Here is a 112,841-nt window from a genome sequence, read left to right as displayed (position 1 = left end):
ACAAGGGCCTAGAGGCTATATACGGCACCGTCCTCGCCGATCTGAAGGAGCGCGACGAACGTGACCGCAACCGGTCCGTCGCCCCCTTGGTCCCGGCCGAGGGCGCTGTCGTGCTGGATACCTCCGATCTCGACGCCGATCAGGCTTTCGCCGCCGCGCTCGACATCGTAAGAACCCGCCGATAGCACAATGCGCTGAACCCGCGCCGCCTGGGCCCGTCCCGGGCGGTGGTTTATTTTTGGTCAAGACCGCCGGATACAACCGGCCGGCCCGTAAGATACGATCGAAAGGAACTCTCTCTAATGACCAATTCCGCTCTTGCCATGAACGAAGATTTCGCCTCCCTGCTGGATGAAACCCTGGGTGTCGGCGGCACGTTCGAAGGCCAAGTCATCACCGGCCTGATCGTCGAAGTCGATGGCGACTTCGCCGTGATCGACGTCGGCCTGAAGTCCGAGGGCCGTGTCCCTCTGAAGGAATTCGCGACCGCCGGTCGCACCGCCGACATCAAGGCCGGCGACAGCGTCGACGTCTTCGTCGAGCGCTACGAGGACCGCAACGGCGAAGTCGTTCTGTCCCGCGAGAAGGCCAAGCGCGAGGAAGCCTGGACCCTGCTGGAGAAGTCGTTCGAGGCGCAGCAGCGCGTCAACGGCGTGATCTTCGGCCGCGTCAAGGGCGGCTTCACCGTGGATCTGTCGGGCGCCGTCGCCTTCCTGCCCGGTTCGCAGGTGGACATCCGTCCGGTGCGCGACATCACCCCGCTGTTGGGCACCCCCCAGCCGTTCCAGATCCTCAAGATGGACCGTTCGCGCGGCAACATCGTGGTGTCCCGCCGCGCCGTGCTGGAAGAGACCCGCGCCGAGCAGCGCTCCGAGCTGATCGAGAACCTCAAGGAAGGCCAGATCCTCGAGGGCGTGGTCAAGAACATCACCGATTACGGTGCGTTCGTTGACCTGGGCGGCGTCGACGGCCTGCTGCACGTCACCGACATCGCCTGGAAGCGCATCAACCATCCGTCCGAGGCGCTGCATATCGGCCAGACCGTCAAGGTTCAGGTCATCCGCTTCAACTCCGAGACCCAGCGCATCAGCCTGGGCATCAAGCAGCTGGATGCCGATCCGTGGGAGGGCGTCGAGTCCAAGTACCCGGTCGACGCCAAGTTCACCGGCCGCGTCACCAACATCACCGACTACGGCGCCTTCGTGGAGCTGGAACCCGGTGTCGAGGGTCTGGTGCACGTCTCCGAGATGTCTTGGACCAAGAAGAACGTCCACCCCGGCAAGATCGTCTCCACTTCGCAGGAAGTCGAGGTCATGGTGCTGGACGTGGATCCGCAGAAGCGCCGCATCTCTCTCGGCCTGAAGCAGACCATGAACAATCCGTGGGAAGGCTTCCTGGACCGCTTCCCCCAGGGCACCCTGGTCGAAGGCGAGATCAAGAACATCACCGAGTTCGGCCTGTTCATCGGCCTGCCCGGCGATATCGACGGCATGGTCCACATGTCCGATCTCGATTGGGAGAAGTCGGGCGAAGCCGCCATTCAGGACTTCAAGAAGGGCGACATCGTCAAGGCCAAGGTTCTCGATGTGGACATCGAGAAGGAACGCATCAGCCTCGGCATCAAGCAGCTGTCCGATGATCCCTTCCAGAACGCCGTGGCGTCCATCAAGAAGGGCGACGTGGTCACCTGCACCGTGACCCAGGTCACCGAGAACGGTCTGGAAGTGGCCGTCGACGGCATGACCGGCTTCATCCGCAAGGGCGAGCTGTCCCGCGAACGCTCCGAGCAGCGCCCCGAGCGCTTCGCGGTCGGCGAGAAGCTGGACGCCAAGGTCACCGCCGTGGAAAAGGCCTCGCGCAAGATCACCCTGTCGGTGAAGGCCCGCGAAGTCGAGGAAGAGAAGCAGGCCATGGCCGATTACGGTTCGTCCGATTCGGGCGCCAGCCTGGGCGACATCCTGGGCGCCGCCATGCGCAAGGCCCAGGAAGACAAGTAGTCGTCCTGATTTGTTAGCGTAGGCGAAGGCTCGCATTCGAAAGAGTGCGGGCCTTCGTTCTGAGAGGTTCGACACGTGATCCAGCTCCTCGGCAACGCCGCCCTCCTCTACCTGCCCAGCGCCTATCAGGCCCTGGCGCTTGCCTGCCTCGTCGTGGTCGTCCTTGGCCTTGTGGCCATCGGTGCCGCCTTGGCGGGGCGCGATCGGCTCCCCGAAGCCGATCTGCTGGTGGGCTGGTCGGTGGTGGCGGGCATCGTCGTGGTGTTCGGTGGCTGGCTGGGTGTATCGCTGACCATCCTGTCGGCGGTCTCCCTGCTGCTGGCGCTGGGGTCGGCCCTTGTCTTATGGCGACGCCGCCAAGCCCCCCTGGATGGGGGCGTTCTCAGAATTCTGGTGTGGATGGTGCCCATCTTGGTGGCGACCGCCTCCATGGAGCCGTCCCAATGGGACGAGTTCTCCCAGTGGCTGCCCAATGCCCGCTATCTGACGCTGTTCGACACCTTTCCCGGTCCGGGAAATCCCCCCACCGACAGCGTCTTTCCCGCCTATCCTCCCGCCATGACGGTGATCTATCTGCTGTCCTCGCGGCTGGGCGGGCACTATTTCGACACCGTGGCGCCCTGGTTCAACCTTCTGCTGCTGGCCAGTTCCGCCCGTCTCGTGGTCCGTCTCTTCCGGGGCGATGACGGCGCCGGTTGGTCGGCCACCGCCTGGGGCGTTCTCGCCGTCACCGCCTTGGGCACCACCTTCGTTCCCAAGCTGGTCTTCAGCGGCTATGCCGATACCGCCACCGCCGTCGCGGTCGCGTTCTCGGCGATTCTGGGGCTTCAACTGCGCCAAGGCGGGGGGCGCGGCCTTCAATTCGCCGCCGTCTTCGCCCTGCTGCCCATGACCAAGCAGGGCAACTTCGCCCTGATGGCGTTGCTGCTGGGGGCGCTGGTTTTTGATTGCCTGCGTCACGGCGACGGGGTGACGCGCTTTGGCAAGCAGCTTGCGCTGACCATGGTGCCGGTGATCGTGGTGAGCCTGGCGTGGCGACTGCATGTGACCGCGGGCGTCGGGGAACTGTCGGTCCGCGCGGTGTCGGACTGGGAATGGGCTTTGCTGCCGGACATGCTGAACAGCATGGCCGGTGTCATCTTGTCCAAGGGCGGCTATTTCGGCGCGGGCTTTCTTTTAGTGGCCATCGCGGTGCTCGGATTGGGCAGACAGCGTCTGGTCACCCTCTTCGCCCTCTGCTTCCTCGGCTACAACATTTTCCTGTTGGTGGTGTATCTCGCCATTCTGGCCGGATACGAAAGCGCTCACGCCGCCTCGTACTGGCGCTATAACACCCATCTCGGAATGCTCGAGATGTTCGTCCTGACCCAGGTGATCGGCCAGCGGGTCGGCCGCCTTGGGGCAATCTCACTGGCCAGGCGGGCGGCCTTGGCGGTGGGCGGCTTGGCCGCGATCATCATTCCATTCGCCGCCGTCAAATATATCCGCTTCGATCGCAACCCCGCCAAGATGGACGCGCTGCGGGTCATCCGCGACATGGCGCCATTATTGCCGCCCGCCGCCCGCCTGACCGTGATCGACGCCCGAGGAACCGGGTTTTACGGCAATTTCACCAATTACCATCTGGGCTACGGCCAGCATGTGAGCCAGAATCTCTCCACCTTCAACACCGCTGAGCTGGCCAAGGTGCTGACCGAACATCGACCCGACTACATCTGGCTTCGCACCCAGAACCCAGAGGTCGCCCGTATCTTGGCGCAAGACCCCGATGCTTCGCATTTGCTGAAGGCCGAAGGCGACGGCTGGCGGGTGGTGAAGTCGTGGCCGTTCCCGCCCGGTATCGACCCGGCCGGGGAAAAGGACTGATCACCCCAACGCGCCTGATCACCCCAACGCGCCTGATCACCTTGACAAGGACGGGCTTTTCCAAAAGTCTGTGGCGTCGCGTCCCAGCCCCGGCAGGTCCATGAACATCGCCGTCCTGATTCCTTGCTATAACGAAGAACACGCCATCGAACAGGTGATCCGCGATTTCCGCGCCGCCCTGCCCCAGGCGGCGATCTATGTTTACGACAATAATTCCAAGGACCGCACCGTCGCGCTGGCCCGCGCCGCCGGAGCGGTCGTAAGGTTCGAGCCCTTGCAGGGCAAGGGCAATGTGGTGCGGCGCATGTTCTCCGACATCGAGGCCGACATCTATGTGATGGTAGACGGCGACGCCACCTATCACGCCCCCAGCGCCCCGGAACTGATCGCCCGCCTCGTGGACGAAAACCTCGACATGGTGGTGGGATCGCGCCTGCATACGGAGGAGGCGGGAGCCTTTCGCGCCGGGCACCAGTTGGGCAACCACATGCTGACCGGCTTCGTCGCCTGGCTGTTCGGTGATCGGTTCAAGGATATGCTGTCGGGCTACCGGGTGTTCTCGCGCCGCTTCGTCAAGTCGTTTCCGGCCATGTCGGCGGGATTCGAGACCGAGACAGAGCTGGTGGTGCACGCGCTGAGCCTGTCCATGCCGGTGGCTGAGATCGAGACGCCCTATTTCGCCCGCCCCGAGGGCTCGGTGTCCAAGCTGAACACCTATCGCGACGGCTGGCGAATCCTGGTGACCATCTTCAAGCTGTTGAAGCGTGAAAAGCCCTTGGCCCTGTTCGGTGCCGCCTTCGCGCTTTTATCGCTGTTGGCCGTTATCCTTGTCGAGCCGGTTTTCGCCACTTTCATGCAGACCGGGCTGGTACCGCGCTTTCCCACCGCGATCCTGGCCACCGGCATCATGATCCTGGCCTTTCTCAGCCTGACCGCGGGCATCATTTTGGATACCGTCACCCATGGCCGCCGCGAGGCGAAGCGGCTGGCCTATCTGTCATATGCCGCGCCGGGGCCGCGACCGCCCTCCGCCCCATGACCCAGATCGGCTTTTACCACCTGACGCGCCTGTCGCTGGATCAAGCCCTGCCTAAGCTGTTGGACAAGGCCCTGGCGGCGGGGCACCGGGCGGTGGTGCTGGCGGGATCGGCGGAACGGGTCGATGATCTGAACGAGCGCCTGTGGACCTTCGAGCCCGAGTCGTGGATTCCCCACGGCGCCGCCCGCGACGGCGATCCGGCGCTTCAGCCCATCTGGCTGACCGACCGCGACGAGAACCCCAACGAGGCGACCATTCTGGTGATGTGCGACGGTGCCCGTTCCGAGGCGGTGGAAGGCTTCGCCCGTTGCCTGGACCTGTTCGACGGCAACGACCCCGACGCGGTCCAAGCCGCCCGCGAGCGCTGGAAGGACTGGAAGGCCGCCGGTCATGAATTGGTTTATTACCAGCAGACCGAGCGCGGCGGCTGGGAGGAAAAGGCGCGGGGCTGATGGCTTAGCCAGCAGCCGTCGCTTGATGTGCCCCACAGGGCGGGCGGGACGCCCGCGCTCCACACAACGCGCTATTTACGGAGTGTGGCAGTCCCGGAAGCCGCCTCCATGGCCTTGGCCAGGTCGATGTCTTTCGCGGTGACTCCACCGGCATCGTGGGTGGACAAGGTTATCTGTACCTTGTTCCACACATTGGACCATTCTGGGTGGTGGTTCATGCGTTCGGCGGCCAGGGCGACCTCGGTCATGAAGGCGAAGGCCTTGGCGAAATCCTTGAAGACGAAGGTCTTGGCGATGGCGTCGCGGCCGTCGCACTCCGTCCATCCGGGCAATTGGGCCAAGGCGGCGGCGCGGGCCGGGCCGGTCAGTGTCTGGGTCATGGAAGCTCCTGGTCGCACACCAGACATGGGCTTTGCTGGCTTCGCCATCAAGGACAGGCTAAATTCTTTTCATGAGCAGAGTAATGCCCCACCACAGCACGCCCCCCAGCTGCGCCGATCTGGAAACCATCGCGGCGATCGCCTTCGCCGATATTCCAGAGGAACTGCGCCGCTATGCCGCCGATGTGATCATCCGGGTCGAGGACTTTCCCGACGACGATGTGGAACGCGAGATGGATCTGGAAAGTTCCTTCGACCTGCTTGGCCTGTATCGCGGCACCGCCATGGACATCCAGGCCTTTGGCGGCGCGCCCAGCGACGTGGACATGATCTTCCTCTACCGTCGCCCCATTCTCGACTACTGGTGCGAGACGGGAGAAGACCTGTCCTCGGTGGTCAAGCATGTGCTGATCCACGAGATCGGCCACCATTTCGGCCTGTCCGACGACGACATGGAGCGAATCGAGGACGAGGCGTGATGCGGATATCCGTCACCGCCGTCTTTGCCGCGTTGATCGTCCTAGGGCTGGCCGGTCCGGTCCTGGCGGCCAGTGAGTTGCGGATTCTGGCCCGTATCGGCAGCATTTCGCCCGAACTTCTGGGCAAGTTCGAACGCGAGACCAATCTTAGTGCCATCTTGGATGAGGCGCCCGACCATTCCGCCATGGTTGCCAAGCTGGCGGGCGGGCATTCCGGCTATGACATAACCTTTCCGCCCGATCACCAAGTGATGGGCTTGATCGAGCACGGGCTTCTGGAGCGAATATGGGCGGACCGACTGCCCGGATTTTGGAATATCGAGGATCCGTGGCGGTCGCGATCCTTCGATCCCCGCAACGAGTTCACCATCCCGCATCAGTGGGGAACCACCGCCTTCGCCGTGGATACCTCGGTTCACAAGGGCGACATCGACACGCTTCGCCTGCTGTTCGACCCGCCGCCCGACATCCTCGGCCATATCAAGATAATGGACGACGCCGACATGGTGCAGTTGGCGCTGCTGTATCTGGGCGAGCCCCGCTGCACGCTTGACGACGCCAAGCTGGAAAAGGCGGCGCGCCAACTGTCCCCCCTGCTGGCGGCGACCCCGCCGGTGCAGTCGGCCGGAATGGCGCAGTCGCTGGGCCGTGCGGATGTGGTGCTGGCGGTGACCCGCAATGGCGACGCCATGCGGGCGCGCGAAGGCCGTCCGACCTTGGCCTATGCCTATCCGCGTGAGGGCAATCTGGTGTGGACCGACGTCATCGCCATTCCGCGCAATCCGCCCAATCGCGCCAATGCCTTGAAGTTTCTCACCTTCATGCTGAAGCCGGAAAATGCGGCGTTGCAGTCCAACTACAACGGCTACGCCAATATGATTCGCGGCAGCGAGGCCCATATGCTGCCGCTGGTCTTGGGGGCGCCCGAACTGGTGGCCCCCTGGCCGGCCAAGGTCGGCTTTCTGGTCTCGTGTCGGGGCGAGGTCCAGCGTCGGCACGAGACCCTTTGGGCGGAGCTCAAGTCCCGCACTATCGACCTCGGCCCCCGTGACTAGAGCCGGATGGCTAGAGTCGGAACGCCATGTCGATGCATCGGCCGCCGCTGTCGAACCGAAGCTGGGCGCAGCAGCGATGAATGATGGCAAGGCCAAGTCCACCGGCGGCGACCGCGGGGATAGGCTCTGGCCCGATGGTCGGAGGCGTGAAGCCCGCCCCCATATCCTCGACCACAAAGGTAACGCCGTCATGGTGCGCCTTGGCCCGGATGGTGATGGGCAGGCAGGCTAGGGCGGGATCGGATTGGCGTTGTTCCATGGTGGCGGAAAAGATCCGCAATCCCTCCATGGTGGCGCGCAACGATCCGTCCAGGCCAAGATTTCCATGAATGACCGCGTTGCCGATGGCTTCTTGAAGCGCGCAGCGAATATCGGATTCCAGCGGTTGAAGGTGTTGGAACCGCTTCATCATGGCTCGCGCCACCGCGTCGGCCACGTCGAGACGAATGGCCGCCGCCGTCGAGACCCGCAACACCAGGTCGGCATCGGGCGGAATTTGGAATGCCGCATGCCCCTTACAGGCGACGTCGATCCAAACACCGACCGCCGCCTCCAGGAATTGCGCCAGGTCTTCGACCTTGCCGCTGTCGAAGGCGGAGAACGCCAATGGCCGTGCCGCCCCGCCATTGGCGTCGCGCATGGCATCGTCCAAGCGGGCCGCGACGACGGCATCGACCTCCGCATTGGTCATGGACATAGGGGCGGCGTTGCTCAACGGAACTCGAACAGCGTGTCGAAACTGGCGCGGCGCAATGTCTCGGACACCGCCCCCGTAGCGTTCCGGATCACGACTTTCAGCCCGGATACCTGCGCCGCGTCATAGACATGCACGAAGAGACTCATGCCGGTGGAGTCGATGAAGCTGAGACCGCCCAGATCGATATCGCAAATTCCAGAGCCCTTGGTGACCTGTTCGACGAACTGCGGAAACGTCGCCGAGTCGGCGAAGGTCAGTTTGCCGGACACCGAGACGTCGATCCGGTTGCCGTCGCGCTTGGTGGTGAATTGCATGACTGTTCTCTCCCGCGATCAGGCAGCACGGATATTGGTGAGGAACGCGTCCACCTGCTGGCGGAGCGCGGTGGCCCGTTCGGCGACGGTGCGCGCCGCCTCGAGGACGTCGTCGGCGGCGTGCCCGGTTTCCACCGCCGCCCGATTGACGCCGACCACGTTGGAACTGACCTCGTCGACGCCCAGCGAGACCTGCTGGACATTGTTGGCGATTTCCGAGGTCGCCGAATCCTGCTCGGAGACCGAGGATGAAATGCCGGTGGACAACTGGCTCATCTGCTCGATGATTCCGGTGATTTCCGTGATGGCGTCCACGGCGGCGCGGGTTTCAGTCTGGACCGAGCTGATCTGAGAGGTGATTTCATCGGTGGCGCGCGCCGTCTGGTTGGCCAGGTTCTTGACCTCGTTGGCGACGACGGCGAAACCCTTGCCGGCGTCGCCCGCGCGGGCGGCCTCGATGGTGGCGTTCAGCGCGAGAAGATTGGTCTGGCTGGCGATGTCGTTGATGAGATTGACCACCGCGCCGATCTTGAGCACCGCCTGCGACAATCCGCGCACCGATTGATTGGTTTCCTGCGCCCGGTGGCGGGCGCTTTCGGCGATATGGACCGAATCCGCCACCCGGTGATTGATGGCTTCCACCGAATCCGACAGATGGTCGGCGGCACCGGCCACGGTGCGCATATTGACCGCCATTTCCTCCACCGCCGCCGCCACCACGGTGGCCTGGTTGGAGGTTTCCTCGGCGGTGGCCGACATGGTCTGCGAGGTGGCTTCCAACTCGGTGGCGGATGCCGCCATGGTTTCCAGCACTTCCGCCACTTCGAAGTTGAATTGGCCCAAGATGCCGTCGATCACCTTGGCGCGGCGGTCCTTGGCTTCCTGTTCGACCTTCTGCTGAGAGGTCAATTGGTCGGCGCGCAACAATCCGGTGCGAAAGACCTCGACGGCACGGGCCATGGCGCCGATCTCGTCGTGACGGTCGGCGCCCTCCACCTCATGGGACGTGTCGCCCTTGGACAGCACGTCCATGGAGACGATGATCTTGCTGAGTGGGCCAGAGATATCGGCGGCGATCACCCAGGCGATGCCGATGCCAGCGGCCAGCAGGACGATGGTGCCGACGAGATAGGTGTAAAGTGCCCGTTCCGTCTCGGCGTGAATGGCGGCGGCCAGACCGATCAGTTCGGAGGCGACCTTGTCTTCCACCTGCTTGAACAGATCGATCTTCTTGGTGATGGCATCGAACCAGACGGGCGCTTCCACCTCGCCGGTGGTGCCGGAGAAGGGGCTGTCCATGGCGATGACGCGCATGCGATCGACCTCCTTGGCGGCGCCATCGGCCAAGGCGGCGCCCAGGGCCTGCTTCTGCTCCTCGGTGGCATAGATGGTATAGGTGGCGAAATATGTATCCTGCTGGGCGATCAACTGGGTGAACTTGCGGTGGATGGGGGCCTCGAACTTTTTGGCGCCGAATCCCCCCGACGCGGTGGCGCGCTCTTGCCCCGCCCGTTCCTTGCCGTGCAGCAGTTGGGTATAGGCCGTGATCGCCTTGGACAGGCGGACGTCGGAATCAACCACCGCCATCTGTTCGATGACCGCCAACAGCTTGCCGATGGTGGCGGTATAGAATCCGGCGGTCTCCTGCATGGTCAGCGACAGGCTGTCGATGGCGGCACGCTTGGCACCAAGTGCCTCAAGGCCGGGTTTGGCGCCCGCGATGGACGCTTTCAGACCGGCCGAGGTCTCGGAGGATTCGAATTTGCGCAGGGCCTCGGTCAGCGCCGCGAGGCGGGTGTCGGCGTCCTTGCGCTGGCCCGGCAGCCGGTCGGCGAACTTCGCGCCCTTGCTGCCGATGAACCCCACCGACATGCCGCGTTCCTTCTGGAGCTCATGCACCAGGGTTCCGATGGTCGGGCCAAGTCCGGCAAGCTCCTCGAGCTGGTTCATCTTCTTGGCGAAGGCGATCTTTTCAGACAGGCCGATCCCCGAGAAGACCAGCATCCCCAGAACCGGGATAAGAATGGCGATTCCAATTCTGGAACTGAGACTGAGATTTCGAAGAAGTGCTCTCATCATGAACTCCAGAGGATAAGCGTGCCCACCCATCCAGGTGCTTATCATGACCAAAAAAGAATGAAAAATACATGTTCTATTTGCTGGTCGCGCCCCGATCTTGACTGATTTCAAGCCTGCCTATGCAGGATGACTAATGGGAAAGCGCATTCACCATTTCTATCCGCCAGCCCTCGGCGGTGAAGTCCAGTCGAGTCAGGGACAGCGGATGAACGGCAAAGCGAAGGGCGGTGGCGGGCTCCAGATCCAGGGCCTGGGCCAGGGCGGCCCGAATGGTGCCGGCATGGACGATGGCCAGAATGTCGCGCCCCGATTGGGCTGACGACAGGCTTTGCAGTGCCGCCGAGACCCGCTGGATCATGGCGGCGAAGCTTTCTCCGCCCGGCGGCGCGGTTCCGGCCGGATCACGCCAGAAACTGGCGAGATCGGGATCCTTGACCGCTTCCAGGTCGCTCCAACTGCGTCCCTGCCAACGGCCGAAGTCCTGTTCCATCAAATCGGGCTCGATAATGGGAGGTGGCAGCAGCATTCCGGCGGTTTCCAAGGCCCCCGCCGTTTGGCGGCAGCGAATAAGGCCACTTTCCACCAACACGGGGTTGGACGGTATGATCTTCGTCAAGGCCCGGAAGGCGTCGTCCTCCGACGTGTCGCAGGCGACGTCGAGGCGGCCGTGAATGCGTCCGAACGGGCAGGGGACCGGCGCATGGCGCAACAGCCACCAGCGCGTGGCGCCGCTACCGCCGCTCATGCCCACACCATGGCGGCGGCCAGCAGAATGGCGATCTCGGCCGCTTGCTGCACGGCTCCCAGCACATCGCCGGTGAAACCGCCGAGGACGCGGCGCGCCACCATGACGACCGCCAGCGTGGCGACGATGGCAAGGATGGCGGCGGCCAGGGCGCCGCCCAATCCGATGCCGAGCGCCGCCACGGCCAATCCCAAACCGGCGGCGGTGGCCGCCACGGTGGCATCCGGCACTCCGGCGGCGGCGCCCAGTCCATCGGGCCGCACCGGAGGCATGATTTGCATGGCGGCGGGGATCATGGCCCGCGACAGGGCCGATGCGGCCATCAGCGCCCCGGCCATCCGCCAGCCGCCGGGGATGGCGGCAAGGGCGCCGACCCGCAGCCCGACCGAGAACAGCAGCGCCAGCACGCCGTAGGCGCCGATGCTGGACTGGCGCATCACCTCGAGCCGCTTGTCAATTCCGCCTCGCGCTCCCAGCCCATCCGCCAGATCGGCAAGGCCGTCCTCGTGCAGCGCCCCGGTGGCGAGGACCAGGGTAAGGATGGCCAGCAAGGCGGCGGGGAGGGGGGGAAGCAGCCATGTGGCAATGGCGCCCACCAGCCCCGCCAGCAGCCCCAGGCCAAGTCCGACCAACGGAAAGCAGCGCATGGCGGGCGCCAGACCGCCCGCGACCACGCCCGGATCGGGTAAGGGAATGCGGGTCATGAAGGAGGCCGCCAAATGCAGATCGGCCAGCCAACCGCTTGGCGGCGACGGCGGGGAAGGCGCCGGGGAAAGCGACGGAATGTCTGGTGACTTGCTCATCATCCTGGTTTATAGGACGGGCAGGGGAAGCCCGCAATATGTTGGGAGAGTATCCTTGAATTTTACTATTTCTAGCGTCGCGGATATTCGAGCCTTACTGGCCGAGATGCCGTCCCGCGATCTGGACGCGGTTGCCGCCTGGGGGGCTCGCGAGCCCCAATTGACCAAGCCGGCCGGGTCGTTGGGCCGGTTGGAAGACCTGTCCCAATGGCTGTCCGCTTGGCAAGGCCGCCATCCTCCGCGTCTGGCGACTCCCAGGGCCAGGGTCTTCGCCGGTAATCATGGTGTCGCCGCCTTGGGGGTGTCTGCTTTCCCCGCCGAGGTTACCCTTCAGATGGTGGCCAATTTTCGCCATGGTGGCGCCGCCATCAACCAGTTGTGCAAGGCGTTCGATGTCCAGTTGGACGTGGTTGCGCTGGACCTGGAACGTCCCAGCGCCGATTTCACCCAAGGGGCGGCCCTGAGCGAGGACGAGTTCGTCGCCGCCTTCGCCTCCGGCATGGAATCGGTTCCCGCCGATACCGACTTGCTGGTGATCGGAGAGATGGGGATCGGCAACACGACTCCGGCGGCGGCCGTGTCCTGCGCCCTGTTCGGCGGCGAGGCGGCGGACTGGACCGGGCGCGGCACCGGTGTCGAGGGCGGCGCATTGGCCCGCAAGATCGAGGTGGTGGCCGCCGGAGTCAAATTGCACCGGGGCAATCCGCCGCTGGACATTCTGCGCCGTCTGGGCGGTCGCGAATTGGCCGCCATGGCGGGCGCCGTGGTCGCGGCGCGGCTGGGTCGGGTGCCGGTCATGCTGGACGGCTATGTGACCACGGCGGCGGTCGCCGCCTTGGCGTTGGAGCGCGCCGACGCCCTGGACCATTGCATGGTCGGGCATGTGTCGGTGGAACCGGGGCATCTTCGCTTGATGGGCAAGCTGGGCAAGACGGCGCTGCTGGACCTGGGCATGCGCCTTGGCGAGGGCTCGGGGGCGGCGGTGGCGGTGGGTCTTGTCAAGGCGGCCGTCGCCTGCCATGTGGGAATGGCGACCTTCGCCGAGGCCGGTGTCAGCGACAAGGGCTAGCCTCCGGCCGGTCGCCGGACCATACTATTAGAGACGTATCTTTCGAGAGAGGCCGATATGCAGAGCCAGAAGCCGTTTTTCGATGACTTGGCCCGCGTCGCCAGCGGTGCCCTGGGTGCCCTGTCCGGTCTTCGCGCCGAGATGGAGGCCATGGTGCGCCAGCAGTTCGAGCGGGTCACCACGGGGCTGGACATGGTGCCGCGCGAGGAGTTCGAGGTGGTCCGCGCCATGGCCGCCAAGGCCCGCGAGCAGCAGGAAATCCTGGAAGAACGGGTCAAGGCGCTGGAGACGCGCCTCGCGGCCTCGGAGAAGCCCAAGACCCCAGCGTCCCCCAAGACTCCAGTGTCTCCCAAGCCGAAGGCCGCGCCCAAGCCCAAAGCCTAGAACGCCAGTTATCCACAAAAATTCACAAGTCGTTCGCAACTATTGCCTTGCGCCGATTCTGGTGGTGTGGTTGGCTACCCCTTGTGCGGATGAATGCTGTCGGGACACAAGGTTTTGATTCCGACCGGTATCCAGACAGTAGCCATGCCATGGAGGGCGCCGGCATGACATTGAACACCGCTTATCAAGATGAAGAGATCCAGGCCAATCCCATGGATATGGTCGAACAGATCGTCGCCGCCAATGATTGGGCCTTCGACCGCCGTAATGACGAGGAATTGGCCGCCGAGGTTCCCGGGCAGTGGTGCAATTACTCTTTGTACTTCGCCTGGCGCGAGGACATGGGCGCCATGCACTTCACCTGCGCCTTCGACATGAAGATCCCCGACGCCAAGCGCGGCCCGATCTACGAGTTGCTGGCGGTGATCAACGAGAAGCTTTGGCTGGGCCATTTCGGGTTGTGGGACGACGATGCGGTTCCCATGTTCCGCCACACCTCGCTGCTGCGGGGCGGTGCCGGGCTGTCGCCCGAACAATTGGAAGATCTGGTGGATCTGGCGGTCAGCGAGTGCGAGCGGTTTTATCCCGCCTTCCAGTTCGTCATCTGGGGTGGCAAGAGCGCCCGCGAGGCCGTCGCCGCTTCGCTGCTGGAGACCATGGGCGAGGCCTAAGCGCTCGCTCGATCATCCCTCTCGCGCGGGCAAGGCGCCCCGTCCATCATTGGAGCGCGGGCGTCTCGCCCGCTTGCCTGGGAACGGCGGTTGAAATTACTCTGTCGCCGTGCGTCATTCCCCGTGGAGCGTCTCATGACCAAGATCTTGCTGGTGGGCTGCGGCAAAATGGGCTCGGCCATGTTGTCGGGTTGGCTCGACCAGGGCATCACGGCGTCCGACGTGGTGGTGGTGGAACCCTCGCTGCCCAGCCTGGGCGTCGCCGTCGTCGCTTCTCCATGCGACATTGCGCCGGATTTCGCGCCCGACGTGGTGGTCCTTGCGGTCAAGCCGCAGGTCATGGCCGAGGCGCTGCCGCCCTATGCCCGCTTCGGCGCGGCGGTTTTCCTGTCCATCGCGGCGGGCAAGCCCATCGCTTTCTTTCGCACCCATCTCGGGGCCGACGCGGACCTCATCCGCGCCATGCCCAATACTCCGGCGGCGGTGCGCCGCGGCATCACCGTGTGCTGCGCCGGACCGGGGGTGAGCGCGGACCAGCGGGCTCTGTGCCAGTCCCTGCTGGAATCGGTGGGCGAGGTCGGCTGGGTCGAAGACGAGTCGCTGATGGACGCGGTCACCGCTGTCTCCGGCTCGGGGCCCGCCTATCTGTTCCTGCTGGCCGAAGCCATGGCGGCGGCTGGGCGCGCCCAGGGGCTGCCGGACGATCTGGCGGTGCGTCTTGCCCGCTCTACTGTCGCGGGCGCTGGGGAACTGCTGCGTCAGTCCTCTGAGAGCGCGGAACAATTGCGCAAGAACGTGACCAGTCCGGGCGGCACCACCGCCGCCGCCCTGGCGGTACTGATGGCCGACAATAACGGGCTTCCCGCGCTTATGGGCCAAGCTGTCGCCGCCGCCACCCGGCGCGGCAGGGAACTTGCGGGCTAGCAGTATATATATGCATCGTTAGTATAATTTTTATGACGGTGCTTGAGTCTGATTGACTCCTTCGCACTTGCGAGATTATGTTCGCTGCACCGCACAATGCCCCTCTCGGTTGGAGACGCCACCATGGCCGCCAAGCAGACTGAACAGTTTTTCGATTTCGACGTGAGCAAGTATCTCGGTGACTTCAAGGTTCCCGGCGTGGACGTCGAGACCATCGTCGCCAATCAGCGCAAGAACATCGAAGCCTTGACCCAGGCGAACAAGCTGGCCTTCGAGGGCCTGCAGAACGTCGTGAAGCGTCAGGTCGAGATCCTGCGTCAGACCATGGACGAAGTCGCCCAGGTCTCCAAGGACTTCGCCGAGCCCGGCTCCCCCCAGGACATGGCCGCCAAGCAGGCCGAGTATGCCAAGGACGCCTTCGAGAAGGCCCTCGGCAATGCCCGCGAGCTGTCCGAGATGATCGCCAAGGCGAACTCCGAGGCTTTCGACCTGCTGAACAAGCGCTTCACCCAGAGCCTCGACGAGGCCCGTGAGCTGTTCAAGAAGGCCGGCAAGAAGTAATCTTCTTACCGCATTTCGAGTGAACGAACGAACGGCCGTCCCTTGGGGCGGCCGTTTTGTTTTGTGTGGGATTTTCCTTGATCCGTCATGCGTGGGCTTGACCCATGGCTGTCCGGCTCAAATTCGGCGACACGATCCGTTGGCTGCCGAGGGTATTGACCACCAAGACACCAAGGCCACCAAGAGAGCGGAGCAAATGGCCAAGCCTCACTCGCTCGTCATGGCCGGGCGTGTCCCGGCCACCCACGCGGTTCCGCTTGAAAGTCTTTTGAGCCGATAATCCAGACGGATGGGCGTGGATAAGCACGGGCATGACGGAAGGCCAAAAACCGTGTCGTCCTCTTGGTGTCTTGGTGGTCAATCGGCTTTCGAGTCCCATACCGAAGGTGACGGCTTCAAATACAGGCAGACTCAGGCGCTCGATGAAACCAGGCCAATTTAAACCGGACAGCGTGGGACAAGCCCGGCCATGACGGAAAAGTGAGGGACGCACGTCTGCCGCGCCCCCGCCTGGACCTTTAGTGCGGCTAAATACGCAATCATGCACTGAAATGCGCATTTAGAACTTTTCAAACCCGCAAACATGCACTATAGTGCAGAAAGTCACCCCAACAAGGCGCTCAGCCCATGATCGATTTTCAAACCTCTCCCGATCGCTACCGCCACTGGAAGCTTGCCTTCGACGGCGCCGTCGCGACGCTCACCATGGATGTGGACCCCACCTCCACCCTGGCTCCCGGCTATGAGTTGAAGATGAACTCCTACGACCTGGGCGTGGATATCGAGTTGTACGACGCCGTCCAGCGGCTGCGCTTCGAACATCCCGAGGTGCGCACCGTGGTGATGGCCTCGGCCAATCCGAAGATCTTCTGCGCGGGCGCCAATATCAAGATGCTGGGCGTGTCCAGTCATGGCCATAAGGTCAACTTCTGCAAGTTCACCAACGAGACCCGCAATTCCATCGAGGATGCGTCGGACAATTCGAAGCAGAAGTACCTCTGCGCCGTGACCGGCACCGCTGCCGGCGGCGGCTACGAACTGGCCCTGGCCACCGACTACATCATGATGGTCGATGACGGCAACACAGCGGTCTCGCTGCCGGAAGTGCCGCTGCTAGCCGTGCTGCCCGGTACCGGCGGCCTGACCCGCGTGGTGGACAAGCGCAAGGTGCGCCGCGATCTGGCCGACATCTTCTGCTCCATCGAGGAAGGCGTGAAGGGCAAGCGCGCCGTGGAATGGCGTCTGGTGGACGAGGTGATCCCGTCCTCGGCCTTCAAGGACGCCGTCAGGAAGCGGGCCGAGGCCATGGCCGCCACTTCGGATCGTCCGACCAATAGCAAGGGCGTGGTGTTGACCCATCCGGCGCGGACCATCTCCGACACCGCCGTCACCTATCCCCATCTCGAGATCACCTTCGACCGCGACACCCGCACCGCCCATATCACCGTCAAGGGGCCGAGTGCCGCCGCGCCGAGTGATCTGGCCGCCATCCACGCCCAGGGGGTGGACTTCTATCCGCTGGCCCTGGCCCGCGAGTTGGACGACGCCATCCTTCATCTGCGCGCCAACGAGACCACCGTGGCGTCCTGGGTCATCCGCAGCCAGGGCGACATGGATCTGGTGGCGGGCTACGACGCCGTCCTGCAAAAGCATGCCGGTGACTGGCTGGTGCGCGAAGTCCTGCTGTACTGGAAGCGCACCTGCAAGCGCCTCGACGTCACCAGCCGCACCCTGTTCGCACTGGTGGAGCCGGGCTCCTGCTTCGGCGGCTTCATCGCCGAAATCCTGTTCGCGGTGGACCGTTCCTACATGCTGGACGGCACCTTCGAGGACAGCGACCTGCCGGCCGCCAAGATCCGTCTGTCGGCGCTCAACTTCGACGGCCTGCCCATGGGCAACGGCATCTCTCGCATCGCCACCCGCTTCCTGGGCGAGCCCGACTCGGTGGGCAAGGCCAAGGATACCATCGGCAAGGATCTCGACGCGGCCGCCGTGGCCGAACTGGGTCTGGTCACCGCCACCCCCGACGACATCGACTGGGACGACGAAATCCGCCTCGTCATCGAGGAGCGGGCCGCCTTCTCGCCGGACTCGCTGACCGGCATGGAAGCCAATCTGCGCTTCGCCGGTCCCGAGACCATGGAGACCAAGATCTTCGGCCGTTTGACCGCGTGGCAGAACTGGATCTTCCAGCGCCCCAACGCCGTCGGCGAGAACGGCGCGCTCAAGCTTTACGGCACCGGCAAGCGTGCCGCCTACAATCAAGAAAGGGTGTAGTTCAAATGTCCTCCATCAATTACGCCGAAAAGATCCCGAACAACGTCAACCTGTCCGAGGATCGCAAGCTTCAGCGCGCCCTGGAATCCTGGCAGCCGCATTATATCGACTGGTGGAAGGAGATGGGCCCGGAGGGAACCTCCACCTCGGAGATCTATCTGCGCACCGCCATTTCCGCCGAGCCCGACGGATGGGCCCAGTTCGGCCATGTGAAGATGGAAGACTACCGCTGGGGCATCTTCCTGGCGCCGCCGGAACAGGACCGCAAGGTCAATTTCGGCGCCCATAAGGGCCAGGATGCCTGGCAGGAAGTCCCCGGCGAATACCGTTCCATGCTGCGCCGCCTGATCACCGTCCAGGGCGACACCGAACCGGCCTCGGTCGAGCAGCAGCGCCTGCTGGGACAATGCTGCCCGTCGCTCTACGACCTGCGCAATCTGTTCCAGGTCAATGTGGAGGAAGGCCGCCACCTGTGGGCCATGGTCTATCTGCTGCACGCCTATTTCGGCAAGGACGGCCGCGAGGAAGCGGAAGAGATGCTGGCGCGCCGCTCGGGCGATCCGGACAAGCCCCGCATCCTGGGCGCCTTCAATGAAAAGACCGCCGACTGGCTGGCCTTCTTCATGTTCACCTTCATCACCGACCGCGACGGCAAGTACCAGCTGTGCGCCCTGGCCGAATCCGGCTTCGATCCGCTGTCGCGGTCCTGCCGCTTCATGCTGACCGAGGAAGCGCATCACATGTTCGTGGGCGAATCCGGCGTCGGCCGCATCATCGAGCGCGCCTGCCAGGTCATGAAGGAGAACCGCACCGACGACGTCCGCAAGTTCGGCGTCATCGACCTGCCGACCATCCAGCGTTACCTGAACTTCCACTACTCGGTGACGTCCGACCTGTATGGCGCCGAAGTCTCCACCAACGCGGCGACCTCGTACAATATGGGGCTCAAGGGCCGCTACGAGGAGACCAAGATCGGCGACGATCACCAGTTGGAACAGACCACCTATTCGGTGCTGCATCCGGTCAATGGCGGCTTCCAGGCCATCGAGGTCCCGGCGCTGAACGCGCTCAACGAACGTCTGCGTCTCGACTGGGCCGAGGACGTGGCCAAGGGCGTCGAGCGCTGGAACAAGATCATCGCCAAGCACGGCATCGATTTCAAGCTGACCCTGCCCCATCTCGCCTTCAACCGCGCCATCGGCCACTTCTCCGACATCGCGGTCGATCCCCAGGGCAAGGTCATCAGCACGGAAGAATTCGCCCGTCGCCGCGACGAGTGGCTGCCGTCCCAATCCGATCTGGCCTATGTGCAGTCGCTGATGGGCGGCGCCGTGCACAAGCCCGGTCAGTTCGCCAACTGGATCGCGCCGCCGCCGCGCGGCATCAACAACCAGTCGGTGGACTTCGATTACGTGAGGTTTGCGTAAGAACCAAGCTCTCCCCCCCTCTCCCCTTGCGGGAGAGGGATGGGGTGAGGGGGCAACAAGGGAAGGCGGCCATGGAACTCAGACGTCAGCATTTGATCGACCCGGTGGTCTGCATCCGCTGCAACACCTGTCAGGAAGCCTGCCCGGTCGACGCCATCACGCACGATTCCAATAATTACGTGGTGTCCTACGAAAAATGCACCGGCTGCCGCACCTGCGTCTCGCCGTGCCCCACCGGCGCCATCGACAACTGGCTGCTGACCGATGCGCCCTGGACCCTCGACGAGCAGTTCGGCTGGGAGGAGCTGCCCGAATCCCATCCCGCCCTGGGCGCCACCATCATCGAGACCCCGGCCGAGGTCACCACCCTGCTGGACGCCGCCACCACGGCGACCGGCGGCCGCGTTCCGGCTCCCGCCAGCGCGGCGCAGCCCTATACCAACATCTATTCGCGCGAAGCGCCGGTCACCGCCCGGGTCGCCGGTAATATGCGCATCACCGCCGAGGGCGCCGAGTCCGATATCCATCACGTGGTGCTCGACTTCGGCGCCAATGCCTTTCCCTTTCTGGAAGGCCAGAGCATCGGACTCATTCCGCCCGGCACCGACGACAAGGGGCGTCCTTATAATATCCGCCTCTATTCCGTCGCCAGCCCACGGGAGGGCGAGCGCAGCGGCTACAACAATCTGGCCCTGACCGTGAAGCGCGTTTCCGGCGGCATCGGCTCCAACTATGTCTGCGACCTGAAAAAGGATGACGAAGTCCAGGTGGCGGGGCCGTTCGGCGACGCCTTCCTGATGCCCGACGATCCCGAGGCCAATATCGTGATGATCTGCACCGGCACCGGGGCGGCGCCGTTCCGCGCCTTCACCGAGCGCCGCCGCCGCAATGCCGCCGACGCCTCGGGCAAGCTGATGCTGTTCTTCGGGTCTCGCACGCCGTCGGAACTGCCCTATTTCGGTCCGCTGATGAAGCTGCCGAAAAGCCTGATCGACGTGAACCTCGCCTTCTCGCGCCTGCCCGACAAGCCCAAGCAGTATGTGCAGGACAAGCTCCGCGAGCGTGCCGCCGATCTGGTGCCGCTGCTGCCCCATGGCAAGACCCATATCTATATCTGCGGCCTGAAGGGCATGGAGCAGGGCTGCGACGAGGCCTTCGCCGATATCTGCCGCCTGAACGGCATGGATTGGGCAAGCTTGCGCGCCACCCTGCGCGCCGAAGGGCGGTATCATGTCGAAACCTACTGAACTGGGTCTGCCGAAAATGAGGTTCAGCCACGAACGCCGCGTCCATTTCGGCGATTCCGACGCGGCGCGCATCGTCTATACGCCGCGTTTCCTGGAATACGCCATGGAGGCGCTGGAAATCTTCATGTGCGACGTCATCGGCTTCGACTGGTACCACATGAACCGCGTCCACGGCTTTGGCACCCCCTTCGTCAAGGTGGAGATGGAGATGAAGGCGCCGCTGCGCCCAGGCGACCGCGTCATCATCGAGGTGCTGGTGGACAAGATCGGCGGCTCGTCGCTGCACTTCCACACCATCGGGCGGCGTCACGACGGCCCCATCTGCTTCGAGACCCGCTTCGTCTGCGTCGTCGCCGATCAGGAAGCGGAAAAGGCGGTCCCCATGCCCGAACTGATGCGCGCTCGCCTGGAAGCCTATCGGACGGCCTGCCTGAAAGTGGCGTCATGACCGAAACCATCCTTGTCCACAGGGCCGAGGGGGTGACCACCATCACCCTCAACCGCCCCGACAAGCTCAATTGCTTCAACGGCCCCATGCATGACGAGGTCCGCGCCGCCATCGCCACGGCGGCGACGGACGGCACCCGCTGCCTTGTGCTGACGGGGGCGGGCAAGGGCTTTTGCGCCGGGCAGGATCTGGCCGACCGGGTGCGCGCGCCCGGCGCGCCGCCGCCGGATCTGGGCGCCTCGCTGGATGCCCGCTATAATCCGCTGATCCGGGCGCTGAAAAGCCTTGAGATGCCGGTGATCTGCGCGGTCAACGGCATCGCCGCCGGGGCCGGGGCCAATCTGGCGCTGGCCTGCGACATCGTCGTCGCGGCGCGCTCGGCCAGCTTCGTGCAAAGCTTCTGCAAGGTGGGGCTGATCCCCGATTCGGGGGGCACCTGGACGCTGCCGCATCTGGTGGGCATGGCGCGGGCCACCGCCTTGCAGATGCTGGGCGACAAGGTCTCGGCGGAACAGGCCGAGGCCTGGGGCATGATCTGGAAATGCGTCGGTGACGACGACCTGATGACCACGGTCCATGATATGGCGCGTCACCTCGCGGCCCAGCCCACCCGGGGATTGGCGCTGACCAAGAAGGCCCTGGCGGCGTCGGCGGCTCATTCCCTGGACGCCCAGCTTGACCTGGAACGCGATCTTCAGGCCCAGGCCGGACGCACCAAGGATTACCGCGAAGGCGTTGCCGCCTTCATGGAAAAGCGGGTGCCCAAATTCGAGGGTAGGTGATTTTATGGGAGCGTGTTCCCACATGATTGGGAACACGGGCGTATCGCCGGCGAAAAAAGGAGCCGAAATTGGCCGAACGATCATTCCATCATGAGATCCAGTCCCTGCGCCTGGGCGCGGGCGAGACCTTCCGGGGCGAGGGCATCCTGGCCGTCACCAAGGCCTTGCTGCAATCGGGCGTGTCCTATGTGGGCGGCTATCAGGGGGCGCCGGTCTCTCATCTGATGGATGTGCTGGTGGATGCCGAGGATCTGCTGTCCGAATTGGGTATCCATATCGAGGCCTGCACCAACGAGGCGGCGGCGGCGGCCATGCTGGGCGCCTCCATCGCCTATCCCATTCGCGGCGCAGTGACCTGGAAGAGCGTGGTGGGCACCAACGTCGCCTCCGACGCCCTGTCCAACCTCGCTTCGCCCGGCGTGATCGGCGGCGCCATGATCATCATCGGCGAGGATTACGGCGACGGCGCCTCCGTCATCCAGGAACGCAGCCACGCCTTCGCCATGAAGTCCTCCATCTGGCTGTTGGACCCGCGCCCCCATCTGCCCGCCATCGTCCATATGGTGGAAAAGGGATTCGAGCTGTCCGAGGCCAGCCATTCGCCGGTCATGCTGGACCTGCGCATCAAGGCCTGCCACGTCACCGGCGAGTTCGAGACCAAGGACAACCGCGCCGCCGCTTTCTCGCGCAATGCCCCCTTGGGCAAGCCCGCCGCCTTCGACTATGCCAAGCTGTCCCATCCGCCCAGCACCTTCGCCCACGAGATCGCCAAGGTGACCGAGCGCATGCCCGCCGCCCAAGCCTTCATCCGCGAGCACAAGCTCAACGAGTGGTTCGCGGGCGACCTTGCCGATATCGGCATCGTGGTCCAGGGCGGCTTGTACAACAGCCTGATGCGGGCGTTGATGCGCCTCGATCTCGCCGATGCCCTGGGCAATACCCGCATTCCCATCTACTGCCTGAACGTCACCTATCCGCTGGTGCCCGAGGAGGTGACCGCGTTCTGCGCCTCCAAGCGCGCCGTGCTGATGGTTGAAGAGGGAACGCCGGACTATATCGAGCAGGCGCTGGGCCAGATCCTGCGCAAGGCCGATCTGCAGACCAAGCTGTTCGGCAAGGACTGCCTGCCCCAGGCGGGGGAATACACCTCGGACGTCATGGTCGAGGGCTTGGCCGCCTTTGTGGAACAGGCGGTTCCCCAGGGCTTCGATGCCGGTCCGGCCCGGAAGATCGCCGATGCGCTCAAGCATCATCGCCAGACCGCCGCCGCCCTGCTGGACGCCGAACTGCCCGGCCGCCAGCCCGGCTTTTGCACCGGCTGCCCGGAACGCCCGGTATTCTCCGCCCTCAAGCTGGCCCAGAAGGATGTGGGGCCGACCCATGTCAGCGCCGATATCGGCTGCCATTCCTTCGGCACCCTGCCGCCGTTTTCCATGGGAAATTCCATCCTGGGCTTCGGCATGAGCCTGGCGTCGGCCGCCGCCGTCGGCCCCAATCTGGGGCGGCGTCCCATCAGCGTGATGGGAGACGGCGGCTTCTGGCACAACGGCTCCATTACCGGGGTGGCGGGAACCCTGTTCAATCGCGGCGACGGCATCCTGGTCATCATGCAGAACGGCTATACCTCGGCCACCGGCCAGCAGTTCATGCCGTCCACCATCGCCGAGGGCCGCCGCGCCGAGACGCCCATGAACATCGAGGCCACCCTGAAGGTCATGGGGGTCAAGTGGCTGAAGACGGTGCGTTCCTATTCGGTGGGCACCATGAAGGGCGTCATCAAGGACGCCATGACCACGACGGAGAAGGGGCTGAAGGTCATCATCGCCGACGGCGAATGCCAGTTGGCCCGCCAGCGCCGGGTGAAGTCCGAGGATGCCGCCAAGGTGAAGGCGGGGGAACGGGTCATTCGGGTGCGCTACGGCGTCGATGACGAGGTCTGTTCCGGCGACCATTCCTGCATCCGCCTGTCGGGCTGCCCGTCGCTGACCATCAAGCCCAACCCCGACCCGTTGCGCGACGATCCCGTCGCCGCGGTGATCAATTCCTGCGTCGGCTGCGGGTTGTGCGGCGAGGTCGCCCATGCCGCCGTGCTGTGCCCGTCGTTCTGGCGGGCCGAGGTGGTGCAGAACCCCAGCCGGTTCGATCTGTGGCTGGACGGCTGGCGCAACCGGCTGCGGGGATGGTTGCAGGCGGAGGCGGTGTCATGAAGCCCATTTCACCCCGCCCCATTTCCATCGTGATCGCCGCCATGGGTGGCGAGGGCGGCGGCGTGCTGACCGACTGGCTGGTCCAGGCCGCCACCACGGAAGGCTTCGCGGTGCAAAGCACCTCCATCCCCGGCGTCGCCCAGCGCACCGGCGCCACCACCTATTATGTGGAGATCTATCCGGTGCCGCTGGCCCAGTTGGGCGGCCAGCGGCCGGTGCTGGCCCTGGCGCCCTCGGTGGGTGACGTGGATCTGGTGGTCGCCACCGAGTTGATGGAAGCGGCCCGTACCGTGGCGCGCGGCTATAGCGATCCCGCCCGCACCCGCCTGATCGCATCCACCCATCGGGTCTATGCGGTGGCGGAAAAGACCGCCATGGGCGACGGCCGCGCCGATTCGGAAAAGCTGATGCGAGTGATCGAGGCGGGGGCCAAGACCCGTCTTCTGTTCGATATGGAAGCGGTGGCCAAAGCCGCTGGCTGTGTGATCAATTCCGTGTTGCTGGGCGCCATCGCGGGCAGCGGCGTGCTGCCCATGTCGCCCGAGGTGTTCGAAGCGGGCATCCGCGCCGCCGGCAAGTCGGTGGACAGTAATCTGCGCGGCTTCCAGGCGGGACTGGCGGCGGCCAGGGGTGACGTCCCCGCCGTGACCCAGCCATCCTTCAAGCGGGCGCAACCGGAAACCCCGGCCGCCCTGGCGCTGGTGGCGCGTGCCCATGGCGAATTGCCCGAACCCGCCCGTGCCGCCGCCGAGGAAGGCGTCCGGCGTCTGGCCCGCTATCAGGACAGCCGCTATTCCCAACTCTATTTGGAGCGGCTTGCCCCCATCGCGGCGGCGGAGCGCGATGCGGGCGGTGACGGTTCCCTGACCCGTGCAGTGGCCCGTCATCTGGCGGTGCGCATGAGCTTCGAGGATGTCATCCGGGTCGCCCAGTTGAAGACGGACCCGGCCCGACTCAACCGTATCCGCGCCGAGATCGGTGCCGCACCCGGCCAGCCGGTGGTGGTGAAGGACTTCCTGAAGCCGGGCATCGAGGAGATTTGCGGCTTGCTGCCGGGCGTCCTGGCCCGTCCCATTCTTGCCGTGTCGCGCCGCAAGGGCTGGACTGAGACGGCCTATTGGGGCCGCGAGGTTTCCAGCAGCGGCATCCTCGGCTTTTCCGCTTTGTGGCTGATGGCGAGGCTGCGCGGCTGGCGCCGGTTCAGCCACCGTTTCCACGACGAGCAGCGGAGCATCGAGATCTGGCTGGATGCGGTGACCAAGGCTATCGCCCTGTCGCCGCTGCTGGGCCTGGAAGTGGCGGAATGCGCCCGGCTGGTCAAGGGCTATGGCGAGACCTGGCGGCGGGGCGAAGCCAGTTTCCGCGCCATTCACGACGGCCTGATCACGCCCGCCCTGAGCGGCTCCTGGCCGGTGGGCTTCGCGGTGGACGCCATCGCCAATGCGCGGGCCGCCGCCCTGGCCGACCCCGAGGGCGACCGGCTGGCCAAGACCCTGGCCGCCGTCCAGGAGAAAGCGGCGGCGTAACGAGCCGGAGCGCGAGCGTCTCGCCCGCTACTTCAGGCTGTCCAACTGCTGCTGAACCTGGGCGCGGCCGGGCGAGTCGGCGGGAATGACCGTCATCAACCGGGTCCACAGCTTGCGGGCGGTGGCCTTGTCGCCCTTGGCGGCGGCGTCGAGGCCCAGATAATACAGGCTGTCCGGTTGGTCGGGGTCGATGGCGCCGATGTCGCGGAGCAATTTCATGGCGGCCTCGGGCAGCGATGGGCCTTCCGATTCCTCCAGCAGCAGGGCGGCGTAATCCAGCCTTACCGGGATATCGCCGGGCAGCAGCTTGACGGCCTTGTCATAGGCCTCCATCGCCTCCTCGATCCGCCCCATCGCGCGGTAGGACCGTCCCAGCATGGCCCAACCCTTGCCGTCGTTGGGGTCTGCCTTCAGCCGTTCGGCCAGCCGCGTCACCATGGCCTGAATCTGGCTGGACCGGTCCTTCATCTCGGCGATCTGAGCCGCCCGGTCGGAATAGGGGCGGTCGCGCAGCTCCGGGGCGCCCAGCATCAGATAGAAACCCAGGGCAGCCAGCGGCAACATCAGGACGATGGCCATGGCGGCGCGCTTTCCGGCCCTCTGATCGGCGGGCGCGGCGGTCTTGTCGGTCTCGGCGGCGGCCAGCATGCGGCGCTGGATCTCGGTGCGCGATGCGGTCGCCTGATCGTCTGACAGCAAGCCGCGATCCACGTCGCGGGCGATTTCCTCCAACTGGTCGCGGTAGACCGCCAGATCGTAATCCACCCGGGCGGCGGCGGCCGGTGCCGGGCGCAGCAGCGGCCGCAGCAATCCGCCCACGGCCAGGGCCACCATGGCGGTGAAGACGATCCAGATCACGGGCTTTTCTCCTTGAGCAGCTTGTCCAGGCGACGCTGCTCCTCGGCGGACAGGGGGGCGGGCGGCGGCTGGCTGCCGGTGGCGCGGCGGCGGTAAAAGCCGAACACCACCCAAAGTCCGGCGGCGAACAGGACGAAGGGGCCGACCCACAGCACCAGGGTGGTGCCCTTGAACGGCGGCTTCAGCAACACGTAATCGCCGTAGCGATCCACCACGAACGTCTTGACCTGGTCGTCGGAATCACCGGCCGAAATGCGTTCGCGCACGATGACGCGCAGATCCTTGGCCAGATCGGCGTCGGAATCGTCGATGGACTGGTTCTGGCAAACCAGACAGCGCAGATCCTTGCCCAATTCGCGGGCGCGGTGCTCCTGGGCAGGATCCTTCAACATTTCGCTGGGATTGACGGCCAGGGCGGGGGAGGCGAAGGCCAGGACAATCAGGACCGCTGAAAGAACCCGACGCATTGGCGGGGTGAGCGGGCGGGACGCCCGCGCTCCAGGGGCGCCCCTCTTGGGAGCGCGGGCGTCCCGCCCACATGCATCCATTGGAAATATCATTTCTTGTCCAGCTCCCGGATGATGGGCAGCAGGGTCTTGGTCCAGACCTCGGGCGAGATGGGGCCGATATGCTTGTAGCGGATGATGCCCGCCTTATCGACGATGAAGCTTTCCGGCGCGCCGGTCACCCCGAAGTCGACGGCGGCGCGGCCCGGCGCGGGATCGACGCCGACCCGCTCGTAGGGATCGCCGTGCTTCTTCAGCCAGGCGGCGCCCAGGGCGGGATCGTCGCGCCAGTCGATGCCGTGGATGGCGACCAGGCCGGTCTTCTTGTATTCCAGCAGATAGGGATGCTCCTGGACGCAGGCGATGCACCACGAGCCGTAGATGTTGACCAGCGACACCCGGCCCTTGAGGTCGTTGGTGGCAAGGCCGCTGGTCTCGCCCCGGCCGGGAAGCGCCGCCAGGGCCATCTCGGGCACCGGTCGGTCGATCAGCACCGAGGGAATGGTCTTGGGGTCCATGGTAAGGCCCTTGACGAACAACAGAGCCATGATTCCGAAGATCGCCACCGGCAACAGGAACAGGGCGCGTCTCATGCCGCAACCCTCCGGGTCGCCGCCTGCGCCGGGGCGCCGATGCGGTGGCGGCGGTCGCCCAGGCTGATCAGTCCGCCGATCACCAGCAGGGCGCCGCCCGCCCACAGCCAGGGAATGCAGGGATTGAAGTACAGCCGGGTAACATAGCCGCCCTTGGGGTCGGCATCGCCGATGACGACATAGAGGTCGCCCAGCAGGCCCGAGCGGATGGCCGCCGTGGTGGTGGGGCGCGGCGGCATGCGATAGGTCCGCTTTTCCGGCTGCATGACGTCGATGACGCTTCCGTCCTTGCTGATGTCGAAGCTGGCGCGGCTGGCGGTGTAGTTGGGGCCGGGAACCTCGTGGACCCCCGTCAGGGTGATGCCGAAGCCGCCCACCGTCACCGTCTCGCCGATCTTCTGGCTCTGGATGCGCTCGGTGGTCCAGGCCGAGGACGCGGTCAGGCCGACGATGAACACCGCGACGCCCAGATGGGCCAGCACCATGCCCCAACTGGACCGGGGCAGCCGGGCGGCGCGGCCCAGCGCCTCGCCGGGCGCCTGGAACAGGCGGATGCGCTCGGCCAGATCCAGCAGGGTGCCCAGTCCCAGCCACAAGGCGAGGGCAAAGCCGATGCCGGTCCACCATGGACCGGCCGACCCGCCTTGGAGGAACCACACCAGCATGGCACCGCCCAGGGCGATGGCGGCGGCGAATTTCAGGCGCCCCAGCACGCCGGCCAGATCGCCGCGCTTCCAGGCCATCATGGGGCCGACCGCCATGACCACCACCATGGGCGCCATCAGCGGCAGGAACACGGCGTTGAAGAAAGGCGGCCCCACCGAGACCTTGCCCAGGTTCAAGGCGTCGGCGATCAGCGGATAGAGCGTGCCCAGCAGCACGGTGGCGGCTCCGGTGGCCATCAGCACGTTGTTGAGCAGCAGCGCGCCCTCCCGCGAGATGGGGGAGAACAATCCGCCCATCTTCATGGCGGGCGCCCGCATGGCGTACAGGGTGAACGAGCCGCCCACCGCCAGACACAGCAGCAGCAGCACGAAGACGCCGCGGGCCGGGTCGGTGGCGAAGGCGTGCACGCTGGTCAGCACGCCTGATCGCACCAGGAAGGTGCCCAGCAGCGAAAAGCCGAAGGCGACGATGGCCAGCAGGATGGTCCAGCTTTTCAGGGCGTCGCGCTTTTCCACCACCACGGCGGAATGCAGCAGAGCGGTTCCCGCCAGCCAGGGCATGAAGGAGGCGTTCTCAACCGGATCCCAATACCACCAGCCGCCCCAGCCCAGGGTGTAGTAGGCCCACCACGAGCCCAGGATGATGCCGCCGGTCAGGAAGATCCAGGCGGCCAGCGTCCACGGCCGCACCCAGCGGGCCCAGGCGGCGTCGACGCGGCCTTCCAGCAGGGCGGCGATGGCGAAGGAAAACGCCATGGAGAAGCCCACATAACCCAGATAGAGCATGGGCGGATGGAAGGCCAGTCCGGGATCCTGCAGCATGGGATTGAGGCCGTTGCCGTCCATGGGCGGCGGTTCCAGCCGGGCGAAGGGATTGGAGGTCAGCAGAATGAAGGCCAGGAAGCCCACCGAGATCATGGCCTGAACGGACAGGGCGCGGGACTTCAACCCCGGCGGCAGGTTGCGGCCGAACAGGGTCACCGCGAAGCCGAACAGCGCCAGGATGGTGATCCACAGCAGCAGCGAGCCCTCGTGATTGCCCCAGACGCCCGCCACCTTGTAGAGCATGGGCTTCTCGGTATGGCTGTTCTGGGCCACGTTCATCACCGAGAAATCGCTGGTCACATAGGCATTGGTCAGAGCCCCGAAGGCCACCGCGATGAAGAGGAACTGCAGGCTGGACGCCGGTCCCGCCACCGCCATCCACGACGCCCAGCCGCGATTGGCGCCCATCAGCGGCACCACCGCCTGGACCAGGGCGACGCACAGGGCCAGAACCAAGGCGAAATGGCCGATCTCGGCGATCATGGAGTCGATCCTTTCCCATTCGTCGCATCAAGTGGGCGCTTCAAGTAGGCGCATCAAGCGGGCGGGACGCCCGCGCCCCGCTAGGGTTGGAGCGCGGGCGTCCCGCCCGCAGTCAGGTACATTATTTCTTCTTGCCGTCGTTCCACTGGCCGGACTTCTTCAAGGCGTCGGCCACTTCCTTGGGCATGTAGTTCTCGTCGTGCTTGGCCAGAACCTCGGCGGCATGGAACAGGCCGTCCTTTTCCATGCGGCCCTCGACCACCACGCCCTGACCCTCGCGGAACAGGTCGGGCAGGATGCCCGCATAGGTCACGTTCAGCGCGTTGGTGATGTCGGTCACCTTGAAGGTCACCGTCTTGCCGTCCTTCTTGACGCTGTCGGCTTCCACCAGACCGCCGACCCGCATGCGCCGACCCTCGGGAATGCGCTGGGACACGATATCGGTGGGCGAATAGAAATAGACAAGGCTGTCCGATATGGCGGTCAGCACCAAAGCCACCGCCGCCCCCAGGGCCAACATGCCGAGAAGGACGAAATACAGCCTGCGTTGCTTGCGGGTCACTCCGGAATCTCCGTTTGGCCGCCGCGCTTTTCCCGACGGGAACGTTGCAGCAGGTCCAGTTCGGCTTCGCTGCGTCTGGCGGCCATGATGGAGGCCGCCAGAACCGCCAGCAGAACCGCGATGCTGATGCCATAGGCGGGCCAGACGTAACCGCCATAGCCACCCATATGGACCAGTCCGGACAGGGATTCCATGATCTTGATCACTCCCCCCGCGAGGCGGCGTGGATCTGCGCCATGCGGATGACGCGGATCTTCTGGGCGGCGATTTCGGCGCGGCCGCGCAGGATCAGGATGCTGACCCAATAGGCCTTGAAGCCCAGCGCCATCAGCAGCAACGGAATCAGCATGGAGGAATCGATGGCCGGGCCGCCCATCTTCACCACCGAGGCCGGTTGGTGCAGGGTGTTCCACCAATCCACCGACCACTTGATCACCGGCACGTTGACGGCGCCGACCAGGGCCAGGATGGCGGCGGCCTTGTGGCCGCGCTCGGGATCGTCGAAGGCGTCGATCAGCGCCATGTAGCCGAGATAGAGGAACAGCAGGATCAGCATGCTGGTCAGCCGCGCATCCCACGCCCACCACGTGCCCCACATGGGCTTGCCCCACAAGCTGCCGGTCACCAGGCACAGGAAGGTGAAGGCGGCGCCCACCGGCGCGGTGGCCTTGGCCAGCAGATCGGCCAGCGGATGCTTCCAGATCAGCGCCATGGCCGAGAAGGCCGCCATGGCCACATAGCAGAACATGCCCATCCAGGCGGCGGGGACATGGACATACATGATGCGGACGCTGTCGCCCTGCTGGTAATCAGCGGGCGAGGCGGCCAGGGCGAACCACAGGCCGAGACAAAGCGACAGTACGGCGGTTCCCGACGAATACGGCAGGATTACCTTGGCCAGACGCAGAAAGCGGGCGGGATTGGCGAAGCGATGCATGGGCGCATTTCATACCCCGGATTTCCGCCCGGCTCAAGAAATGGCGACATTAACTCGCGGCAATGCTTCGCCGACCTACCGCTTCTTGCCCGGAGCGATCTCCAGCAAGGCGTCGGTGGACTCCAATTCCAGGGTCGGCACGTATTTCAGCCGTGGGTCCGTGGTGCTGGCCCGACCTTCCGTCGCCCGGTAGTCGTATTCGTCGTGATCGCGGAGGTCGCCGGTCTTTTCGCCGCGTCGAGCTCCCAGTTCGAAAATGTTCGGCATCATGTCCTCCCATAGCCGCCCATTGTCGAACTTTAACACATTCTTTACCGGCGTAGCCACGCGTTCGACGCGCATCACGGCCTAAATTTTTTCACCTATGGGCAATTTCCGCACCCGTTTTCCCGTCGCCGCGAAGATGGCGTTGCAGACCGCTGGAGCGATGGGAGGAACCCCCGGCTCGCCCACGCCGGTGGGGGCGGCGGCGCTGGGCATGATGTGAACCTCGACCTTGGGCATCTCGGACATGCGCAGGCAGCGGTAGTCGTGGAAATTGGATTGCTCGGCGGCGCCGTCCTTGAGGGTGATCTCGCCGAACAGGGCGGCGGACAGGCCGAAGGCGATGCCGCCTTCCATCTGGGCCTTGACCACGTCGGGGGTGACGGCGATGCCGCAATCCACGGCGCAGACCACCCGGTCCACCTTGATTTCGCCCTTGGGGCCGATGGTGACCTCGGCCACCTGGGCCACGAAGGAGTTGAAGCTTTCATGCACGGCGAGGCCGCGCCCCTTGCCAGGCGGCAACGGTTCACCCCAACCGGATTTGGCGGCAGCAAGCTCCAAGACCGCCAGATGGCGAGGATGGTCGGCCAGCAGGGCGCGGCGGAGCGCCAGCGGGTCTTTCCCGCCCGCATGGGCCAGCTCGTCCAGGAAGCATTCGGTGGCGAAGGCGGTGTGGCTGGACCCCACCGAGCGCCACCACAGCACCGGCACCGAAAGCTTGGGGGAATGCAGTTCCACCTGAAGATTGGCAATGGCGTATGGCAGGTTGGCGGCGCCTTCCACCGAGACGAAGTCGATGCCGTCCTTGATCATGGCGGCGAAGGGGCCGCCGTCCAGGATGGACTGGCCACAGATGCGGTGACGCCATGCCGACGGCATGCCGCCCGCGTCCAGGGCCGCTTCGAAGCCGTGCAGGAACATGGGCCGATAATAGCCGCCCCGGATGTCGTCCTCGCGGGTCCACATCAGGCGGACGGGGGCGCCCACCGCCTTGGCGATCTCGACGCCCTCGACGATGTAGTCGGAGGCCGGATTGGCACGGCGGCCGAAGCTGCCGCCCGCCACCAGGGTGTGGATGTCCACCTGGTCGGGCCGTAGCCCGGCCGCCTTGGCGGCCATGGCCTGGTCATGGGTCTGGAACTGGCAGCCGGTCCAGATCTCGCACTTGTCCCGCGACAGCTTGACCACGCAGTTCAGCGGTTCCATGGGGGCATGGGCGAGGTAAGGGGTCTCGTAGACCGCCGACAATCGCTTGGACCCGCGCCCCAGCGCCGCCTCGGCCTCGCCCTGCGCGCGGGCCACCAGACCCGGCTTGTCCAGCAAGGCGGTCCAGTCGCGGCGGATCGTCTCGGTCGAGGGCGGGTTGGCGGGGGTGGTCCAGTCCACCTTAAGCGCCTCGCGGCCTCGGTGGGCGGACCAGAAATCCGTGCCTACCACCGCCACGCCGGAGGAAATGGGGACCACCGCCACCACTCCGGCCAGGGCCAGGGCCGGGCGGCGGTCGAAGTCCTTCAGCTTGGCGCCGAAGACCGGCGGCCGCGCCACCAGGGCGGTGACCAGGCCGGGTAGCCTGATATCGCCGCCATAGACGGCGGTTCCCTCGGTCTTGGCCTTGGAGTCCGAACGTTTGACGCCCGCGCGACCGATCAGGCGGAAATCGGCGGGTGCTTTCAATGGGGGATTATCCGGCGGCGTCAGCTTGGCGGCATCGCCGACCAAATCGCCATAGGCGATGCGGCGTCCGCTCGCCCCGTGGACCACCTCGCCATTGAGGGCGACCAGTCCGGCGCGATCCACCTTCAGGCGCCGCGCGGCCGCCTCCACCAGCATTTCGCGGGCGCCGGCGCCGGCCTTGCGCAATTGCTCCCACGAATTGGCGGTGGCGGTGGAGCCGCCGGTACCCTGGGACGGCCCCCAGAACAGGTTATTGTAGCGCTTGGCGTCGGCGGGGGCGTAGGCGATCTGGATGGCGGCGGGATCGACTTCCAATTCCTCGGCCACCAGGACCGGCAGGCCGGTGGCGACGCCCTGGCCCATTTCCAGATGCTTGACGGTCACCGTCACCTGTCCGTCGGCGGCGATGGACACGAAGGCATTGGCGACGAATTCGCCCGGTTCGGCGGCGGCGGTGCTGCCCGCCGCCAGGGTCAGGCCCGCCGCGCCGCAGACCTTGAGAAAGTCTCGGCGGCCGAGGGCCGTGGCATCAAAGCGGCTCATGGCGCGCCGCCCAGCCGACTGGCGGCGAGATGAATGGCGGCGCGGATGCGTCGATAGGTGCCGCAGCGGCACAGATGGCCGTCCAGGGCGTCGTCGATATCGGCGTCGCTGGGCTTGGGGTTCTTGCGCAGCAGGACGGTGGCGGCCAGCACTTGTCCCGCTTGGCAATAGCCGCATTGCGGCACGTCCAGTTCGACCCAGGCGGCCTTGACCAGTTTGGCGACGCCGCCTTCGAGGCCGTGAATGGTGGTGATCCGGCGCCCGGCCAATTCGCCCACCGGGGTCATGCAGGCGCGGACCGGCTCGCCGTCCAACAAGATGGTGCAGGCGCCGCACAGGCCCTGTCCGCAGCCATATCGCGTGAAGTTCAGGCCGAGCTGGTCGCGCAACACCCACAGCAGCGGCATGTCGGGAGAGGCGTCGACCTTGCGCCGCTCGCCATTGATCATCAGGGAGATCATCGGCACACCTCATCCGCCATTGGAATGATTCAAGGGTTACGCCGATGCGATGCTTTCGGCAAGCCCCTAGCGCCACCCCTCACGAATCAGGAGTAACCCGGCACGGACTGACGATGATTGGCCGCGAGAGACAGCGGATTAAAGAACCGGCAGATCATTGATGAAGATGGCGAAGCTCTCGTTGAATTCCAAATTGCGCGCCACATGGTTGGCTTTTCGGTATTCCAAGGCAATGTCGCGGTAGGTGTCATAATCCTTGGCGAAGTTAATCGTCTTCCGCGCCAGCGCACGTTGCAGTTTGTCAGCGCAAGCGTGAGTCTTTCTCTTCTTGTCTCCTTGCCTCTCATGCAGGGGGAGGAGCCAGCATTCCAGGGAGTGGACGCAGATCGCGAATAGAATCCGACCCTTGTACGTCTCATGGAGTTCAGGACTCAAACAGGCGATGATTCTTGCCCGCACCGCCTCCACCAGATCGGGGATCGCGCGCTCGGCCCCGTCGATGGTCAGGGGAACGCCGTAATTCACCTCCTCGCCGCAATCGGTATCGATCTGAATGACCAGATAATCGTTAAAGGCCAAGGCTTCGTGAATGCGGTCGTGGAGCGAACAATATTCCAGCACCAGTTCCCAGCCGCCGAACGCGTCCGATGGAAGCCGTGACTGGTCCGTGGCGTCACGAGTGGGCTGGAGCGGTTCGACGTCGATGTCTTGGTCGGTTTTGCCACGATAATGGCCCTCAAGAATCAGCTCCAAGGCGATCTGGTCGGTGATCCCTTCGGTGATCAGGGCAAATGTCGTCATGGTTAGAAGCCCTTGGGCAATCCGCCCAGCGCGCCCCTCAGGAATGCCTCCGACAGCCGGACCGGCGGAGCGCCATCGACCGTCCTGGGCTTTTCGATGCGGCGAACCTTGGTCCGCCCCGAGGTCGCGCGCGAGACGACGAACAGCCGCTGGTCGTCGTCGTCAAGATTCAGTCCGTCCAGCACCGCCGGGTTATGGGTGGTCATGATGACCTGCTTGCCGTTCTCTTTCGCAAGCTTGCCCAGATAATTGACCATGTGCTGGCAGAGCTTCGGGTTCAAAGACGCATCCACATTGTCGATGGCGAAGAACCGCGGGGTCAGCTTGCTGGAAAACAAGGCGCCGTAGAACAGCAGGAACAAGAAACCCTCGTTGACGCTTTTCTGGTCGAGAATTCGATTGGTGGCCTCGACGAAACGGTCATGAACCTGAATGCCGCGGCGACCGTGGCTGGTCTCCTTGGGGACGTCGAAATTTTTGAACCAGCCGAACAGCCGGAGACCGCGCCGGATGCTGTCGATGGCTTGAAGGTCGTCGCCGTCGAAGATCACGGATAAGAGTTTGAACAGCCCCTCGCCATTGATCCCCAGCGGTTCGACTTGGCCATCGCGCTCGAATAGGCGCAAAGACGTATTTTCCGGTGAGTAAATGATAAAGCCGCCAATGTGGTCTGATATTTTCGTAAATTTTGGAGCTTCTTTTTTCAAAAACTCAAAAAATACTGGAAGGTCGCCTCCAATGTCAATGCGATGTGTCTTGTTAGCGTTGTCATTATGTGTGGTTTCTTCTAAAGAATTTAACTCAATTATTGAGTCTAATGTGTTTATGAATATTGAGAGGTCGTTTTTGATAGATTCATTCTTTGCCCTCTCTGCCAATAGGGCTGGGCCAAATTTATCAAAATCAATCCAATTGCCGCTGCCGCCATTAAAGCTGCACTGCCACTGGGAGTATGGGGCATTATCGTTATTAAGCTCTAACTCATATGAAGTGCCACTGCCATCAACGAGATCGACTTCAATGGGGGTGTTTTCGGTGCCATCGGCGAAGGCTGGGCGCATGAGTTGCGGATCGGCAACTCGAATTCCGCGCGATGCCAGGAATTCGTTGTTGAGTTTGCCCGCGCTGGCCGCTCCGGCCAGGGCGATGGCTTCCAGGATATTGCTTTTACCGGCGCCGTTCTCGCCGATCAGAACGTTGATGCGGCCAAGATCGAGCGGAACCGATTCGATGGATTTATAATTGCGAATCTTGACCGAGGTCAGCACGGGATCGTCCTTCAAGCGCCCTTGGAAGGGATGGTTCGACTAAGAAACATCCACGACCTGGAAACTTAAGGCGGAATGCCGGTTGCCGCAAGAAGCCGTATTGATGGGTCTTTCTACCTCCGCCCGAACAGCTTCTCGATATCGGCGAGGCTGAGGCTGACATGGGTGGGGCGGCCGTGGTTGCACTGGCCCGACAGTGGCGTCGCCTCCATCTGGCGCAGCAGGGCGTTCATCTCCGGGATGCCCAGCCTGCGCCCCGCCCGCACGGAACCGTGGCAGGCCATGGTGGCGCAGACATGCAGCAGCCGTTCCTGCAGCGAGTGACCCTGGCCCCATTCCGCCAGTTCGTCGGCCAGGTCGCGCACCATGCCCTGGACATCGCAATCGCCCAGCAGGGCGGGAGTCTCGCGCACCACCACGGCGCCGGGGCCGAATCCCTCCACCACGAGGCCCAGCGCCGCGAGGTCGTCCGCCCGTTCCATCACGCGGGCGCAACCCGCCTCGCCCAGTTCCACCACTTCGGGCAGCAAGAGCCCCTGGCGCTTGACGCCGCCGTCTTCCATGGACTGGCGCATGCGTTCCAGCACCAGACGCTCGTGGGCGGCATGCTGATCGACGATGACGAGACCGTCGGCGGTTTGGGCGACGATATAGGTATCGTGCAACTGGGCGCGCGCCGCTCCCAGCGGATAGTCGGACGGCACGATCTCGGCGGTGTCGCCGGGCGGCGCCGAGGGGGACAAGTCCAGGCCGGGCAGCGCCTCGGCCAGTCCGAACGGCGCCTGGGCCGCTTCTCCCATCCGCATCAGGGGCAGGGACGGACGGGCGGGCGCCTGCCAGGAATAGGTGGGGCGGTTGGTGCCGCCCAGCGCTCCTATGGTCGCCTCGGACACCGTGGTGCTGGCCCGGTGACCGGCGCCAGCCAGGGCATGGCGGATGGCGCCGACGATCAGGCCGCGCACATTGCCGGAATCGCGAAAGCGCACCTCGGCCTTGGCGGGATGGACGTTGACGTCCACCTGCTCGGGGTCGAGATCGAGGAACAGCGCCACCACCGGATGGCGGTCGCGGCTCAGCACGTCCTGATAGGCGCCGCGCACCGCGCCGATCACCAGCCGGTCCTTGACCGGACGGCCGTTGACGAACAGGTACTGGGCCGCCGGGCTGGCGCGGTTGTAGGTGGGAAGGCCCGCCCAGCCGGTCAGCCGCACGCCGTCGCGCTCGGCATTCAGTTCCAGGGCATTGGCCTCGAAGTCGCGGCCCACCACCTGGGCGATGCGCGACAGCAGGGCGGCCTTGGCCTCGCCGCGCTTGGGGGCCAGATCCAGCAGTTTGCGGCTGCCGTCGGACAGGGTGAAGCCGATGGCGGGATGGGCCATGCCCAGGCGTTCGATGACGTCGGAGGCCTGCGCCATCTCGGCACGGGCGGATTTCAGGAATTTGAGGCGGGCGGGGGTGGCGTAGAACAGGTCGCGGACCTCGACGCGGGTGCCCGCCGTCAGCGCCGCCGGAACCGGCTTCGCCTTGGCGCCGCCTTCGACCGTCAGGCTCCAGGCGGACTCGGCGGATTTGGGTCGGCTGGTGAGCGTCAGGCGCGCCACCGAGCCGATGGAGGGCAGCGCCTCGCCCCGGAAACCCAGGAAGCGGATACGCACCAGATCGTCGTCGGGCAGCTTGGAGGTGGCGTGGCGCTCCACCGCCAGATCCATCTCGTCCGGCCCCATGCCGCCGCCGTCGTCGGTGACCGAGATCAGGGCCTGGCCGCCCTCGATCAGCACCACGTCGATGCGCGACGCCCCGGCGTCGATGGCGTTTTCCACCAGTTCCTTCACCGCCGAGGCGGGACGCTCCACCACTTCACCTGCGGCGATTTGGTTGACCAGGGTGGGGGGGAGGAGGCGGACGGACATGGTGGCGGCAGTGTAGCCGGTTTGATCCGCCGAGGAGAAGGCCTTAAGCCGCCACCACTTTGTTGCGGCCGCCGTTCTTGGCGGCATAAAGCGCCGCATCGGCCCGCGACAGCAGCCCCTCGGCATTGCCGTCGTCATCGCAGAGCTGGGCGACGCCGATGCTGGTGGTGAATTCCACCACTCCCTTTCCCGTCGCAATGGAGATGGCCATGACGGCGGCGCGGATGCGCTCGGCCACCACCATGGCGGCGGCAAGATCGGTATCGGGCAGGACGATGGCGAATTCCTCGCCGCCCAGGCGGCCCAGAGCATCGACGGTGCGAATGGCGTCCTGGCAGGCGTTGGCCATGGCCTTGATGGCCTCGTCGCCCAGCGGATGTCCGAAAGTGTCGTTGATGCGCTTGAAATGATCGATGTCGAGCATCAGGGCGGTGACCGGCCGGGGATGACGGTGGGCACGCTCCACCTCGGTGCCGATGATGGTCATGAAATGGCGGCGATTATAGACGCCGGTCAGCACATCGGTGGTGGCCATGCGGCGCAATTCGGCCTCCATGGCCTTGCGATCGGTGATGTCCAGCATGACGCCGATCACCCCTTCGGGGACGTCGTCGGCCGAGCGCCACGCGATCTTGCTGGCCGCCATGTCATGAAGACTGCCGTCGGCGACTTCCAGTTGCGTTTCGTATTGGATCAGGGTGCCCGTCATCATGGCCTTGGTATCGGACATGATGGCGGTTGGAACAAACGAGGCCGGCAGGGTTTCGATGGAGGACCGCCCGATCCATTCCGTCGGGCCGATGCCGTGCATTTCGCGAAAGGCGCGGTTATAGCCCCTGAAGCAGCCGTCGACTCCCTTCCACCACAAGGGGTTGGGGACGGCTTCCAGCAGGCTTTCCACGAAGGACTTGGCTTCGAGGGCATGGGAACGCTCTTGCGCCAGTTCGCGGGTTCGCTCGGAGACCTGCGCTTCCAGGGTTTCGTTCATGTGCCGCAGCGCGGCGACCGCCCGCAGATGGCTGGAGATGTCGCGGGCCTCGATCATGAATTCGGGGACAACCCCCGCCGAGGGCAGCGGCGTCACCTTGATCTGGGCGTCGAAGGCACCGCCGTCCCGGTTGGCGAGGCGAACCGGCATCATGTCGGTTTCCCCCAGCAGCAGGGTCAGGTCGCCGCCGAAAATGGCGCGATACTCGCCGTGGAACATGTCGGCCACGGGGGTGCCCTGTAAGTCGCCGGCCGTTGCGGCGCCCAGCATACGCGCTCCGGCGGTGTTGATGTAGACCATGCGGCCGCCATGGCACAGGGCGACGAGATGCATGGACTTCTCGACCAGCACCCGGAAGCGGTCCTCGCTCTCGCGGGCTGTGCGGGCCAACCGTCCCTGGCGGCTGATGTCGCGGCCGATGACCACCGCGTGGCCCGGTCCCAATTCCCGGGCGGGATGAATCTGCAATTCACTGTCGGCCGCCGAGCCATCGAGGCGCCGCAGTTGCACGGGAATGGTGGAGCGTTCCACTTCGGTCAGGCGCAGCAGCTCATCGACGACCTGGGTATAATCGTCCCCCACCAGATCGGAGAAGCGCCGCCCGATCAGCTGGTCGGCCCGTTCGGCCCCCAGCATGGGAGTTCCGGCGCTGTTGATATCCAAGATGACGCCGTCGGCGCAAAGACAGGCAAGGTCGCGCGACACTTCCAGCACCATCATGAAGTTGGCGCTGAAACGTGGCCCCATGCGTCGGCGCTCCGCCGCCGCGTTCAGTCTGCTCTGTTCGGTCATTCCCCGCCGCCCACGGCCACCGCTACTTATACCAGCGGTGTAGTAACTTCCCCTGCGTAGGTATAAGGGGCGGGCGGTAAAATTACCAGAATTTCTCTAATCAGCCCGGATGGGGGGTTCTCCACGCCCGCAACTGCGCGATCAGGCCGGTGGTGGAGGAATCGTGGCCGCTGACCGGGGTGGTGGACGACAGTTCCGGCAGGATCTTCTTGGCCAGCACCTTGCCCAGCTCGACCCCCCACTGATCGAAACTGAACACGTCCCACACCACGCCCTGGACGAAGACCTTGTGCTCGTACAGCGCGATCAGCATGCCCAGCGTGCGGGGATCGAGGCGGCGATACAGCAAGGAATTGGTCGGTCGGTTGCCGGAAAAGACCCGGTGCGGCAGTTGGAAGGCGATCTCGGCCTCGCTCATGCCGACCGCCGTCAGTTCGGCGCGAACCTCGTCCTCGGTCTTGCCGCGCATCAGGGCTTCCGGCTGGGCCAGGAAATTGGACAGCAGCATCAGGTGATGCTCGCCCAGCGGATTATGGGTCTCGGCGGCGGCCAGGAAGTCGCAGGGGATCAGCTTGGTGCCCTGGTGGATCAACTGATAGAAGGCGTGCTGGCCGTTGGTGCCGGGCTCGCCGAACACGATGGCGCCGGTCTGCCAGGTGGCGGGGCTGCCGTCCTTGGCGGTGCCCTTGCCGTTGCTCTCCATGTCCAGCTGCTGCAGATAGGCCGGCAGCCGGTGGAGATACTGGTCATAGGGCAGTACGGCATAGGCCTGGGCGCCCAGGAAATTGCCGTACCACACCCCCAGCATGGCGAGGATCACCGGCATGTTGGCGGCCAGCGGCGCGGTGCGGAAGTGCTCGTCCATGGCGAAGGCGCCGTCCAGCAATTCCTCGAAGCGGTCGAATCCCACCGCCACCGCGATGGACAGGCCGATGGCCGACCACAGGGAATAGCGCCCGCCCACCCAATCCCAGAACTCGAACATATTGGCGGTGTCGATGCCGAATTCGGCCACCGCCTTGCCATTGGTGGACAGCGCCACGAAATGCTTCGGGATGGCGGCCTCGCCCAGTGTGCCGACCAGCCAATCCCGGCAGGTGGTGGCGTTGGCGATGGTCTCCTGGGTGGTGAAGGTCTTGGACGCCACAATGAACAGGGTGGTTTCCGGGTCGCACGCCTTCAACACCTCGGCGGCGTGGCTGCCGTCCACATTGGAGATGAAGCGCACCGCCAGATCGGGCCGCTGATAGGGTTTCAGCGCCTCGGTCACCATCGCCGGCCCCAGGTCCGAGCCGCCGATACCGATATTGACCACGGTGGCCATGGTCTTGCCGGTGGCGCCCTTCCACCGGCCCGAGTGCACCCGGTCGGAAAAGTCCCTCATCTTGGCCAGCACCGCCCTGACCTGCGGCATGACGTCGTGGCCATCCACCAGCATGGGTCGGTCCGAGCGGTTGCGCAGCGCCACATGCAGCACCGGCCGGCGCTCGGTGGCATTGATCTTCTCGCCCGAGAACATGGCGTCGCGCGCTTCGCTCACCCCGGACTGGTTGGCCAGGGCTTCCAGCAGCCCCATGGTGTCGCAGTCGATCCGGTTCTTGGAATAATCCAGCAGCAGGTCGCCCAAAAGCAGCGAGAACGAGCGGAAACGGTCGGGGTCGGCGGCGAACATATCGCGCATGGGGCGCGCGCCGATCTTGGCCGCCCTTGCCTCAAGAGCGGCCCAAGCGGGAAGCCGGGTTGGATTGGTCATGGACTTTAAGCCCCCACAGCGATGCATTGGGCTTTGAGTCTAGTCCTCGCTCAGGCCACTGACAATCGCTTCGCCTGCCGCCCCGGCATGGGAAAAGTCTCGAACGGGGCGAGATTGTCCACGAACTGTCGGGTGGCGGCCGACCACGAGAACTCCAGGGCATAGGCGCGGCAGCCGATGGGATCGAGATCGAGGGCGCCCAGGGCGGCCCTTCGCAAGTCGCCGTCCAGCACGCCCACCGGATGCGCCCCGATCACGTCGTTGGGGCCGGGCACCGGATAGGCCGCCACCGGCAGGCCCGAGGCCAGGGCTTCCAGCAGGACGAGGCCGAAGGTGTCGGTGCGCGACGGGAAGACGAAAACGTCCCCGGCGGCATAATGGGTGGCCAGTTCCTCGCCGAACTTGGCGCCGGTGAAGTGGACCTCGGGGTGGCGGCGCTTCATCTCGTCCAATTGGGGGCCATCGCCCACCACCACCTTGGTGCCGGGCAGGTCGAGGGCGAGGAAGGATTTGATGTTCTTCTCCACCGCGACCCGACCCACATAGAGGAAGATGGGGCGGGGCAATCCGGCGAAGGGGCCGGACTCGCCCTTGGCCTCGGGGCGGGGGCGGAACATCTCGGTATCGACGCCCCGCGACCAGCGGCTGATATTGCCGAAGCCGCGCCGCACCAGTTCGGTCTCGATGCCTTGGGTGGCCACCATCACCGAGGACGAGGCGCCGTGGAAGCGCCGCATCACCGCGTAGGACATGCGCAACGGCACCCGGAAGCGGGCCTGGATATATTCGGGGAAGCGGGTGTGATAGGCGGTGGTGAAGGGCAGGCCGCGGCGGATGCAATAGCGCCGCGCCGCCCAGCCCAGCGGGCCTTCGGTGGCGATGTGGATGGCGCAGGGCTGCGCCGATTCGATCATTTGGGCCAGCTTGCGACCGGGGCGCAACGCCAGGCGGATTTCGGGATAGGTGGGACAGGGAATGCTGCGGAACCGGTCCGGCGTGACCATGACCACGTCGTGGCCGGTGCGTTCCAGCTCGCCCTTCAGGGTGTCGAGGGTGCGGACGACACCATTGACCTGAGGACGCCAAGCATCCGAAACGACGAGTATGCGCATACCTTCTCCTTGCTTCAGGCGCCCTCAAGCGCCGGGCGGGGTGCTCCGCACCCCTAGGCTTCCGCGCCATGTGGCGCGCGGCCGCCGTCGCGGCCGTGACCTGCGGTCATGGGACTTTCGGTGACGGTGGAGACGGCGGATCGTCCCAGCCAATGGAGGATTTCCAGCGATCCGTCGAAATTCTCCACCAGGGCGGTGCAGCTCTCGACCCAGTCGCCGTCGTTGCAGTACAGAATGCCGCCGTGATCGCGCATTTCGGCGTGATGGATATGGCCGCAGACAACGCCGTCGGCACCATGGCGGCGCGCTTCCTCGGCCACCGCCTGTTCGTAGTCGGCGATGAACTGGACGGCGTTCTTGACCTTGTGCTTCAGATAGGCCGACAGCGACCAATAGGGAAATCCCATGCGACGGCGCACCACGTTGAACCAGTGGTTCAGGCCCAGCGCCAGGGTATAGGCCCCGTCGCCCAGATGGGCCAGCCACTTGGCATGCTTGACCACGCCGTCGAAGGCGTCGCCGTGCAGCACCAGCAATTTCTTGCCGTCGGCGGTCTGGTGGATGACGGTGGTTTCCAACTTGATGTCGCCGAACAGCAGCCCGTGATATTCGCGGGCGAATTCATCGTGATTGCCGGGAATGAAGAAGACGGTGGTGCCCTTGCGCGCCTTGCGCAGCACCTTTTGCACCACGTCGTTATGGGCCTGGGGCCAGTACCACGAGCGGCGCAGGCGCCAGCCGTCGATGATGTCGCCCACCAGATAGAGGGTGTCCGACTCGGTGTTCTTGAGGAAATCCAGAAGATCGTCGGCCTTGCAGCCACGGGTTCCAAGATGAATATCGGAAATCCAGATGGTCCTGTAACGCCGCTTTGTGTCTGGATTGGCGTTCATCGGTTAAACATCCGATCACAGTTCTCGATAGACCTTGCTGTATGCTTTTAGTGTCTTGCGGGTCTCCGTGTACATATATTTTGATTCCCGCAGATTACATTTCATTAATCCGAATTAATTCTGTAACATTAATTTAATACTTTGGGCTTCGCCGTCGCGATATACACCGCGTCATGCAATCACCTCGCATGACGGATTCCGCCGCCGCCCTTTGTGTCCCGACGACGCCTCGTCGGGTGCTGGTCGTCCATAACCCCACCGCCGGGCGCCACAAGCAGCGTCGCCTGCTGGACGTGATCGAGCGCCTGGAACTGCTGGGCTGCGCCGTCACCTCCAAGCAAACCGGCCAGCGCGGCGATGCCGAGGATTTCGCGACCCAGGCCTCACCCGACCTTTACGACGCGGTGATCGCCGCTGGCGGCGACGGCACCGTCAACGAGGTTCTGAACGGATTGGGGCGCGGATCGGGCGGACTGGCGCTGGGGGTGATTCCCCTGGGCACCGCCAATGTGCTGGCCTGCGAGATCGGCCTCGATCCCCGCAATCTCGACCAGATCGCCCGCGCCATCGCCTTCGGCCCCGCCCGCCATGTGCATGTGGCGGTGGCCAATTGCCGCCGCTTCCTGCTGATGGCCGGGGCCGGGCTGGACGCCCATGTGGTGGCGGGCGTCAACGTCGCCCTGAAGCGCCGCACCGGCAAGCTGGCCTATGTGGTGGAAAGCCTGAAACAGGCGGTGGGCTACGATTTCCCCAAGCTGGGTATCCGCGCCGACGGGGTGGAATACGAGGGCCGCATGGTGGTCGCCTGCAAGGGCCGCTTCTACGGCGGTCCCTTCATCGCCGCCCCCGACGCCAGTCTGGAAGAACCCATGCTGGAAGTCTGCATCCTGCCCAACAGCGGCATCAGCGGCGTGTTGCGCTACGGTCTGGCGCTGCCCATGGGCAAGCTGTCGGAATTGCCCGAGGTCCAGGTGATCTCGGCCCGCACCTTGCTGATCACCGGCCCGCGCGGCGCCCCGGTCCAGGGCGACGGCGACATCGTCGCCCGCCTGCCCGCCGAGATTTCGGTGGGGAACGACACGGTGGAACTGATCTGCCCGGAATAGGGTCTGTTGTTTGTCCCTCAGTCGCCGGGCGCCGCCTCCGGCGGCTTGGCTTTCGCGCCATGGAGCGCGCCGGGCCTTGCCCGCAACTCCTCGCCAAGGCTCGTCGGAATTACTCCCGCGCCAGGAACTCGGTCGTCATCCGCACCGCTTCCGCCAGTCCCACCTTGACCGGCACGACGCCGTCGGGAAAGGCGCCGAACAGCCGCGACGGCATCATGGGGTCCAGCAGCACGAACAGCCCGTGATCGCCCGCCCGGCGCACCAGCCGCCCGAAGGCCTGCTTCAGGCGCAGCCTCGTGATCATGTCGTCATAGGATTTGCCGCCGAAATGGGCGCGGCGCGCCTTGTGCAGGATGTCGGGGCGCGGCCACGGCACTCGGTCGAACACGATCAGCCTGAGCGACCGGCCCGGCACATCGACGCCGTCCCTGACCGCGTCGGTGCCCAACAGGCAGGATTCCTCCTCGGCGCGGAAGATGTCGACCAGGGTGCTGGTGTCCATATTGTCCACATGCTGGGCCAGCAGGGGGATACCGGCATCCTCCAGCGGGCCGCCGATGCGCTTGTGCACCGCCCTCAGGCGCGAGATGGCGGTGAACAGGCCCAGCCCGCCGCCGCCCGACGCCAGGAACAGTTCCCGATAGGCGGCGCCCACCTGATCCATGTCGTCCTTGCGCACATCGGTGACGATCAGCACCTTGGTCTGGGCCGGATAATCGAAGGGTGAGGCCATGGCGGCGCGCAAGGCGGCGCCGGGCAGATGGGCGGCGCCGGTGCGCCGTTCCGCCGCCCGCCAGTCAACCTCGGTATCGCCGGAGCCGTCGCGCAGGGTCGCCGAGGTGATCACCACCCCGTGCGAGGGCTCCACCACCGCCTTGGCGAAGGGGATGGTGGGATCGACCCAGTGGCGGTGCATGCCCACATCCATGTCGCGGCCGTCCATGCGTTCCACCGACAGCCAGTCCACATATTGCCCCCACCCTCCCGCTTCGCGGGGCCCTCCCTCCCCCGGCTGTGCCGGGGGAGGGTTGGGGAGGGGGCTGGCCAGGGTGTCGAGCATGCCCTTCCATCCGGCCAGCGGCAGCAGGGCGCGGCGCTCGATGGAGCGGCAGATGCCCTCGATGCGCGAGCGGGTGGAGGAGTCGAGATCGGCGGCCTCGTCGTCCAGCAGGCTTGCCAGGGATTTCATCAGCACCTGCAAGGGCGCCCCCAGCCGCCCCAGCGCCTGGGCCAGATCGGCGGCGGCCAGCGGCAGGTCGGGCAGCGGTGGACGGCTCTCGGTCTCCAGGCTGAACGGCGAATCGCCGTGGGGGGCGCGGGCATAGACCTGCTGGCGCACCAGGGCCAGGAAGGTCTCCGACGGTCCATGGGCGGCGCCTTCGCCCAGGCGCTGCAGCCAGCCGGGGCCGGGCAGGGCGCGGGCCGCCGCCAGGGCCTGTTCCAGGGCGCGCACGCAGTCCTCGGAATGCCCCACCAGATCCTCGGCGCGGCGCTGCAAGCCCCTGGCCCGCGAGCGCGACGCCGCCTCGCCCTCCGGTCCCAGCAGCCAGCGCCGCAACTCGGCGGCCTCCAACCCGGTGAGATGGGCGGAGAACGCCGCGTCGGCGGCGTCGAACACGTGATGGCCTTCGTCGAACACGGTGCGCGTCGGCATGAAACCGTCGTCAAGGCCGCCCAGCGCCGCCTGGACCATGACCAGGGCGTGATTGGCCACCACGATGTCGGCGCGGCGCGCCCGGCGCACGGCGCGCTCGATGAAGCATTTGCGGTAGTGGAAGCAGGCGGAAAAGACGCATTCGCCCCGGCGGTCGGCCATGCCCATGGTGCGTGCCCGGCCCAGCAGATCCACCAGCCAGCCGGGGAAATCGCCGCCCACCATGTCGCCATCCCGCGTCGCCAGCACCCAGCGCGCCATCAGGCCCAGGGCATGGGCGTCCTGATTGCGGTTGCGGTTCAGTTGTTCCTCGAAATTCAGCAGGCAGACATAGTTCTCGCGGCCCTTGCGGATCACCACCTTGCGCGCCTTGTCGTGGGGCAGCGGGAACAGGCGGTCCAGTTCAAAATCCAACTGGCGTTGCAGGTTGCGGGTATGAGTGCTGATCCACACCGGCGCGGTATTCTTTTCGGCCCAGACGCTGGCGGGCGCGATATAGCCCAGGGTCTTGCCGGTGCCGGTGCCCGCCTCGGCCAGCACCAGACGCGGCGCGCCCTCCTTGTCGCGGGGCTGGAAGGCTTGGCTGACGGCGGAAGCGTAATCGGCCTGGCTGGGCCGCTGCTCCGCCCCGGCGCCCAGCATGGCAGCCAGGCGGTCGCGGGCCTCGGCGGGCTCCACGGGAAGGCTGCTGGCGGGCGGCTCGGGGGCGAATTCATTCCATTCCGGCAACCGCTCCCACACCCGCGCGGCTCCGCCGCCGCGCCCGGCATCGCCCTGGACGCCCAGCGCCGCCAGCACGGGGCTGCCCCAGCCCCAGCCCGACCGCGCCATCATCCAGGCCAGCCCACGGGTATCGACCGCCTTGGACGCCTTCTCGGCGGCGGTGGCGCGGGCCAGTTCCTCCAGCAGGCGCCGTGTCGCGCTCAACAGCGCCTCGGCCTCGTCCTCTATATCCGCCGGGCGAGGCAAGCCCAAGGACTCGGCCACGCCGCGCGGCGTCGGCAGGCAAAAGCGGGCGGGCCGCACGAAGGCGAACAGTTCCAGGATGTCGAGGCGGATGAAATCGTCCAGGCCCAACTTGGCCGCCACCGCCGGGCCGTGGCAGACCAGCGGCGATTCATTGCGGGCGTAGCGCGCCGCCTGAGGGGTGGACAGCCGCTTGAACTCGCCGTCCGGCTCCAACGCCACGGCGCCCCTGGCCCCCGTCACCAGGACCGGGCAATGGGGCAGCAGAATGCGGGAAGCGTCGGACATGGCCGGAGACTACAGGGGGAACGGAAAGAGCACAAGGCGTCCTATCTGACCGCCACCACCCGGCCTTCCACCTTTGGGGCGACGGTCTTTTGGGTGGTCAGGTAGTCGGTCACCACATTGGCCAGCAGCGGTCCGCCGCTGGCGTCCACCACCACCGTGGCCTCGGTCAGCACCTTATAGTCGTCGCCGCCATTGCCGAGATAGTCGGTGGTGGCCAGACGGTAGACCCGGCGGGGCTCCAGCGGTTTGCCGTTGACCAGGGCGGAGATCACCCGGCTGCCCACGGGTTTGGTGGAATCATAGGTGACGGCGAGGCCCGACACCTGGGGAAAGCGCCCGGCCTTGGCCGCAACGGCGGACAGGCCATGTTCCAGTGCCGCCAGCATTTGCTTGCCGGTGATGTCCAGCGCCATGACCGCGTTGCCGAACGGCATCTCGGCCAGGATGTCGCGCCGGGTCAGGACGGTGCCCGGCTCGTATTGCCGATTGCCCCGCAGGCCGCCACCATTGATCAGCGCCATATCGGCCTTGAAATGGGCGCGAAGCGCATCGGCGAACAGATTGCCGATGGCGGATTCGTCGCCGCGCACCGCTCCTGTCCGGCTGTCCATGGCGGTGGTCAGGGTGGCCAGCGGTGCTTCCAGCGCGTCGCCCAAGAGGGCGTCCACCCTTGCCGCCAGCCCGGCCAGCTTGGGGCTGGGGGGCGCACCGGCGACGCGGGTGAAGCGCCAGGACAGCGGCGTCACCGTGGTAGGGCCGGTCTTGCCGGGATCGGGCCGGTCGACCAGCATTTCCACCTCGGCCAGGAATTGGGCGTCGTGACCCGCCTTGACCACCAGGGCTCCGTCTTCCTTATAGCTGATGGGATCGTGATCATGGCCGCCCAGGATCAGGTCGATGCCACGCGCCTTCAAGGCCAGGCGGCGGTCTTCGTCCATATCCTGATGGGTCAGGGCGATCACCACCTCGGCGCCGCGATTGCGCAATTCCTGGGCCATGGCGAGGGCGGTGGATTTCTCGTCGGCGAAGGTGACGCCATCGGCGGAACTCATTCGGGATGTCTGGCTCGTCAGCACGCCGAGAAAGCCCAGTTTGACGCCGCCGATCTCGGTCAGAAGCGAGGCCAGCATGCCGCCGAACGGCTTGCCGTCGGACCCCAGTACATTGCTGCCGATCCAGGGGAAGCGGGATTCGCCGATTCTGACGGCGAAATTGGCGGCGCCGAAATCGAATTCGTGATTGCCGGGGACGGCGGCGGCGGGCGCCAGGGCGTTGAAGAATTCGATCAGATGGGCGCCCTTGGTGATGTTGGAGGCCAGTGACGGACTGAGCAGGTCGCCGCCGAAGGTGAAGACGGGATTGGCGACGCTGGCGCGCTTCTCGTCCAGGCGGGTCATCAATTCCGCCAGCCCACCCTGACCGCCCACCGGCCTGTATTCGTAGATATCGTTGACATGCAGGAAGGTCAGCCGAACCTGCTCGGCCATGGCCGAGCCTGCCCAGAGCAGCGCCATTACCCCAATCAAGACACCCTTGCCCATGCTCATTGTCCGTTCCACGCCGCGTCTTCCGGCAGTTTGCCTTGCTGGGGCGTCGCAGGCTACCGGAGAAACGCCGCCCGCCTCCAAGCTCCGATTGCCTTCGCTCGCGGGAAGTGGAATCATGCGCCCCCATCTCCAGGGACTTGGAAAGCCGTACCTCATGAGGATCGCTGCATTCGTCGCCGCGCTGATCGCAATCGGTTTGCCGCTGTCGGTCCAGGCCGAAACCGCCAAGCCTGCCAAGGGCAAGGCGGTCAAGTCGGCCAAACCGGCCGCCGACAGCCATCTGACCCTCCTTATGGCCGCCGCCGCCAGGGGAGAGGCCGAGGCGCAGCATCAGCTTGGGCTGGCCTATCGCGACGGCCACGGCGTCAAGACCGATCATCACGCCGCCCTGTCCTGGCTGGTCCTGTCGGCGGTCAACGGCAATGCCTTGGCCGCGCTGGATGTCTCCGCCGCCTATGAACGCGGCCAGGGCGTCGGCCGCGATACGGTGGCCGCCGGCCAGTGGCTGTATCGTGCCGGCGTCCTCGGCAATGCCGAGGCCCGCACCCGCTGGACCGAGATGGTTCTGGCCGGAAAGATCGCCTCATTGGGTGGCCAGGACGGCGCCGCCTGGATCGCCGCCGCCGCCGCCGCCGGAGACGCCCGCGCCCCCATGATTCTGGCCGAGGCCTTCGACAAGGGGCTGGGGGTCGCGCCCAATGACGATGCCGTCGAGGGTTGGCTGCGGGTCGCCATCGCCCTTTACGGCGATGTGGAAGCCCAGTTCCGGCTCGGTCGTCTGCTGCTTGCCCGCCAGGGCTTCTGGCGGATGCCAACCGAGGAGGAGTGGAGCCTGAAGGACGCCGAGCGCAAGGGGCTGCCCTTCGGCGCCGTGCTCTATGCCGCCAAGCCCGCCGGGGGCGATGAAAAGATCAGCCTCGTGCGGCCAGGGATGGTGGAGGGCGAACGCCGCCTGGAAGCCGCCGCCCGCGCCGGTCATGCCGAGGCGCAATACCATCTTGGCAGCGCGCTGGTGACCGGCATCGATCTGCCGCTGAACATGGCGGCCGGCATCGTCTGGCTGGAGGCCGCCGCGGCCCAAGGGCACGCCGAGGCCACCATGGCGCTGGGCGGTCACGCCGCCAAGGGTGACGGGTTGTTCGTCAAGGATCCCGTCCGCGCCTTCGTATTGTACGACCTTGCCGCCTCGGCGGGGGAAGAGGGAGCGGCCGCCGCGCGCGATGCCATCGCCAAGACGCTCAACGCCCGTCAATCGGCCCGTGCCCGGTTGATCGTCCAGGGCTTTAGGGAAATTCAGGGGCTCTAAAGTGCGAGCAGGCGGCGGCCCATGTCGCCGCCGTCCCCCGAAAACCGCCCGCGAATGATCTCTCCCATGGCCGCCACCAGGGCCGCCATGCGCGCCAATTGCGCCGCATCAGGGGTGGGGGCGGTCTCCACAAGTCGGCACAGTCGATTGCCCAACTCGCTGACCAGGGGATAGGCGAAGGTGGCGCCCTGACCCTTCATGTCATGGGCGATGCCGAACATCTGGTCGAAACGACCCGCCGCCAGGGCGGCTTCGAGCTTCACCAGATCGGCCTCGGCCCATTCAAGATAGCGGGTCGCCAAATTGGCCAGGGCGGCCTCGGCGCGCTCCAGGGCGGCGGCATCCAAATCGGGAAACGGGTCGGCATTGTCGGCCATGAGGGAATCCAGCGCAATTCGATCAGCCAGTCTAGCACTTCACCGGGCGGCGGCGAAATCACCGTCTAGCCGCAGGCCCGCGTTGACAGGATCGGCGCCAAAGGTCACCTTCAAGCCATGATGAAGCGGCTTATATCACTGGGTGCCGCCGCCCTGGCCAGTCTGGTCGGCGGGTGCGGCGACGGACCGTCCACGGTGCCGGGGTTTCGCAGTCCGGCGACCTGGAGTTCGTTCGTCTACGCCACCAACAACGGGCCGCTGCTGCTTGACGTGGTGGGCGATCCTTTCGCCTCCGGCTCGGGGGATCTGCGCCGCGTCGCCGTCGCGGCCATGGCGGCGGGAATTCCGGGGCGCCCCTTCACCCTGACCCTGGACCCGGCGGTGGCGGCGCGGCCCAATTTCCGGATCGTGCTGGTGGCCGGGGCGGCGTCCGACCTGGACGAGCGCGCCGTCTGCGCTGGCCGTGCCAAGGCGGCGAATATCAAGATCGATGGCGGACGTATCGACCTGATCGCCACCTTCTGCGACGGCGATTCCTTGCTGTCCTCGGTGCGAGGCTGGGTCGCCAAGATCGGCGGGGCCGACGACCGTCGCTTCTCGTTGCTGCTGGGCCAGATGACCCGCGACCTGATGGGCGAGCCACAATAGCCGACGACCCCATACGCTTGGCATGAAATCCAGGTGGTGACATTTCCTGAAGAATGAGTTAACGTTAGCTACTTATGTTCAGCCAGAAAGGCAGGACCATGGACGTATCATCCGTCGGCGTCGCGAATTCGGCGCAGTACTTGCAGAAAGCCACCAGCGGGTCGCAAGCCCCCCTCACGCCCATCAAGCAAGAGGAACAAGCGGCCCAGGTGTTCGCGCAAGTGGTCGCGCAGAGCCCGCAACCTCAGCAGCAACAGCCCAAGGCCGTCTCTCCCGAAGACGTCGGCAAGTCGGGCGTCGGACAGATTCTAGACGTGCAGGCCTAGTGTCCTGCCCCCTAAATTCCTATGGCGAATTTAGGGGATAAGCAGGCCACGGACCGCGCAAGGGGCGCCCGCCCGAGGGAGCAGGTCGCGGTGCCGCCCTATATGGGGGCGGCGCCGAAAGGCGTGGCTTTTCCATGTGACGACGTTGGTCGTGATGGAAGAGGCGCGCCCGGCGCCATGTCCGCATGACGAAAAAATCACCCCTTAGCCACGATGACGGTGAAGCACGATCCCTTGCCGGGGACGGACTTTACCTCGAGCTTGTGTCCCAGGACCGAGGCCATGCGACGGACCACGCCGAGCCCAAGTCCTAGGCCCTTGCTGGCGCCACGGTCTTGGGTGACGTCCAGGCGGGTGAAATCGTCGAAGATGGTGCCGATCTTGTCGGCGGGAATGCCGACACCCGTGTCCCAAATCTGGATGGCGACCTTGGCGCCGCGATGACGGCAGCCGACGCGAATGCCGCCCCGCTCGGTATAGCGAACGGCGTTGACCAGCAGATTGCGCAGCAGCCGTTCCAGCAGCACCGCGTCGCTGGTTACCACCGAGGAACTGGGAATGGCGCCGATGGACAATCCCTTGCGCGACGCTTCCGGTTCCACCTGATCCACCAAACCGTTCAGCAGCGGCATGATGCGGAAGCTGGTGAGCTTTGGCTTGATCTTGCCCGCCTCGAAGGTGGATACGTCCAGTAGCGATGTCAGAAGCGAGTTGGTGGCCTCGATGCTCTGTCGCAGCTTGTCGATCACCTTGGTCTGCATGGGGGTGGTCACATTGGCGGCAAGCACTTCGGTGAACATACCGGCCGCTTGCAGTGGTTGCCGCAGATCGTGGCTGGCGGCGGCCAGGAATCGGGTCTTGCTGTCATTGGCCAGCCGGGCTTCCAAGGCGCGCTGCTCGGATTCCATGGTCCTTTCGTGAACGGTGCGCTCGAGCCCGCTGGAAATCGCTTCTTCACGCTGGATGGCGCGAAAGGCCATGGACGCCACGCCCAAAAGCCCCAAGGCGACGACGGCCATGGCGCTGCCCAGCAACAGCGCCGTCTTTCGCCAGGGCGCCAGAACATCGTCCACGGCCAGACCGGCACTGACTTCCACGTTGAAACCGGCCAAGGTGCGGTAAGAGACGATGCGGTCGATGCCGTCGAGATCCGAGGTGAAGCGGAGGGTGCCGTTGGGTTCCGAGGCGGCGGCCTGGGCCAATTTGCCGCCGACCAGCGAGCGATCGACAAAGGCTTCTGGTTCGGGCTGACGCAGGATCAGGTTTCCCTTGGTGGTGGCCGCGACGAAGCCGTTATGGCCAATCACCAGGCTGCGGTGATAATCGGTAAAAACGCTGACATCGATTCCCACGCTGATCATGCCCGCGAAATTGCCCAAATCGTCGGAGATGCGGCGGCTGAGGGTGAAAATCAGGCGATTGTTGAAGCGATTGCGGAACATGGGGCCGACGACGACCTGCTCGCCTGCCGCCAAATCCTGGAACCATTCCCGAAACGCGATGTTGACGTTGCTGGAATCTGGTGCCGAGGTACTGACGATGACATTGCCGTCGGCATCGGTGGCGAGAATGGCGCCGCGCTCGGGCAGGCTGGTGACCAGCTGCTGGAATTCACGCAATTCCTCGTCGGTGGAAATCTCGCCCTTGGCCCGCGCCGTGGCGATCTTGGCACCGCGATATAAGATGGCATCGGTCGTTGCCAGCGTCCGGCCGAGGTGTTCGTCCAACAGTCGGGCGACGCCTTGAGTGCTGGCGACGGCGCCATCCAGCGCCACATTGCGCAAATGGTAAAGGCCACCAATCAGGCCGCCGATCATCAGCGCCATCACCAATCCGATCAATAGCCGGAGCAGTTGACGCACCTCTTCCGGTGGACGCTTGATGTCCAGTGCTGGGGGGGGTGGGAGAGGGGCGTTGAAATCGACCACGGAGTAAGGCTTGCCTGTTCACGACTCCGTCAAGCCTACAGTGTCGCGGTGACGGACGAAAGCGCTATGCCTGGGCGGCTTCCAGAGCTTCCTGGGCTTCCAGCCATGTCGCCTCGGCGGCATCGACCTTGCGCGCCAGGTCCGCCTCCTGCCGTCGCAGTTCGGTCAGCTTGGCCGACGGCCCCCGGTAAAGGGCGGGATCGGCCAGTTGGGCTTCCAACTGCTTTTGCTTCTTGTGCAGGTCGTCCAGCGCCTTTTCGGCGGCTTGGGCCGTCTTGCGCAGCGGGGCCAATTGGGCGCGGGCCTCGGCGGCGGCCTTGCGGTCGGCCTTGCGGGTGGCGGCATCGCCGGAGACTTCGGTCTTGCCGCCGCGTCTTGCGTCGCGGGCCATGTCCAGCAGCAGGCGGCGATAGGCGGCGAGATCGCCGTCGAACGGCTTGACCTCGCCATTGCCCACCAGCCACAGATTGTCGGCGGTCAGCTCGATCAGATGGGGGTCGTGGCTGATCAGGATCACGGCGCCGTCATAGGCGTTGAGCGCCGAGACCAGGGCTTCGCGGGCGTCGATGTCCAGATGGTTGGTGGGTTCGTCCAGAATCATAAGGTGGGGGGCTTCCCGGCTCATCAGGGCGAACAGCAGCCGCGACTTCTCGCCGCCCGACAGACTGGAGACCTTGACATTGGCGCGGTCCTGTTCGAAGCCGAAACGGCCCAACTGGGCGCGCACCTTGGCTTCGGGCAGCCCCTTCATCAGCATGGCCATATGCTCGAAGGGCGTCTCGTCCAGGCGCAATTCCTCGGTCTGGTGCTGGGCGAAATAGCCGATCTTCAGCTTGGAGGGCTTACGGAACTGACCCTCCAGCAGATCGAGCCGACCCGACAAAACCTTGGCCAAGGTGGACTTGCCGTTGCCATTGGCGCCCAGCAGGGCGATGCGGCTGTCCATGTCGATGCGGATGTCGAGGCCGCGCAGCACCACCTTGTCGCCATACCCCGCCACGCCGTGGTCGATGGCGATGATGGGCGGGCTTAAGGGGTCGGGGTCGGGGAAGTCGAAGGACATGGCTTTGTCCTCCACCACCGGGACCACCATATCCATGCGTTCCAGCATCTTGACCCGGCTTTGCGCCTGGGCGGCCTTGGTGGCCTTGGCCTTGAAGCGATCGATGAAGGACTGGATCTTCTTGCGCTGTTCCTGCTGTTTGACGAAGGCCTTGCCCTGCAACTCCATGCGGGCGCGCCGCGTCGCCTCGAAGCGGTCGTAATTGCCGCCATAGGCGTTCAGCTTGCCGCCTTCCAGATGGATGATGCGGGTCGCGACCTCGTTGAGCAATTCGCGGTCATGGCTGATCACCACCAAGGTGCCGGGATAGGCGGCCAGATGGCTTTGCAGCCACAAGGTGGCTTCCAGGTCCAGGTGGTTGGTGGGCTCGTCCAGCAGCAGCAGGTCGGGGCTGGCGAACAGCGAGGCCGCCAGGGCGACGCGCATGCGCCAGCCGCCGGAAAAATCCGATACCGACTGCAACTGCGCCTCGGCATTGAAGCCCAGGCCCGACAGGATGGAGGCCGCCCGCGACGGGGCGGAATGGGCGTCGATGGCCAGCAGGCGCTCGTGGATCTCGGCGATGCGGTGGCCGTCGGTGCAGGTCTCGGCCTCCTCGAACAGTTCGGTGCGCTCGGTATCGGCGGCCAGCACGCAGTCGATCAGGCTGATGTCGCCTTCCGGGGCTTCCTGGGCCAGGCGTCCCAGCCGGGCGCGCGGGCGCAGATTGATCTCGCCGCCATCCAGGTGGAGTTCGCCGAGGATCAGCTTGAACAGCGTGGTCTTGCCGGTGCCGTTGCGCCCCACCAGGCCGACGCGCTGTCCGGCGGAGATATGGACGGTGGCGCTCTCGAAGATGGTCCGGCCGCCGTAGCGAAAGGTCAGGTCGTTGATGTGAAGCATGGCCGGGTCAATAGCACGGTCGCCGCGATGTCACAAACACCCCGTTGCTCTTGGACACGGTTGGCGTTATAACCCGCCGTCCCTCGCGCCCCGGCCGCCGAGGGCGAACGCAGCCGCCGATGATCTTCTATGGATGACGCGGCGCGAGCAACCGCCGAAAGGAATTTCACGAATGGCTACCGAACGTACCCTGTCGATCATCAAGCCGGACGCCACCCGGCGCAACCTCACTGGCAAGATCAATGCCCGCTTCGAGGAAGCCGGCCTGCGCATCGTCGCCCAGAAGCGCGTCCGCCTTACCAAGGAACAGGCCCAGCAGTTCTACTCGGTGCATGCCGAGCGCTCCTTCTTCGGCGAACTGGTGGACTTCATGATCTCCGGCCCGGTCGTCGTCCAGGTGCTGGAAGGCGAGGGCGCCGTCGCCCGCAACCGCGAGATCATGGGCGCCACCAACCCGGCCAATGCCGCCCCCGGAACCATCCGCGCCGATTTCGCCGAGTCGGTGGAAGCCAATTCCGTGCACGGTTCCGATTCGGCCGAGAATGCCGCCATCGAAATCGCCTACTTCTTCGCGGGCTGCGAGATCGCCGGCTGATCCAGCCGTCCGATCGGACTTTCGAAACCCCGGGGCATTGCCCCGGGGTTTTTGCTTGATCAATCGACAGTTGCCGAAAACACACTTAAGTGAAGAAAAATAAGTTGCATATATTACTGTGGTTGTTGCATTAAAAAGAATACTACTTGAACGTCACTCCTGAGGGGGTAAAATTGCGCATCTACACAACTTATGCGGATGTGCATCATGACGAGTGCTATTCAGTCAAATCGACGGCGCAATTCTCCCGTGAAGCCCAACCCCATTGACGTGTATGTGGGCGCGCGCCTGCGTTCGCGGCGATCTGTCCTCGGCCTCAGCCAAGAGGCCCTGGGGGCGGCCATGGGACTGACCTTCCAGCAGGTGCAGAAATACGAGCGGGGCGCCAATCGCATCGGCGCCTCGCGCCTGTTCGATCTGGCGCGGGCCTTGGGCGTGGACGTGGATTACTTCTACGCCGAGATGAGTGACGAGTTGAAAGCCACTTGCCCGTCCCACGCGGCGGGGACTTTGCCGGAAAGCCAATTGCGCCAGATCGACTTGCTGGGCAACCGCGAGACGCTCGATCTGGTCAGGGCCTATTACCGGATCGGCGACCCCGAGGTGCGCAAGCGGGTTCACCAACTGGCGAAGTCCTTGGCCGGGTTCTCCGGGCCGTGACCTCGGTCAGGCCGGATCGTGATGATGCTCGGTGATGCCGGAGGGGTCTTCGTGAATAATGACCTCGAAGGACGGAAACGCGGCCTGGATGGCGCCTTCCACCTCGTCGGCGATGCCGTGGGCCTGGATCAGCGAAAGCTCGCCCGGCAGTTCCAGATGGAGCTGGATAAAGCCCTGGCGTCCCGATGTGCGGGTCCGCAGATCGTGCAGGTCGAGGACCATGGGATGGGAATTGGCGATATCGCGGATGCGGGCTCGGTCGGAATCGGGCAGTTCATGGTCCATCAGGGTGTCCAGCGATCCCCTGATGATCTGCCAGGCGTTGAACAGCAGCCAGCCCGCGATGGCGATGGCGAAGGCGGGATCGGCGGCCGACCATCCCAGGTTCATGGTCAGCAGCAGCGAGACGATGACGCTGAGATTGATCATGACGTCGCCCGCATAGTGCAAGGAATCCGCCGAGATGGCGGTGGACTTGGTCCGCGCGATGACGTGGCGCTGAAAGCTCACCAGGGCGGCGGTCGCGACGATGGAGAACACCATCACGGCGATGCCCCAGTCGCCGTGGACCACCTGTTCCGGCCGGACGAGGCGGCCGCCCGCCTCCACCAGCAACAGGCCGCCGGAGCCGGTGATGAAGGCGGCTTGACCCAGACCGGCCAGGGACTCGGCCTTGCCGTGGCCGAATCGGTGCTCGCGGTCGGCCGGCTGCAAGGCGTGGCGCACCGCCATCAGGTTCAGCACCGAGGCGGCGAGGTCGAGCACCGAATCGATCAGGGTGGAGAGCAGCGCCATGGAGCCGGTGGCGGCCCAGGCGGCCAGCTTGACGCAGATCAGCACCGCCGCGGTGGCGGTGGAGGCATAGGTGGCCAGCCGCATCAGGCGGCCATGGGCCGCCTCGGTGGTTACGGAAACAGGTGTCGCCGTGTCCATGCGCCGTCCTCTTTGGTAAAGATGAAACGATCATGCAGCCGAAACGGCTTGTCCTGCCAGAACTCCATGCGGTCGGGGACCAGCCGGAAGCCCGACCAATGGGGCGGACGCGGCACCGCGCCGATCCCGAACCTGGCGGTGTATTCGGCGATGCGCTTTTCCAGTTCGAAGCGTCCGTTCAAAGGCCGCGACTGGATGGAGGCCCAGGCGCCGATCTGACTGGTCCTGGCCCGGCTGGCGAAATAGGAATCCGCCTCGGCATCGGTGACCGGCTGGGTGCGGCCCTCGACCCGGATCTGGCGGCGCAGGCTTTTCCAGTGAAAACACAGGGCGGCAAAGGGATTGGCGGCCAGCTCGACGCCCTTGCGGCTTTCCAGATTGGTGTAGAAGACGAAGCCCGCCTCGTCGGCGCCCTTCAGCAGCACCATGCGCACACTGGGCCGCCCCTCGCCATCCACGGTGGCCAAGCTCATGGCGTTGGGATCATTGATCTCGTTCTTTTCCGCCTCGCCCATCCATGCGTGAAAGAGGGAAAGAGGATCGTCTTGCGATGCTGACATGGCTGACTGGCTTTTCACCTTGGATGCTCAAGCGTAAAAATGCCTTAATTCGGGCCTAGCTGTATAGGCGAACCACTCCTCACACGCGCGAGCGCCCCATGTCGAAACATCGTAGCAAGCTCATTTCCGTCGTGGTCGCGGCCGGTCTCCTGACGGGCTGCGCCGAAGGCCCCACCAAGGAAGCCGTCGGCACCGGCGTCGGGGCCATCGGCGGCGCGTTGATCGGCAGCATGTTCGGGCGCGGCATCGGCAACATGGCGGCCACGGCCGTCGGCGGCCTGCTGGGCGCCTGGGCGGGATCGGCGGCGGGCAAGGCTTGGGCCAAGGCCGACCAGGACAAGGCCGACGACGCCTTGGACAAGGCGCACGACGCCCCGGTGGGCGAGAAGGTCAGCTGGAGCAATCCCGAGACCGGCAATTCCGGCTTCGTCACTCCGACCGGCGAAAGCATCAACGAGGCGGGCCAACGTTGCCGCGACTACCAATCCACCATCGTCGTTGACGGCAAGGACGAGGTGGTTCACGGCACCGCCTGCCGCCAGCCGGACGGAAGCTGGACCGCGAAGAACTAGGCAATGGCACTGACGCCCGACATTCCGTAACATGCGCGAATCGCATGTGGATATGAGGGCGCGGTGAAGGATCCCTATCAGGTCTTGGGCGTGGCGCGGACCGCTACCGACGACGACATCAAGAAAGCCTACAGAAAGCTTGCCAGGGAACTGCATCCCGATCTCAATCCAGGGGATCGGAAGGCGGAGGAGCGATTCAAGGAAATCACCGCCGCCAATGATTTTCTGTCCGATCCCACCAAACGGGCGCAGTTCGACGCCGGTGATATCGACGCGACCGGCGCCGCCAAGCGACGGGGCTGGCGCTCTCACGGCGGCGGTCCCGGCGGGGGTCGCCGCGCCGGGTCGCCCTTCGGCGACAATGTGGACGACATCTTGTCCGAGCTGCTGCGGCGCAAGGAGAAGGGGCGCGCCCAGGCCTCCGGTGCCCAGGGTGGCGTCGATATCCGACAGACGGTCACCGTCAGCTTCATCGAGGCGGCGGCCGGTGCCACCAAGCGGGTGACGTTGGAACCCGGACGCTCGGTGGAGGTCCGCATTCCCCCCGGAACGACGGATGGACAGACGCTGCGGCTGAAAAGCCAGGGGCGGATGGGAGCCTTCGGAGTGGAGCCGGGTGACGCCTATATCGACGTCAAGGTGGACAGTCACCCCCACTTCACCCGCCGCGAACTGGATATCTTGCTCGACGTCCCCATTTCGGTGCAGGAAGCGGTCCTGGGCGGAAAGATCACCGTTCCCACCATCGAGGGCAAGGTCGCCCTCAGCATTCCGCCCGATTCCAATACCGGATCGGTGCTGCGGCTGAAAGGCAGGGGGATCGCCGGGCCGAAGGGCATCCGGGGCGACCAGCTGGTCACTCTGAAGGTGGTGCTGCCCGATCGTAACGGCGAATTCAAGGCGCTGGTGGAGAAATGGGGGCCGCGTCACGGCTATGACCCAAGGACGAAGGCCGGGCTTTAGCCGATTTCAATGACAAGCGACTGACGGCTTGGCGCGTTGAAGGTCTAGGTATGAGGGGGATGCCCCGCATGGCGTTCCCAAGCGCTTGATCTCGCCCCACGCGAAAGATATATTGTTTTTGGCTAGGTTAGGCCGCTTCAGGCTGGAAGGGCTGGGACATGGAGCTGAAGCGCGTCGTATTCGGGAACGCCACTTTCCGCGAGGGCGACGAATACCACCAGTTCCAGTATCGCTTCACCTGCGCCGTGCTGGTCTTCGCCATCACCATCACCGCACTATTTCAATTGGCCGTGCTGGCGGGGCCGCCCCTTTACGATCCAATCTATGTGATGGTGGGGCGCGGCTTCCTGGCGGTCAGCGTCGCCGCCTTCCTTATCCTGCGCGGCCATCCCGAGCGCATGCGCCTCGTGGCTCCGGCCTATGCCGTCCTGGCCCTGGCGCAATACGTCATGGTGCTGCTGTTCAACGGTCCCGATGAATTGCGAGCCATCTGGTTCGCTCTCAACCTTCCGGGCGTCTATCTGATTCTGGGCTCGCGCATCGGCATCGCCATCACGGCGGCGTCCATCGCCATCGTGATCGTCGCCAATCCCCATCTGCCGACACCCTATTCGCCGGGGGCGCTGATCACGGTGGTGCTGGGCATGGTCTATATCAGCGCCTTCTTCCACGCCTATGCCGCTCGCTCCATCTCGTTTCACCACGCCATGGTCGAGGCCAACCGGAAACTGGCCCATATGGCGGCCCGCGATCCATTGACCGGCCTGCTCAACGCTCGGGCCTATTACGGGCTGTGCGAGGGGGCGCTGAGCCAGGCGCGGCGGACTGGATCGCCGTTCGCCATGCTGTTCGTCGATCTCGATCACTTCAAGAGCGTCAACGATCGCTTCGGCCACGATGCCGGTGATACCGTGCTGCGGGCGGCGGCGCTTTGTCTGGAACAGGGGATCCGCCAGAGCGATCTGGTGGGGCGCATCGGCGGCGAGGAGTTTTGCGTCCTGCTGCCCGACACCGTCCGCGAGGGCGCTCGCCTGCTGGCCGAGAAGCTGCGGGCCGACATCGAGGCGCTGATGCCCGATATCGGCTCGGAACGCCTTAGGGTTACCGCCAGTATCGGGGTTGCCGTCGCCGACGCGGAGGTCGCCACCATCGCCGAGGTCCAGCGCTTGGCGGACGACGCCATGTACAGGGCAAAGCGGCAGGGCCGCAACCGCGTGACGTGCTTCGACGAGTTGGACTCGGCCGCCGTACCAGGAATCAAGCAGTCGGCATGACGGTGCCCGGTCGTTCGATCAAGACTCGCTGTCAGCGAGGGCGGCGCATGACGCCGAACCAATAGTCCGAGATGCCGTGGATGGAGGTGAACAGTCCCTCCACATCCACCGGCTTGCTGACATAGCCGGACGCACCGGCCTGATAGGCGCCCGACACGTCGCGTTCCGCGTCCGACGTGGTCAGCATCACCGCCGGAATATCGCGAAGCGCGGCATCCGCCTTGACCATGGCCAGAACCTCGATGCCGTTCATCTTCGGCATGTTGATGTCGAGCAGCAGAAGATCGGGAAGGCGGGCGCCGCTTTCCTTGGCGGCGTTCAGGCGGGCCATGGCTTCCACGCCGTCCCAGACATGCTCCACCTTGCAGGGATAGCTGCCGTCGGCGAAGGCCGCCTTGACCAGATGGGCATCACCCGAATCATCTTCGGCGAGCAAGACGAGGAAGCTGAGGTCTTCCATATCGGTCATAACCGGTGCCGCGCCTCGGAGTTGATAAGTGTCAAGGTTCGGGGAAAGTAGCACTCATCCGGAAGAAAAGGCCATATCTTTGGTATGAGCAAATGGTGCATTGGTAAATGGAGTGCTTGACGTTTCGTCTCCGCCTCAGGCAGTGTGGCCCCATGATGTCCCATTTCGCAACTGTCCTGCTGCTGCTAAGCCGCCCGGTGTCGTAAAGACGACGCCGGGGTTTTGTGCGTTCTAGTGGTGTTCATGTCAGGTTTGCTCGGATGTCATCCTCTCAATTCCATCGTCTCGGTCTGTTGTTGTCGCTGCGACTAACTTGCGGTCGCCGGGCCTGATTCCCATGGCCGCCCGGTGGTCGTTAATCTTGCGCCGCAACGACAGATTTTAGGAGGACGAGGCCATGATGCCCGCCGCTCAGAATAAGTACAAAGCCTATGCCACCGTTCGTCCCGCCACGCGCACCTGGCCGGACGGCCGCATTGACCATCCCCCCATGTGGTGCAGCGTCGATCTGCGCGACGGCAACCAGGCGCTGATCGATCCCATGGGCACGGATCTCAAAATGCGCATGTGGACCACCCTGGTGGACATGGGGTTCAAGGAGATCGAGGTCGGCTTTCCCTCTGCCTCGCAGACGGATTTCGACTTCATCCGCACCCTGATCGAGGGCGGCCATATTCCCGACGAGGTCACCATCCAGGTTCTGGTGCAGTCGCGGGAAGAGCTGATTCGCCGCACCTTCGAGGCGCTGGCGGGCGCCAAGCGCTGCATCGTGCATCTCTATAACTCCACCTCGGAAGCGCAGCGGCGCATCGTCTTCGGCATCGACCGCAAGGGCTGCGTCGATCTCGCGCTGTCCGGCGTGGCGCTGATCCGCGACCTGTCGGCCGCCCGCCCCGAAGGCGAGGTGACTCTGCAATATTCGCCCGAGAGCTTCACCGGAACCGAACCCGACTTCGCGGTGGAAATCGTCGAGGCGGTGGCCGAAGCCTGGGGGGCCTCGCCCACCCGGCGGATGATCTGTAATCTTCCCGCCACGGTAGAGATGTCGACGCCCAATCTGTACGCCGACGTCATCGAATGGTTCTGCACCACCGTGAAGAATCGCGCCTCCCTCATCGTTTCGGTGCATCCCCACAACGACCGGGGTACCGGCGTGGCGGCGGCCGAACTGGCGGTGATGGCGGGCGCCGACCGGGTGGAGGGAACCCTGTTCGGCAATGGCGAGCGCACCGGCAATGTGGACGTGGTGACCCTGGCGCTGAACCTCTACACCCAAGGCGTTGATCCCGGCCTCGATCTCTCCGACATCGACACGGTGCGCCGCGCAGCCGAGCACTGCACCGGGCTGCCGGTGCATCCGCGCCACCCCTATGCCGGTGATCTGGTCTATACCGCCTTTTCCGGCTCGCACCAGGACGCCATCAAGAAGGGCTTCGCGGCACGCAAAAGCGCCAACGACCCCACCTGGGAAGTGCCCTACCTCCCCATCGACCCGGCCGATGTGGGGCGCAGCTACGAAGCGGTGATCCGCATCAACAGCCAGTCGGGCAAGGGCGGCATCGCCGCCGTGCTGGAACGCGACCACGGGCTGGAAATCCCCCGGCCGCTGCAGGTGGAATTCGCCCGCATCGTCCAGGAACTGGCCGACCAGAAGGGCCGCGAGCTGGAATCGTCCGAGATCATGACCGCCTTCGCCGACACCTATTTCCGGGGCGGCACGCTGGAACTGGTGGATTACTCCACCGTGCCGGTGGGCAAGGGAGTCCAGCGGGCGCTGACCGCCTCGCTGCTCCGCGATGGTAAGGACGTGGTGATCCAGGGCGTCGGGTCGGGGCCGCTGGACGCCTTCGTTCATGCGCTGGGCAAGGATCTCGGCATCCATGTCAAGGTGCGCGACTATCACGAGCACGCCATCGGCGGCGGCTCCGAAGCCCAGGCGGCCTGCTATGTCCAGATCGCCGTGGGCGGCAATGCCCCCACCCATGGCGCCGCCGTGGATGCTGGCATCACCATGGCCTCGCTGAAGGCGGTGATCAGCGCGCTGAACCGGGGATGAAATCGAGGCGAGGGGAGCGGGACACCGCTTCCCTCCCTTATCTCCAAGCCGCTACACTGGCAGCCTGTTCTCTACCGGGATACCCTGTCCTTGACCGAAGCCGGACTGCTGTTCGACGTCATTTTCCTGCTGCTGGCCGCCGTCGTGGTGGTGCCGGTGCTGCAACGCTTCGGCATTCCGTCGGTGCTGGGCTATCTGGCCGCCGGGATCGTTCTCGGTCCCTATACGCCGGGGCCGGTGGTGGATCTGGAGACCACCCGGCCGCTGGCCGAGTTCGGGGTGGTCTTCCTGCTGTTCGCCATCGGCCTGGAACTGCCGCTGTCGCGGCTGCGGACCATGCGGCGCTATATTTTCGGCCTCGGACTGTTGCAGGTGGCGGTGACCGCTCTTGTCCTGGCTGGCCTTGGACATCTGGTGGGATTGGCGATTCCGCTGGCCCTGGTGGTGGGAACCACCCTGGCCCTGTCGTCCACCGCCACGGTGCTGGCCCTGCTGGTGGAGCGCAACGAGGCGCTCAGCCAGCACGGACGCATCTCGGTGTCGGTGCTGATCTTCCAGGATTTGGCGGTCATTCCCATTCTGACCCTGCTGCCGCTGATGGCGGCAAGCGGCCACGATATCCTGCCCGCCCTCGGGCTGGCGGCGGGAAAGGCGGTTCTCGCCGTCCTGGCGATCTTCGTAGTCGGACATCTGTTCCTGCGTCCCATCTACGCCTTCATCGCCGCCAGCCGAAGCCCCGAGGTGTTTACCGCCGCCACCCTGCTCTTGGTCCTGGCTGTGGCCTGGGCGACGTCGGAAGCGGGAATGTCCATGGCCCTGGGGGCGTTCCTGGCGGGGTTGATGCTGGCGGACTCGCCCTATCGCCATCAGGTGGAATCCGATATCGAGCCGTTCCGGGGGCTGCTGCTGGGACTGTTCTTCATGACGGTGGGGATGTCCATCAACCTGCCGCTGGTGGCGTCTCGCGGCGGTGATGTCCTGGGCCTGACCCTGGCGGTACTGGCGGTCAAGACCTTGGTGATCCTGGGGCTGTGCCGGATCTTGAAGATCGCTTGGCCGCAAGGCTTGCAGGTGGGTTTCCTGCTGGCGCAGACCGGCGAATTCGCCTTCGTGGTGTTCGAACGCGCCATTGGGCTGCGGCTGCTCGATGCCAGGACGGGGCAGATCCTGCTGGCGGTGACTGCCCTGTCCATGGTGCTGACGCCGGTCCTGGCCGTAATGGGGCGAACCCTGTCGCGCCGCTTCGCCCGCCACGAGAGCGAGGATCTGGCCCCCAGCGGCGTCGGCCATCTCACCAATCACGTCATCATCGCCGGTTATGGCCGCATGGGCCGCGCCATCGCCCGGCTGCTGAAGCGCCATGACATTGCCTTCATCGCCTTGGATCAGGACGCCGACCGGGTGATCCAGGCGCGGCGGCAGGGCCTGCCGGTTTATTTCGGCGATGCCAGCAAGCCGGGAGTCTTACGCTCGGTGGGAATCGGCGGCGCCCGGGCGGTGGTGGTCACGGTCGGCGCCCTGCGCCAGTCGGAACGCACCATCGCCGCCGTTCGTCACGCCGTGCCGGGCATGCCGGTCATCGTCCGGGCCAAGGACCGCATCCACGAGGATCATTTGAACAAGATCGGCGCCACCGCCGTCATTCCGGAAACGGTGGAGGCCAGCCTTCAGATGGCGAGACAGGTGCTGCGCTCGGCGGGCATCGGCGACGAAGATGTGGAAAGCAGCCTGGACGCCTATCGCAGCACCCGCTATGGCGGCGGCAAGCCCGACTGAGCGTCACTCTTCCTCCGGCACCTCGGCGGCGCGTTCGCTGGTGCGCAGATAGGGCATCATGTCGGGGCGCAGCCGTGCCATGGTCTTGTGGTGGTCCTTCATGGCCGCGACCAGGGCGCCCTTGCGGTCCAGCAGGGAATCCGCCATGGCGATCATGCGGGAATTGGGCCAGGAATAGGGGCGGATGTCGCGCAGATGTTCGAAGGCCTCGGCCTCGCGGCCGGGATTGGCCTGGGCCATCAGGATCACCGCCGTGGCGGTGGAGCGCGAGATGCCCATGAAGCAGTGGATCAGCAGATGGTTGACAGGCTCGTCCTGAAGCGCGGTGCCGTAGTCCAGGATGGCGCGCACATTGTGCTCGGTGGGGTGCTGCTGGCCGTCTTGGGTGTTCACGATGTCGTGGAAGTCCCAACGGGTGCGCTTGTGCGGGCCGAACTCACCGAAATGCTCGGGATCGGGGGTGCCGGGGTCGAGGATGGTCAGCACATGACTGACTCCCCGCCCGGCATGGTCGGGCAGTTCATCGACGCCGCAGATGGTCAGCGGGAAGGGGAGGAGGGATGGCATCTTCAATTACTGTTCGACGGCCAGAAGCCATGGTCCATGACTTGCGGAAAGCTCCAGGGACAAGCCTCCGGGAAGGTGGACTCGGCCAGCCCGGTTTCGCGCTCCGCCTCGATTAGGGCCAAGCGGTAAGCGTCCGCCATGGCCTCGGGCAGTTTGGCTTTCAGGCTGGGGTTATCCGCCAGATGGTCGGTCAGGCGGATGCGCTGTTCCTTGATGGACAACCGCCATGAATTTCCCTGGAACGTCGGCTGGAAGCGCCATTTGAGGAGATGGAGAAGCAGGATGGTCAGCCGGTTCACCAATTCGCGCTTCTCGGTGCGGCCCATGCTCTCGATCTCCTCGGCGATATGGCCGATATCGGCGGCCGACAGGTCGCCCGCGCGCAGCAGGTTCGCCTGTTCCTGCGCCCAGGCATAGAAATCGCGTTCGTACAGATCCTGCGGCCGTCCCATGCCCATTCCTCCGTCGGCATTCCTCGGCATGATATCAGGATTTCCAGCGGCTATCCCACGATCTTCTTGGACAGCATCTCGTTGACCATGGCGGGGTTGGCCTTGCCCTGGGTCGCCTTCATGACCTGGCCGGTAAACCAGCCGAGCAGGGCGGTCTTGCCCTCCTTGACCTGGGCCACCTTGTCCGGGTTGGCGGCGATGGCCGCATCCACCGCCGCCTCGATGGCGCCGGTATCGGTGACCTGCTTCATGCCCTTTTCCTCGACGATGACGGCCGGCGCCTTGCCGGTTTCCACCATCAGGGCGAAGACGTCCTTGGCGAGGCGGCCCGATAGGGTGCCATCCTTGATCAGATCGATCAGGGCGCCGAGATCGGCGGCGGTGACCGGCGGGTCTTCCATGGTCTTGCCGGTGGCGTTCAGGCTGGCGAAGAAGTCGCCCATCACCCAGTTGCAGGCGATCTTGGCGTCGCGGCCCTTGGCCACCGTTTCGAAGAAGTCGGCCGAGATACGCTCGGCCACCAGCACGCCCGCGTCATAGGCGTTGAGGCCGTATTCCGCCATGAAGCGGGTCTTCTTGGCGTCGGGCAGTTCGGGCAGGCCGGACTTGATGCCGTCCACGAAGTCTTGGGCGATCACCAGCGGCAGCAGGTCGGGATCGGGGAAATAGCGATAGTCGTGGGCTTGCTCCTTCGAGCGCATGGAGCGCGTTTCGGTCTTGACCGAATCGAACAGGCGGGTTTCCTGGGCGATGGTTCCGCCGCTCTCATAGACATCGATATGACGGCGGGCCTCGAACTCGATGGCCTGCTGCACATAGCGGATGGAGTTGACGTTCTTGATCTCGCAGCGGGTGCGCAGCTCGGTGGAGCCCACCGGGCGCACCGACACATTGGCGTCGCAGCGCATGGACCCTTCCTGCATGTTGCCGTCGCAGGTGCCGAGATAGCGCAGGATGGAGCGCAGCTTGGTCAGATATAGCCCGGCCTCTTCCGGCGAACGCAAATCGGGCTTGGAGACGATCTCCATCAGCGCCACGCCGGAGCGGTTCAAGTCGATGAACGACTTGGACGGGTGCATGTCGTGGATGGACTTGCCCGCGTCCTGCTCCAGGTGCAGCCGCTCGATGCCCACCGTGCGGGTAGAGCCGTCGGCAAGGTCCAGGATCAGCTCGCCCTCGCCGACGATGGGCAGGTCGAACTGGCTGATCTGATAGCCCTGGGGCAAATCGGCGTAGAAGTAGTTCTTGCGGGCGAAGACGCTGGTCAGATTGATCTTGGCCTTCAGCCCCAGACCGGTGCGCACCGCCTGTTCCACGCAGATTTCGTTGATGACGGGCAGCATGCCGGGAAAGCCCGCATCCACGAAGCTGACCTGGGTGTTGGGTTCGGCGCCGAACGCGGTGGCGGCGCCACTGAACAGCTTGGAGTTGGAGATCACCTGGGCATGGACTTCCAGGCCGATGACGATCTCCCAGTCGCCGGTTTCACCCTGAAGAATATAGGCCATCACACGCCCTCCGGCTTGGCGGTAAAGTCGGCCGCGGCTTCCATCACGCCCGCCACCTTGAACACCGTCTCCTCGTCGAAGGGGCGACCAATCAGCTGCAGGCCCAGCGGCAGACCGTCCGACGACAATCCGGCGGGCAGCGACAGGCCGGGCAGGCCCGCCATGCTGGTGGGGATGGTGAAGACGTCGTTCAGCCACATGGTGACGGGATCATCGGTGCCCTCGCCCTGACCGAAGGCGGCTGACGGCGCGGTGGGGGTCAAGATGACGTCCACGCTCTCGAAGGCCTTGCGGAAGTCCTCGGCGATCAGGCGGCGAACCTTCTGCGCCTTGGCGTAATAGGCGTCGTAATAGCCCGCCGACAGAACATAGGTGCCGATCAGGATGCGGCGGCGGACCTCGGCTCCAAACCCTTCGGCGCGGGTCTTGCGGTACATGTCGTCCAGCGTCTTGCCCGGCACCCGCAGGCCAAAGCGCAGCCCGTCATAGCGTGCCAGGTTGGACGAACATTCGGCGGGCGCGATGATGTAATAGGTGGCCAGGGCGTATTTGGTGTGGGGCAGGGAAATCTCCACCGGAGTCGCCCCCGCCGCCTTCAGCCATTCGATGCCCCGGTCCCAGACCTTGGCGACTTCGTCGGACAATCCGTCGGGGCGGTATTCCTTGGGAATCCCCACCTTGAGGCCGCGAATATCGCCCGTCAGCGACTTTTCGAAATCCGGCACCGCCATGTCGACCGAGGTGGAATCCTTGGGGTCGAATCCGGCCATGCTCCCCAGCATGATGGCGCAGTCGCGCACGGTCCGCGCCATGGGACCGGCCTGATCCAGCGACGAGGCGAAGGCGACCACGCCCCAGCGCGAGCAACGGCCATAGGTCGGCTTGATGCCGGTGATGCCGCAGAAAGCGGCGGGCTGACGGATGGAGCCGCCGGTATCGGTGCCGGTGGCGGCCATGACCATGCGCGCCGCCACGGCCGCCGCCGAGCCGCCGGAAGAACCGCCGGGGACGAGCTTGGCCTTGGGGTCGGACTTTTTCTTCCAGGGATTCTCGACCGCACCGAAATAGCTGGTCTGGTTGGACGAGCCCATGGCGAATTCGTCCAGGTTCAGCTTGCCCAGGCTGATGGCCCCGGCCGACTTCAACTTGCCCGACACAGTGGATTCATACTGGGGCTTGAAGCCTTCCAGGATATGGCTGGCCGCCGTGGTCTGCACACCCTTGGTGCAGAACAGATCCTTGATGCCGATGGGCAAGCCATCCATGGAACCGGCCTTGCCCGCCTGACGGCGCAGGTCGGATTCCTTGGCCTCGGCCAGCGCCAGATCGGGGGTCTCGGTGATGAAGGCGTTGAGGCCCCGCTTGGCTTCCACCGCCTTGATATGGGCGGCGGTCAGCTCGACGGCGGTGAACTCGCCCTTGGCCAGCTTGTCGCGGGCCTCGGCCATCGTGAGATTCGTGAGATTAGTCATTTGCATTGTCCCTCAAGCGCCGGGCGGGCGCCTCCGCGCCCTTGGCTCCTACGCTGCGCTCCGGGGCGCTCAACGCGCCCGCGCTCGGCCTTGCCTCGCTCATTCCACCACCTTCGGCACGGTGAAGAAGCCATCCTCGGCCTCGGGCGCGTTGGCCAGGACCGCCTCGGGCTGGCCGCCGTCGGTGATCACGTCCTTGCGCATGGGCAGGGTCATGGCGGCGACCGAGGTCATGGGCAAAACGCCGTCGGTGTTCACTTCCGCCAATTGCTCGACGAAGTGAAGGATGTTGGAAAGCTCGCCTGCGAGGTGGTCGAGTTCCTCGTCCTTGACCTCGATCCGGGCCAAGTTGGCGATGTTGCGCACGGTGGCTTTGTCCAGCGACATGGGCCTGTGAATCTCCGGTATGCCAGGGTTGGCGGACGTTAGCATCCGGACCGGAACGGCGCAACAGCCGGGCTTGTCATGACGCTCTGCGAGACGATGTCTGGTGAGTGGATGGCGTCCTCGCTATGGTAACCTCAAGGAGAGCGTCATGACCATTTCCCGTCCTGCCGACCGTTACGCCTCGTTCCGGGGCATCGATTGCGAGGGCAATGCCAAGATCGTGATCGAGCGCATCCTGGCCTTGATCGACAATCCCGCCAACGGCAACGCCCTGTGGGATCGCTTCCGCGAACGTCTGGCCGAAGCGGGGAAGTTGGGGGCGCGCAAGGCCGACGAGCTGTGTCTGGCCTGTTCCCACACCTATTACATCGAGGAATTGTTCGAGGACGCCAGCGACGAGATCGGCCTTGCCGCCCTGCGCCGCTTGGAAGACGAGTGCTGTTAGGGCCGCCTCACTTCGGGCAGGGATGCCGGGTCGGGTCGTTGGAATCGCAGACCGAGACGTTGCGCAGGAAGGCCGACCATTCCTGCAGCATGTCGGACGGCACCGGGGCGATCTCGTTGCGCTCGAAGGGCTGGCCGCGCCAGATGCGCTGGATGACGTAAAGCGCCGAGCCGCCCCGGATGGCCTTGACCGCCACCAGACCGCCCATGCCGCTCTGGCGGCCCTTGGTGCAGGTGACCGTCAGGGTGGCGACCGGATAGCCGTTGGTCTGGGCCTCGGTCACCGGGCTGGGGCCCGACGCCTCGCAGTTGGTTCGGCTGGCCTCGACGATGCGCTGGATATGTTCGCGCGGGTCGGCGCGGGCATCGGCCATGATCTGGATGGACATCATCTCGTTCCAGGTCTCGGCCGTTTGGCCCGGCGGGAACATCTGCTTGGTCAGCGCGTTCTGGCTGACGCTGGACCCGCCGATGGTCCAGCCGACCGGTGGCGTCATGACGAGGCGTTCGGTCACCTCGCCGCTGGGCGACGGCGGCGGCGGTGCTTGCTGCTGGCGCGGCTGCGGCCGCATCTGCGCCCATCCAGTGACGGGGACGAGGAGCGCGGCGACGACGGCGAGCATGTGGATCGGGCGCATCACAGGGTTCCTCTCTCATAAGCTTTCGCCAAGGCGTGACGGACCACCTTGCGCATCAGGGTGGGCAGGGCCTGGCCGTCCAGACTGTCCAGCGGACACCATACCCCGCGCGCGGCGGTTCCGCTGCCGGTCTTTGCGGCGGCCACCTGAAGTTCCAGGTGAAAATGGGTGAAACTATGGCGGACCACGCCGGGCAGCAGCCGCCATTCGGCGGTGATGGGCGCTTCGGCGCGGGCGTCGCTCAGGGTCCAGGCCTCCGGCCGCCAATCGGTGGAGGGAATTTCCATCATGCCACCCAGCAAGCCCTTGGGCGGGCGGCGGCGCAGCAGGACCGAGCCGTCCTTGGCGGTGGTCCAGAAGGCGATGCCGCGCCGGGTCGGCCGTTCCGGCTTTTCCAGCTTGGCGGGAAGGCTCGCCTCGATGCCCTGGGCGCGGGCGGCGCAGCCGCCGGTCCAGGGGCAGATGCCGCAGGCCGGGCTTTTCGGGGTGCAGATGGTGGCGCCCAGATCCATCACCGCCTGGGCGTAATCGCCGGGCCGTTCGCTCGGAGTCAGCGCCGCCGCCAGCGCCTTCAGGCGCGGCTTGGCCTTGGGCAGCGGCTCGGTGACGGCGTGCAGCCTGGCCATCACCCGTTCCACATTGCCGTCCATTACCACCGCCGGGCGGCCGAAGGCGATGGCGGCGATGGCGGCGGCGGTGTATTCGCCGATGCCGGGCAGTTGGCGCAACGCCGTCTCGTCGTCGGGAAAGCGGCCGTGCCGCCATTCGGCCACCGTCTTGGCGCACAGATGCAGATTGCGGGCCCGCGCGTAATAGCCCAACCCGGCCCAGGCCTGCATGACCTCCTCCACCGGGGCGGCGGCCAAGTCCTCCACCTTGGGCCAGCGCGCCAGGAAGGCGCGGAAATAGGGCTGCACCGCCGCCACGGTGGTCTGCTGCAACATGACCTCCGACAGCCAGACCCGATAGGGATCGGCCAATTGACCCGGCGGCGCCCGCCACGGCAGCAGACGGCGGCTGTGATCGTACCAGACGAGCAGTTGATCGGCGGTAGGCGAGGTCAGCATGGCGAGGGCAATCGCTCGCAGGAAGATGATTCCCTTTTCTCCCTCTCCCGCTTGCGGGAGAGGGTCGGGGTGAGGGCCTTTGCATCGGCACACCAGTCGCTTGGCGCGCGGACGCGCGCGGCCCTCACCCGTCTCGGCTTCGCCTCGCCACCCTCTCCCGCAAGCGGGCGAGGGGATTTAGGCAAGTGCTCCTTCACCCGATTGTCGTACAGCATGGTGAGAGGATAGTGCAAAAGGCGGCGCTGGGGTATGCTCGCGTCATGGCCGATTCCACTGCTCAGGCAAAAAAACACGAGGACCGTCGGACTTACGGCATGGTCTCGGTCGCCGTTCCCATGGAGCGGGTGACCCGGCCGGTGTTCGGCAAGCATGGCTTTGCCGGTGGCGCCCTGGTGGTGGACTGGCCCGCCATTGTCGGCTCGGTGGTGGCCAGCCACACCCTGCCGATCCGGGTCAAGTTTCCCCCTAAGGACCGGGCCGAGGGCTCGCTGGTGGTCAAGGTGGATTCCGGCGCCTATGCCCTTGAGGTGCAGCACCTGGAACCGCTGATCCTGGAGCGCATCAACGGCTATTTCGGCTGGAAGGCGGTGGCGCGCCTCAAGCTGGTGCAAGGACCGCTGCCGACGCCGCCGAAAAAAGCGGTCAAGACGGTGGTGGCGGCCCAACCGTCGCCGGGTCTGGCGGCCAAGTTGGACGCCGTCGAGGATCCCGACCTGCGCGAGGCCTTGGCGCGGCTGGGCAGACGGCTAACCAATTCCTAAGACATCACCATATAGGGTGGGGGCTTCTTAACTGGGATGGTCTGATGGGCTCGTTGCGCGAATTATCTGAAATGAGCCGCGATTACGGCCTGGGCAGCCGCTATTTCCTGCTGGTGCTGGGGATATTGGCCATCATGCTGCTTTGGCTGTTTTTATGGGGCCGGGTCGATGAGCCGGTTCCGGCTCCGCCCATCACGGCCGCGCCGCCTTCGGCGTCGACGGTGCCCACCAGCTACTGATCTTGTGCCGCCGGGGATGAACCCCTAATATCCGCCCGGATTTGATGCCATGGAGGATACCAGGGTGACACTGCTCAATCGCCTGCTTGCCGCAGTCTTCGCGTTGCTGCTGACCAATACGGCCATGGCCGCCGATCCCAGCTATCCCATCGATCAGGTGCTGGGCAAGGCCGATGCTCCCATCACCATCGTCGAATACGCATCGACCACCTGCGGCCATTGCGCCAATTTCCACAAGAACACCCTGCCCAAGGTGAAGGCGGAGTGGATCGAGACCGGCAAGGCTAGGCTGATCTATCGCGACTTTCCCACCGGGCCGCGCGGCCTGTCGGTGGGGGCCTCCATGATCGCCCATTGCGTCGGTCCCGACCGCTATTTCGGCCTGCTGGGCCTGATCATGGATCAGCAGGAAAAGTGGATGAGCTCCAAGAACCCGCTGGACGAGTTGAAGAAGCTGTCCAAGCTGGCCGGAATGGGCGAGGAGAAGGTGGACGAATGCCTGAAGCGGCAGGATCTCGCCGATGCCATCGACGCCCGCGCCAAGGAGGGCTATGAGAAGCTGGGCGTCGAAAGCACGCCGACCTTCATCATCGACGGCAAGGTGGTGGTGGGCGCCCTGTCCTACGAGGAGTTCGACAAGGCTCTGAAGGCCGCGAAGAAATAGCAACGGGCCAACGGGCTTGATCCAGTTCACCAAGCTGCGGCTGTCGGGCTTCAAATCCTTCGTCGACCCGGCGGAGCTTCTGATCGAGCCCGGCATGACCGGGGTCGTCGGACCCAACGGCTGCGGCAAGTCCAATCTGATCGAGGCGCTGCGCTGGGTCATGGGGGAGACCTCGGCCCGCCAGATGCGCGGCGGCGAGATGGACGACGTCATCTTCGGCGGCACCTCGTCGCGGCCCGCCCGCAATATCGCCGAGGTGGGCCTCGTTCTGGACAATTCCAGCCGCACCGCGCCGCCCAGCTTCGACCAGGACGACATCGAGGTCATGCGCCGCATCGAGCGCGGCAACGGCTCACTGTATCGCATCAACGGTCAGGAAACCCGCGCCCGCGACGTGCAACTGCTGTTCGCCGACGCCGCCACCGGGGCGCGCTCGTCCGGTCTGGTCAGCCAGGGCCGGGTCGGCGCCCTGATCAACGCCAAGCCCGCCGACCGGCGGCTGTTGCTGGAAGAAGCCGCCGGCATTTCCGGCCTGTATTCCCGCCGCCACGAGGCCGAGCTTCGCCTCAAGAATGCCGAACTGAATCTGTCGCGGCTCGACGACGTGCTCGCCACCCTGGACGAGCAGTTGAAGTCGCTGCAAAAGCAGGCCCGCCAGGCCAACCGCTACCGCACCCTGTCGGAGCAGATCAAGCGGGTCGAGGCGCAGGTGCTCTATCTCGGCTGGCTGGAAGCGCTGGCGGTGGTGGACGCGGCGCGCGCCGCCTTCCGCGAGGCGGAAATGCGGGTGGAGGAAGCCACCGAGCAGGCCGCCCATGCCGCCACCCGCCAGACCGAACTGGCCGCCGGGCTGCCCGATCTGCGCCGGGCCGATGCCGAGGCCGCCAGCGCCCTGCAGAAGGTGGCGGCAGAGCGCGAGCAATTGGAGGCCGAGGAAGGCCGACTGGCGGAAATTCGTCGCGACCTTGAATCCCGCCTGTCCCAGGCCGCCGCCGATCTCCAGCGCGAACACGCCCGCGCCGCCGACGCCCGGCACTCCGCCGCCCGGCTGGAAGAAGAGCGCCAGGCCCTGGTGGAGGCCGCCGTCGGGGAAAGCGACGCCCGCGCCGAGGCGGAAGCGGTGGTGGAACTGGCGGCAGGCGCCGTGGTGGAGGTGGAGCACGACCTCTCCGCCCTGATGGAGGAAGTGGCCGCCGCCGATGCCGAGCGCGGCGCCGCCCATCGCCGCCTGACCGAGACCGAGACCCGGCGGGATCGCTTGAAAGAGCGCCTGGATCAGGTGGAGCGCCAGAAGGCGGAAATCGAAAGCGAAAGCATCGACCGCGCCGATCTCACCGCCCTGGAAATGGATTTGGAAGGGGCGCTGGAATTCCTCGAGGAATCCCGCGAACAGGCGGAGGAGGCCGATAAGGCCCGCGTCAACGCCCAGGCCGCCCGCGACGCCGCCCGCGATGCCTTCCAGGCCGCCGTCGCCGCCCGTTCCCGCCTTCAGGCAGAGGCCGATGCCTTGAAACAGGTGCTTGCCCAGGGCAAGGGCGGCGATCACCGCCCGGTGCTGGACGACACCTCCGCCATGACCGGGTTCGAGCCCGCTTTGGCCGCCGCCTTGGGCGAGGATCTCGCCGTCTCCGCCGATACCGCCGCGTCGCTGCACTGGGACGAGTTGGGGCCGCTGGACAAGCCGCCCGCCTTGCCGGACGGGGCCGAGCCGCTGGCCCGCTTCGTCACCGCGCCCTCGCAACTGGCCCGCCGACTGTCCCAGGTGGGCGTGGTGGCCGATGCCACGGCGGGCGAGGAGTTGCGTGGACGCCTTTCGGTGGGCCAGCGTCTGGTCAGCCGCGACGGCGATCTGTGGCGCTGGGACGGCTATACCGCCCGGGCCGGGGCGCCCAGCCCCATGGCGCTCCGCCTCGCCCAGCGCAATCGGCTGCGCGAATTGGAAGCCCGCCTGGAAGACGCCGCCCTGGGGGTGGAAGAGGCGGAGGAAGCGGTTCAGGTCGCCACCATGGCGGTGGAGCACGGCGTCGAGACCGAGCGCCGCGCCAAGGAGGCGGTGCGCCAAGCCGAGGCGGAAACCGCCAAGGCCCGCGACGCCCATGCCAGGCTGTCCAGCCGCTTCGCCGCCTATGAATCGCGCCTGTCGGCGGTGGCCGGGCAGGCGCAAGGGGTAAGCGCCGATCTCGCCCTGGCCGAGGCCGAATTGGCCGAAGCCAGGCAGGCGGTGGCGGCCTATCCCGAATCCTCCGACGGCCGCGACAAGGTGGCGGCCCTGCGCGCCGCCCTGGCCGAACGCCGTTCCGCCCTGGTGGAGGCGCGCTCGGACCTGGATCGGCTGATCCGGGAAGGCGCCGAGCGCCGCCGCCGCCTCGACGCCCTGGAGGCCGACGCCAAGTCGTGGAAGTCGCGCACCGAGGCGGCCCACCTCCATGTGCAGGAACTGGAGGAACGGCGCGAGACCATCATGCTGGAAATCGAGCGCCTCGCCAGCCTGCCCGATACCATCGCGCGACGGCGCGCCGAACTGCTGGACCGCATGGAAGTGGCGGAGGCAACCCGCAAGACGGCGGGCGACGCCCTGGTCAATGCGGAACAGTCCCTGGCCGAGGCCGACCGGCAGGTCCGCGCCGCCGAGGGCGTGCTGGCTTCCGTCCGCGAGGAGCGCATCCGCCGCGAAGCCGCCGTCAGCGCCGCCGATCAGGCCTGCCGCGCCGTGGCGGGGCGCATCAATGAGCGCCTGGACATGACGCCGGAGCAACTGCGCGAGGTGGCAGGCGTGGTGGAGGCCGAACGTCCCGACCCCGAGGAGCTTCAGCGCAAGCTCGACCGCCTGATGCGCGAGCGCGACAATATGGGGCCGGTCAATCTTTGCGCCGAGCAGGAGGTGGAGGAGTTGGATGCCCGCATCAAGGGCATGGTGGCGGAAAAGGACGACCTGACCGCCGCCATCGCCAAGCTGCGCCAGGGCATCAATGAACTGAACCGCGAAGGCCGCGAAAAGCTGCTAGCCTCGTTCCAGGCGGTGGACCAGCATTTCCGCGATTTGTTCGTCAAGCTGTTCGGCGGCGGCCGCGCCCATCTGGCACTGACCGAATCCGCCGATCCGCTGGAAGCCGGGCTGGAAATCATGGCCAGCCCGCCGGGCAAGCGGCTGCAACAACTCTCGCTGCTGTCGGGCGGCGAGCAGGCGCTGACCGCGCTCGCCCTGCTGTTCGCGGTGTTCATGACCAATCCGGCCCCCATCTGCGTGCTGGACGAGGTGGACGCGCCGCTGGACGACGCCAATGTGGACCGCTTCTGCTCGCTGGTGGAAGGCATCGCCCGGGCGACGCGGACCCGCTTCCTCATCGTCACCCATCACCGCATGTCCATGGCCCGCATGGACCGCCTCTACGGCGTCACCATGGCCGAGCGCGGCGTCTCGCAACTGGTCTCGGTCGACCTCGCCCAGGCCGAGGCGCTCCGGGACAAGACGGTGGTGGCGTAGGTCGCTTGCGACACGATCCGTTGGCTGCCGAGGGTATTGACCACCAAGGCACCAAGGACACCAAGAGGCCGACACGGTTTTTTGCCTTCCGTCGTGCCCGTGCTTGTCACGGGCAACCACGCCCATCCGTCTGGATTATTGCTTCATGGGGATTTCATGCGGAACCGCGCGGGTGGCCGGGACACGCCCGGCCATGACGAAAAAGTGAAGCTTGGCCGTTTGCACCGCCCTCTTGGTGTCCTTGGTGCCTTGGTGGTCAATCGGCTTTCGTGTCCCATGCGGAAGGTGACGGCCTCAAACACAGGCAGACTCAGGCACTCGATGAAACCACGCCGATTTAACAGGGTGTGGAAAAACCCCGTCATTCCCGCGAAAGCGGGAGGCGCCGTTCCCCTAAATCCGTTTGCCACCCCTTCGGGGAGGAAGAAATTTTCCGCATTGCAATATCCAAGGCGGGCGGCGGGCTTGGAAGCCCTGGGAAAGCCAGCAAAAACAGCCGTATAATTCTCAGGGTTTCCGGCCTTGACACGGGTGGGGCCAACCCTTATGGTGCCCGCGCTTTTGGCACCACAGCGCCAGAAGGGGGACGATCGAGGATGCGACCAAATGGCTGACCCCGAGACGCCCCCGTCACTGGACGATCTTGATGCTCGTTTGCGCGCCGCGCGCGCAAGGGAAGAGGAAGATTCGGGACGCGGACCGGCAAGCCGAGGACGGCCGACCGGGATGGGTCTGGGGTTTCGCATCGGGGCCGAACTGGTGGCTGGTGTGCTGGTGGGCGTGGGGATCGGATGGGTGCTCGACACCTGGCTGAAAACCAGCCCCTGGCTGATGGTATTGTTTCTGCTCCTGGGCGGAGCGGCCGGCGTGATGAACGTTTACCGCACCATGCGGGGAATGGACGCGACGGTCGGCCTGGGGCAGGCGAGCCGAAGAGCAGAGCAGGCGAAGGATCTTTGAGAGAGGCGTGCAGTGGCTAATCCGATCGAACAATTCAAGATCCAGCCGTTGGTTCCGCTCAAGGTCGGCGGGTTGGATATATCTTTCACCAACTCATCGGCCATGATGGTGCTGTCCGTCTGTCTGATCACCTTGTTCCTGACGCTGTCGGTGCGCTCGCGCGCGCTGGTGCCGGGGCGGTGGCAGTCCATGGCGGAAGTGTTCTACGAATTCATCGCCGGCATGCTGCGCGAAAACGTGGGAAGCGAGGGGCGCAAGTACTTCCCCTTCATCTTCTCGCTGTTCATGTTCGTGCTGTTCGGCAATCTGCTGGGCATGATGCCGATCCCGGTGATCGGCTTCACCTATACCAGCCACGTGATCGTCACCTTCGCCATGGCCCTGGTGGTGTTCACCGGCGTCACGGTGATCGGCTTCGCCCGTCACGGCACCCATTACCTCCGGATGTTCTTCCCCGAGGGCGCGCCCATCGCGACCGCGGTGATCCTCATCCCCATCGAGCTGATCTCGTATTTCTCGCGTCCCTTCAGCCTCGCCGTCCGTCTGTTCGCCAACATGACGGTGGGCCACATCATCCTCAAGGTGATGGGCGGCTTCGTGGTGTCGCTGGGCGCGTTCTATCTGGTTCCGGGCGTGGTTCCCTTCGCCTTCCTGTCGGCGGTGACGGTGCTGGAGTTCGGTATCGCCCTGTTGCAGGCCTATGTCTTCACGATCCTGTCGTGCATCTATCTGCACGATGCGATCCACATGCACTGAGTTTGAGTTTTCCACCTTTTCCGTGTTGTCTTGAAGGAGTTTAGTAAATGGAAGCGAGCGCTGCTAAGTTGATCGGTGCCGGTCTGGCTGCCATCGGCATGATCGGTTCGGGTATCGGCGTGGGCAACATCTGGGCGAACCTGATCGCCACCGTTGGCCGCAACCCCTCCGCCAAGGCCAATGTCGAGCTGTACGGCTGGATCGGCTTCGCGGTGACCGAGGCGATCGCGCTGTTCGCCCTGGTCGTCGCCCTGATGATCCTCTTCGCCTAATTCGAAGAGTCTCCTTCGGCAAGGTTGTCGGTGCCACGACTGGGCTCTAGAAGCGCCCGGTCGTGGTCAGCCGACCCCCGCCGACTATATTTCGGGTCCGCGTCCATACCCGTCCAGGAGCTTTCGGGATGCCTCAATTCGATCCCACCTTTTTTGCGCCACAGCTGTTCTGGCTGGTTCTGACCTTCGTCACCTTGTACATTCTGATGACGTCGGTGGCCCTGCCCAAGATCGGTGCCGTTCTCGACGAGCGTCAGCGCAAGATCGACGACAATCTCGACAAGGCCGCCCAGTTGAAGGCCGAGGCCGAGGCTGCGGTGGCTGCGTATGAAAAGGCCCTGGCCGAGTCCCGCGCCCATGCCCATTCCGTGATCAAGGAAGCGTCCGACCGCCTCTCTTCCGAGGCCGAGGAACGCAACCGCGCCCTGTCCGCCAAGCTGTCCGAGCAGATCAAGGCCGGCGAGGCCCGCATCGGCGAGGCCAAGACCAAGGCTTTGGCCAATGTCCGCGACGTGGCCATCGATGTCGCCGGTTCCGTCTTCGACCGTTTGATCGGCGCCAACGCCGACGCGGCCAAGCTGGAGACAGCCGTCGCCACCGCCTTGAAGGAGCACGGCAAATGATTTCGTCCGCCTTCGCCGCCGCTGCCGAGCACGGTGCCGCCGTCGCCCATCACGGCCCCTTTTATACCGAAGCCCATTTCTGGGTGGACGTGGCCTTCATCCTGGTCGTCGCCCTGGCCTTCAAGCCGGTGTCGCGCGCCATCGCCGCCGCCCTGGATGCCCGCGCCGCCAAGATCAAGGCCCGCCTCGACGAGGCCCACAAGCTGCGCGAGGAGGCCCAGGAGATGCTGGCCACCTATCAGCGCAAGCAGCGTGACGCCATGAAGGAAGCCGAGGAGATCATCGCCCATGCCAAGGCCGAGGCCGAGCGCCTTGCCCAGCAGGCGGCCAAGGATCTCGACGCCTCCATCAAGCGCCGCGAGCAGATGGCCATGGACCGCATCGCTCAGGCCGAGGCCCAGGCCATGAAGGAAGTTCAGAATTTGGCCGTGGATGTCGCCATCGGCGCCGCCCAGAAGCTGATCGGCGAAAGTCTGTCGGCCGCCCAGACCACCTCGCTGGTGGACACCGCCATCCAGGCGCTGCCGGGCAAGCTGCACTAGAATCGAACGACCCGATCCCCCCGCCGAGAGTTCGGCGGGGGGATTTTCTTTTGGGGCCGCATATTCGCCTCCTTGCAACAGGGGAGGTTGAATGTAGTCCCAATCGGCAGTAGGGTTGTCGAACCCGATTGCCCGCTGGTGGTGTCGCGTGTCCCGTGCCTTGCCTGGATATTGGTGAGGCAGTACCGTCGACGTCGCTTGGTGCATCAACGGCAGAACAATTTCGGCGAAAACGATCAGGAGGAACCATGTCCCAGCAGACTTCCCTCTCTCTGGCTGAGGAGCAGGCTTTTCAGTTGTCCCAGGCCGCCATTCAGCTGGACCAGTCCAGGGGCGATCGCGACAAGAATATCGGTCCCTTCGCCGCTGCGCTGAAAGGCAACCTCGACACCTGGGTGGCTCTGTGCACCATCATCGCCCATGAGGATTGCATGCTGTCCGAGGACGTGAAGCGCAATCTTCGCCGTCTGGCGCAGTTCGTGGCCGACAAGACCCTGGCCGGGGTCGAGACCGTGACCAACGAGACCATCGATTCCTTCATCAATATCAACCTTCAGATTTCCGAAGGCTTGCTCGAAGGCGCCAAGAGCTAGACACCGAGATCCCTTTCCGTCCCGATCCGGGGGCGGAAAGGCCACGGGCTGCGAAAAATATCGGCCAGCGAACCGGTATTCGCGGAACTCATGGCGCGGATTCGATGCGCCAGGGGGAGAATTTCAATGCTGCGGGAGAAGGCCAAGCCGGTCAATGAAGCGGACGCGGCTATTCTTGACGTGCTCGAATCCAAGGATCTGAACACATTGGAATCGAGCCAGTCGCTGCTGGCCCCCACCTTGATCGAGTTTCTGCGCGCCCTGTTGGAAGGCGACGATCTGGTCGGCCGCTGGGCGGAACTCGCCAAGGTGTTGGAGGCAGGTGGGCTTTACGCGTCCGCGATCAAGGCCTACGGTCAGCTTGCGCCGCTGATCCCCGAATTGGCCAAGAGCGCCGACGCTTACGCCGCCATGGTCGCGCTGGAACGGACCCTGCGGATGGACTGTGCGGCCGCGGCGGATCAGCGGCTGGTCAACCGTCTGCGCGGGATTTCCAATACCGGCTCGGCCATGCCGGAATTGGAGGAAGGCAACTGCTACGTGGTCGCCGCCACCAATGACCCGGAAACCTATCGTGCCATCGAGGCGGCGCTGGACGACTCTCCCCTGCGCCACGATCCCTTGCGCGATCCCGTCCTGGCAAAGACCAATTTTCATACGCCGCCGCCGCCCGGCGAGGGCATAGCGGTGGACGACTGTTCCTTCTTCGTCATGGATGGTGAAGGGCGGCCGGTCATGCAGGTGGAAGCCGATATCTACGGCACCCGTCACCTTGGCTGCCGTGAAACCGGGATCTACCTCACGGCTTTGGTCAACGACCATCCCGATCGCGCCGTCATCGAGCTTCTGGCGGTGCGTCAGTTGAAGATGATCCTCGAATGGTGCAACGCCAAAACAGCGGTCTTCGAGCGCGCCGACGGCCAGAACCTCGCCGCGCCCCTGACTGAATGGATCAATGAGTCTCGGGCGGTCCCGGTCGGAGTCACCGCGGCCTGGATCGATCTGTCGCTCAGCGCGGAGGAAATCGAGCGCGGCTATCGCGACGCCCATCGCCAAAGCCTGCGCTGGGGCCGCAAGAACATGGAGGTCCGCTCGACCTCCGTCCCCGATCCCGCCATGATCCAGCTCTATACCGATGTCTATACCGCCAGCCTTCGTCTGCCGGGTCTGTCGGTCGAGAATCTCACCCGGTACATGGCCCAGGGGCTTTTCAATCTCTATATCGGCTTTTTCGAGAATCGTCCGGCGGTGGCGCTTTTGTCGTCACGCCACGGCAGCACGACCTATTACTGGTCCAGCACCAAGCTGATCGTCGGCAACAAGCCGCTGGGTCATATGGTGCTGCATCAGGCCATCATGGACGCCAAGGCGGAAGGCCAGAAGCGCTTCGATTTCGGGCAGTTGCAAACCTCCGACACCTTCAGCGACAAGCTGAAGAACATCGCGCTCTACAAGCGCGGTTTCGCCACCCATACCGAACAGCACTTCATCCACTCCACCCGGCTTTAACAAGGTGTGGAAAACCCCCGTCATTCCCGCGAAAGCGGGAATCCATGCATCCGCCACTCAAACTCTTGTGGTTGGAGCCCAGCCTTGCGTCAGCATGGCCCCCCGCCTGCGCGGGGGTGACGATAAAAAGGGGGCGGGAACCAGTTTTGTTAACCCTTGGTGCCGAGCAGCATGTAATTGACGTCGAGGCTTTGGGTTTCGCGCCATTCGTCGGTCAGTGGCGAATAGGCCATGCCGGCCATGGCCGTGACCTCGACGCCGCAGCCGCGCAGCATGGCGGCAAATTCCGACGGACGGACGAATTTGTGCCAGTCGTGGGTGCCCTTGGGCAACCAGCCCAGCACGTATTCCGCTCCCACCACCGCCAGGGCATAGGCCTTCAGGGTGCGGTTGAGGGTGGCGCCTGCGAAGATGCCGCCCGGCTTCAATCGGGCGGCGGCGTGGCCGAGGAAGTCGCCCACATCGGGGACGTGTTCCACCACCTCCATGCCCAGCACCACGTCGAACATCTCGGAGGCAGCCAATTGCTCCGGAGTGGCGTTGCGATAGTCGATGGGCAGGCCGGACTGCTCGGCATGCAGGCGGGCGATGGTCACGTTCTTGTCGCCGGCATCGATGCCGGTCACGGAAAAGCCCATGCGGGCCAGCGGCTCGGACAACAGGCCGCCGCCGCAGCCGACGTCCAGCAGCCGTAGTCCCTGGAACGGCGCCATGGCCGATTCGTCGCGGCCGAAATGGGCGCACAGATGACGCCGCATGAAGGCCAGCCGGATGGGATTGAAGCGGTGCAGCGGCTTGAACTTGCCCAGCGGATCCCACCATGCCTCGGCCATGGCGGTGAAACGGGCGACTTCCTCGGCGGACGCGGTGCCCTGGTGGCTGCTCATGAAACCCTCTCTCTTTGCCGCCCCCCTATGACTGGGGTGGGCCGCTCTTGCTTCCAAACTGGCGACAGAGTATGAATACGCGCCCTTCCGGCGGCAACCGGACAAGCAAAAGATTTTCAGAACCGACCGCAAGCGTCTGGAGCGACCGGACGCCCGGCCCAAAAGGGTTTTCGCATGGCTCGCATCGTTATGAAATTCGGCGGCACGTCCGTTGCCGACATCGAGCGGATCAAGAATGTCGCCAACCGCGTCAAGCGCGAGGTGGATTCCGGCAACGAGGTGGCGGTGGTGGTCTCCGCCATGTCCGGCGCGACCAACCAATTGGTGGCGTGGTGCTCGCAGATCGCTCCGTTGCATGATGCGCGCGAATATGACGCCGTGGTCGCCACCGGCGAACAGGTCACGACCGGCCTATTGGCCATCGCGCTGCAGGAAATCGGCCAGTCGGCCCGGTCCTGGTGCGGCTGGCAGTTGCCGATCCATACCGACGGCGTCCATGGCAAGGCGCGCATCATGTCCATCGAGACGGACGAGATGATCGCGCGCATGGGCAAGGGCGAGGTGGCGGTGGTGGCCGGCTTCCAGGGCCTGGGGCCGGACAAGCGCATCTCGACGCTGGGGCGCGGCGGTTCCGATACCTCGGCGGTGGCGCTGGCGGCGGCCTTGAAGGCGGACCGCTGCGACATCTACACTGACGTGGACGGCGTCTACACCACCGATCCCCGGATCGTGACCAAGGCGAGGAAACTCGACAAGATCACCTACGAGGAAATGCTGGAGCTGGCCTCGGTCGGCGCCAAGGTGCTGCAGACCCGCTCGGTCGAGATGGCCATGAAGCACCGGGTGCGGGTGCAGGTTCTGTCGAGCTTCGAGGATAAGCCTGGGACTCTCGTTTGCGATGAGGATGAGATCGTGGAAAAGGAACTGGTAAGCGGCATCGCCTATAGCCGCGACGAGGCGAAGGTTACCCTGGTGCGCGTCGCCGACCGGCCGGGCGTGGCTGCGGCCATCTTCGGCCCCCTGGCCGAGGCCGCCGTCAATGTGGACATGATCGTCCAGAACGTGTCCGAGGACGGCAAGTCCACCGACCTGACCTTTACCGTCGGCAATGCCGACCTGGAACGGGCCAAGAAGGTTCTGGAAGAGCACAAGGGCGCGCTGGGATACGAAAAGCTGATTTCCGATCCCAACGTGGTCAAGGTCTCGGTGATCGGCGTCGGCATGCGCTCGCACGCGGGCATCGCCCAGAAGATGTTCCAGACCCTGGCCTCGGAAGGCATCAACATCCAGGTGATCTCCACCTCCGAGATCAAGATCAGCGTCCTGATCGAGGAAAAGTACACCGAATTGGCGCTTCGGGCCCTGCATACCGCATACGGCCTCGACGCAGCCTAGGGAATTACATGGATAAGGCCAGGCAGCGGCTTGAACATCTTTGGCGGCGGGGTCGGGACTTTCTCGGCACCGAACTGGCCATCATGGGCGGAGCCATGTCGTGGATCTCCGAGCGCAATCTGGTCGCCGCCATATCCAATGGCGGCGGTTTCGGCGTGCTGGCCTGCGGCTCCATGTCGCCCGCCCTGCTGGCCGAGGAAATCCACGCCACCCAGGAACGCACGCGCAAGCCGTTCGGCGTCAACCTCATCACGCTGCATCCCGATCTCGACGCCCTGATCGACGTCTGCGGCGAGATGCAGGTGGGCCATATCGTGCTGGCCGGTGGCCTGCCGCCCAGCTCCGCCATAAAGCGGGCCAAGGATACCGGCGCCAAGGTGATTTGCTTCGCTCCCGCGCCGGTGGCGGCGAAGAAGCTGCTGCGTTCGGGCGCCGACGCCCTGGTGATCGAGGGCACCGAGGCCGGTGGCCATATCGGCCCGGTGGCGACCAGCGTGCTGGCCCAGGAAATCCTGCCCATCATCGACGAGGTTCCGGTTTTCGTGGCCGGTGGCATCGGTCGCGGCGAAGCGGTGGTCTCTTATCTGGAAATGGGGGCCTCGGGCTGCCAGTTGGGCACCCGCTTCGTCTGCGCCACCGAATGCGTGGCCCATCCCAAATTCAAGCAGGCCTTCATTCGCGCCGCCGCACGCGACGCCATTCCCAGTGTACAGGTTGACCCGCAGTTCCCGGTGATCCCGGTCCGAGCGCTGGGCAACAACGCCACCAAGAAATTCGTTCTGTTCCAGATGGAGGTGGTCCAGCGGGTCCGGTCGGGCGAGATCGACCAGAAGGAAGCCCAGTTGCGGATCGAGCATTTTTGGGCGGGCGCCCTGAAGCGCGCGGTGATCGACGGCGATGTGGAGAACGGCTCCGTCATGGCGGGCCAAAGCGTCGGTCTGGTGACCCGTGAACAGGCGACCGCCGAAATCCTCGGCGAACTGGTCGATCAGGCCGTGGCGGCGCTTGCCGCCCGGGAAGGCCCGGTCTCGACGATGGTGAAATGCTGACCGCCGGCACGACGTCCGTATCGAGGCGGTTGCTGGGGCGCTTGCGAGACGTCATGGCCGGCGGCGGTACCGCTCAGGAACGCCTCGACAAGGTCGTCACCCTGATCGCCGCCGACATGGTGGCCGAGGTGTGCTCGTGCTACGTCATGCGGGCTGGCGACATCCTGGAACTGTTCTCCACCGAGGGTCTGCGCAAGGACGCTGTCCACCAGACCCGTCTGCGGGTGGGCGAAGGCCTCGTCGGCGACATCGCCGCCCATGCCCGCCCCCTGGCCCTGGCCGATGCCCAGGCCCATCCCAATTTCGCCTATCGGCCGGAAACCGGCGAAGAGATCTTCCATTCGCTGATGGGCGTTCCCATCATCCGGGGTTCGCGGGTGGTCGGCGTCCTGGTGGTGCAGAACCGCACCATGCGTCACTACACCGATGAAGAGATCGAGACGCTGGAAACCGTCGCCATGGTGCTGGCGGAGCTGGTGGCCTCTGGCGAGTTGGTCAACCGCTCCGAACTGGTGCCGGTGGACGGCAATGCCCTGCTGCCGCTGCGTCTGGAAGGCGTCAAGCTGAACGGCGGCGTCGGCATCGGCATCGCCGTGCTGCACCGTCCGCGCATCACCATCCGCCGTTTGGTGGCCGAAGACCCCGATGTGGAGTTGGAGCGCCTGAAGAAGGCGCTGGCCGGTATCAAGACGGCGTTGGAAGAATTGTTCTCGCGGCCTGAAATGCGCGACGGCGAGCACCGCGACGTGCTCGAGACCTACCGCATGTTCACCGAGGACAAGGGCTGGATCAACCGCATCAGCGAGGCCATCCGCACCGGCCTGACCGCCGAGGCGGCGGTCCAGAAGGTCCACGACGATACCCGCGCCCGCATGAGCCAGATCACCGATCCGTATCTGCGCGAGCGCATGCACGATTTCGAGGATCTGGCCAATCGCCTGCTGCAATACCTGTCGGGCGACGACGAGGAAGTGCCGCGCGGCGAATTGCCGGAAAACTCCATCCTGATCGGCCGCAACATGGGGCCGATGGAGCTGTTCGACTACGACCCCAAGCGGCTGCGCGGTCTGGTTCTGGAAGAAGGCTCGGCCACCGCCCATGTGGCCATCGTCGCCCGTGCCCTGGATATTCCGGTGGTGGGGCGCGTCAAGGACGTGCTCGACAAGATCGAGCCGCTGGACCCGGTCATCTGCGACGGCGACAACGGCCAGGTCTTCATCCGCCCGCCGGACGACATCCGCGAGACCTTCGCCGACGCCATCAGTCAGCGTCAGCTACGCAAGGCGGTCTATGCCCGCTTGCGCGATCTGCCCGCGGTGACCCGCGACGGCGTCAAGATCGCCATCCATATGAATGCCGGTCTGCTGCTGGACTTGCAGCACCTGCACGAATCCGGCTCCGACGGCATCGGCCTCTATCGCACCGAGCTGCCCTTCATGGCGCGTTCCTCGCTTCCCGACGTGGCGGCCCAGACGCTGCTCTACAAGAAGATCATGGATCAGGCCGAGGGCAAGCCGGTGGTGTTCCGCACCCTGGACGTAGGCGGCGACAAGGTGCTGCCCTACTGGAATCCCTATGAGGAAGACAACCCCGCCATGGGGTGGCGTTCCATCCGCATCACGCTCGATCGTCCGGCGGTCATGCGTCATCAGTTGCGGGCCCTGCTGCGCGCCGCCGCCGGCCGTGAACTGTCGGTGATGTTCCCCATGGTGGCCGAGGTGGCCGAACTGGTCCAGGCGCGCCGCATCCTCGACATCGAGATCGAACGGGAAGCCCAGGTCGGAAATCCGCTGCCGATCCGGGTGCGGGTGGGAACCATGCTGGAAGTTCCCGCCTTGGCCCTGCAACTGGACGCCTTGTTGCCGCTGGTGGATTTCGTCTCCATCGGCACCAACGACCTGATGCAGTTCCTGTTCGCGGTGGATCGCGGCAATCCCCGCATCGCCGAACGCTATGACACGCTGGCCCCGACCATGATGCGGTTCATGCGCTATGTGGCGGCCAAGTGCCGCGAATACGACGTGTCGCTGTCGGTATGCGGCGAGATGGCGGGCCGTCCGCTGGAAGCCATGGGACTGATCGCGGTCGGCATCCGCTCGCTGTCGGTGGCATCGCCGTCCATCGGTCCGGTCAAGACCATGGTGCGCAGCCTGAACGTCGAGGAACTGTGGTCCTATATGGAGACCCTCTTGGACTCGCCCGATCATAGCCTGCGTCATAAATTGAAGAACTTCGCTCACGATCATGGCGTGGCGCTCTGACGGGCCGCCCCGCCATGGTTGCCACTTGCCCCCGGGGTTTGCTACACAGGGATGGAATTCCTGGCTAATCCCGGATTGAAGGAAAGGTTCATCTGCCGTGGAACCCCCCGTTTCCGAGCAAAAGTCCGAGACGCCCGCCGATCCCGCCCTGGATCAGCCTGAACAATCGGTTCTCGAGCCGGATATGGCCGCCATTTCCGCTTCCGAGCCCGATGCCGCCCCGGTGGCCGAGATGGTCGTGGCGGCGCCGAGCCCCGAGCCCGTGGCGCCTGCGGTGATCGCACCGCCCGCCCCCACCTCCGGTGTCGGCCCGACCTTGCGCGCCGCCCGCGAGCGCATGGGCAAGAGTCTGGCCGATTGCGCCAAGCAACTGCGCATCCGCCAGCCGTTCCTGGAAGCCTTGGAAGAGGGCCGCCATCGGGATCTGCCCGGCGGAACCTATGCCGCCGGTTTCTTGCGCACCTATGCCGAATATCTGTCGCTGGATGGCGAGGAAATGGTTCGCCGCTTCCGTCAGGAAGGCGCCGGTGGCTTCGCCACCCGTGCCGAGCTTTCGTTTCCCTCGCCGGAGACCGAAGGCCGCATTCCTGGCGGCGCGGTGATCTTCCTCGGCATCATTCTGGCGGCGGTGGCCTATGGCGGCTGGTATATGCTGTCGGCCAACAACGCCAAGGTCGCCGAGATCGTCCCGCCGCTGCCCGACCGGCTGTCGACCATCCTGACCCGCCAAGCGGCCCTGACCGGCGATGCCAAGACCGCGGGCGAGGCCGCCAAGCCCGCCGAGGAGCAGGTCAAGGCCAAGGAGGACGTGGTTCCTCCCCAGGAAGCCGAGGAAGAAAAGCCGGTGGCTCCCCCGGCCGGGGTGGTTGCGCCGCCGCCGGTCGAAACCGCCGCCGCCAAGCCCGAACCCGTCAAGCCCGAACCCGCCAAGGTGGAGCCGCCCAAGCCAGAGCCGGTTAAGGTGGAGCCCCCCAAGGTGGAGACAGCGAAAGTCGAGCCCGCCAAGCCCGAACCTGCTAAGGTGGAGCCGCCCAAGCCCGAACCCGCCAAACCCGAACCCGCCAAGCCCGAGCCGCCCAAGGCGGAAGCACCCAAGGCGGAACCCGGGGTGACGACCGGTGCCGACGGCAAGATCTATGGCAGCGAGACCGCCGACGCCCGCGTGGTGTTGAAGGCCACCGGCGACGATTGCTGGATTCAGGTGCGCGAACTGGACGGTTCGCTGCTCATGAGCCGCCTGTTGCGGCGCGGCGACAGCTATCGGGTTCCCAATCGCCCCGGCCTCAATCTGATGGTGGGCAATGCCGGTTCACTGGAAGTCTCCATCGACGGCAAGAAGGCTCCGGCACTGGGTGCCGTCGGCCAAGTGCGGCGCGACATCCGCCTTGATCCGGACAAGCTGTCCTCGGGGGGCTGATACCCACAATTAGCTTGTCGCTTTCGGACCGGTCCGCAGATGCGGTATAAACCCTCGCTTCCACCTCGCCGGTGGATGCGAGGTCGTCCTTGCAAGAAAGAACGAGTCCATGAGTCTGCGCCCCTATCGTGAAATCAGCCGACGCAAGTCGCGGCAAATCCATGTGGGCTCGGTAGCCGTCGGCGGCGATGCCCCCATCTCGGTCCAGACCATGACCAACACGCTGACCACCGACGTGAAGGGCACGCTGGAGCAGATCCGCCGCGCCGCCGATGCCGGTGCCGATATCGTGCGGGTCTCGTGCCCCGACGAGGACTCCACGGCGGCCTTCAAGGCCATCGCCAAGGAATCACCGGTCCCCTTGATCGCCGACATCCACTTCCACTACAAGCGCGGCATCGAGGCCGCCCTGGCCGGTGCCGCCTGCCTGCGCATCAATCCCGGCAATATCGGCTCGCACGATCGCGTCAAGGAAGTGGTGAAGGCCGCCAAGGACAACGGCTGTTCCATGCGCATCGGCGTCAATGCCGGTTCGCTGGACAAGCATCTGTTGGACAAATACGGCGAGCCCTGCCCGGAAGCCCTGGTGGAAAGCGCGCTGGAACACGCCAAGCTACTGGAAGACAATGACTTCTTCGAATTCAAGATCGCGGTGAAGGCCTCCGATGTCTTCCTGGCGGTGGCGGCCTATCAGGGCCTGGCCAAGGCCTGCGACTATCCGCTCCATCTCGGCATCACCGAGGCGGGCGGCCTGATCGGCGGCACCGTCAAATCCTCCATCGGCATCGGCTCGCTGCTGTGGCAGGGCATCGGCGACACCCTGCGCGTCTCGCTGTCGGCCGATGTCACCGAGGAGGTCAAGGTCGGCTTCGAGATGCTGAAGGCGCTGGATCTGCGCCATCGCGGCGTCCGCATCGTGTCGTGCCCGTCTTGCGCCCGTCAGGGCTTCGACGTCATCAAGACGGTGGAGACCCTGGAAAACCGGCTGTCCCATATTCGCGCCCCGGTGACGCTGTCCATCCTGGGCTGCGTCGTCAACGGACCCGGCGAAGCGCGCGAGACCATGGTCGGGATTACCGGCGGCGGCAGCGATACCCACAAGGTCTATATCGGCGGCTCGCCCGACCATAACGTCGATGGCGGCACCATGGTGGATCACATCGTCGAATTGGTGGAAAAGCGTGCCGCCGAGATCGAAGCCGCCAAGAAAAAGGAAGGTTGAACCCTTGTCTTCTTTGCAGCCGGTTCGCGGCACCCACGACCTGCTCCCCGACGAGTCCCGCCGTCATCGCTGGGTGGAGGAGGCCGCTTTCACCGCCGCCCGCCGCTATGGCTTCGGCGAGGTTTCGACCCCCATCTTCGAATTCACCGAGGTGTTCTCGCGCACGCTCGGCGAAACTTCCGACGTGGTGACCAAGGAGATGTACACCTTCTCCGACCGTTCGGGGGAATCCCTCACGCTGCGCCCGGAGGGCACCGCCGGGGTGGCCCGCGCCTTCATTTCCAACGGCCTCGCCCAATCCTTGCCGCTGAAGCTGTTCTATCGCGGCCCCATGTTCCGCCACGAGCGGCCGCAGAAGGGACGCCTGCGCCAGTTCCATCAGGTGGGCGTCGAACTGCTGGGCGTCGAATCGCCGCTGGCCGACGTGGAGGTCATCGCCTTGGCGTGGCGGGTGCTGAGCGAGTTGGGTCTGGCCTCCAAGGTCCGCCTCGAGATCAACACCCTGGGCGACGCCGAAAGCCGCGAGGCCTATCGCAATACCCTGACCGCCTATCTGTCGGACTTCCGTTCGGCCTTGAGCGAGGACAGCCGCAACCGACTGGATCGCAATCCGCTCCGTATCCTCGATTCCAAGGACGAGGGCGACCGTCGCATCGTCGAGAACGCGCCGTTGATGACCGAGTCGCTGTCGCCCGCCGCCCGCGAGTTCTTCCAGACCGTCACCTCCGGGCTCCAGACCCTGGGGATTCCCTTCATGGTCAATCCCCGGCTGGTGCGCGGCCTCGACTACTACTGCCACACCGCCTTCGAATTCACCACGACCTCGCTGGGCGCCCAGGGCACCGTGCTGGCCGGTGGGCGCTATGACGAGCTGATCGCCCAGATGGGCGGGGCGCGCACGCCGGGCATCGGCTGGGCGGCCGGCGTCGAGCGCCTGTCCATGCTGGTGGAGGAGCCACCGCCCCTGCCGCGCCCCGTCAGCGTCATTCCCATGGGCGACGACATGGCCGCCATGCATGTGGCCGAGCGGCTGCGCCGCGCTGGCATTTCGGTGGATATGGGCTATTCCGGCAACATGAAGAAGCGCATGGCCCGGGCCAACAAGGCCAATGCCCGCTTCGCGGTGATCTGCGGGCAGGAGGAAACGGCACGGCGCGCCGTCACCATCCGCGACCTCGATGGCGGTTCGCAGGAAGAGGTGCCGCTGGATTTGCTGGAGCAACACCTCGTCCGCCTGCTGTAGCGAGCTGATCCGTGCCCGGTTCCGCGCATCGCCTTGTCATGGTGGGGGCCAATCACAAATCGGCCTCGCTGACCTTGCGCGATGCGCTGTTCGTGGACGACGCGGCCGCGCCGGGTTTCCTGGAAAGCTTGAAGCGGGCGGGAGTGGCCGAGGCGCTGGTGCTGTCCACCTGTGATCGCGTCGAGGTCTGGGCCAGCGCCAATGACCTGGATCGCGCCATTCAGACGGTTTCCGACGCCTTCGCGGACCGGGCCGGACTGGACCCGGCGGCGGTATCGGCCAATCTCTATTCGCGAACCGGGGCGGACGCGGTGCGTCATGGCTTTACCGTCACCGCGTCGCTGGATTCGCTGGTGATCGGCGAGCCGCATGTCACCGGACAGGTCAAGGCCGCCCACCGGCTGGCCCGCGAGGCGGGAACCCTGGGCAACGAAATGGACGCCTATATCCAGGCCGCTTTTTCCGTGGCCAAGCGGGTGCGCACCGAGACCGCCATCGGCGAAGGCCCGGTCAGCATCGCCGCCGCCGCCGTTCAGGTCGCCCGCGATCTTCACGGCGATCCCTCGCGGTTGCGGGCTCTGCTGGTGGGGACCGGCGAGATGGGCGAACTTGTGGCGGAAAGCCTGTTGGCGGCGGGCCTCAAGGATCTTTCGGTCACCGCGCCCCGGGACAGCCGGGCCGAGACCCTGGCCAAGACACTGAACTGTCACATGCTGGCCTTCGAGGATTTGCGCGACGCCCTGGCGGGGTTCGACGTGGTGCTGACCTGCGTCGGCGGCCGTAACGTGGTGGTGAGCGCCGAATTGGTGGGCAATGCCCTGCGCAAGCGTCGCCGCCGTCCCATCTTCCTGGTGGATGCCGGAATTCCAGGCGATGTGGAGACGGCGGTCAATCGGCTGGAAGGCGCTTTCCTCTACGATCTGGGGGATTTGGAGGAAGTCGCCCTGGAAGGCCGCGCCGGGCGCGAGGCGGCGGCGCGGGCGGCGCGTGGCATCGTGGAGGAAGAGGCTTCCGCCTATCTGCGCGGCCGGGCGGCCCGAAGCGCGGTCCCCGCCATCGTGGCGCTGCGGTCCCGCTTCGACGAAATCCGCGACGCGGCGCTGGCCGAGGCGGGCAATGATGCCGCCGAGGCGACGCGACTGCTGGTCAACCGCCTGCTGCATGTCCCCACCGAGGTCATGAAGGACAAGGCGGCGGAGGGTGCCGACTGGCAATCCATGGAAAAAACCCTGAAGACGCTGTTTCGGCTCGAGGATTAGGTGACATGAATCTGGAAGGTCAATTCGACAAGGTGCTTTACCGCCACGACGAGCTGCGGGCGCAGCTGGCGTCGGGGGACGGCATCGATTCCACCACCATCGTCAAGCTGTCCAAGGAACTGGCCGAGTTGGACCCGGTGGTTGAGGCGGTCCAGGCCTTCCGCAAGGCCCGCGAGGACATGATCCAGGCCTCCCAGATGATGGCCGATCCCGACATGAAGGAACTGGCCGAGGAAGAGTTCTACGCCCTCAAGGAGCAGTTGCCGGAACTGGAACGCAACGTCGCCGTCATGCTGCTGCCCAAGGACGAGGCGGACGAGAAGAACGCCATCCTGGAAGTGCGTGCCGGGACCGGCGGCGACGAGGCCGCCCTGTTCGCCGCCGAATTGTTTCGCATGTATGAGCGCTATGCCGGGCTGCAAGGCTGGCGGTTCGAGGTGATGGACGTCAACGACACCGGCATCGGCGGCGTCAAGGAGGCCAGCGCCACCATCACCGGACGCAACGTATTCGCCCGCCTGAAATTCGAATCCGGCGTCCATCGGGTGCAGCGGGTGCCCGCCACCGAATCCCAGGGCCGCATCCACACCTCGGCCGCCACCGTGGCGGTGCTGCCCGAGGCGGAAGAGGTGGATATCCAGATCGACGAGAAGGATCTGCGCATCGACGTCTATCGCTCCCAGGGCTCCGGCGGTCAAAGCGTCAACACCACGGATTCCGCCTGCCGCGTCACCCATCTGCCCACCGGTCTTGCCGTCGCCTGCCAGCAGGAAAAAAGCCAGCACAAGAACAAGGCCACCGCCATGAAGCTGCTGCGCGCCCGCCTCTACGAGCGCGAGCGCGAGGCCAAGGATGCCGTGCGGGCCGCCAACCGCAAAAGCCAGGTGGGCTCCGGTGACCGTTCGGAACGCATCCGCACCTACAACTTCCCGCAGGGGCGCGTCACCGATCACCGCATCAATCTGACGCTCTACAAGATCGACGCGGTCATGAGCGGCGATGCGCTGGACGAGGTGGTGGGCGCCCTGACCACCGCCGATCAGGCCGAGCGTCTGGCGGAGATGCAATAGTGCTGACCGCCGGTCAGGCGCTGCATCAGGCCGCCGCCGGTTTGACCGCCGCCGGAATCGAAACCGCCCGCCTCGATGCCCGGCTGCTGCTGGCCGAGGTGATGGCCATGCAGCCGCAAGCCATCATGATGAAGCAGCATCTGGAACTGAGCCCGGACGAGGCGGCCCGGTTCAATGCCCTGATCGGCCGCCGCATGGACCGCGAGCCGGTCTCGCACCTGCTGGGGCGTCGCGGCTTCTGGACCTTGGACCTTAAGGTCACCCGCGACACCCTGGACCCCCGCCCCGATACCGAGACGCTGATCGAAGCGGTGCTGGACGGTCTGCCCGAGCGAGGACGGCCGCGCCGCATTCTCGATCTTGGGACCGGGACCGGCTGCATCTTGCTGGCGCTGCTGAGCGAGCTGGGCTTCGCCACCGGCCTGGGCGTCGACAAGAGCCCGGCGGCCTTGGAGGTGGCGCGGGCCAATGCCGAGGCCTTGGGGCTGGCTGACCGCGTGTGCCTGCAATCGGGCGATTGGGGGCAGGGGCTGGACCAGCGCTTCGACATCATCGTGTCGAACCCGCCCTATATTCCCGATGGGGAGATCGACGGGCTGGAGCCGGAAGTAGCCCGGTTCGAACCTCGTCTCGCCCTGGCCGGTGGGCCGGATGGATTGGACTGCTACCGAATGATCGCGCCCCAATTGTCGCGGCTTATGGCCCCCGGCGGCATGGTGGCGCTGGAGGTCGGCGCCGGTCAGGCGGGCGACGTGGCCGCCCTGGTGACGGAATCGGGACTGCGCGTGCGCGAGATCCGAAGCGATCTGGCGGGGGTCGAGCGCTGTGTCGTCGCTATTTCCTGAAAAAAGTTGTTGGAAAGATGCCGCCACCCGACTAGGGTGACCCGAACACGCGCCACCTGAGCCGGGGGACCGCGTCGAGCCCTTGGCTCCGCCCCTCGATTGAGTGCCGTGAAATCCCCCATCGCCGCCCCTTACCCGGTAGCGGACAAAACCGTACAGAGATGTCGGTAAACTGGATTTGAGCGAAAATCACAATGATGCATATGAAGACAGGTCCCGTGAATCCGAAGCAGCGTTCCCGCGGTCGTGGTCCCAATGGCGGCGGCGGCGGTGGAGGCGGCGGCGGCGGTAAGAAGCATGGCGGTGGCGGCGGCGGCGGCGGTGGTATTCCCCGCCCCAATCAAGTCTTCGACAGCAACGGGCCAGAGGGCCGGATTCGCGGCAATGCCCATCAGGTTCTGGAAAAGTACCTGTCGCTGGCCCGCGACGCCTCGTCCCAGGGCGACCGGGTGGCGGCGGAGAACTATTACCAGCACGCCGAACACTATTTTCGGATGATCAACGCCCAGAATCAGAACAATGGCCGTCCGCGTCAGCAGATGCCGACCCCGGCCGACGAGCAGGGCATGCAGTCGGAAGGCGACGAGGAAAACAGCGAGAATCAAGGCGGCCAGGATCAGGAGCAACAGGCCTCCGAGATTCCCGGCGAAGGCCCCCAGCCGGTCATCGAACCGCAGGAGGGTTAGAGGATATTGCGCTGCGGGCCTAGCGCGGCTAGGTTTGGAGCGCAATTCAAACAGCCTTGAAGGTTCCGGCGATGCACGCAGTCCTGACCTCGCTGATCGAGGTCATCCTTATGGCCTTGGAGCTCTACTGGTACGTCATCCTGGCGTCGGTGATCATGAGCTGGCTGGTGGCGTTCGGGGTGGTCAACACCTATAACCCCACCGTGCGCACCATCATGGACGTGATCTATCGCCTGACGGAGCCAGCGCTGCGTCCCATCCGGCGGGTGCTGCCCGATTTCGGCACCGTCGATCTGTCGCCCATCGCGCTATGGCTGATCATTTATTTCCTGATGAGCGTGCTGCGTAAGCTGCTGTTCGCGATCTGACCATGACGGAAGCGGGAGCGGGGCCCTTCACGGTGGTTGCCGGGGGGGTGAGGGTCATGGTGCGGCTGACGCCCAAGGCGTCGCGCGACCGCATCCAGGGCGTGGCGGCCGATGCCGACGGCCAGGCGGTGGTCAAGGTCCAGGTGACGGCGGTGCCCGAGGACGGCAAGGCCAACGCGGCCCTCCTCAAGCTGCTGTCCAAGCAGTGGCGGGTGCCCAAGACCGGCATGGACATCGTCCAGGGCGCCACCGACCGGCGCAAGGTGATCTTGATTTCCGGCGACGGGGCCGATCTGCTCCAACGCCTCGACCAGTGGATGACGAACCATCATGACTGACGCCCGATTGATCGACGGCAACCTCTTTTCGGCCAAGCTGCGCGAGACCTTGGCCTTGCATGTGCAGGACATGCGCGACCGCCACCATGTGATTCCCGGCCTCGCCGTGGTCCTGGTGGGCGAGGATCCCGCCAGCCAGGTCTATGTGCGCACCAAGCACAAGCGCACCGTCGAGGCCGGGATGAAGTCCTTCATGCACACCTTGCCCGCCGATACCCCCGAGCGCGAGGTGCTGACCCTGATCGAGGGGCTGAACGACGATCCCGAGGTTCACGGCATCCTGGTCCAACTGCCGCTGCCCAAGCATATCGACAGCCAGAAGGTGATCGAGGCCATCGACCCGTCCAAGGACGTGGACGGCTTCCATCCCATCAATGTGGGACGCCTCGCCGCCGGCATCGACGCCATGGTGCCGTGCACGCCCTTGGGCTCGCTGATGCTGCTGAAGGACGTGCTGGGCAAGCTGGGCGGCCTCGACGCCGTGGTGGTGGGGCGCAGCAATATCGTCGGCAAGCCCATGGCCCAGTTGCTGATCAAGGAAAGCTGCACCGTCACCGTCGCTCATTCCCAGACCAAGAACCTCCCCGAGGTGGTGCGTCGCGCCGATATCGTGGTGGCGGCGGTGGGGCGGCCGGAAATGATCCGGGGCGACTGGCTGAAGCCGGGATGCACCGTCATCGATGTGGGCATCAATCGGATCGAGCTACCCGACGGCACCAAGAAGCTGGTGGGCGACGTCGCCTTCGCCGAGGCGGTCAAGGTGGCAGGCGCCATCACCCCGGTACCGGGCGGCGTCGGCCCCATGACCATCGCCTGCCTGCTGCGCAACACCCTGGTGGCCTGCGCCAGGCTGCATCATCTGGACGTGCCGGAGGTCTGATCTTGCCTTTCGCGGGGCGGTGTCATGACGCATGCGGGCTGGAAGCCCGCGCTCCGAGGAATGGCGGCTTGGTGGGAGCGCGGCCGTCCCGGCCGCATGTCCCATGAGCCTCACCGGCGGTTACGGCCATCTGGTGACGGCCCTGGCGGCCTTCCTGATCGCTCATTCGCTGACCAATGTGCGGAGCCTGCGCGAAGCTGCCATGGCGGCTTTCGGCAAGCGCGGCTTCTACGGCGGCTATTCCGTGCTGTCCTCGGTCCTGCTGGTCTGGGTGGTGGCGGCGGCCATTCATGCTCCGATTGTGCAACTGTGGCCGCAATTGCCCTGGATGCGCTGGGCGCCGTCGCTGGCCATGCCCATTGCCTGTCTGCTGGCGGTGGCGGGGATGACGGTGCCCAACCCGTTTTCCATCGGTCCCGGCGGTAAGAGTTTCGACCCCAAGCGGCCGGGCATCCTGCGGCTGACCCGACATCCCATGATCTGGGCCTTGGGGTTGTGGAGCGGCGCCCATCTGATTCCCAATGGCACCGTGGCGGGGGTGTTGCTGTTCCTGCCGTTGTTCATTCTGTGCCTATTGGGGCCGCGCATCTTGGACGCCAAGCGCAGACGCCAGCTTGGCGAGGAAGTCTGGCAAGGTTTGGCCATGCCGCTGAGCGGTTCGCTTGACTGGCGGGCCTTGGCGATGGAGCTTGGGCCATGGCGCCTCATGGCGGGTTTGGCGCTGCCTCCTATCCTGATGGCACTGCATCCGCTGGTGATCGGACTGTCGCCTTACCCTTGATCTCCCCTTTACCTTTGTCCGAGTTCCGGGCTAGCCTTTTCCTCCCTCGCGGCAAGCCTAGGAGCGACCCCCATGTCCCGCCTGACCTCCCCTTCGCCGCTTGATGTGCTGGGCGACCTCGTCGCCCGCGCCCGCAAGGCGGGCGCGGAAGCCGCCGACGCGGTGCTGATCGATTCCATCGCCCTGTCGGTGGGCCTGCGCCTGGGCGAGCTGGAGCGGCTGGAACGCGCCGAATCCGGCGATGTGGGGCTGCGGGTCTTGATGGGCAAGCGCCAGGCCTTCGTCTCCTCGTCGGACCGTTCGCCCGCCGCCCTGGACGAATTGGTGGAACGCTGCGTCGCCATGGCCCGCATCGTGCCCGAGGATCCGTGGTGCGGTCTGGCCGATCCCTCGGAATTGGCGACGAGGATTCCCGATCTGGATGTGTTCGATGCCTCCGAGCCCACCGCCGACACGCTGATCGACATGGTCCGGCGTGCCGAGGATACCGCCCGCGCCATCGACGGCGTCAGCAATTCCGAAGGCGCCGAGGCCGGATGGGGACGGTCCAGCGTCGCCATCGTCGGGTCCAACGGCCTGTCCTTCAGCTATTCGGTCACCAGTTCCTCGCTGTCGGTGTCCGTGCTGGCGGGCGATGCCGCCAGCGGCATGGAACGCGACCACGACTATACCAGCGCCGTCTATCTGTCGGACCTGCGCGCCCCGGAAGACGTGGGCCACGAAGCCGGCCGCCGGGCGGTTCGCCGCCTGGGCGGGCGCAAGGTGGCGACCAAGCAAGTCCCGGTTATTCTGGACCCGCGGGTGGCGCGCGGGTTGCTCTCCAGCCTCGCGGGCGCCATCAACGGCGCCGGGGTGGCGCGGGGCACCAGCTTCCTCAAGGACAAACTGGGTAAGCAGGTTTTCGCCAAGGGTATTCAAGTCACCGACGATCCCCATCGGGCGCGGGGCCTGCGCTCGCGCCCCTGCGACGGCGAGGGGGTGGGCACCCGGCGCCGCGCCGTGATCGAGGACGGCGTCCTGACCACCTGGCTGCTGGATCTGCGCTCGGCCCGCCAGCTGGGCATGCGCACCACCGGCCATGCCAGCCGGGGCACCGGCTCGCCGCCGTCGCCCTCGGCCAGCAATTTCTACATGGAAGCCGGGGTCATCACCCCGGCCGAGATGATCCATGACGTGCCCGACGGCTTCTACGTCACCGAACTGTTCGGCCAGGGCGTCAACGGCGTCACCGGCGACTATTCGCGCGGCGCGGCGGGGTTCTGGATTTCCGGCGGCGAGATTGCCTTTCCCGTCAGCGAGGTCACGGTGGCGGGCAATCTGAAGGACATGTTCCTCAACCTGACGCCTGCCAGCGATCTGGAACTGCGCCACGGCGTCGACTGTCCGACGCTGCGCATCGACGGGCTGACCGTCGCCGGGCGATAGTTCCGCTCAGGCATGGGCGGGGGCATGCGGGCGAGGACGCCCGCGCCCCGGCTTTTTCTCAGTGTTCGTGATCATGCCCGTTCAACTCCTCCTCGGAGTGACGGTGCTCGTGCGGCTTCCAGGCATGGTTGGGCTGCTCGTGCCCATGATCATGGGCGCCCCCCCCGGCGTGGCCATGAGGGTGGCTGTGCTGGTGCAGATGCTCGTGGGCATGGGCATGGGCATGGGGGTGGCTGTGGGTGTCATCGCCATGGGCGTGCGGATGGGCGTGAACATGGCTGTGCTCATGGGCATGCTGATGCTTGTGCTCGTGCCCCTGGCTTTCGCCGTGATCGTGTTGATGTCCGCCATGCATGATCATTCTCCCGCTTGTCATACGGCCAGGGGGCAAGTCTAGCAGATTGGTCGGCCTTGTGCATCTTGGACACGGGGAGGCAGGAGAAAATAAGAAAAACAGCATAAAATCTTACTAAAACAAAAATGATATTTAATAAAAAATGGAACACATCACAAACATACGACATATGTTCACGCAGTGTTTACGTATCATTGACATTTCTGGCAAAAAGAAGGAGCTTTATGAGCGAAGCAGTCGGTCTATTGTTTTGGTGATACATGATGAAACAAGATGTCGGCGCTAATTTTATTAGCAGCGGCGGAAGGGGTGCCGCAGCGGAACTTGACCCCGGCATCGAGGCTATTCGCGCCGCCTTGGAAGGGCCGGTCATCGACGTCTTTCGGCGCGAGATCCCCGAACTGAAGCACCGTCCGCGCCCCGCGGCCTATGACACGGTGATGAACGACCCGAAGATGCTTGATCGCTGCTTCCGGCTGTTTCGCTCGCGGCCCGAGCTGTTTCGCGATGTCGTGGTGGACCAGGGGCGTCAGCCGGTGACCCTGGACAAAGCGGTGTTGTCTTGTGGACGCACTCTGGCCGAAGCGGTCGCCTTGGTGGTGCGGGCTTCGGCGCGGCGATATTTCCGCGCCAAGCTGGACTTCCGGTCGCGCTTTCAGGTGCCGACCGCCAAGCCGTCCTTGGGCAAGCGGCTGGTCTTGGCCTTGGGATTGACCAGCGCGCCGGTCGTGAAGAAGGCTCCCAGGTCGACGTCCAAATCCGAAGCGCTTTACCTCGCCTTGCGGGACTATCTGCAATTCGATTGGCAGGTTCTTCTGATCCCGCATTACGCGCCCATGACGCCCGCCTTGGTCAGTGATTTGGGGGCGCGCTTGCTCGACATCCGCGAGGCCGCTGAATTGCAGGCTCTGGCGGCTCCCGGTGCGACGCCGAGGGATGGCCGCAAGCCGCTGCTGCTGGACGGCGCCCAGCGGCTGATGATGCCGGGGCGCGACTGCCTCGATGCCGAAGTCCTATGGCGGGTCGTGCAGCAAATGGATTTGGCGCGGCTGTTCCCCAAGGCCGAAGTCGGTCAGGTCCAGCGTTCGGTGGCTCGGATTTCCGCCATGCACGGCGATGCGATCAAGGTGCTGCTGCCGGTGCTGGGCGACGATATCCGCCGTTTTACCGCTTTCGTGATGATCGCCTTCACCACCATGGGCGAACAGCGGTTCAAGCAGGATTTCTGCCAAAGCGGGCAGGTGCACGCGGTCACCAAGCTGGCGGAGCGCTTGGCCAGGGTGGAGGCTCCTCCGGCCAGCCTGGAATTGATGAAACAAGTCTATGGGGCGGTCCTGGAGACGGCCTATGCCGGTGGCGTCGAGGTCGGCGCGGTGCTTCAGGCAAGGCCTCACTTGAAGCAGGCGCTGGACTCCCTGGGCGGCTCTCCCATGTCCATTTCCGGGTGAGCCCGTTCACAGACAACGGCCACCCGTCCCGATAGAGTCGCAATAACAGGTGAATTCGGGTATCATCCCGATACTGTGGATGTGACGACAGATGGCACTTTCTCCAATCTCCTCGGCGACCGGCGCCCTCTCCTCGATCCAGCAAAATCAAGATTTGCTGGATACGAACCTGCGGCGTCTGTCCACCGGGCGTTCGGTCAATTCCGCTTCCGACAATTCCCAGGCCTTCGTGCTGGCCAGCGGCTTGCTTGAACGCGCGGGCACGCTGACCGAGGTGGGAACCTCCATCGGCCAGGGAATCGGGGCGCTGCAAGCGGCCGGCAACGGTCTCGACGCCATCACGAAAGTGGTCGGGCAGTTGAAGAGCTTGGCCAAGCAGGCCGAGGCCAGCTCCGATCCGACCGAACAGGCCAATCTGCAAAGCCAGTACAACACCTTGCGCGGCCAGATCGACGGCATCGCCTCGGATTCCTCCTATAACGGCGTCAATCTGATCGCCGCCAATCCCGGCAGCCTGACGGTTCCCGGCGCCAGCGCCCAGTCCACCACCAGCATCGGCGGCAAGGCGAGCGACGCCAATTCGCTGGGGATCACGGCGGCATCGGGCTGGGCAGGCAATACCGCCAATATTCAGTCCGATATCGCCAATCTGGATGCGGCCACCAGTTCCGTCCGCGCGCGGGCGCAAGAGATCGGCGCGAACGTGACCAGTCTGCAAACCCAGGCCAGCTTCTACCAGAACCAGGCCGCCATCGCGACCCAGGGGGCCAACGGCCTGACCGCGTCCGATCCCAACGAGGCGGCGGCCAATGCGGCCTCGGCCGACACCTATCGTCAGCTTGGCCTGGCCGCCCTGCGCAATGCCGGTCAAGGCCAGGAAGCGGTGTTGGCGTTGTTCTCGCGCCAGTAATGCGGCCGTCATGTTTCACGACATAATGTGATCTTCGTGGCAAGAGCCTCGAACCCTCGGCGGCCATGGCGATCAGGAGGCATGTGCAAATTTGACTTCTCCCTCGGGCGAAATAGGGTTATCTGTGCCCTAGTTCGACGCATGGGGTGCTGTCCATGAGCTTGCCCAATACCGTTCTTGATTGCCCGCATTGCAATGAAACCGGAAAGCACCGGATTCACAGCTATGGCGATGGAACGGCCGTGGTGTGGTGCGGAGCCTGTCACAATCCCCGTGAGCTTCTGATCGCTCAATTGCGGCGGCCGGGCAAGCCCCGTACAGCCGAGGCCGCCGAGTAGGCGCATCCCTCTCCCATAGTGGACCGACCCCCCAAGTCTCCGGTTGATGAGATGGGTGTGCACGCGCATGCGCGTCGCGGGCGACAAGCGCGCGCGTTCGATGCTCCGCACGTCGAGGCTTTATTTTTTTGGAATCAAAGCCTATACAATAATCCTTATTGCATAGGCCCTATTGGATAGCCTCGGCGTTCTTGGCCCAGCTGAAAGGCCGAAATCAGGAGCGAGCGAAATGGAGCGCAAACTGGGAATTGGTGGAAAGATCTGGTCGCTGGTCGGCTTGATGGTGGTCGGGCTTGTCTTGCTGACGGCGCAAGGACTGACGGCCTTGAAGGAAAGCCTGGTCGAGGATCGCCACCAGACCCTGAAGCAGTTGGTGGAATCCGCCCACAGCATCGCCTCTGCCCAGCAGGCCCGCGCCGCCAAGGGCGAAATCACCGAAGAGGCCGCCAAGGCGGCCGCCATGGATACGCTGCGCTCCATCCGCTACGGCAACAACGACTTCTTCGTCGTCACCGATATGAACTACGTCACCATCATGCATCCGGTGCGCGCCGATCTGATCGGCAAGGACATGTCTCAGGCCACGGATCCCAACGGCGTATTCTTCGTGCGTGAATTGGTCGATGGCGCCAAGCGCGACGGCGGCGGCTATGTCAGTTATGTATTTCCGCGCGTCAAGGATCAGCCCCCGGTTGCCAAGCTCAGCTATGTCCAGGGCTTCAAGCCCTGGGGATGGGCCATCCTGACCGGCGTCTTCATGGACGACATCGACGAGCAGTTCCGCGCCAAGGTGATCGACGGCGGCATCAAGGCGGGCCTGCTGGTCCTGCTGGCCGCCATCATGGGAAGCCTGATCGCGCGCTCCATCGCCAAGCCGCTGGGCGTGCTGGTGGCGCGGATGCGCGGCCTGGCGGCGGGCGACACCGCCGCGCGTGTCGAAGGCGCCGAGCGCGCCGACGAGATGGGCGATCTGGCCCGCGCCATGGAGGTCTTCCGGGCCAATTCCATCGAAAATCTCCGATTGCTGGACGAGCAGGAAAGGATGAAGGCGGTGGCTGCCGAGGACCGCAATCGCGCCCTTCGCGACATGGCCACGGGGCTCGAAAGCCGGGTCAAGGCGGCGGTTTCCGCCATGGCCCAGGTGGGAGAACGCCTGAACGGCGCCTCGGCCGCCATGTCGCGGACGGCGCAGGAGACGTCCGAGCAGACCTCGGTGGTGGTGGTCGCCACCGAGCAGACCTCCAGCAACGTTCAGACCGTGGCCTCCGCCGCCGAGGAACTGAGCGCATCGGGCAGCGAAATCAGTCGGCAAGTCTCGCTGACCGCCGACATCGCCCGGACGGCGGCGGCGGAAGCCGAACAGACCAATGCCATGGTGGCCGCCCTGGCCGCCGCCGCAGGCCGGATCGGCGAGGTGGTCAAGCTGATCGACGATATCGCCAGCCAGACCAACCTGCTGGCGCTGAACGCCACCATCGAGGCGGCGCGGGCGGGTGAAGCCGGAAAAGGCTTCGCGGTGGTGGCGGGCGAGGTCAAGACCCTGGCCAACCAGACCGCCAAGGCCACCCAGGAGATCAGCACCCAGATCAACTCGGTGCAGGCGGAAACGGAAAAGGCGGTCGTCGCCATCCGCCATATCGGCCAGACCATCAACCGGGTCGACGAGGCAACGTCTTCCATCGCGGGCGCGGTGGAAGAGCAGAATGCCGCCATCGCCGAGATTTCCCGCAGCGTCCAGGAAGCCGCGCGCGGCACCAGGGAAGTGTCGGATCATATCGGGCTGGTGTCCAACGGCACCCGGACCAGCCGCCAGGCGGCGGACGAGGTGGCGGGGTCGGCCTCCGAGATGATCACCCATAACGGGGCGCTCAATCGCGAGATCGAGGGCTTCTTGGCGGAAATCCGGTCGCAGGCGGCCTGATCCGATCCAATAAAAAAGGGGCGGTTCCTTGCGGAGCCGCCCCTTGTCGTTTCTGCGACCGTCTATTTCAGGCTTTCGCAAAAGCGCTTGATGCGCTCGCCCGCCTTGGTCAATGCCGCGTCCGAGGTGGCGTAGGAAATGCGGAAATAAGGCTCCAGGCCGAAGGCGGCGCCCTGGACCACGGCGACGCCTTCCTGCTCCAGCAGATAGGTGGCGAAGTCGGAATCGCTGGCGATCACCTTGCCGTCGGGGGTCTTCTTGCCGATCAGCCCGGCGCAGGACGGATAGACATAGAAGGCGCCTTCCGGGGTACGGCAGGTGATGCCGGGGCACTGGTTCAGCAGGCCGACGATGAGGTCGCGGCGGCGCTTGAACACCTCGGCGTTCTTCGGGATGAAGTCCTGGGTGCCGTTCAGTGCTTCCACCGAGGCGGCCTGGCTGATGGACGAGGTGTGGGTCACCGACTGGGACTGGATCATGTTGATGGCTTTGATGATGGGCAGCGGCCCGGCGGCATAGCCGACGCGCCAGCCGGTCATGGCATAGGCCTTCGACACGCCGTTCATGGTCAGGGTGCGGTCATAGAGCTTGGGCTCCACCTGGGCCGGGGTGGTGAACTCGAAGCCGTCATAGACTAGGTGCTCGTACATGTCGTCGGACATGATCCACACATGGGGATGCTTCAGCAGCACGTCGGTCAGGGCCTTCAGCTCGGCGCGGGTATAGGCGGCGCCGGTGGGGTTGGACGGCGAATTCAGCACCAGCCACTTGGTCTTGGGCGTGATGGCCGCTTCGAGGTCGGCGGGTTGCAGCTTGAAGCCCTTGTCCTCGGGGCAGGCGACGAAGACCGGCTTGCCGCCGAACATCAGGGCGATGTCGGGATAGCTGACCCAATAGGGGGCGGGGACGATCACTTCGTCGCCGGGGTTCACGGTGGCCATGAAGGCGTTGAAGATCACGCCCTTGCCGCCGACGCCGACGGTGATCTGGTCGGCGGTGTAGTCGAGGCCGTTCTCGCGCTTGAACTTCGCGGCGATGGCCTGGCGCAGTTCCAGCGTTCCGGCGGGCGGGCCGTACTTGGTCACGCCCTTGTCGATGGCGGTCTTGGCCACCGCCTTGATGTTGTCCGGGGTGTCGAAGTCGGGCTCGCCGGCGCCCAGCCCGATGACGTCGCGGCCGGCGGCCTTGAGCTCGGCGGCCTTCTGGGTCACCGCGATGGTCGGAGACGGCTTGATGACGGAAAGCCTGTCGGCGATGAACGGCATGATGAAACCTCGAGATGGAAGCAAAAAAGGGGCGCCACCCTAACCCGGATTTCCGATCATGTCATCCGGCGCATGGGCGGGATGCGGAGGGGGCGGAGGCTGGTCAGGAATCCATATGGCGTTGACTATCCATGGAATGGTGCAGGACTCGGACGACGAAAATACCGCCATTCTCCATCAGATAATAGATCACATGCCCGGCATGGGCATGACGCATCAACTCTTGGTGCCGCGTGCCCGCCGGACGCCCGAGGCGGGGATTGCCGACCAGCATTCGCAGGCAGTCTGACAGATCGGCGTAATAGGCATCCGCCCGGGCTTCGCCGAAACTTCGGTGGGAGTAAACGTATATCTCGTCCAGATCGGCGGCGGCGGCATTGGAAAGGACGTAATCACCCATGCCGCAGGCGAGCCTTGGCGTCGGCCATGATGTCGTCGGCCTTGCGCGGGCTGCGTCCGCTCGTCAGCCCCTGGTCGATGGCGGCCTCAAGCGCCTGCGCCCGCCGCTGATCGTGCCGGATCAGGTCGCGGATGTAGTCGCTGGCATTGGCGTATTCGCCGCCCTTGACCTGGACCTCCACCCATTCCCGCATGGGGTCGGGCAGGGAAACATTCATCGTCGCCATGAGAACCTCCTGTTGGCGGCATCATGGCATAGTTTGCCAAGCATTGCCATGCATCGAGGGGCGGAGGACTGTAGCGCCCTTGACCTGCACGCGGACTTCGTGCTGTTGATGCCTGCCCCATTGCCTCGCCATCGGGAAAGACCAGGACGTGGAACGACTGACCGGCGGTTTTCGCCCCTATCTGCTGTTGAGCCTGCTGTGTCTGTTCCTGTATCTGCCGGGACTGGCGAGCGTGCCGCCGCTGGACCGCGACGAGTCGCGCTTCGTCCAGGCCACCCGCCAGATGCTGGAAACCGGCGATTTCATCCGCATCCAGTTCCAGCACGAGATGCGGGCCAAGAAGCCGGTGGGCACCTATTGGCTTCAGGCCGCCAGCGTCAGCCTGTTGTCCGACAAGGCCAGCGCCGAGATCTGGCCCTATCGCCTGCCATCCGCCCTGGCGGCCTGGGCGGCGGTGCTGATGACCTTCGCCTTCGGGCGCAGCCTGTTCGGGCGCGAGACGGCCCTGCTGGGCGCCGCCCTGCTGGCATCCTGCCTGATCCTGGTGTCGGAAGCCCATCAGGCCAAGACCGACGCCTTGATGCTGGCGACGGCGGTGGCGGCGCAAGGGGCGCTGGGGCGCTTCTACATGGCGTCCAAGGGGGCCGGGCCTGCCCCCGCCATCTGGGTCGCCCTGGTGTTCTGGATCGCCATCGGCCTGTCCATCCTGCTCAAGGGGCCGGTGATCCCGGCCATCGTCGTGCTGACCATCCTGGCCCTGATCATCGCCGATAAAAAGGCGGGCTGGCTGGTGGGATTGCGGCCCATGACCGGCATGCTGGTGGCCGCCGCCATCGCCGGGCCGTGGTTCGCCGCCATTTCCCAGGCGACCGGCGGCGCCTTCGTCGGCGAGGCGGTCAAGGGCGACCTGCTGCCCAAGCTGCTGGGCGCCCAGGAAAGCCATGGCGGCTGGCCCGGCACCTATCTTGCCCTGGCGGCGGTGACATTGTGGCCCGCCTCGCTGCTGCTGTGGCCGGGCCTGATCCTGGCATGGCGGGAAAGACTGCGTCCCCAGGTGCGCTTCTGCCTCGCCTGGGCGATTCCGGCCTGGGTGATGTTCGAGATCGTGCCCACCAAGCTGCCCCATTACCCCTTGCCCACCTATCCCGCCCTGACCTTGCTGATGGCCGCCGCCGTGGTCGGCGCCGCGCCCTTGCTGGCGGCCCGCTGGGCCAAGGTCTGGTACGCCGTCTGGGGCATCATCGTCCTGGTCCTGGCGGCGGCGGTTGTGATCGCGCCGACCCAGTTCGCCGAGGGCTTCTCGCTGGTCAGCATTCCGTCGGCCGCCGCCATGGTGGTCATGGGCGGTCTGACGGTGGTCATGGCCCTGCGCGGCCGCATGCGGGCCTCGGTCCTGGCTTCGGTGGTGCTGGCCGTCACCTCGTTCCAGGTGGTGTTCGAAGGCGTGCTGCCGGGGCTGGATTACCTCTTCGTCAGCCGCTCCGCCGCCCGGCTGGTGGCCGAACGTCCCCATCGCGGCGCCGTGGTGGTGGCGGGCTATTCCGAGCCCAGTCTGGTCTTCCTTCTGGGGACCGACACGGTCCTGACCACCGGCCCCAACGCCGCCAATCATCTACTGAATGGCCCCAGCGCCCTGGTGCTGGTGTCCGACCGCGAGGAACAGGCCTTCTTCGCCGCCGCCGCCGCCCAGGCGGTCAAGCCGGTGGTGGTGGGCATGGTCAAGGGCTTCAATTATTCCCGTGGCAAGCCGGTGACGCTGACCGCCTATGCGGTGGAGGGCAAGCTGTGACCATTCTCGACCGCCTCGTCCTGGCCTGGGAGAGAAGCGTCGGCGCGCTGGCCGAGCGTTGGCGCGACGCCGCCGGTTTCCGGCAGGCCGTGGCCGATCAATGGGAGCGCACCGAGCGGCGGCCGTTGACCTGGATGACGGTCTATGCCGCCGGGCCGATCGTCATCGGCTATGTCGTGTTGGACCGGCCGCTGGCCTTGTGGCTGAAGGCCAAGGTGGGCGGCGAGTTCGAGGGATTCCTCAAGACGGTGACCCATCTCGGTCTCGGCGGTGTCTGGCTGATTCCGTCGGGCGTCTTGCTGGTGATGATCTTTCTGGCGTGGCGGGCGGCTCCGACCCTGGAGATCCGCGCCAAATTAGAGCGGGCGGCCTGGGTTCCCGGTTTTCTGTTCCTGTCGGTGGCGGGGTCGGGCCTGCTCAATAGCCTGATCAAGATCCTGGTGGGCCGCACCCGGCCCAAGCTGCTGTTCGAGCAGGGGCTTTACGACTTCGCGCCCTTGACCCATGCCTATGCCACCAATTCGTTTCCGTCCGGGCATTCCCAGGCCGCCTTCGCCGCCATGACGGCGTTGATGCTGATCTTTCCACGCTATGACATCGCGTTTGTGGCCATGGCGGTTCTGGTGGCGGCCTCGCGGGTGCTGACCACCGTGCATTTCTTCTCTGACGCGGTGATGGGGGCGTGGCTGGGCGTGGTGGTCACCATCTTGATCCATCGCCTGCTGACCATGCGGGGCATCGAGGTGCGGCTGCGGTTCGAGCGGGATCGTCGGCTAGGGCAATAGAGCGCGATGACAATGGGTTGAAGCGTCGTCGCTTCAGCCCATTGGCTGAATCGCCCTCTAACCATCCGGCAATAGCGTTCCACATCGCTTGCGCGCGCTGTATCGCGTGCTATGATTCCGTCCTTCCGGTAGGGGCGATACTGATGATTCCTGGTGACATAGACACGGGGGCGAACGGCAGATGCTGATCGCGTCCGCCTTGTCCGCTCTTTTGGCGCTCGCCGTGTTCGGCGTGCTGGCCGGGGGCGAGATGTGGCGGCACCGGGTCGTCTATCTGGGCTGCGCCATCGCCAGCCTGGTGCTTTTGGCCGGAGGGCTGAAGCATCTGGGCCAGACGCCGGGAACCGGCCCGGCCATCGTGCTGCCCATCGGCCTGCCCTGGATGGCGGCCCATTTCCGTCTCGACAACCTGTCGGCCCTGTTCATGGTCATCGTCAATCTGGGCACCACCGCGGCATCGGTGTTCGGCATCGGCTATTGCGACCATGTGCCCGAGCCGCGCCGGGTGACGCCGTTCTTTCCGCTGTTCCTGTTCGGCATGAACGCGGTGCTGATCTCCGACGACGCCTTCATGTTCCTGGTGTCGTGGGAATTCATGTCGCTGGCGTCCTGGCTGCTGGTGTTGTCCGATCACAGGAACGAGGAAAGCCGCTCGGCGGCCTTCGTCTATCTGATGATGGCCACCTTCGGCACCTTCTGCCTGCTGACCTGTTTCGGCCTGATGGCCGGGGCCGAGGGCGGCTATTCCTTTCCCGCCATGCGCCTGCATGGGATGGACGGTCTGACCAGCTTTCTGGTGGTGCTGCTGGCGCTGTTGGGGGCGGGGTCCAAGGCCGGGCTGGTGCCGTTGCACGCGTGGCTGCCGCTGGCCCATCCGGCGGCGCCCAGCCATGTCTCCGCCCTGATGAGCGGCGTGATGACCAAGGTGGCGCTCTACGGCCTGATCCGCATCCTGTTCGACCTGCATGGCCATGTGGCCTGGGGCTGGGGGGCGGTGCTGATGGGGATCGGCGGCGTCACGGCGGTGCTGGGCGTGCTCTACGCCATCCTGCAGGACGATCTGAAGAAGCTGCTGGCCTATTCCACGGTGGAGAATATCGGCGTCGTGGTCATCGGCCTCGGCCTCGCCATCGCCTTCAAGGATAGCGGCGAGAAGGCCCTGGCCGCCCTGGCGCTGGTGGCGGGGCTGTATCACATCATCAATCATTCCATCTTCAAGACCCTGCTGTTCCTGTCGGCCGGTGCCGTGATCACCGCGACGGGTGAGCGCAGTCTTAATAAGTTGGGCGGATTGCTCAACCGCATGCCGTGGACCGGCGCCGCGACGCTGGTGGGCGCCTTGGCCATCTCGGCGCTGCCGCCCTTGAACGGTTTCGTGTCGGAATGGCTGATCTTCCAGTCCTTGTTCAAGGGACCGAGCCTGCCGCACTGGGCCATGAAGTTCGGCGTGCCGGTGGTGGGCGCCATGCTGGCCCTGGCGGCCGCCCTGGCGGCCAGTTGCTTCGTGCGCGCCTATGGCATCGCCTTCCTGGGCCGTCCCCGGTCCCAGGCGGCAGCCGAGGCCCATACCCTGCCGTTTTCCATGCGCTGGAGCATGGCGGTTCTGGCGGCGCTGTGCATCATCCTAGGGGCGGTGCCGGTCACGGTGACCGACGCGGTATCCCATGTGGTCCAGCCGCTGACCGGGGTGTCCTTCGCGGTGTCGGCCGATCTGGGCTGGCCATGGCTGAGCCCGGTCAGTTCCACCCGCGGTTCCTATTCCGGCACCGTGCTGGTGATGACCGGTCTGTCGCTGTTCGTCATTTGCATCGTTCTGGTGCACGGCTTCGGCACCACGCGGGTGCGCCGCGCCGACGCCTGGGATTGCGGACATCGGGAAAATATCGTCAACGCCCAGTACAGCGGCGAAAGCTTCGCCCAGCCGTTGCGCCGGGTGTTCTGTTCCTCGCTGTTCGGCGTCAAGGAAACCGTCACCATGCCCGATCCCGGCGACATGGCTCCGGCCAAGCTGGAGGTCCGGGTGATCGACCGCATCTGGGTGTTCCTGTATCTCGGCATCGGCCGGGTGGTGGGCTTCGTGGCCGACCGGGTCAACCGCATGCAGTTCCTGACGGTGCGTCGCTACCTGCTGATGATGTTCGCCACCTTGGTGTTCATGTTGCTGGTGGTCGCGGTGAGGCAGCAGAAATGAGCGAGATGCGGGCGGGACGCCCGCGCTCCGCAGAACGGCGCTGGATCCGGAGCGCGGGCGTCCCGCCCGCCACCACCCGCCCGGCGCTTGAGGGACGTCAACAATGACCGCCATCCTCGGTCAGATCGCCCAGATCTTCCTGGTGGTGGCGCTGGCGCCGCTGATCACCGGCTGGGTTCGGCTGGTCAAGTCGCGGCTCAACGGCCGCATCGGCGCCTCGCCGTTCCAGCCCTATCGGGATTTCTACCGCCTGCTCCAGAAGGAGGCGGTGGTGGCCCATTCGGCGTCCTGGGTGTTCCGCGCCGCCCCCTATGTCACCTTCGCCGCCGTATGGCTGGCGGCCTGCATCATCCCCACCTTCACCACCAATATGGTCCTGGCGCCCGCCGCCGATCTGATCGCCCTGGTGGCGTTGTTGGGGGTGGCGCGGTTTTGGACGGCGCTGGCGGGCATGGATGTGGGCACCAGCTTCGGCGGATTGGGGGCCAGCCGCGAGATGATGATCGCCAGCTTGGCCGAGCCCGCCATGCTGATGGTCAGTTTCTCGCTGTCGCTGATCACCGGGACCACATCGCCCGCCCAGATCATCGCCTTCGTGCTGGGCGGCGGTGTCGGCATCGAGGTGTCGCTGGGGCTAGCGCTGGCGGCGCTGATCATGGTGGCCATCGCCGAGAACGGCCGCATCCCCATCGACAACCCGGCCACCCATCTGGAACTGACCATGGTGCACGAGGCCATGGTGCTGGAATATTCCGGCCGTCATCTGGCGCTGATGGAAGGGGCCGGCATGGTGCGCCTGACCCTGTTCATGGCCCTGATCTCGGGAATCTTCGCGCCCTGGGGCATGGCCCAGCCGGGGGCGGGGGCTCTGGGGGTGGCGCTGGGTCTGGGGGCTTTCCTCGCCAAATGCTTTATCCTGGCCACCGCCTTGGGCTTTTTCGAGACGGTCATCGCCAAGATGCGGGTGTTCCGCTATGCCGACTTCCTGGGCGGCGCGCTGCTGCTGGGCCTGTTGGCCACCATCTTCATCTATGTGTCGGAGGCGGTGTGATGGCCGACATCAGCCAGTTCTCCTACGAGGTGGCGCATCTGATCGGCGCCACGGTGCTGATGGCGGGATTCCAGCTTCTGTATCAGCGCCGTCTGTTCGCGGTGCTCAACACCTTCGCCTTCCAGGCCCTGGCCCTGGCGGCGGCGGCGGCGTGGCAGGCCCATGTGCAGCATGCGCCGCATCTCTATATCACCGCCGCCATCGCCCTGGTGTTCAAGGCGATGATCGTGCCCTTCGCGCTGCATTGGCTGGTGGAGAAGCTGGGTATCCACCGTTCGGTGGAAACCGCCATGTCCATCGGCTGGACCATGACCAGCGGCGTCGCCCTGGTGGCGCTGTCCATCCTGCTGGTGCTGCCGGTGACCGCCAACGCGGCGGCGCTGACGCGCGAAAGCCTGGCCCTGGCCATGAGCGTGATCCTGCTGGGCCTGCTGATGATGATCACCCGGCACAATGCGGTCACCCAGGTGGTGGGCTTCATGGCGCTGGAGAACGGACTGATCCTGGCCGCGGTGTCCGCCAAGGGCATGCCGCTGGTGGTGGAGATTTCCATCGCCTTTTCGGTGCTGGTGGCCATGACCCTGTTCGGCATCTTCTTCTTCCGCATCCGCGAGCGGTTCGAGACGCTGGACCTCAACGACCTCGAGACCTATCGGGGTGACCGCCAATGATGGGTCATCTCGCCAATTTTCCCGGGGCCGACAATCCGCTGCTGTGGATTCTGGGGGTGCCGCTGGGTTCCGCCGGTTTCCTGGTGGTGCTCAAGGAATGGCGGGTGGCCACCTGGGTCAATGTGGTGGCCTCGGCCATCACCTTCGCCTCGTCGCTG

At 65.2% G+C, this 112,841-nt stretch carries 110 protein-coding genes (2 of these 110 only partly in view); 68 read left to right on the top strand and 42 right to left on the bottom strand.

Annotation, left to right across the window (positions count from 1 at the left end):
- The 5 genes from cmk to CU669_RS06480 all read left to right on the top strand — a co-directional run.
- On the top strand, window positions 1-185 hold the 3' end of the coding sequence (gene cmk, locus CU669_RS06500) for a (d)CMP kinase (protein WP_112143056.1). The gene continues 448 nt to the left of window position 1, outside the view; only the last 185 of its 633 coding nucleotides appear in the window; the start codon falls outside the window, past its left edge; it ends in the stop codon at window positions 183-185.
- A 117-nt stretch (window positions 186-302) separates the two neighbouring features.
- Window positions 303-1,997: a 30S ribosomal protein S1 gene (gene rpsA / locus CU669_RS06495; protein WP_112142998.1), complete on the top strand. Its 1,695-nt coding sequence runs from the start codon at window positions 303-305 to the stop codon at window positions 1,995-1,997.
- 75 nt (window positions 1,998-2,072) lie between these two features.
- Complete coding sequence (locus CU669_RS06490; RefSeq protein ID WP_112142997.1) at window positions 2,073-3,863, top strand: hypothetical protein; 1,791 nt, start codon at window positions 2,073-2,075, stop codon at window positions 3,861-3,863.
- A 100-nt stretch (window positions 3,864-3,963) separates the two neighbouring features.
- Complete coding sequence (locus CU669_RS06485; RefSeq protein ID WP_112142996.1) at window positions 3,964-4,902, top strand: glycosyltransferase family 2 protein; 939 nt, start codon at window positions 3,964-3,966, stop codon at window positions 4,900-4,902.
- The gene (locus tag CU669_RS06480; RefSeq protein WP_112142995.1) at window positions 4,899-5,354 is read left to right on the top strand and encodes a DNA polymerase III subunit chi; all 456 of its coding nucleotides are present in this window, start codon (window positions 4,899-4,901) and stop codon (window positions 5,352-5,354) included. The genes CU669_RS06485 and CU669_RS06480 overlap by 4 nt, the downstream gene beginning before the upstream one ends.
- Window positions 5,355-5,425: 71 nt before the next feature.
- On the opposite strand, the gene CU669_RS06475 is transcribed toward CU669_RS06480, so the two are convergent.
- A complete protein-coding gene (locus tag CU669_RS06475) occupies window positions 5,426-5,734 on the bottom strand; it encodes a 4a-hydroxytetrahydrobiopterin dehydratase (protein ID WP_112142994.1) in 309 nt (102 codons plus the stop codon).
- 83 nt (window positions 5,735-5,817) lie between these two features.
- Between CU669_RS06475 and CU669_RS06470 the strand changes: the two genes are divergently transcribed.
- Both CU669_RS06470 and CU669_RS06465 read left to right on the top strand, forming a co-directional pair.
- On the top strand, window positions 5,818-6,213 hold the full coding sequence (locus CU669_RS06470) for a metallopeptidase family protein (RefSeq protein ID WP_112142993.1): 396 nt from the start codon (window positions 5,818-5,820) through the stop codon (window positions 6,211-6,213).
- Window positions 6,213-7,268 (top strand): extracellular solute-binding protein, encoded by a 1,056-nt coding sequence (locus CU669_RS06465; RefSeq protein WP_112142992.1) that lies wholly within the window; start codon window positions 6,213-6,215, stop codon window positions 7,266-7,268. Before CU669_RS06470 ends, CU669_RS06465 begins: the two co-directional genes overlap by 1 nt.
- Window positions 7,269-7,278: 10 nt before the next feature.
- On the opposite strand, the gene CU669_RS06460 is transcribed toward CU669_RS06465, so the two are convergent.
- The 5 genes from CU669_RS06460 to cobS form a co-directional block, all read right to left on the bottom strand.
- Window positions 7,279-7,983, bottom strand: a complete 705-nt coding sequence (locus CU669_RS06460; RefSeq protein ID WP_146747683.1) for an ATP-binding protein — start codon at window positions 7,981-7,983, stop codon at window positions 7,279-7,281.
- Complete coding sequence (locus CU669_RS06455) at window positions 7,980-8,279, bottom strand: STAS domain-containing protein (protein WP_112142990.1); 300 nt, start codon at window positions 8,277-8,279, stop codon at window positions 7,980-7,982. Before CU669_RS06455 ends, CU669_RS06460 begins: the two co-directional genes overlap by 4 nt.
- A gap of 18 nt (window positions 8,280-8,297) precedes the next feature.
- A complete protein-coding gene (locus CU669_RS06450; RefSeq protein WP_239988576.1) occupies window positions 8,298-10,358 on the bottom strand; it encodes a methyl-accepting chemotaxis protein in 2,061 nt (686 codons plus the stop codon).
- A 130-nt stretch (window positions 10,359-10,488) separates the two neighbouring features.
- Window positions 10,489-11,103, bottom strand: coding sequence for a histidine phosphatase family protein (locus CU669_RS06445; protein WP_112142989.1), 615 nt, complete (start codon window positions 11,101-11,103; stop codon window positions 10,489-10,491).
- The gene (cobS, locus tag CU669_RS06440; RefSeq protein WP_239988575.1) at window positions 11,100-11,807 is read right to left on the bottom strand and encodes an adenosylcobinamide-GDP ribazoletransferase; all 708 of its coding nucleotides are present in this window, start codon (window positions 11,805-11,807) and stop codon (window positions 11,100-11,102) included. Before cobS ends, CU669_RS06445 begins: the two co-directional genes overlap by 4 nt.
- 154 nt (window positions 11,808-11,961) lie before the next feature.
- On the opposite strand from cobS, the gene cobT reads away from it, so the two are divergent.
- The 12 genes from cobT to CU669_RS06380 all read left to right on the top strand — a co-directional run bounded on the left by cobT (window position 11,962) and on the right by CU669_RS06380 (window position 25,429).
- Window positions 11,962-12,975 carry a nicotinate-nucleotide--dimethylbenzimidazole phosphoribosyltransferase gene (cobT, locus tag CU669_RS06435; protein ID WP_239988574.1) on the top strand — a complete coding sequence of 338 codons (1,014 nt, stop codon included), beginning with the start codon at window positions 11,962-11,964 and terminating at the stop codon, window positions 12,973-12,975.
- 57 nt (window positions 12,976-13,032) lie between these two features.
- The gene (locus CU669_RS06430) at window positions 13,033-13,359 is read left to right on the top strand and encodes an accessory factor UbiK family protein (RefSeq protein WP_112142986.1); all 327 of its coding nucleotides are present in this window, start codon (window positions 13,033-13,035) and stop codon (window positions 13,357-13,359) included.
- A gap of 164 nt (window positions 13,360-13,523) precedes the next feature.
- Complete coding sequence (locus CU669_RS06425; RefSeq protein WP_112143054.1) at window positions 13,524-14,030, top strand: type III secretion system chaperone family protein; 507 nt, start codon at window positions 13,524-13,526, stop codon at window positions 14,028-14,030.
- 135 nt (window positions 14,031-14,165) lie between these two features.
- Window positions 14,166-14,954: a pyrroline-5-carboxylate reductase gene (gene proC / locus CU669_RS06420; protein ID WP_112142985.1), complete on the top strand. Its 789-nt coding sequence runs from the start codon at window positions 14,166-14,168 to the stop codon at window positions 14,952-14,954.
- A 123-nt stretch (window positions 14,955-15,077) separates the two neighbouring features.
- Window positions 15,078-15,515: a phasin family protein gene (locus CU669_RS06415; protein ID WP_112143053.1), complete on the top strand. Its 438-nt coding sequence runs from the start codon at window positions 15,078-15,080 to the stop codon at window positions 15,513-15,515.
- Between the two features lie 627 nt (window positions 15,516-16,142).
- On the top strand, window positions 16,143-17,792 hold the full coding sequence (gene boxC, locus CU669_RS06410; protein ID WP_112142984.1) for a 2,3-epoxybenzoyl-CoA dihydrolase: 1,650 nt from the start codon (window positions 16,143-16,145) through the stop codon (window positions 17,790-17,792).
- 5 nt (window positions 17,793-17,797) lie between these two features.
- Entirely contained in the window at window positions 17,798-19,219 is a 1,422-nt protein-coding gene (gene boxB / locus CU669_RS06405; protein WP_112142983.1) for a benzoyl-CoA 2,3-epoxidase subunit BoxB, read from the top strand.
- Window positions 19,220-19,290: 71 nt separating this feature from the next.
- The gene (boxA, locus tag CU669_RS06400; RefSeq protein WP_112142982.1) at window positions 19,291-20,466 is read left to right on the top strand and encodes a benzoyl-CoA 2,3-epoxidase subunit BoxA; all 1,176 of its coding nucleotides are present in this window, start codon (window positions 19,291-19,293) and stop codon (window positions 20,464-20,466) included.
- Window positions 20,450-20,914: an acyl-CoA thioesterase gene (locus tag CU669_RS06395; RefSeq protein WP_112142981.1), complete on the top strand. Its 465-nt coding sequence runs from the start codon at window positions 20,450-20,452 to the stop codon at window positions 20,912-20,914. The genes boxA and CU669_RS06395 overlap by 17 nt, the downstream gene beginning before the upstream one ends.
- A complete protein-coding gene (gene paaG / locus CU669_RS06390) occupies window positions 20,911-21,696 on the top strand; it encodes a 2-(1,2-epoxy-1,2-dihydrophenyl)acetyl-CoA isomerase PaaG (RefSeq protein WP_112142980.1) in 786 nt (261 codons plus the stop codon). The genes CU669_RS06395 and paaG overlap by 4 nt, the downstream gene beginning before the upstream one ends.
- Window positions 21,697-21,764: 68 nt before the next feature.
- Window positions 21,765-23,903, top strand: a complete 2,139-nt coding sequence (locus tag CU669_RS06385; protein ID WP_112142979.1) for an indolepyruvate ferredoxin oxidoreductase subunit alpha — start codon at window positions 21,765-21,767, stop codon at window positions 23,901-23,903.
- Window positions 23,900-25,429 (top strand): indolepyruvate oxidoreductase subunit beta family protein, encoded by a 1,530-nt coding sequence (locus CU669_RS06380; protein ID WP_112142978.1) that lies wholly within the window; start codon window positions 23,900-23,902, stop codon window positions 25,427-25,429. The genes CU669_RS06385 and CU669_RS06380 overlap by 4 nt, the downstream gene beginning before the upstream one ends.
- Window positions 25,430-25,456: 27 nt before the next feature.
- Here CU669_RS06380 and ccmI read toward each other — a convergent pair whose 3' ends face one another.
- The 17 genes from ccmI to CU669_RS06295 all read right to left on the bottom strand — a co-directional run bounded on the left by ccmI (window position 25,457) and on the right by CU669_RS06295 (window position 43,320).
- A complete protein-coding gene (gene ccmI, locus CU669_RS06375) occupies window positions 25,457-26,287 on the bottom strand; it encodes a c-type cytochrome biogenesis protein CcmI (RefSeq protein ID WP_112142977.1) in 831 nt (276 codons plus the stop codon).
- Window positions 26,284-26,754 carry a cytochrome c-type biogenesis protein gene (locus tag CU669_RS06370; RefSeq protein WP_112142976.1) on the bottom strand — a complete coding sequence of 157 codons (471 nt, stop codon included), beginning with the start codon at window positions 26,752-26,754 and terminating at the stop codon, window positions 26,284-26,286. Before CU669_RS06370 ends, ccmI begins: the two co-directional genes overlap by 4 nt.
- A gap of 89 nt (window positions 26,755-26,843) precedes the next feature.
- Complete coding sequence (locus CU669_RS06365) at window positions 26,844-27,386, bottom strand: DsbE family thiol:disulfide interchange protein (RefSeq protein ID WP_112142975.1); 543 nt, start codon at window positions 27,384-27,386, stop codon at window positions 26,844-26,846.
- Window positions 27,383-29,359, bottom strand: a complete 1,977-nt coding sequence (locus CU669_RS06360; protein ID WP_112142974.1) for a heme lyase CcmF/NrfE family subunit — start codon at window positions 29,357-29,359, stop codon at window positions 27,383-27,385. The genes CU669_RS06365 and CU669_RS06360 overlap by 4 nt, the downstream gene beginning before the upstream one ends.
- Window positions 29,360-29,480: 121 nt before the next feature.
- Window positions 29,481-29,921: a cytochrome c maturation protein CcmE gene (ccmE, locus tag CU669_RS06355; protein ID WP_112142973.1), complete on the bottom strand. Its 441-nt coding sequence runs from the start codon at window positions 29,919-29,921 to the stop codon at window positions 29,481-29,483.
- The gene (ccmD, locus tag CU669_RS06350; protein ID WP_239988573.1) at window positions 29,918-30,115 is read right to left on the bottom strand and encodes a heme exporter protein CcmD; all 198 of its coding nucleotides are present in this window, start codon (window positions 30,113-30,115) and stop codon (window positions 29,918-29,920) included. Before ccmD ends, ccmE begins: the two co-directional genes overlap by 4 nt.
- 8 nt (window positions 30,116-30,123) lie before the next feature.
- Window positions 30,124-30,858, bottom strand: a complete 735-nt coding sequence (locus CU669_RS06345; RefSeq protein ID WP_112142971.1) for a heme ABC transporter permease — start codon at window positions 30,856-30,858, stop codon at window positions 30,124-30,126.
- Window positions 30,859-30,933: 75 nt separating this feature from the next.
- Window positions 30,934-31,128 carry a hypothetical protein gene (locus CU669_RS06340; protein WP_146747682.1) on the bottom strand — a complete coding sequence of 65 codons (195 nt, stop codon included), beginning with the start codon at window positions 31,126-31,128 and terminating at the stop codon, window positions 30,934-30,936.
- A gap of 78 nt (window positions 31,129-31,206) precedes the next feature.
- Window positions 31,207-33,342 carry a xanthine dehydrogenase family protein molybdopterin-binding subunit gene (locus CU669_RS06335; protein WP_112142969.1) on the bottom strand — a complete coding sequence of 712 codons (2,136 nt, stop codon included), beginning with the start codon at window positions 33,340-33,342 and terminating at the stop codon, window positions 31,207-31,209.
- Complete coding sequence (locus CU669_RS06330; RefSeq protein ID WP_112142968.1) at window positions 33,339-33,803, bottom strand: (2Fe-2S)-binding protein; 465 nt, start codon at window positions 33,801-33,803, stop codon at window positions 33,339-33,341. Before CU669_RS06330 ends, CU669_RS06335 begins: the two co-directional genes overlap by 4 nt.
- Before the next feature lie 138 nt (window positions 33,804-33,941).
- The gene (locus CU669_RS06325; RefSeq protein WP_112142967.1) at window positions 33,942-34,604 is read right to left on the bottom strand and encodes a phage tail protein; all 663 of its coding nucleotides are present in this window, start codon (window positions 34,602-34,604) and stop codon (window positions 33,942-33,944) included.
- A gap of 2 nt (window positions 34,605-34,606) precedes the next feature.
- Complete coding sequence (locus CU669_RS06320; RefSeq protein ID WP_112143052.1) at window positions 34,607-35,872, bottom strand: AAA family ATPase; 1,266 nt, start codon at window positions 35,870-35,872, stop codon at window positions 34,607-34,609.
- Window positions 35,873-35,985: 113 nt separating this feature from the next.
- Window positions 35,986-37,782 carry a DNA mismatch repair endonuclease MutL gene (gene mutL, locus CU669_RS06315; protein WP_112142966.1) on the bottom strand — a complete coding sequence of 599 codons (1,797 nt, stop codon included), beginning with the start codon at window positions 37,780-37,782 and terminating at the stop codon, window positions 35,986-35,988.
- 43 nt (window positions 37,783-37,825) lie between these two features.
- The gene (locus tag CU669_RS06310) at window positions 37,826-39,562 is read right to left on the bottom strand and encodes a sensor domain-containing diguanylate cyclase (protein WP_112142965.1); all 1,737 of its coding nucleotides are present in this window, start codon (window positions 39,560-39,562) and stop codon (window positions 37,826-37,828) included.
- A gap of 100 nt (window positions 39,563-39,662) precedes the next feature.
- On the bottom strand, window positions 39,663-41,315 hold the full coding sequence (gene pgi / locus CU669_RS06305) for a glucose-6-phosphate isomerase (RefSeq protein WP_112142964.1): 1,653 nt from the start codon (window positions 41,313-41,315) through the stop codon (window positions 39,663-39,665).
- A 50-nt stretch (window positions 41,316-41,365) separates the two neighbouring features.
- Entirely contained in the window at window positions 41,366-42,427 is a 1,062-nt protein-coding gene (locus CU669_RS06300) for a glycosyltransferase family 4 protein (RefSeq protein ID WP_112142963.1), read from the bottom strand.
- A gap of 53 nt (window positions 42,428-42,480) precedes the next feature.
- Window positions 42,481-43,320, bottom strand: a complete 840-nt coding sequence (locus CU669_RS06295) for a UDP-2,3-diacylglucosamine diphosphatase (protein WP_112142962.1) — start codon at window positions 43,318-43,320, stop codon at window positions 42,481-42,483.
- A 188-nt stretch (window positions 43,321-43,508) separates the two neighbouring features.
- On the opposite strand from CU669_RS06295, the gene CU669_RS06290 reads away from it, so the two are divergent.
- A complete protein-coding gene (locus CU669_RS06290) occupies window positions 43,509-44,426 on the top strand; it encodes a diacylglycerol/lipid kinase family protein (RefSeq protein WP_112142961.1) in 918 nt (305 codons plus the stop codon).
- Between the two features lie 109 nt (window positions 44,427-44,535).
- On the opposite strand, the gene CU669_RS06285 is transcribed toward CU669_RS06290, so the two are convergent.
- Together CU669_RS06285 and CU669_RS06280 are read right to left on the bottom strand one after the other, a co-directional pair.
- The gene (locus CU669_RS06285) at window positions 44,536-47,334 is read right to left on the bottom strand and encodes an ATP-dependent DNA helicase (protein ID WP_112142960.1); all 2,799 of its coding nucleotides are present in this window, start codon (window positions 47,332-47,334) and stop codon (window positions 44,536-44,538) included.
- A 41-nt stretch (window positions 47,335-47,375) separates the two neighbouring features.
- Window positions 47,376-48,881 carry a bifunctional metallophosphatase/5'-nucleotidase gene (locus CU669_RS06280; protein ID WP_239988572.1) on the bottom strand — a complete coding sequence of 502 codons (1,506 nt, stop codon included), beginning with the start codon at window positions 48,879-48,881 and terminating at the stop codon, window positions 47,376-47,378.
- A gap of 154 nt (window positions 48,882-49,035) precedes the next feature.
- Between CU669_RS06280 and CU669_RS06275 the strand changes: the two genes are divergently transcribed.
- Window positions 49,036-50,187: a tetratricopeptide repeat protein gene (locus tag CU669_RS06275; protein ID WP_112142958.1), complete on the top strand. Its 1,152-nt coding sequence runs from the start codon at window positions 49,036-49,038 to the stop codon at window positions 50,185-50,187.
- On the opposite strand, the gene CU669_RS06270 is transcribed toward CU669_RS06275, so the two are convergent.
- A complete protein-coding gene (locus tag CU669_RS06270; RefSeq protein ID WP_112142957.1) occupies window positions 50,184-50,564 on the bottom strand; it encodes an Hpt domain-containing protein in 381 nt (126 codons plus the stop codon). The two genes, CU669_RS06275 and CU669_RS06270, sit on opposite strands and share 4 nt — an antisense overlap.
- Before the next feature lie 117 nt (window positions 50,565-50,681).
- On the opposite strand from CU669_RS06270, the gene CU669_RS06265 reads away from it, so the two are divergent.
- Together CU669_RS06265 and CU669_RS06260 are read left to right on the top strand one after the other, a co-directional pair.
- Window positions 50,682-51,212, top strand: coding sequence for a hypothetical protein (locus CU669_RS06265; protein ID WP_112142956.1), 531 nt, complete (start codon window positions 50,682-50,684; stop codon window positions 51,210-51,212).
- A gap of 98 nt (window positions 51,213-51,310) precedes the next feature.
- Window positions 51,311-51,538 (top strand): hypothetical protein, encoded by a 228-nt coding sequence (locus CU669_RS06260; protein ID WP_112143051.1) that lies wholly within the window; start codon window positions 51,311-51,313, stop codon window positions 51,536-51,538.
- A gap of 197 nt (window positions 51,539-51,735) precedes the next feature.
- Here the strand turns inward: CU669_RS06260 and CU669_RS06255 are convergent, their stop codons facing one another.
- Window positions 51,736-53,400, bottom strand: a complete 1,665-nt coding sequence (locus CU669_RS06255; RefSeq protein WP_239988571.1) for a sensor histidine kinase — start codon at window positions 53,398-53,400, stop codon at window positions 51,736-51,738.
- A 130-nt stretch (window positions 53,401-53,530) separates the two neighbouring features.
- On the bottom strand, window positions 53,531-55,411 hold the full coding sequence (locus CU669_RS06250; RefSeq protein WP_112142954.1) for an ABC-F family ATP-binding cassette domain-containing protein: 1,881 nt from the start codon (window positions 55,409-55,411) through the stop codon (window positions 53,531-53,533).
- Window positions 55,412-55,583: 172 nt separating this feature from the next.
- On the opposite strand from CU669_RS06250, the gene ndk reads away from it, so the two are divergent.
- Window positions 55,584-56,006, top strand: a complete 423-nt coding sequence (gene ndk, locus CU669_RS06245) for a nucleoside-diphosphate kinase (protein ID WP_112142953.1) — start codon at window positions 55,584-55,586, stop codon at window positions 56,004-56,006.
- A 207-nt stretch (window positions 56,007-56,213) separates the two neighbouring features.
- Window positions 56,214-56,666, top strand: coding sequence for a helix-turn-helix domain-containing protein (locus CU669_RS06240; protein ID WP_112143050.1), 453 nt, complete (start codon window positions 56,214-56,216; stop codon window positions 56,664-56,666).
- Between the two features lie 6 nt (window positions 56,667-56,672).
- On the opposite strand, the gene CU669_RS06235 is transcribed toward CU669_RS06240, so the two are convergent.
- Window positions 56,673-57,599: a cation diffusion facilitator family transporter gene (locus CU669_RS06235; RefSeq protein WP_146747681.1), complete on the bottom strand. Its 927-nt coding sequence runs from the start codon at window positions 57,597-57,599 to the stop codon at window positions 56,673-56,675.
- Window positions 57,572-58,159 (bottom strand): pyridoxamine 5'-phosphate oxidase, encoded by a 588-nt coding sequence (gene pdxH / locus CU669_RS06230; RefSeq protein WP_112142951.1) that lies wholly within the window; start codon window positions 58,157-58,159, stop codon window positions 57,572-57,574. Before pdxH ends, CU669_RS06235 begins: the two co-directional genes overlap by 28 nt.
- A 98-nt stretch (window positions 58,160-58,257) precedes the next feature.
- Here pdxH and CU669_RS06225 point away from each other — a divergent pair, with 98 nt between their 5' ends.
- The 3 genes from CU669_RS06225 to CU669_RS06215 all read left to right on the top strand — a co-directional run bounded on the left by CU669_RS06225 (window position 58,258) and on the right by CU669_RS06215 (window position 60,968).
- Entirely contained in the window at window positions 58,258-58,731 is a 474-nt protein-coding gene (locus CU669_RS06225; protein WP_112142950.1) for an RT0821/Lpp0805 family surface protein, read from the top strand.
- A 63-nt stretch (window positions 58,732-58,794) separates the two neighbouring features.
- Complete coding sequence (locus CU669_RS06220) at window positions 58,795-59,694, top strand: DnaJ C-terminal domain-containing protein (RefSeq protein ID WP_112142949.1); 900 nt, start codon at window positions 58,795-58,797, stop codon at window positions 59,692-59,694.
- A gap of 158 nt (window positions 59,695-59,852) precedes the next feature.
- Complete coding sequence (locus tag CU669_RS06215) at window positions 59,853-60,968, top strand: GGDEF domain-containing protein (protein ID WP_112142948.1); 1,116 nt, start codon at window positions 59,853-59,855, stop codon at window positions 60,966-60,968.
- A gap of 31 nt (window positions 60,969-60,999) precedes the next feature.
- On the opposite strand, the gene CU669_RS06210 is transcribed toward CU669_RS06215, so the two are convergent.
- Entirely contained in the window at window positions 61,000-61,437 is a 438-nt protein-coding gene (locus CU669_RS06210; RefSeq protein ID WP_112142947.1) for a response regulator, read from the bottom strand.
- 397 nt (window positions 61,438-61,834) lie between these two features.
- Here CU669_RS06210 and leuA point away from each other — a divergent pair, with 397 nt between their 5' ends.
- Both leuA and CU669_RS06200 read left to right on the top strand, forming a co-directional pair.
- Entirely contained in the window at window positions 61,835-63,493 is a 1,659-nt protein-coding gene (gene leuA / locus CU669_RS06205) for a 2-isopropylmalate synthase (protein WP_112142946.1), read from the top strand.
- Window positions 63,494-63,583: 90 nt separating this feature from the next.
- Window positions 63,584-65,269 (top strand): monovalent cation:proton antiporter-2 (CPA2) family protein, encoded by a 1,686-nt coding sequence (locus CU669_RS06200; RefSeq protein WP_192884585.1) that lies wholly within the window; start codon window positions 63,584-63,586, stop codon window positions 65,267-65,269.
- A 3-nt stretch (window positions 65,270-65,272) separates the two neighbouring features.
- Here CU669_RS06200 and CU669_RS06195 read toward each other — a convergent pair whose 3' ends face one another.
- The 5 genes from CU669_RS06195 to gatC all read right to left on the bottom strand — a co-directional run bounded on the left by CU669_RS06195 (window position 65,273) and on the right by gatC (window position 69,655).
- A complete protein-coding gene (locus CU669_RS06195) occupies window positions 65,273-65,836 on the bottom strand; it encodes a tyrosine phosphatase family protein (protein WP_112142945.1) in 564 nt (187 codons plus the stop codon).
- Window positions 65,837-65,838: 2 nt separating this feature from the next.
- Window positions 65,839-66,288: a DUF29 domain-containing protein gene (locus CU669_RS06190; protein ID WP_112143048.1), complete on the bottom strand. Its 450-nt coding sequence runs from the start codon at window positions 66,286-66,288 to the stop codon at window positions 65,839-65,841.
- A 50-nt stretch (window positions 66,289-66,338) separates the two neighbouring features.
- Window positions 66,339-67,796 (bottom strand): Asp-tRNA(Asn)/Glu-tRNA(Gln) amidotransferase subunit GatB, encoded by a 1,458-nt coding sequence (gene gatB, locus CU669_RS06185; RefSeq protein ID WP_112142944.1) that lies wholly within the window; start codon window positions 67,794-67,796, stop codon window positions 66,339-66,341.
- Entirely contained in the window at window positions 67,796-69,268 is a 1,473-nt protein-coding gene (gene gatA / locus CU669_RS06180; protein WP_112142943.1) for an Asp-tRNA(Asn)/Glu-tRNA(Gln) amidotransferase subunit GatA, read from the bottom strand. The genes gatB and gatA overlap by 1 nt, the downstream gene beginning before the upstream one ends.
- Window positions 69,269-69,367: 99 nt before the next feature.
- Entirely contained in the window at window positions 69,368-69,655 is a 288-nt protein-coding gene (gatC, locus tag CU669_RS06175; RefSeq protein ID WP_112142942.1) for an Asp-tRNA(Asn)/Glu-tRNA(Gln) amidotransferase subunit GatC, read from the bottom strand.
- 148 nt (window positions 69,656-69,803) lie between these two features.
- On the opposite strand from gatC, the gene cowN reads away from it, so the two are divergent.
- Window positions 69,804-70,100, top strand: a complete 297-nt coding sequence (gene cowN / locus CU669_RS06170) for a N(2)-fixation sustaining protein CowN (RefSeq protein WP_112142941.1) — start codon at window positions 69,804-69,806, stop codon at window positions 70,098-70,100.
- Between the two features lie 7 nt (window positions 70,101-70,107).
- Here the strand turns inward: cowN and CU669_RS06165 are convergent, their stop codons facing one another.
- The gene (locus tag CU669_RS06165) at window positions 70,108-70,737 is read right to left on the bottom strand and encodes a hypothetical protein (protein ID WP_239988569.1); all 630 of its coding nucleotides are present in this window, start codon (window positions 70,735-70,737) and stop codon (window positions 70,108-70,110) included.
- Window positions 70,737-71,804 (bottom strand): A/G-specific adenine glycosylase, encoded by a 1,068-nt coding sequence (gene mutY, locus CU669_RS06160; RefSeq protein ID WP_112142940.1) that lies wholly within the window; start codon window positions 71,802-71,804, stop codon window positions 70,737-70,739. The genes CU669_RS06165 and mutY overlap by 1 nt, the downstream gene beginning before the upstream one ends.
- 260 nt (window positions 71,805-72,064) lie before the next feature.
- Here mutY and CU669_RS06155 point away from each other — a divergent pair, with 260 nt between their 5' ends.
- The 11 genes from CU669_RS06155 (at window position 72,065) to CU669_RS06110 (ending at window position 82,207) form a co-directional block, all read left to right on the top strand.
- Window positions 72,065-72,565 (top strand): DUF721 domain-containing protein, encoded by a 501-nt coding sequence (locus CU669_RS06155; RefSeq protein WP_112143046.1) that lies wholly within the window; start codon window positions 72,065-72,067, stop codon window positions 72,563-72,565.
- Between the two features lie 44 nt (window positions 72,566-72,609).
- Window positions 72,610-72,804 (top strand): hypothetical protein, encoded by a 195-nt coding sequence (locus CU669_RS21050; RefSeq protein ID WP_146747680.1) that lies wholly within the window; start codon window positions 72,610-72,612, stop codon window positions 72,802-72,804.
- A 64-nt stretch (window positions 72,805-72,868) separates the two neighbouring features.
- Window positions 72,869-73,468: a DsbA family protein gene (locus CU669_RS06150; protein ID WP_239988568.1), complete on the top strand. Its 600-nt coding sequence runs from the start codon at window positions 72,869-72,871 to the stop codon at window positions 73,466-73,468.
- Between the two features lie 16 nt (window positions 73,469-73,484).
- Window positions 73,485-76,952, top strand: coding sequence for a chromosome segregation protein SMC (gene smc, locus CU669_RS06145; RefSeq protein ID WP_112142938.1), 3,468 nt, complete (start codon window positions 73,485-73,487; stop codon window positions 76,950-76,952).
- 606 nt (window positions 76,953-77,558) lie between these two features.
- Window positions 77,559-77,912, top strand: coding sequence for an AtpZ/AtpI family protein (locus CU669_RS06140; protein WP_112143045.1), 354 nt, complete (start codon window positions 77,559-77,561; stop codon window positions 77,910-77,912).
- A 12-nt stretch (window positions 77,913-77,924) separates the two neighbouring features.
- A complete protein-coding gene (locus CU669_RS06135; protein WP_112142937.1) occupies window positions 77,925-78,668 on the top strand; it encodes a F0F1 ATP synthase subunit A in 744 nt (247 codons plus the stop codon).
- Window positions 78,669-78,715: 47 nt separating this feature from the next.
- Window positions 78,716-78,940, top strand: coding sequence for an ATP synthase subunit C family protein (locus CU669_RS06130; protein WP_068494305.1), 225 nt, complete (start codon window positions 78,716-78,718; stop codon window positions 78,938-78,940).
- Window positions 78,941-79,068: 128 nt separating this feature from the next.
- On the top strand, window positions 79,069-79,563 hold the full coding sequence (locus tag CU669_RS06125; RefSeq protein ID WP_112142936.1) for a F0F1 ATP synthase subunit B family protein: 495 nt from the start codon (window positions 79,069-79,071) through the stop codon (window positions 79,561-79,563).
- Window positions 79,560-80,105 (top strand): F0F1 ATP synthase subunit B family protein, encoded by a 546-nt coding sequence (locus CU669_RS06120; protein WP_112142935.1) that lies wholly within the window; start codon window positions 79,560-79,562, stop codon window positions 80,103-80,105. Before CU669_RS06125 ends, CU669_RS06120 begins: the two co-directional genes overlap by 4 nt.
- A gap of 248 nt (window positions 80,106-80,353) precedes the next feature.
- A complete protein-coding gene (locus CU669_RS06115) occupies window positions 80,354-80,698 on the top strand; it encodes a flagellar biosynthesis regulator FlaF (protein WP_112142934.1) in 345 nt (114 codons plus the stop codon).
- A gap of 126 nt (window positions 80,699-80,824) precedes the next feature.
- Window positions 80,825-82,207 (top strand): hypothetical protein, encoded by a 1,383-nt coding sequence (locus CU669_RS06110; RefSeq protein WP_112142933.1) that lies wholly within the window; start codon window positions 80,825-80,827, stop codon window positions 82,205-82,207.
- Window positions 82,208-82,356: 149 nt separating this feature from the next.
- Here the strand turns inward: CU669_RS06110 and ubiG are convergent, their stop codons facing one another.
- The gene (gene ubiG / locus CU669_RS06105) at window positions 82,357-83,094 is read right to left on the bottom strand and encodes a bifunctional 2-polyprenyl-6-hydroxyphenol methylase/3-demethylubiquinol 3-O-methyltransferase UbiG (protein WP_112142932.1); all 738 of its coding nucleotides are present in this window, start codon (window positions 83,092-83,094) and stop codon (window positions 82,357-82,359) included.
- Window positions 83,095-83,268: 174 nt separating this feature from the next.
- Between ubiG and CU669_RS06100 the strand changes: the two genes are divergently transcribed.
- From CU669_RS06100 to CU669_RS06010, 20 genes are all read left to right on the top strand, one after another.
- Window positions 83,269-84,489 carry an aspartate kinase gene (locus CU669_RS06100; protein WP_112142931.1) on the top strand — a complete coding sequence of 407 codons (1,221 nt, stop codon included), beginning with the start codon at window positions 83,269-83,271 and terminating at the stop codon, window positions 84,487-84,489.
- A gap of 8 nt (window positions 84,490-84,497) precedes the next feature.
- The gene (locus tag CU669_RS06095) at window positions 84,498-85,538 is read left to right on the top strand and encodes an NAD(P)H-dependent flavin oxidoreductase (protein ID WP_112142930.1); all 1,041 of its coding nucleotides are present in this window, start codon (window positions 84,498-84,500) and stop codon (window positions 85,536-85,538) included.
- Entirely contained in the window at window positions 85,532-87,799 is a 2,268-nt protein-coding gene (gene ptsP, locus CU669_RS06090) for a phosphoenolpyruvate--protein phosphotransferase (protein WP_112142929.1), read from the top strand. Before CU669_RS06095 ends, ptsP begins: the two co-directional genes overlap by 7 nt.
- A gap of 97 nt (window positions 87,800-87,896) precedes the next feature.
- Window positions 87,897-89,216 carry a helix-turn-helix domain-containing protein gene (locus CU669_RS21985; protein WP_112142928.1) on the top strand — a complete coding sequence of 440 codons (1,320 nt, stop codon included), beginning with the start codon at window positions 87,897-87,899 and terminating at the stop codon, window positions 89,214-89,216.
- Between the two features lie 109 nt (window positions 89,217-89,325).
- Window positions 89,326-90,438: a flavodoxin-dependent (E)-4-hydroxy-3-methylbut-2-enyl-diphosphate synthase gene (gene ispG, locus CU669_RS06080; protein WP_112142927.1), complete on the top strand. Its 1,113-nt coding sequence runs from the start codon at window positions 89,326-89,328 to the stop codon at window positions 90,436-90,438.
- A 4-nt stretch (window positions 90,439-90,442) separates the two neighbouring features.
- Window positions 90,443-91,681 (top strand): histidine--tRNA ligase, encoded by a 1,239-nt coding sequence (gene hisS / locus CU669_RS06075; protein ID WP_112142926.1) that lies wholly within the window; start codon window positions 90,443-90,445, stop codon window positions 91,679-91,681.
- Window positions 91,682-91,692: 11 nt separating this feature from the next.
- The gene (hemA, locus tag CU669_RS06070) at window positions 91,693-92,940 is read left to right on the top strand and encodes a glutamyl-tRNA reductase (protein WP_239988566.1); all 1,248 of its coding nucleotides are present in this window, start codon (window positions 91,693-91,695) and stop codon (window positions 92,938-92,940) included.
- A 5-nt stretch (window positions 92,941-92,945) separates the two neighbouring features.
- Window positions 92,946-94,010: a peptide chain release factor 1 gene (gene prfA, locus CU669_RS06065; protein ID WP_112142924.1), complete on the top strand. Its 1,065-nt coding sequence runs from the start codon at window positions 92,946-92,948 to the stop codon at window positions 94,008-94,010.
- Window positions 94,010-94,855 carry a peptide chain release factor N(5)-glutamine methyltransferase gene (prmC, locus tag CU669_RS06060; RefSeq protein ID WP_112142923.1) on the top strand — a complete coding sequence of 282 codons (846 nt, stop codon included), beginning with the start codon at window positions 94,010-94,012 and terminating at the stop codon, window positions 94,853-94,855. Before prfA ends, prmC begins: the two co-directional genes overlap by 1 nt.
- Window positions 94,856-95,073: 218 nt before the next feature.
- Entirely contained in the window at window positions 95,074-95,541 is a 468-nt protein-coding gene (locus tag CU669_RS06055) for a DUF4167 domain-containing protein (RefSeq protein ID WP_407671549.1), read from the top strand.
- 71 nt (window positions 95,542-95,612) lie between these two features.
- Window positions 95,613-95,909 carry a YggT family protein gene (locus CU669_RS06050; RefSeq protein WP_112142922.1) on the top strand — a complete coding sequence of 99 codons (297 nt, stop codon included), beginning with the start codon at window positions 95,613-95,615 and terminating at the stop codon, window positions 95,907-95,909.
- A 2-nt stretch (window positions 95,910-95,911) separates the two neighbouring features.
- Window positions 95,912-96,247 carry a DUF167 family protein gene (locus CU669_RS06045; RefSeq protein ID WP_112142921.1) on the top strand — a complete coding sequence of 112 codons (336 nt, stop codon included), beginning with the start codon at window positions 95,912-95,914 and terminating at the stop codon, window positions 96,245-96,247.
- On the top strand, window positions 96,240-97,127 hold the full coding sequence (folD, locus tag CU669_RS06040) for a bifunctional methylenetetrahydrofolate dehydrogenase/methenyltetrahydrofolate cyclohydrolase FolD (protein ID WP_112142920.1): 888 nt from the start codon (window positions 96,240-96,242) through the stop codon (window positions 97,125-97,127). Before CU669_RS06045 ends, folD begins: the two co-directional genes overlap by 8 nt.
- Window positions 97,128-97,230: 103 nt before the next feature.
- A complete protein-coding gene (locus CU669_RS06035) occupies window positions 97,231-97,908 on the top strand; it encodes an NnrU family protein (protein WP_112142919.1) in 678 nt (225 codons plus the stop codon).
- Window positions 97,909-97,980: 72 nt separating this feature from the next.
- Complete coding sequence (locus CU669_RS06030) at window positions 97,981-99,333, top strand: TldD/PmbA family protein (protein ID WP_112142918.1); 1,353 nt, start codon at window positions 97,981-97,983, stop codon at window positions 99,331-99,333.
- Window positions 99,334-99,406: 73 nt separating this feature from the next.
- Complete coding sequence (locus tag CU669_RS21325; RefSeq protein WP_161539595.1) at window positions 99,407-99,730, top strand: hypothetical protein; 324 nt, start codon at window positions 99,407-99,409, stop codon at window positions 99,728-99,730.
- Window positions 99,731-99,948: 218 nt separating this feature from the next.
- Window positions 99,949-101,136: a hypothetical protein gene (locus tag CU669_RS06020; RefSeq protein WP_239988565.1), complete on the top strand. Its 1,188-nt coding sequence runs from the start codon at window positions 99,949-99,951 to the stop codon at window positions 101,134-101,136.
- A 91-nt stretch (window positions 101,137-101,227) separates the two neighbouring features.
- Complete coding sequence (locus tag CU669_RS06015; protein ID WP_112142915.1) at window positions 101,228-102,046, top strand: flagellin; 819 nt, start codon at window positions 101,228-101,230, stop codon at window positions 102,044-102,046.
- Window positions 102,047-102,201: 155 nt separating this feature from the next.
- Window positions 102,202-102,384, top strand: a complete 183-nt coding sequence (locus tag CU669_RS21045; RefSeq protein WP_146747679.1) for a hypothetical protein — start codon at window positions 102,202-102,204, stop codon at window positions 102,382-102,384.
- Between the two features lie 229 nt (window positions 102,385-102,613).
- A complete protein-coding gene (locus tag CU669_RS06010; RefSeq protein WP_112142914.1) occupies window positions 102,614-104,305 on the top strand; it encodes a methyl-accepting chemotaxis protein in 1,692 nt (563 codons plus the stop codon).
- A gap of 62 nt (window positions 104,306-104,367) precedes the next feature.
- Here the strand turns inward: CU669_RS06010 and CU669_RS06005 are convergent, their stop codons facing one another.
- From CU669_RS06005 to CU669_RS05995, 3 genes are all read right to left on the bottom strand, one after another.
- Window positions 104,368-105,570: a pyridoxal phosphate-dependent aminotransferase gene (locus CU669_RS06005; protein ID WP_112142913.1), complete on the bottom strand. Its 1,203-nt coding sequence runs from the start codon at window positions 105,568-105,570 to the stop codon at window positions 104,368-104,370.
- Window positions 105,571-105,673: 103 nt separating this feature from the next.
- Window positions 105,674-105,970 (bottom strand): type II toxin-antitoxin system RelE/ParE family toxin, encoded by a 297-nt coding sequence (locus CU669_RS06000; protein ID WP_112142912.1) that lies wholly within the window; start codon window positions 105,968-105,970, stop codon window positions 105,674-105,676.
- Window positions 105,963-106,196: a type II toxin-antitoxin system ParD family antitoxin gene (locus tag CU669_RS05995; protein WP_112142911.1), complete on the bottom strand. Its 234-nt coding sequence runs from the start codon at window positions 106,194-106,196 to the stop codon at window positions 105,963-105,965. Before CU669_RS05995 ends, CU669_RS06000 begins: the two co-directional genes overlap by 8 nt.
- Window positions 106,197-106,344: 148 nt before the next feature.
- Here CU669_RS05995 and CU669_RS05990 point away from each other — a divergent pair, with 148 nt between their 5' ends.
- The 6 genes from CU669_RS05990 to CU669_RS05965 form a co-directional block, all read left to right on the top strand.
- Window positions 106,345-107,985, top strand: a complete 1,641-nt coding sequence (locus tag CU669_RS05990; protein WP_112142910.1) for an ArnT family glycosyltransferase — start codon at window positions 106,345-106,347, stop codon at window positions 107,983-107,985.
- A complete protein-coding gene (locus CU669_RS05985; RefSeq protein WP_112142909.1) occupies window positions 107,982-108,770 on the top strand; it encodes a phosphatase PAP2 family protein in 789 nt (262 codons plus the stop codon). The genes CU669_RS05990 and CU669_RS05985 overlap by 4 nt, the downstream gene beginning before the upstream one ends.
- 181 nt (window positions 108,771-108,951) lie before the next feature.
- Window positions 108,952-110,961, top strand: coding sequence for a hydrogenase 4 subunit B (gene hyfB / locus CU669_RS05980; RefSeq protein ID WP_112142908.1), 2,010 nt, complete (start codon window positions 108,952-108,954; stop codon window positions 110,959-110,961).
- Between the two features lie 103 nt (window positions 110,962-111,064).
- Complete coding sequence (locus tag CU669_RS05975) at window positions 111,065-112,012, top strand: respiratory chain complex I subunit 1 family protein (RefSeq protein WP_112142907.1); 948 nt, start codon at window positions 111,065-111,067, stop codon at window positions 112,010-112,012.
- Window positions 112,012-112,683 carry a hydrogenase-4 component E gene (locus CU669_RS05970; protein ID WP_112142906.1) on the top strand — a complete coding sequence of 224 codons (672 nt, stop codon included), beginning with the start codon at window positions 112,012-112,014 and terminating at the stop codon, window positions 112,681-112,683. The genes CU669_RS05975 and CU669_RS05970 overlap by 1 nt, the downstream gene beginning before the upstream one ends.
- On the top strand, window positions 112,680-112,841 hold the beginning of the coding sequence (locus tag CU669_RS05965; protein WP_112142905.1) for a hydrogenase 4 subunit F. It continues 1,329 nt past the right edge of the window; only the first 162 of its 1,491 coding nucleotides appear in the window; it begins with the start codon at window positions 112,680-112,682; its stop codon lies off the right edge, out of view. The genes CU669_RS05970 and CU669_RS05965 overlap by 4 nt, the downstream gene beginning before the upstream one ends.

The organism is Paramagnetospirillum kuznetsovii (genome assembly GCF_003284725.1).
In the GTDB taxonomy this organism is placed as follows: Bacteria; Pseudomonadota; Alphaproteobacteria; order Rhodospirillales; family Magnetospirillaceae; genus Phaeospirillum; species Phaeospirillum kuznetsovii.
The sequence above is the reverse complement of the archived record's forward strand: the minus strand, read 5'-3'. Positions and strand labels throughout refer to the sequence as shown.

Bases quoted from the DNA above. Each gene is read 5' to 3' on its own strand.
- rpsA (WP_112142998.1), top strand. From the start codon at position 303: ATGACCAATTCCGCTCTTGCCATGAACGAAGATTTCGCCTCCCTGCTG.
- CU669_RS06485 (WP_112142996.1), top strand. From the start codon at position 3,964: ATGAACATCGCCGTCCTGATTCCTTGCTATAACGAAGAACACGCCATC.
- CU669_RS06480 (WP_112142995.1), top strand. From the start codon at position 4,899: ATGACCCAGATCGGCTTTTACCACCTGACGCGCCTGTCGCTGGATCAA.
- CU669_RS06475 (WP_112142994.1), bottom strand. From the start codon at position 5,734: ATGACCCAGACACTGACCGGCCCGGCCCGCGCCGCCGCCTTGGCCCAA.
- CU669_RS06470 (WP_112142993.1), top strand. From the start codon at position 5,818: ATGCCCCACCACAGCACGCCCCCCAGCTGCGCCGATCTGGAAACCATC.
- CU669_RS06465 (WP_112142992.1), top strand. From the start codon at position 6,213: ATGCGGATATCCGTCACCGCCGTCTTTGCCGCGTTGATCGTCCTAGGG.
- CU669_RS06455 (WP_112142990.1), bottom strand. From the start codon at position 8,279: ATGCAATTCACCACCAAGCGCGACGGCAACCGGATCGACGTCTCGGTG.
- CU669_RS06450 (WP_239988576.1), bottom strand. From the start codon at position 10,358: ATGATGAGAGCACTTCTTCGAAATCTCAGTCTCAGTTCCAGAATTGGA.
- CU669_RS06445 (WP_112142989.1), bottom strand. From the start codon at position 11,103: ATGAGCGGCGGTAGCGGCGCCACGCGCTGGTGGCTGTTGCGCCATGCG.
- cobS (WP_239988575.1), bottom strand. From the start codon at position 11,807: ATGACCCGCATTCCCTTACCCGATCCGGGCGTGGTCGCGGGCGGTCTG.
- CU669_RS06430 (WP_112142986.1), top strand. From the start codon at position 13,033: ATGCAGAGCCAGAAGCCGTTTTTCGATGACTTGGCCCGCGTCGCCAGC.
- CU669_RS06425 (WP_112143054.1), top strand. From the start codon at position 13,524: ATGACATTGAACACCGCTTATCAAGATGAAGAGATCCAGGCCAATCCC.
- proC (WP_112142985.1), top strand. From the start codon at position 14,166: ATGACCAAGATCTTGCTGGTGGGCTGCGGCAAAATGGGCTCGGCCATG.
- CU669_RS06415 (WP_112143053.1), top strand. From the start codon at position 15,078: ATGGCCGCCAAGCAGACTGAACAGTTTTTCGATTTCGACGTGAGCAAG.
- boxC (WP_112142984.1), top strand. From the start codon at position 16,143: ATGATCGATTTTCAAACCTCTCCCGATCGCTACCGCCACTGGAAGCTT.
- boxB (WP_112142983.1), top strand. From the start codon at position 17,798: ATGTCCTCCATCAATTACGCCGAAAAGATCCCGAACAACGTCAACCTG.
- boxA (WP_112142982.1), top strand. From the start codon at position 19,291: ATGGAACTCAGACGTCAGCATTTGATCGACCCGGTGGTCTGCATCCGC.
- CU669_RS06395 (WP_112142981.1), top strand. From the start codon at position 20,450: ATGTCGAAACCTACTGAACTGGGTCTGCCGAAAATGAGGTTCAGCCAC.
- paaG (WP_112142980.1), top strand. From the start codon at position 20,911: ATGACCGAAACCATCCTTGTCCACAGGGCCGAGGGGGTGACCACCATC.
- CU669_RS06380 (WP_112142978.1), top strand. From the start codon at position 23,900: ATGAAGCCCATTTCACCCCGCCCCATTTCCATCGTGATCGCCGCCATG.
- CU669_RS06370 (WP_112142976.1), bottom strand. From the start codon at position 26,754: ATGCGTCGGGTTCTTTCAGCGGTCCTGATTGTCCTGGCCTTCGCCTCC.
- CU669_RS06365 (WP_112142975.1), bottom strand. From the start codon at position 27,386: ATGAGACGCGCCCTGTTCCTGTTGCCGGTGGCGATCTTCGGAATCATG.
- CU669_RS06360 (WP_112142974.1), bottom strand. From the start codon at position 29,359: ATGATCGCCGAGATCGGCCATTTCGCCTTGGTTCTGGCCCTGTGCGTC.
- ccmD (WP_239988573.1), bottom strand. From the start codon at position 30,115: ATGGAATCCCTGTCCGGACTGGTCCATATGGGTGGCTATGGCGGTTAC.
- CU669_RS06345 (WP_112142971.1), bottom strand. From the start codon at position 30,858: ATGCATCGCTTCGCCAATCCCGCCCGCTTTCTGCGTCTGGCCAAGGTA.
- CU669_RS06340 (WP_146747682.1), bottom strand. From the start codon at position 31,128: ATGATGCCGAACATTTTCGAACTGGGAGCTCGACGCGGCGAAAAGACC.
- CU669_RS06335 (WP_112142969.1), bottom strand. From the start codon at position 33,342: ATGAGCCGCTTTGATGCCACGGCCCTCGGCCGCCGAGACTTTCTCAAG.
- CU669_RS06330 (WP_112142968.1), bottom strand. From the start codon at position 33,803: ATGATCTCCCTGATGATCAATGGCGAGCGGCGCAAGGTCGACGCCTCT.
- CU669_RS06325 (WP_112142967.1), bottom strand. From the start codon at position 34,604: ATGACGACATTTGCCCTGATCACCGAAGGGATCACCGACCAGATCGCC.
- mutL (WP_112142966.1), bottom strand. From the start codon at position 37,782: ATGTCCGTCCGCCTCCTCCCCCCCACCCTGGTCAACCAAATCGCCGCA.
- CU669_RS06310 (WP_112142965.1), bottom strand. From the start codon at position 39,562: ATGACCGAACAGAGCAGACTGAACGCGGCGGCGGAGCGCCGACGCATG.
- pgi (WP_112142964.1), bottom strand. From the start codon at position 41,315: ATGACCAATCCAACCCGGCTTCCCGCTTGGGCCGCTCTTGAGGCAAGG.
- CU669_RS06300 (WP_112142963.1), bottom strand. From the start codon at position 42,427: ATGCGCATACTCGTCGTTTCGGATGCTTGGCGTCCTCAGGTCAATGGT.
- CU669_RS06295 (WP_112142962.1), bottom strand. From the start codon at position 43,320: ATGAACGCCAATCCAGACACAAAGCGGCGTTACAGGACCATCTGGATT.
- CU669_RS06290 (WP_112142961.1), top strand. From the start codon at position 43,509: ATGACGGATTCCGCCGCCGCCCTTTGTGTCCCGACGACGCCTCGTCGG.
- CU669_RS06285 (WP_112142960.1), bottom strand. From the start codon at position 47,334: ATGTCCGACGCTTCCCGCATTCTGCTGCCCCATTGCCCGGTCCTGGTG.
- CU669_RS06280 (WP_239988572.1), bottom strand. From the start codon at position 48,881: ATGAGCATGGGCAAGGGTGTCTTGATTGGGGTAATGGCGCTGCTCTGG.
- CU669_RS06275 (WP_112142958.1), top strand. From the start codon at position 49,036: ATGAGGATCGCTGCATTCGTCGCCGCGCTGATCGCAATCGGTTTGCCG.
- CU669_RS06270 (WP_112142957.1), bottom strand. From the start codon at position 50,564: ATGGCCGACAATGCCGACCCGTTTCCCGATTTGGATGCCGCCGCCCTG.
- CU669_RS06265 (WP_112142956.1), top strand. From the start codon at position 50,682: ATGATGAAGCGGCTTATATCACTGGGTGCCGCCGCCCTGGCCAGTCTG.
- CU669_RS06260 (WP_112143051.1), top strand. From the start codon at position 51,311: ATGGACGTATCATCCGTCGGCGTCGCGAATTCGGCGCAGTACTTGCAG.
- CU669_RS06250 (WP_112142954.1), bottom strand. From the start codon at position 55,411: ATGCTTCACATCAACGACCTGACCTTTCGCTACGGCGGCCGGACCATC.
- ndk (WP_112142953.1), top strand. From the start codon at position 55,584: ATGGCTACCGAACGTACCCTGTCGATCATCAAGCCGGACGCCACCCGG.
- CU669_RS06240 (WP_112143050.1), top strand. From the start codon at position 56,214: ATGACGAGTGCTATTCAGTCAAATCGACGGCGCAATTCTCCCGTGAAG.
- CU669_RS06235 (WP_146747681.1), bottom strand. From the start codon at position 57,599: ATGGACACGGCGACACCTGTTTCCGTAACCACCGAGGCGGCCCATGGC.
- pdxH (WP_112142951.1), bottom strand. From the start codon at position 58,159: ATGTCAGCATCGCAAGACGATCCTCTTTCCCTCTTTCACGCATGGATG.
- CU669_RS06225 (WP_112142950.1), top strand. From the start codon at position 58,258: ATGTCGAAACATCGTAGCAAGCTCATTTCCGTCGTGGTCGCGGCCGGT.
- CU669_RS06215 (WP_112142948.1), top strand. From the start codon at position 59,853: ATGGAGCTGAAGCGCGTCGTATTCGGGAACGCCACTTTCCGCGAGGGC.
- CU669_RS06210 (WP_112142947.1), bottom strand. From the start codon at position 61,437: ATGACCGATATGGAAGACCTCAGCTTCCTCGTCTTGCTCGCCGAAGAT.
- leuA (WP_112142946.1), top strand. From the start codon at position 61,835: ATGATGCCCGCCGCTCAGAATAAGTACAAAGCCTATGCCACCGTTCGT.
- CU669_RS06195 (WP_112142945.1), bottom strand. From the start codon at position 65,836: ATGCCATCCCTCCTCCCCTTCCCGCTGACCATCTGCGGCGTCGATGAA.
- CU669_RS06190 (WP_112143048.1), bottom strand. From the start codon at position 66,288: ATGGGACGGCCGCAGGATCTGTACGAACGCGATTTCTATGCCTGGGCG.
- gatB (WP_112142944.1), bottom strand. From the start codon at position 67,796: ATGGCCTATATTCTTCAGGGTGAAACCGGCGACTGGGAGATCGTCATC.
- gatA (WP_112142943.1), bottom strand. From the start codon at position 69,268: ATGACTAATCTCACGAATCTCACGATGGCCGAGGCCCGCGACAAGCTG.
- gatC (WP_112142942.1), bottom strand. From the start codon at position 69,655: ATGTCGCTGGACAAAGCCACCGTGCGCAACATCGCCAACTTGGCCCGG.
- cowN (WP_112142941.1), top strand. From the start codon at position 69,804: ATGACCATTTCCCGTCCTGCCGACCGTTACGCCTCGTTCCGGGGCATC.
- CU669_RS06165 (WP_239988569.1), bottom strand. From the start codon at position 70,737: ATGCGCCCGATCCACATGCTCGCCGTCGTCGCCGCGCTCCTCGTCCCC.
- mutY (WP_112142940.1), bottom strand. From the start codon at position 71,804: ATGCTGACCTCGCCTACCGCCGATCAACTGCTCGTCTGGTACGATCAC.
- CU669_RS06155 (WP_112143046.1), top strand. From the start codon at position 72,065: ATGGCCGATTCCACTGCTCAGGCAAAAAAACACGAGGACCGTCGGACT.
- CU669_RS21050 (WP_146747680.1), top strand. From the start codon at position 72,610: ATGGGCTCGTTGCGCGAATTATCTGAAATGAGCCGCGATTACGGCCTG.
- CU669_RS06140 (WP_112143045.1), top strand. From the start codon at position 77,559: ATGGCTGACCCCGAGACGCCCCCGTCACTGGACGATCTTGATGCTCGT.
- CU669_RS06130 (WP_068494305.1), top strand. From the start codon at position 78,716: ATGGAAGCGAGCGCTGCTAAGTTGATCGGTGCCGGTCTGGCTGCCATC.
- CU669_RS06125 (WP_112142936.1), top strand. From the start codon at position 79,069: ATGCCTCAATTCGATCCCACCTTTTTTGCGCCACAGCTGTTCTGGCTG.
- CU669_RS06120 (WP_112142935.1), top strand. From the start codon at position 79,560: ATGATTTCGTCCGCCTTCGCCGCCGCTGCCGAGCACGGTGCCGCCGTC.
- CU669_RS06115 (WP_112142934.1), top strand. From the start codon at position 80,354: ATGTCCCAGCAGACTTCCCTCTCTCTGGCTGAGGAGCAGGCTTTTCAG.
- CU669_RS06110 (WP_112142933.1), top strand. From the start codon at position 80,825: ATGCTGCGGGAGAAGGCCAAGCCGGTCAATGAAGCGGACGCGGCTATT.
- ubiG (WP_112142932.1), bottom strand. From the start codon at position 83,094: ATGAGCAGCCACCAGGGCACCGCGTCCGCCGAGGAAGTCGCCCGTTTC.
- CU669_RS06100 (WP_112142931.1), top strand. From the start codon at position 83,269: ATGGCTCGCATCGTTATGAAATTCGGCGGCACGTCCGTTGCCGACATC.
- CU669_RS06095 (WP_112142930.1), top strand. From the start codon at position 84,498: ATGGATAAGGCCAGGCAGCGGCTTGAACATCTTTGGCGGCGGGGTCGG.
- ptsP (WP_112142929.1), top strand. From the start codon at position 85,532: ATGCTGACCGCCGGCACGACGTCCGTATCGAGGCGGTTGCTGGGGCGC.
- ispG (WP_112142927.1), top strand. From the start codon at position 89,326: ATGAGTCTGCGCCCCTATCGTGAAATCAGCCGACGCAAGTCGCGGCAA.
- prfA (WP_112142924.1), top strand. From the start codon at position 92,946: ATGAATCTGGAAGGTCAATTCGACAAGGTGCTTTACCGCCACGACGAG.
- CU669_RS06050 (WP_112142922.1), top strand. From the start codon at position 95,613: ATGCACGCAGTCCTGACCTCGCTGATCGAGGTCATCCTTATGGCCTTG.
- CU669_RS06045 (WP_112142921.1), top strand. From the start codon at position 95,912: ATGACGGAAGCGGGAGCGGGGCCCTTCACGGTGGTTGCCGGGGGGGTG.
- folD (WP_112142920.1), top strand. From the start codon at position 96,240: ATGACTGACGCCCGATTGATCGACGGCAACCTCTTTTCGGCCAAGCTG.
- CU669_RS06035 (WP_112142919.1), top strand. From the start codon at position 97,231: ATGAGCCTCACCGGCGGTTACGGCCATCTGGTGACGGCCCTGGCGGCC.
- CU669_RS06030 (WP_112142918.1), top strand. From the start codon at position 97,981: ATGTCCCGCCTGACCTCCCCTTCGCCGCTTGATGTGCTGGGCGACCTC.
- CU669_RS21325 (WP_161539595.1), top strand. From the start codon at position 99,407: ATGCCCGTTCAACTCCTCCTCGGAGTGACGGTGCTCGTGCGGCTTCCA.
- CU669_RS06020 (WP_239988565.1), top strand. From the start codon at position 99,949: ATGATGAAACAAGATGTCGGCGCTAATTTTATTAGCAGCGGCGGAAGG.
- CU669_RS06015 (WP_112142915.1), top strand. From the start codon at position 101,228: ATGGCACTTTCTCCAATCTCCTCGGCGACCGGCGCCCTCTCCTCGATC.
- CU669_RS21045 (WP_146747679.1), top strand. From the start codon at position 102,202: ATGAGCTTGCCCAATACCGTTCTTGATTGCCCGCATTGCAATGAAACC.
- CU669_RS06010 (WP_112142914.1), top strand. From the start codon at position 102,614: ATGGAGCGCAAACTGGGAATTGGTGGAAAGATCTGGTCGCTGGTCGGC.
- CU669_RS06005 (WP_112142913.1), bottom strand. From the start codon at position 105,570: ATGCCGTTCATCGCCGACAGGCTTTCCGTCATCAAGCCGTCTCCGACC.
- CU669_RS06000 (WP_112142912.1), bottom strand. From the start codon at position 105,970: ATGGGTGATTACGTCCTTTCCAATGCCGCCGCCGCCGATCTGGACGAG.
- CU669_RS05995 (WP_112142911.1), bottom strand. From the start codon at position 106,196: ATGGCGACGATGAATGTTTCCCTGCCCGACCCCATGCGGGAATGGGTG.
- hyfB (WP_112142908.1), top strand. From the start codon at position 108,952: ATGCTGATCGCGTCCGCCTTGTCCGCTCTTTTGGCGCTCGCCGTGTTC.
- CU669_RS05975 (WP_112142907.1), top strand. From the start codon at position 111,065: ATGACCGCCATCCTCGGTCAGATCGCCCAGATCTTCCTGGTGGTGGCG.
- CU669_RS05970 (WP_112142906.1), top strand. From the start codon at position 112,012: ATGGCCGACATCAGCCAGTTCTCCTACGAGGTGGCGCATCTGATCGGC.